Consider the following 115,343-nt stretch of genomic DNA (forward strand, 5'->3'; position numbering starts at 1 on the left):
CTTTTTCGATATATCTGCGGCCTTTGTTCTTTACAATATTGATATATCCTACAAATTTACCGTTTTCACGCAGAGGCATATGAAGCGGTGCGATTCGTTTTCCGTACAGTTCGGTGAGCTGCTCAACGACTTCTCGGTAGCTGACATCGTCCTGATCCATTTCCGTTACAAAGATCATACGCGGAAGATTGTATTTCTCGCAGAGTTCCCATGCTTTCTGGGTTCCGACCTGCACGCCGGCCTTTCCGGATACCACGATTACAGCGGCATCTGCTGCGGAAGCGGCTTCCTGTGCTTCTCCTACGAAATCAAACATTCCAGGAGTATCCAGAACATTGATCTTATTTTTTCCCCATACGACCGGGACAAGCGTTGTGGAAATAGAGCATTTGCGCTTGATTTCTTCTTTGTCAAAATCGCTGACGGTATTTCCGTCTGTCACTTTTCCGAGACGGTTTGTCATACCGGAAAGATAAGCCATAGCTTCGGTCAGACTTGTCTTTCCGGAGCCGCTGTGCCCCAGCAGCACCACATTTCTGATTCGGTCAGTTCTAAAAACGTCCATATGTAATACCTCCCATGTAAGTAAATTTGCAGATTGCAAGGCCGCTCTTATTCGCCTTTCTGCTTTTTATCAAGATTCACGTCTTCCGTTCCTCTTATCATAGTCACTATTCTACTAAAGTTTTTGCTTTTTTGCAAGTATATTATTCATATTTCACAATATATTTCTGAATTTTTAAATTTTATATGTATTTTAGCTGGTTATTCTGTCTTTCTTCCGCTTTTCTGTCTGGCTTTTCTGTGGAATCTGCCGGATTTTGCAAAACAAGCAAAATTGCTGCCTTTCAAAAATGCTTTGTCGCTTTAAAGCAAGAAATCTTTGACATTTGATTTCAGATGCTTTACAATGTCTTTTATACGATTTACCTACGAAAATTGTCAGAAAGGACTACTTGAATTATGTGTGATACATCCGAAAAAATCTGTATCGGCTTTATCGGCCTTGGCCTCATCGGCGGCTCCATTGCAAAAACCCTCAGAAAGGTTCACCCGGAGTATAAACTGATGGCCTACTGCCGCACCAAAGCGACGATCGAAGAGGCAATTCAGGAAGGCGTGATTGATATCGCGCTGGAAGAACGGGACGACCGCTTTGCCGACTGTGACTATATCTTCTTATGTGCTCCTGTCAGCACCAACATCTCCTATCTTCCGTTCGTGAAAGGCATCGCAAAACCGGGCTGTATCATCACAGACGTCGGAAGTGTAAAAGGAGAAATCCATCAGGCGGTTGAGACCCTCGGCATGACGCACCAGTTTATCGGCGGCCATCCGATGGCAGGCTCCGAAAAGACGGGATATTCCAGCGCCACCGATTACCTGCTGGAAAATGCTTACTATATGATTACACCCGGACCAGATGTTGAGATCGCGACAGTTTCCGCTTTCGTTGATCTTGTCCAGTCCTTAAAGGCGATCCCGATGGTTTTAACATACGAAGAGCACGACTACATCACCGCAGGTGTCAGTCATCTGCCGCATATCGTTGCCGCTACCCTGGTCAATGCACTCGCATCCCTGGACACACCGGAAGAGCAGATGAAAACCGTTGCTGCAGGCGGCTTCAAGGACATCACCCGCATCGCTTCCTCCTCCCCGGAGGTATGGCAGCAGATCTGTCTCTCAAACCAGAAGCAGCTCTCGAATGTGCTGGATTCCTATATCCGCCTTCTCGTCCAGGCAAAATACCTGGTTGACAACAAAAAAGGCCACGAGCTCTACAATATGTTTGAGAGTTCCCGCGAATACCGGAATTCCATGGAAGATTCTTCCTATGGACCGACAAAGAAAGAATACGTCGTTTACTGCGACCTGCTCGATGAAGCCGGCGGAATCGCAGCCGTTACAACAATTCTTGCCATCAACCAGATCAGTATTAAAAATATCGGCATTACGCATAACCGCGAGTTCGAAGAGGGTGCTCTCCGCATTGAATTTTATGAAGAGCAGGCAGGCATTCTTGCCCGGAAGGTCTTAAAAGACCATGGCTATACCATTCATATCCGCAATTAAAAGCGCGTATATCTTGACAGGAGGAAGTTACGTTATGCAGTTCCAGAAAGCAGTACGTCCTCTGCGCGGAGAAATCTCCGTGCCGGGCGATAAATCCATTTCCCACCGCGCCGTCATGTTCGGTGCCATTTCAGAGGGAACCACAGAAGTCACAAACTTTTTACAGGGTGCCGACTGTCTCTCCACCATCTCCTGCTTCCGCAGTATGGGCATTGAGATCAAGAACACGCCGGAGCGCATCCTCGTTCATGGAAAAGGTCTGCACGGGCTTTCGGCTCCGTCCGCCGTTCTCGACTGCGGAAACAGCGGAACAACGACACGCCTGATCTCCGGCATTCTTGCCGGCCAGAACTTTTCCAGTACACTGACCGGTGACGCCTCTATTCAAAAACGGCCGATGGGACGCATCATCAATCCGCTGACCCAGATGAGCGCTTCCATCCGCAGTATTCCGGAAAACGGCTGTGCGCCGCTTGCGATCAACGGCCATCCGCTCCACGCCATCTCCTATCTTTCGCCGGTCGCATCCGCACAGGTCAAATCGTGTGTCCTGCTTGCCGGACTGTATGCTGACGGAAAAACAAGCGTTACCGAACCGGCTCTTTCCAGAAACCATACGGAGCTGATGCTGAAATTCTTCGGCGCCGACGTTGCCTCCGAAGGGCTGACCGCATCGGTTCTGCCGGACCCGGATCTCCATGGAAATCTCGTCCGTGTGCCGGGAGATATTTCCTCCGCCGCCTACTTCATCGCCGCCGCGCTGATAGTTCCAGGCTCTGAGGTGCTCCTGAAAAATGTCGGCATCAACCCGACCCGCGACGGTATGCTCCGCGTCTGCCGCGCCATGGGTGCTGACATCACACTTCTGAATGAGCAGAACTCCGGCGGAGAACCGGTTGCAGACCTTCTCGTGCGCTATACGCCGTCTCTTTCCGGCACTGTCATCGAGGGCGAACTGATCCCGACCCTGATCGATGAAATCCCGATCATCGCGGTTCTTGCCGCCACAGCGAACGGTACAACCGTGATCCGGAATGCGGAGGAGCTGAAAGTCAAAGAATCGAACCGTCTTGATATCATGGTAAACGAACTCACCGCGATGGGTGTTTCCCTGGAAGGCACGGACGACGGCATGATCATTGAGGGCGGAAAACCGTTCCACGGCGCCCAAATCGACAGCCGCCTCGACCACCGCATTGCGATGTCGTTTGCAATCGCTTCGCTTGCCGCAGAGACACCGACGGAAATCCTGCGCGCCGGCTGTGTGGATATCTCGTATCCGACATTCTACCAGGATCTGGCACGGCTGCAGGCATAAAAAACGTTTAAACAAAAATGGATTGTGAAGATCATTTCCTCACAATCCATTTTTTTGCTTTTACCCTGTTCTTCCGGCCGTTCCAACCGTTTCTCCCTGCCGTACCCGCGTTTCGATTCCAAGCCGCGAATAATTCCAGATCCGTTTTTCCGGCACTGCGCTTCCCTTCTGTGCCAGAACGATCACTGTCGAACCACCGAAGGCAAAATAGCCTTTCTCTTCGCCGCGCTGTACACGTCTCGCCGCTCCGGCATTTTCATTGACAATCTTTCCGACCATCATCGCGCCGACCTCCATCTGCAGCAGTGTGCCGAAATTTGCGGACTGCAGCAGCGTGTAGGTTCTCGTATTTTCTTTATAGATCGGGCAAAAATCATTCGCCGCCGGATTGACCGTGTGGAGCACACCCTCAATCCGCCGTTCCGTCGAACAGACGCCGTCATCCACAAAGAGATACCGGTGATAATCGTCCACGGAAAGCCGAAACAGAAATAACGTTCCGCCCTCATACCGTTTTGCCAGCTTCCTGTCGCGCAGAAGCTGTTCCAGCGTATATTCTGTGTTCTTGATCTCAAACTTCCCGTTCTCATGAATCGGATAAACCGTAAGCCGCGCATCACACGGGCTGATAAAATCCTGCGGCGCATTGGAAAACGGACGTGCATCCATTTTCAGCTTCCGCACAAAGAAATCATTGAACGAGATAAACTGCTTTGCGGTACATTCCTTCAGTGAAATATGATTTTTCTTTACAAACAGTGCAACCAGCGGCACCGATAAGCGGCTGTCCAGAAAGCAGCCTGCCGCACGAGATACAAATGACTGAACCAGCGGCTGCATCGCGGCTCTTCCGGCGGCATGGCTGTACATCATGTGTAGAAAACGGTCCTGCAGATCATTTTCCTCGCGGATCAGATCAAGCTTTGGATAATTTTTCCCCTGTTTTCGGTAAGGATAAGCGCAGAGTCTCAAATCGTTCTTCCTCCCTTCCAGATCAGAAGTCCGCGGAGCACAGCCACTCCAACGACCGCTACCAGCACAGCAAGCTCTTTATTCGTCGGCTTGCGGAAGCGGAAATCCGTGATAAACAGAACACCGACCGCCAGCACCAGCAGATGCAGCCAGATTAGAAAGTATCCGCGGCAGAGCGGCGCAAAGACGAACAGCAGCGGCAGAGCCACTGACATCGAGGTAATCGGCAGTCCCTGGTAATATTTCCGGTTCTCCGAAGTTTCATTCTGACGCTTCTCTTCCATTACGTTAAAATATCCCAGACGGATCACGCCCGCAAGACCGTAGAAAATAAGAATCGGAATGCTGTAAAAATGTGTCATGCCAAGCTCATAGCAGAGCACGATCGGAAAGACACCGAAACAGACCACATCGCAGAGCGAATCGATCTGAATGCCGAACCGCTTTTCATCTTCTGTCCTGTTTTTCTTCGTCCGCGCAATTTTTCCATCGAACATATCGCACAGTCCGGAAAAAGCAAGACAAAAAATCGCCCAGTTAAAGTGCCCCCGCGTTGCAAGAAAAATGCCGCTGATGGACGATGCAAAGCTGATATATGTTAATATTACGGTATAATCATAGAACCCTATCATATGTAGTTCCCCCTCTTTTTTCTCTTTTCGTATTCCCGATCGTAAGCTGTGCGACGATGGTAAAGACTGCACTCACCAGCAGTTCCCCGTAGTAGCCGAGCCCTCTGGAAAGCACCATTGCCGGAAGAAGCAGCGTGCTTCCAAAGACCGGCGGGAAAATTTTCAGGAACAGTGTCTCGCTGATTCCCATTCCTCCCGGAAGCGGCAGCATGTCAACCGATACGGAAATGACCGCCTGCAGCAGCACAATGGCAATAAAGGAAACGCCTGATAAATGGAAGGCGCGGTATACAAACCATGTTGCTGCAAACAAAGCAAACCTCTGTGCAAAGGTAATCGCAAGGACATTGACCAGCACCATTTTGTGGGTGCCAAGATACGCTGCCGTATTCTGGTAGACTTCCATGGAAGCTTCCAGTTTTTTCAGGCGGCTTTCTTTTCGTTTCATCAAATGCAGTTTTTCCACGATTTTCAGTCCCAAAACCAGAATTGTCCGCGCAAGCGCCGGATGAAAAACCAGAATGAGCATGGCTGTGACACAGAAGACATTCAGACCGATTCCCAGATAGAAAACCGGAAGGATTTCCGTCAGATACCGGTGCAGGAAGCCCTGTCCGAACAGAACAAGCCCAAGTCCCACCACGACCAGCACCGCTTTGTAAGTGATCGTGACGATCATCAGAATTACCGTTGATACCGGAAGAGATATTTTCTCCTTTTTCATATAGTAGAGCTGCATCGGCTGGCCGCCGCTTGCGGACGGTGTGATACAGCTGAAAAAGAATCCGACGGAAGAAAACAGAAAACATGTCCGCCTCTTCACCGGAATCTGGAAGGAATGCATCATGTACCAGATGATGATCGATTCTCCCCAGATAAAAAACACGACACAGAACAGTCCCGGCAACAGCCACCGCACATCTGCTCGCCGCATTGCTTCCATCATTGCGCCAAGGTCTTCGCCGTGGAAAACACCGTATATCGTCAACGCAAAAATCACAACGAGAAAAACAGTATTCACGATCATTTTTTTCTTACTCTGCACGGCGTTTCCACCTCCTTCGTTCCAATATCATGCCATACCATGCACCAAGATGCGTGCGTCCCGCGATCTGCCACGTCACTTCTGCCAGAAGCGCTCCGCCAATCACATCTGCAATCACATGCTGCTTTGTTGTCAGCGTAGAGACAAACACGGCAAGTGCCGCCCAGAAAGAGAACCGCTGATACCAGCGCGGAATCTCCCGTCTTCCGCGGACTGCGATATAGCAGAACCAGCTGTTCAGGCAGTGAATCGATGGGAACAAATTGTCCGCCGCATCCATCTGGTAGAGCAAGGCAAGCATCTGATTCCAGAATCCCTGTTCCGGGATCGACGGCCTTACGTTCGTTGTCGGCAGCAGCAGATAAAATGCCATACAGACAAGCCGCGCCAGAACATCTGCTGCAAAGAACCGCCAGACAAATTCTTTCTCTCTGCTTGCGGCAATCAGATAATTTACAATCCAGACCAGATAACAGCCAAAATAAATCACGATCGTCCACGGGATCACCGGGATCTGCTGATCCAGCACCGTTTCTATATTGTAATGTTTCCACGAACTGGTGAACGGCCGCGTTCCAAAATAAGCGATAAAATTCGCTGTCAGCGTCAGAATTAGCGGCAGGATACCATAGTATGGAAACTTTCTTCTCTCGTCTCTCTTCAAAATCCGTCCTCCCTTGTCTCAAACACGTATCAGTATACGCAAAAACATTCCCTGACACAACCCAGTTCCGCTCGTTTTCAGAAACCTTAATAAAATCTTCTGTTTTTCGGCAGGGAAAAAGAAAGATTTAGAAGATTCGCAGAGAAAAAAACGACCATATAGGGCTTCACGGGTGTTCCTATATGGTCGTTTTCTTTCAGCATCGTATTTTTGTCATAAACGAATTTTTTATTCAATCATCATGGCATCGCCGAAGGAGAAAAAGCGGTATTTTTCTCTTACAGCCTCTTCATAAGCTGCCATAATATGCTCTTTTCCAGCCAGTGCCGATACCAGCATCACCAGTGTGGACTCCGGCAGATGGAAATTGGTGATCAGTCCGTCGATCATCTTGAAGCGGTAACCCGGATAGATAAAGATCTCGGTCCAGCCGCTTCCGGCTTTTAAAATGCCGTCCTCGCCGGTTGCCGACTCCAGAGTACGGCAGCTCGTTGTTCCGACTGCGATCACACGGCCGCCTGCTGCTTTCGTATCGTTGATCAGTTTTGCCTGATCTTCTTCTACCACATAGAACTCAGAGTGCATGTGATGCTGGGTGACATCCTCCACTTTCACCGGACGGAAGGTGCCAAGGCCGACATGCAGGGTTACATGGGCGATCTTTACACCGGCATCCTGTACCTGCTGCAGAAGCTCTTTTGTAAAGTGCAGTCCTGCGGTCGGAGCGGCTGCGCTTCCCTCGTGTTTCGCGTATACCGTCTGGTAGCGGTTCTTGTCCTGCAGTTTGTGTGTGATATACGGCGGCAGCGGCATCTCGCCAAGCTGGTCGAGGATCTCCTCGAAAATGCCGTCGTAATGGAACTGGATCAGACGGTTTCCCTCATCGACAATATCTACAACCTCTCCGGTCAGAATGCCGTCGCCGAAGGAGATCACCGTGCCGACCTTACATTTTTTGCCCGGTTTTACGAGGGTCTCCCAGATATCATTTTCTCTTCTTTTTAACAGAAGGATTTCGATTGCTGCATCGGTGCCGACTTTCGAACCGTAGAGACGCGCCGGAATTACTTTGGTATCGTTGATCACAAGGCAGTCGCCCGGTTTTAAATATTTCAGAATATCGCGGAAATGACCATGCTCATATTCACCGGTTTCTTTATTCAGATGCATCAGGCGGGAGGCGCTGCGATCTTCGAGCGGATCCTGCGCAATCAGTTCTTTTGGCAGATCATAGTAAAAATCTGAAGTTTTCATTGGTTTCCTCCATTCTATTGCAAATCGGCACAAAAGGCCGATGTCAGGTAAAATACTGTGCTGCGCCCGTTCTTTCGGGCTCAACGAACCTTATTATACCATTGCATCCGCCTTCTGACAAGAAATTTAAAAACTCATTTCCTGGATTTTCACTTATTCAATAACCGCCATGCTTCCTACGCGGTCGCCGCTTCTGCTTTTCATTACGACAATCTTTCTCTCAATTCGCTCTTTCAGTTCCGGCACATGGGAGATAATTCCAACCATACAGTTTCCACCGGCCAGTCCCTCCAGTGCTTTCACAGCCTGATTCAGGGATTCCTCGTCAAGAGAGCCAAACCCCTCGTCCACAAACATCGCATCGAGCTGGATTCCGCCTGCGTGCGACTGAATCTCATCGGAAAGGCCAAGGGCCAGAGAGAGGGAGGCCTGAAATGCTTCGCCGCCGGAGAGGGTACGCACGCTGCGCTCCGTTCCATTATAATGATCAATGACATTCAGATCCAGACCAGTTTTGACCTTCAGATTTTTTCCTGAGGCTTCCTGACGCTTCAATTCATACTGACCATCACTCATCGTCATGAAACGCAGGTTGGCTTTTCGCAGAATCTGGTCGAAATACGTCATTTGAACGTACGTTTCCAGTTCGATTTTCAATTTCTGACTCATGCCGCCGCACGCCGTATCCGAAAGCGCCCGCACCCATTTGTATTCTTCCTCCAATGCCTGCATCTGGTTCTGCTGATTCTGTACATTTTCGTACGTCTTACGGTTTGTATTTGCCGCATGATACTGTTCGTTGTATTTCTGTTCCAGCTGCTGTTTCTGTTCTGTCAGCTCCGCTATTTTTTCCTGCAGCTCTGTTTCGGAAGGAAGTGTCCGATCTGTCTCCTCATTTTCTTCCAGAGAGCGGATCGTCTCTAGTGCCGCGCGCACTTCGGTAAGCCGTTCTTTCACTGTTTCATATGCTTCTTTTGCTTTCTTCTGCGCCTGTTCCAGCTGCTCTTTTTTTGCACTCCATACGGAAATATTTGTTCGGAGCTGTGTTTCGTCTTTTCCTTCCAGCTTTTCTTTTTTTTCTCCGATCTTTTCCAGCAGCGCTTTTTCCGCCTCTTTTCCTTTCGCCTCCAGCAGTTCCTTCGCATGGATTGCTTTTTCCCGCTGCTCTGCCCGCTCAGTTTCTGCTGGAATCATCTGTTTCAGAGCTTTCCATTCGCTCTGTCTTTCCAGCATTCGTTCCTTATAGAGAATGATTCTGTTCTTTTTCTCTTCCAGACGCTTTTCACAGTAAGCTGCTGCCACAGCAGCTGGCTGTTCTTCCATGTCCACTTCCTCACAGATCGCTTTTTGTGCGTCTTCCATTTTCTGTTTCAGCTGATCCAGAAGTGTCTGCTTTTCTCCGCCCAGCCGTCCAAGCTCTGCCTGTTTTTCTGCCATCACCTGTTTCAGTTTTTCCCGCTGCTTCTGTTCCTGCTGCTGACGTTTCTCATATGCCGCATATTCTTCCCGTCGTGTTTTCTGACGCTTTTCTTCTGCCGCAAGCTGCTTTTCTGTTTCATCCGCAGCCTGTGCAAACTGCTCTTCCGAAAGCTGTGTCAGACGTTCCTGCTCTTTTTTGCATTCCTGATCTGCTGTTTCTGCCGGAGCAGCGGTTCCCCGGGCAATCCGCTGCGTCAGCTCTTCCCTTGCCGTTTCAGCCTGTCTTTTACAGTTTCCTGCCGCTTCGCTTAATGCCGCAGTCACTTCGTTCTGCTTCTGCAGTTTTTCTTTTTGCTGATCCAGTGTTTCTTTATCCGGCACATGTTCCGCCTTTCTCGCCAGCACTGGATGATGCACGGATCCGCAGACCGGACATGGAATTCCCTCTGTCAGATTTTCTGCCAGGATTCCCGCCTGCGCATCCAGAAACAGCTGTTCCAGTTCCTGACACGTTTCCCGCACATCATTTCTGATTTCCAGACTTTTTCGATACGCTTCCTGCTTTTCTTTCCATTCCTTCTGCGCTGCCGTCCATTTTCGCAGCAGCTGCGAAAATTCGGTCCGCGCCCGGCGATATTCTTCCTCCGCAAATGCAGCATCCTGTCTTTCTTTCAGAAATACCGTCGTTGCTTCCATCCGGGATGCCAGCTCGGTGTCCTGCTGTGTCAGGCCTTCCAGTTCTGCTGCCAGAAGCCCCGTCTTCTTCTCGGACTCCTGAACTTTTTCGCGGCATCCCCGGATTGCCATGATCTGCTCCTGCGCCCGCGTTTCGTTCTGCTGTACCCTCGCCAAAACCGCATCCACGCCGGAAAGATCTTCTTCCCGTTTTCTTTTCTCAAGCAGCTGCGCTTTTGCCTGTTCCTGCTCTGCTTTCAGTCTGTCCTTCTCTTCCGCTGCCGTCTGCAGTTCTTTCTGCTTTTCCAAAAGCTCTGCCTGTTCCTGCTTCATCTTCTTCAGCAGTTCCAGGCTTTCCTGTTCTGCGCGGATCTGCTCCTCCAGTTCTTTGCAGATGGAAGCCTCCCGTTCTGCCCGTTCGCTTTTCTGCTGTTTTTCCGCTTCCTCTGGAACCAGTCCCGCCAGTTTCTTTTCCTTCTGTGCTTTTTCCTCCCGCCGCTTCTGGCTCTCTTTTACCTTGCCGAGCAGCTGGGTTTTCTGCTCCATCTCTGTTTCCACCGCTTTCCGCTCCTGCTCAAGATCCGAAAGTCTTTTCTGATCCATCTCGATGCAACGTGCCAGCAGTTCCATCCCCCGCATCACCTGACCGTCGAAATTTGCCTTTTTCAACTGCGCAAATTCCTCTTTGAACACCGCATCCTCCGGGCAGACGATATTGTCGAGATACTGGAGAATACTCCTCCGCTTTTCACTATACGTATTGCTTCGCTCTTTCGCGGCATCCCGCAGACGATTCTGCAGCTCCTGATAAATTTCCGTATGAAACATTTTCCGGAAAATTTCACTTCGATCTGCCGTTTCTGCCAGGAGAAGTTTCTGGAAATCCCCCTGCGCGATCATGGCAATCTGTCGAAACTGCTTCTGATCCAGTCCGAGAAGTTCCGTTACAGTTTTTGTCACTTCCGTACTTTTCGTCACCGGCTGTCTCCCATCCGGAAAAATCAGTTCTGCATTTGCTCTTTCTCTCGTCATTCCCTGACCGCGCTCCTTCGGCCGATCATACTCCGGATTCCGCTTTACCATATAATCTTTTCCCTGATGCGCAAAGGTAAGCTCCACAAAAGTGCGCACTTCCGGCGCGGCATACTTGCTGCGGAACATCTCCCCCGTCCGGATTTCACCGCTTGCCTCGCCGTAGAGCGCAAAGGTAATCGCATCAAAAATTGTTGTTTTTCCTGCACCGGTATCACCTGTAATCAGATACAGGCCGCCGCTGCCCAGTTTTGTAAAATCCAGTTCTGTCCGGTCCGCATATGGTCCGAATGCACTGATAATCAATTTCTTTGGCTTCATCTTTTTATCCCCCTAAGCAATGCTTTCACAAATGCTTTCTGCTGTTCCGTCATGCTCTGGTTATTCTGCAGTTCATAAAATTCCTGAAACAGCTCCAGTTCCGATTTTTCCTCGATACGTTCCGCCGCCGTTACCTCCGCATTGGAACGCGTTCTTTTATTGTCATATTCCAAACGCATCAAATTGGGATAAATCGTCCGAAGCTTCGCCATGCCGTCCGGAACATCCTCCTCATCCGTCAGGGTTACCATCAGATAATCCGTACGGTCGCTGTTTTCATAGAACGTTTTTGCTGTCACTTCCAGATACGTTCCACGGATTTTTCGAAGATCGTGGAGCGGTTTCAATGGAATCGTGCGAAGTTCGACAGTTCCTTTTTCTTTCAGCTCTACAATGGTAATCGACTTCTCCTGTCCAGCCTCGGAAAACGAATATTTGAGTGGTGAACCACAGTAGCGCACGGTCTCGCGGCCAACCTTCTGCGGACTATGGATATGGCCGAGCGCCACGTAATCAAACGCATCAAAAAGCTCCACCGGAATCTGATCCACATCACCTACCTGCAGTTCCTCTGCCTCGCACCGCAGCGCGCCTGTCACAAACTGATGCGCTAAAAGGATATTCCGCTCTCCTGGATCTATTTGGGTCTGCTCCAGTGCCGCCCTCACGCCATCTGCCGTGGACTGAATCTCCTCCGCGCGTTCCGGCAGGGCATGGCGTACGGTTGACGGGCGCAGAAACGGAAGAAGATGAATCCACACCGTTCCATATGCATCCTGTAACGCGAACTTTTCTATTCTTCCATCATATACCTTCGACAAATAGATTCCGCTCTTCCCCATCAGATTCGACCCAAATGCCAGCCGCTCCGCCGAGTCATGATTGCCGCTGATGATAAAAACCGGAACTTCCTGCTCCGAAAGGCTGGTTAAAAAGGCATCCAACACCTGCACTGCCTCCGCCGTTGGAATCGTCCGGTCATATACATCTCCGGAAATCAGAACTCCATCCGGTTTTTCCCGCATAACCGCCTGCAGGATCTGTGTCAACATATATTTCTGGTCCTCGATCATGGAAAACTCATGCACGCGTTTTCCAATGTGAAGATCCGATAAATGAAACAACTTCACAAAAACTATCCCCTTTCTGCAGCAAAAACTCTGTTTTTCCTATGTTCTCTGCTCATTATACTATACCCAACCAGAAAAAGAAATCATCCGCCAGGAAAACGAAAAAAAGACTCCTGTTCACACAGGAGCCTCCAACCATAGCGAGAGGGGGATTCGAACCCTCGACACCGCGGGTATGAACCGCGTGCTCTAGCCAACTGAGCTATCTCGCCATATGTAATTTTTGATAAATATGGGACCTATAGGGCTCGAACCTATGACCCTCTGCTTGTAAGGCAGATGCTCTCCCAGCTGAGCTAAGATCCCATATCCTGTTTTTCATCAGCGCTTATGTCCCGCTGACATTTATAGATTTTAGCACTGTTCTTTTAATTTGTCAACGGTAATTTTTAAAATTTTTCAAATTTTTTCTTTTATTCCTACAATAGCGTCGATTATGGTACGAACATGCCCAATTCAGGAAAAAGGCTGCCTGCTTTCTCAGCAGACAGCCTTCTTCTCATCCATGTCAAACTTCCACGATCTCCCGCACACACAGATCATCTACCGTCGTATGTAAGATCTCGGCAAGTGCAAACAGATTTTCAATGTTCGGCATCTTTTTTCCTTTCTCCCAGTTCCAGACACTCTGAACCCCGGCGAGCCCCATCTTCTTCTGAATGTCCGGTCGGTTCATCCCCAATCTTTCACGCCGGCTACGGATATTTTCGCCCGTTTTCTTCATGTTCAAGTTTGCATAGATCTGTTCCGATTCTTTCATATCTTTGCCCTCCCTAATTTCTTTTCTTATACCCATATTTTACACTCCGGGTTAAAATCATAAAAGGTCAGGACAGAAAAAATTTTCGTTCAGGTTAGACCCCCTTCTTTTTTCCTTTTACCCCTTTTTATATACTGTTTCAGGTACTTTTTTATCATTTTAGATTATATGTGTTTTTGGTCTCCCCAACTTTTGCTTTCTTTTCTGGACACATATTTTTTCGGGTTAAATTTTTAAAAATGTCACTTACTTCCGTAAATCGTCCCGAGTTCATACCCTCTTTTTCTGTCAAGGTCGAGGCTCTTCAGGAAAAAGAGCGTATCATGTTCATCGCAGTCCGTCTGGCTTTCCCGGAAGAAGGACAGGTTTTCCTCTATACGTTCATCCAGATTGCTGATGCTCTTTCGCAGTTCCTGATAGAGACTTTTGGTAACCATTTCTTTGTAATGGCCCGGCACCTGGTTCAGCACCCACTCGTGGAGATGGATCATGTTGTGCAGTACAAGTTTTTCGTCTTCCAGCCCTTCCGGTGTTATGACAAAGCATCCTGTGCCAGGGTAAAACTGAGCCTTGTTGCTTCCTTTCTTTTTACAAAGTTTCAGTTTGAACAGATCATATGAAAAATAAGTCAGCTCATCCGGCAGCGGAATCGTCTCCGGTTCCCAGGTTCCGTCCTCACGCTGTGCTTCCGCTGCGACGAATGGCCCGCAGATGCTTTCCCGTTCCATCCGCATATCGTCAAAGAACTCCTCAAACTCACCCATCCGCATGGAAATCGTTATTCTGTCCCGGATTTCCTGATCCACTTTTTCCGGGCTGCCTGTTTTCACCGGACGTGTCTTGTACAACTGGTCAAGTCTGACTCCATAAAGCCGTGCCAGATTCAACGCATTATCAATGCTTGGAAGTTTCGGATGTGTTTTGCTCTCCCAACTGCATACCGTCTGCTCTGCCGAAAGTCCAATCGCGTCTCTCACCTGTTTTAACTTCAAGTTATTCTCAATTCTAAGTTTTTTCAGATTTTTTGCTGTTTCTATGGAATCAATCCCAACATTATTATAAGCATCCATCTAAAATTCTCCTCGTTATTCTCCAAATTATTTCTAAAAAATGTATCCTCGTTACTGTTCATTCAGCAGTGAACCGTAACTGTCCCCCGACAGTTGAATCCTTTTTCTCATCCTGGGCTTGCATTTTTTCTCTGGAAAGTGTAATATCATAGATGTAACTAAAAGGAAACTGAGTGGCTTCTGCCTACGCAAAGCAACTACTACCCTAAGCTACAACCCCCAAAAAAGCTCAGGTCCAGAGTTAACCTTACTTTCATAACTCTGGTTCCCCTGAGCTTTTTCTTTTATCAGATCTCCGCCAGAAAAAATTCCTTATTTCCCGCGTGCTTCATCCATCTTCTTCAGAATACTCTTTGCAAGATTCATCGTCTGCCCACCGCACATTTTACCGAAGAGTTTTCCGCAGGCTTCCACGGCCTCCGCCTCTTCCTTCACGCAGTCCGCATAGATTCTTTTTGCGATCACCGGGGCAATCAGCTTCCATTCTGCCGTTCCAAACTCCTCTGGCAGAATACCTTCATCGCGCATTTTATACAGCTCTTTTTCCACGCGCTCCCGCGTCACCATCCGCTCAACAGTTGCAAACGCCATCTTTTTCGCCGCTTCCTGCTCCGATGTGATCGGTGCTTTCTGTGCTTTCATCTCTGAAAATTTTTCATTCACAATCTTCAGCACAAACGGCGCTCTCGAGTCCGGATTATTCAGTTTCGACATATTCTTGACGATAATACCTTCCTCGCAGTCCCCATCCGTATACTTCGTAATCCGCATGAAACTCCGACAGTGATCCCAGTCCACGAAAGGTCCGTCATACAGCACATGTATATACGGAACTCCTACCTCAGCCGCCAGCGCCTTTACCTGCTTCTGCGGCAGATAACCGTCCGCTTTCAGATCGTAGACATCGTACATGATCCAGATATTCAGATATTTCTCCGGATACGGTACACGATGACGCGTCATCCATTCCCCGAAAAATACATAATCGGGATACTTCTGAAACTTCTCCGCGTCCAGTGTATCCACATAGTCGAGAAATTTTGATGTCGCGTCGACATCCTTTGTCCTCACGATCTGCTGCTTTCTGGAGAACGCCGCAAGCTTTCCTGTTTCCGGGTCATACCGTACGCTGGCATTGCTTCCATCGATTTTAATCTGAATCACAATGTGATCCCCGGGCTCGAAAGCCCAGGTGTTCTTGTTTTTGTGCATCTCATTTTCCTGCACGATTCGCTTGATATCCATAAATTTCTTCTGCTCCATAAAATAATACCCCTTTCCTTTCTAATTCTCATGGGTACACTCATAGATCGTACCCAGCTCATAACCCATTCTGCGGTCGAGATCCAGGCTCTTCAGGTAGAAGAGCGTATCATGCTCGTTGCAGTCCGATGCACTGATTCGGAAGAAGAAAAGATTGTCCATGATCTTCTCATCCAGATCCGCAATCTCATCCTTCAGTTTCTGATAAAGGCAGACAGTAACGAGTTCCTTGTACCGGGATGGCAGGCGCATAATTAATCTCTCCCACTCGATGAGATACCTGGCCGTTCTCATCTCTTTCACCATGTAAAATTCTATCATACCTCATCTGCCCAGTCATTCGTCCCGCAGTATAACTGCCGCGTTCTCTTTTACGCAAAACCGGGATGGTATCCTGCAGATGAAGCAGAATACCATCCCGGTTTTCCTCTATTGACAAATATACATGCTCAAGTTTCTTCAAACAGTTCTTTTATTTCTTTAGCAAATAATCATTGTTTAATACTTTCATAGATAACGGTCCTTCCACAATTCTGGAATACACCGGTTCCAATGGGCGTATTACAATTCCTTCTTTATTCATACCAGATGTATACTTTCCCTTTGCTCTTTCTAAAAGTTCTTCGATACTATCATACTCAAACAAATCTCTTTCTTCTTCCACCGGAACCATTTTTAGGTTCAGAATTCCGCACAGTTCTTTCATCTTCGCAAGAGACAGTCTTCTGTGTGTTTTCAGATCTATCATGGTAAATACATACCATTCCGGTTTTTTCAGCTTTAATCTGTTCTTTTGAATACCAGCACCGCAGAATTCACCCTGAATTGCGAGATCTGACAGATTATTCTCCTTTATTCTATCGGGTATCCCATTTTCATGTGCATATTTCCACATCGCACATTTTCCGTCATCTGCATATTCAAAATTTCTTCCGCATACACCAAAATGATCGTCTTTCCGATACATCGTAACACTGGTTCCGTCCATCTTTGTACTGATGTAATATCCATTTATCTTTTTAAATTCGTCGATCAATTCTGGATAAGACTGTACTCTCAGCTCATCTGTTTTTGGAATTCCGTCTGGAAACTCCCCTATAATCGTACCACTGCTGGTGACTCTTTCCTCTACTTCCCACTTTCTGATTCCAAGCAGCTCTGTAACCTCATCACCAATCTTATACGTTCCTTCCGGCAATATAGATAAAGGCTGAACCAGGCCCTGAGAAATCTGGCCTCTAAATTTCATAGTTCTCAGCCGAAAACCTTCTCCCAGAAGTTCGTTCTTCTCATAGCTGCTGCTTCGCAGAAATTCAAACTGCTCACAAATCGGAAGAAACGAATCTGCTTCCATATATACACAGCAATCTCCAACCCGAAACTGTCCCTTATTCGCAACACACTTCCATCCCAGGACATGCACACACTCTATTCTGTCTGCTCCTTCAATTGGAGTTATGTGATGTACATACTGCACAGATGCCAATTTTCGCTTTCCCATTTTTCAAAATCCTCTCTCAAAATAATTTTATATAGGCATTTGTAAAACGCCACAGGTAAAATTTTATCATGCTTCATCTGCCCAGTCATTCATCCCGTAGTATAACTGCTGCGCGCTCTTTTAAGCAAAACCGGGATGCCACCCTGCTTCATCTGCAGGAAAACATCCCGGTTTTCTTCTTTCCTAAATATATATGCTCAGTTTTCTTTAAATACTTCCGCAAATCTTCTGTAGTTCCCATTCTTTCCATCCGGCACCGCGAACACGACCGTATCGAAACTTGTATGCGTCGTTGTCAGAAATTCCTTGAAAATCCCGGCAACTTCTTTTGCATCCTGTCCGAAAACACCACATCCGTATGCACCCAGAATCAGAGTCTTTACCTCGTTCTTTTCCGCAATATCCAGCACAAACTGGATTCTGCTTTTCAGCGCCTCTGTATTTTCCCGGTCGGAGACATTTTCGTATTTCTGTGCCGCCGCCTTATTCGGTGCTGCACAGGTGATCACATCGCAGAACGCTTCCTTCCCATTACGGAAAAATCCAATTTCCGGCGAATACAGCGCACGGTTCAAATACAGCCCTTTCTGTTTATGCTGCATATTCCATTCATAAAACTCTCTCTGAAAACTTTCCAGCACATTGTACAAAAACGATTCATGACACAGACATTCTTCCTGCGCGATACTGCCCCTGATAAAACCGCCGCCCGGACTCCGGTAAGAAGCGAAATTCAGAACCGCCGTTTTCGATCCCTGATATTTTAGGATTGCAGCAACGCTGTCCAGATCCTCCACGAAAATACGCATCTTATTCTGCTCTGCATTCTCGTCCGGATCTTTCGAATTCCAGACTACTTTATAAAGTTTCGTTGCCGAAATAGAAGCCTGAATCTGATCCTTGTACTTGTCCTGCATCAGCTTCGTATGACGCTCAGCCTTTACCGCATTCTCGATTTTTCTGTTGTTCCTCTGTTCTCTCATGTAAGCCATCTTACCATCGTAAGCGCAAAATATTGCTACGTTACTCATGAATTACGCTTGCACCAAAATGATAGATGCAAGCGTTTTACTCTATTTTAGTTTTGACAGTTCGTTTTCGCAGTCTCGCTCCATGGGGCAAGCTGTTCCAACTGTTCATCTGACATTTTATCGTCTGGCCGCTGTGATAAGAGATATGGCAGATATTTATAGGTATTCAGATCATTCGCTTTTGCCATCTCGACCATTGTATACACAATAGCACTGGAGGCAGCTCCTTTCGGACTGGCACTGAACAGCCAGTTCTTCCGGCCGACAGTGAATGGCCTGATTGCATTCTCGCTAAGATTATTGGACAAACTGCAATGACCGTCTTCCAGATAAGTCATCAGGGTGTCTTTCCGATTTTGGGCATAGTTTACCGCTTTCGCCAAACGGGTTCCTTTGTTTGGGCGCTGTTGATCCAGCCAATTCCAGAATGCCTCCAGTATTGGCTTCTCCTTTTCAAGACGAAATTGTTTTCTCTGCTCCGCAGTGTGATTTTTTGCTTTTGAGTACCGCTCACAATCAAACAGCTTGGAACAGAACTGTACTCCCTGCACTGCCGGAAGGCTGTAATCATACTCTTTCCCTTTCGGTATGGCATCTGTGAAGTAACGTCTCACATGTGCCCAGCAAGAGCAGCGTTTGATGTCCGGCAGATTATTATAACCCTGGTATCCATCCGTCTCCAGATATCCGCTGAACCCCTGTAGGAAAGATGCTGCATGGAACTTTGCCCTTGTCTCTGTGTAATGGTAGAGCAGGATCGGCGGAAGTCCATCTTCTCCACTGCGGAAGAGCCACATCCAGGAATCCGTTTCAGGATTACGCTCCGGCTCATTCAGTACCTGAACCCGGGTTTCATCTGCCATCAGATATTTACGCATCCGTAACTGACGGTGAAAATAATCATAAACATGACGGAGATAATTCTCGGCACAGTAAATGATCCAGTTAGCAAGCGTAGCCCGGCTTAATGGGACACCCAGTTGCTTCCAGTCCTCTTCCTGCCTGTTTAACGGCAGACCATTCTGGTACTTCTGGTGCATTGCCCATCCGACAACGGATTCCGATGCATAACTTTCCGGGATCAATGCTTCCTGAACAGGGGCTTTGACAAATGTCTGATCATCCGGATGTTCCTCTGATATGGCACACTCCGGGCATTTATAGGTTTCACGATAGATATTTACTACTTTTCCCTTGGCCGGGGTAAAACGAAATTCATGGCGGACGAATTCTTTCCCAATACCTTCCATCTGCGTTCCGCAGGTTGGACAGTTTCGCTCCTCCTCCGGAAGAGAAATGATCTCGTCGCAGGAAGGAACATTTTTAAAGAAATCAGCATGTGTCCGTCTTGCTTTTCTCTTATGTTCCGGAACAGTGATGTCATCAGGAAGTTCCTGTTCCCATGTCGGATCTGCTTCCTGCTCGGCTTCATCAAAAAGATTCAACTGGCCATCAATATCTTTCCGTTTTTCACTGGAAGTACCAAAAAGTTTCTTCGTGAGATATTCAATCTGCTGATGAAGGTTTTCTTTTTCCAGCCGGTCTGCTTCCAATGTTTTTTGTAAAGACTGGATCAGTTCTGTCTGTGTGGAAATCGTCTTATTCAGTTGGTTGATCATGTCCTTGTACGCAAGGATTTTTGAATCTTTTGAATTGCCAGCCATATGTTTTCTGCTCCTTTTTCACTGCTCTTATTATACCATAAAAAGCAATGAAAAAGAAGCAGAAAACCCAGCATTTACAAGGGATTTCAGACATGATACAGGGTGAGAAGCCCCTCCGTTTCTGTTGGTTGGCATAGATGTTTTACGCGATCATTCCGTAGGTTTGAATGCCTTGGGTTGTTCGATTTCAAGCCCGGACATGAGCCAGTCGAATTGCTGCCAGGTCAATTGTTTTACTTCCAGCTGATTTCTGGGCCAGCGAAACCTGCCCTGAACTTCCATACGTTTATACAGCAGCACAAATCCGTCAGATTCCCAGAGCAAAGCTTTGATCCTGTCACAACGTTTTCCACAGAAAAGATACAGGGCACTTCGCCTTGGATCCATATGGAGTTGATCCTCTACAATAGCACACAGCCCGTCAATGGATTTCCGCATATCCGTTCTGCCTGTTACGATATAGATTTCATCGGCGGCTGTGATATCCCCTAACATTCCAGCTCCTTCACAATTCGAAGCGTTTGAGCCAGAAGCTGAGGATCTGTTCCATTTGGTATTGTTAGATGAAAGCTACCTACAGACAGCTTCATTGACTCTGCTACGGAAAAGTTATTCCCTTCCGTAGCTGCCGGAATTACATTTAATGGCTGTTCATAAGGAATCGGGTCAGTATCATGAAACTCCACTCTGACAACTTCCTGGCTTTCTGGTGCGCGATAGGTGCGTCCAGTTGACGCCGGCAAATCCACACAACCTTTCTGACGCAGTCTTTTTACCCAGTTGTAAAAAGTTCCTGGCTTGATATCATGTTCCACACACCATTGATGATCTGTCAATCCACTTTGACGGCATTCCATGATGAGACGGTATTGTTCTTCGACAGGTATTCTTTTGCTTTTCATGAGCACACCTCCATAACTTGAATAGAGTAAAATGCTCGCACCTATCATTTCTAGCAAGAAAAGATGAAGTAAAATGCTTGCATTCTCTATTGATTATTATGGGATATTTTTTAGGGCAACACAATCCGTCGAATTATTTTGCACTTACAAAGAAAACACCGATCTGCCGGAGATTCCGGATGAAAAACAGATCGATGATTTCATGGCCAGTGTGCATGAACGGATTGTGCGGGGAGAGATGTGACCGGGCCGGGGGCTTTGCCCCCCCCCCCCGGAACCCGGCCACTTGATTTTCTTCTTATGATTTTTCTATGTTTTTTATGCAACATTTTTAGCTTATCATTGCTTACTGCACAATGCTGCTTTCTTCAATCCATTCTTGAATCCTTGAAGCACTTTCGTTAAGATAGTAGGCTATTTTTTAACTTCCATTCCATTTGTGTTCATGAATACAGCCATATCTTTTATTTTTTTCATTTCTTGGTTCCGCAATTCTTCATGAGTTTCTATTTTTTTCAGAATCTCACCGCAAAGAGCATCTTCTCTTTTTTCCATTTCCTCTGCGAATTCTTTACTACTTCCTTGAATTCCATTAATCTGTAACGAAAAAAGAGTCACGATTGCCTCTTTATCGGACTCACCAAAAATAGAATACTCTTTCATTTTTCCATCATCTCGTACTTTAGTTTGTGGACAAAAGATCCCGCCAAACTTGCATTCTGCCCTATACATATAAGACATAATCTGAAAACAGTCTTCTCTTTCCGGTTTATCTGATTTATTTGAAGCAACGTTTTCCCATTCGTTTTTATATTTTGCGTCAATGATCAAGAGTGGTCTGTTTTTATCGGAAATGACCTTTTTATCGGAAATGACCAAATCAGGCTGTAGCTCTATACTTTGACCATTACAGAAAAATGTTCCAAATGATTTTTTTCCCTCTATTTGATATTTGTTTTCTATTTTCTCCTTTACAATTTGAACCAAATATCTTTCCCATATATAATTCATGTTAATTAATATACCATTGACATTCGTCCCATCGTCCTCTGGCGCAATTCCCATATACTTTAAAATCAAAATTGCCGTTTTCCGGACACTTTCCCAATCCGAATATACCGCATGCGTGATTTTTTTTCGTTCCTTCTGAACCAGTTTTCGCGCTTCCTGACGCGACACAGGCTGCATGATATTTTTTAACTGTGAGATAAAATCTTTCACCGGTGTGTATTTTTTTTCCAATTCACGCATAAGGCCCGGCTGTCTTTTTTGCAATGATGTGTATGCCGTAAGAATCATACGATTCATATCATTATCAGCAGTATATTCTCGACTGGAATAGGCAATATTTCCGTTAAATATCGGATTGAGACGAATATGGCGTGCAACATCGATTCTTCCTTTTAATTTCGAATCGTTGTTTTCATACGTTCGATATCTGCGATAGATTCCTTTTCTATAAGCCCTTGCAATTTGTATTGCGAAAATAATTGCAAGAATCAAATCCAGAATCTCCCCTCTTCCCACCGAAGGCTCTACCTTCTGAAGAATATTTGCCTTCAAACCCAGTGCTTTATTTAACATATACTTGGAAAATTCACATGACTCATTTACGTCAAAACGGCTTCTTATAAAAACCTCTTCTTTCGTTCCATCGGAGGTTATCTGCAGCAGTCCAATATATTGTTGCGTCCAATATTCTCCCTTATTGCCCTGGGTCACAATCTTAAAAGGTTCTCCAGCCGCACAGTCGTTTTCATCAAGTACAAGAATATCACTTTGTGAAACTCCATCTATTAGCTTCGCAAATCTGTCTACTCTCTCCTCGGAATCTCCTGTTTCTTTATATATACTTTGCAGCAAACTACTTTCTTTATTAATTTCTTCTGATATGCACTCTTCCAATTTTGAGTAATCTTTTAAGTAAATCATTCCTTTTCCTCTGACGGAGTATTATTCTGAGCATTCTTTTGCACCTTTTCCCACTCCTTAAACGCCTCCAAATTGCACTCATTCACAAACTTCTCTTCATTTCCTTCTCCGCGTACATACTCGTAAAGAAGAGATTCTAATCTAAGATTCCAGACTTGTTGGATCAATTCATCGGCATTTTTGCAATTATTTATCCCAGGAACATTAGCAAACTGTCCTTGGCTGATATCATAATGCCTATTCAGTCCCTGATGATCTTCTATTTTTTTATTTACAAAACTAATATACTCAGCAATTTTCGAAAATTCAGCGTCTTTGTCTTTGCAGTTACTAAAAGCTTCTTCTGGTAACATATCCTGAATAATCTTTTTGAGATTTTCCGTAGCTTTTTCTACCTCTATCTCTTTCCATATAAATCTACGTCGCAACGCAAAATCCATACTTTCGACTGAACGGTCGATGTCATTCATAGTTCCTATCACAATAACATTCTCTGGAATATAAAATCCATCTTTAAACACATCTTTTTTTTCTTTTGAATAGTAACTTCCATTTTCTGGATCATAAGTACGAAGATTTGCATACTGTGTCTGAACAGAATTTTGTGGACCACGTTTATCTGACTCAAGGCAAAACATCAACTCACCAAATACTTTTGACAAATCGGCTCGATTGATTTCATCCACAATAAAGAAATATTTATCTTGGTTTTTATCCGATTCATTTCTTTCTACAACTTTACGGCAGAATTTTTTGAAAATGCCATCAAGTTTCCGAAATTCAACTTTTCCATGTGCATCCTCCACTGGCCGAAGCCCCTCAACAAAGTCTGTGTAATCATAGGATGGATGAAATTGAACTAATTGATAATCTGAGTTTGAATCATCTTTTTTCTGATCATCTGAATTTGGATCATTTTCTTTCAAATGCTTTTTATTATTTTTTGCAAACTTTTTGGCAACTTCTTTTGCCAGTCTGGTTTTTCCTGTTCCTGGGGCACCGGTTAAAATTATTTGTGTTGCACCATTTTCTACTAAATTATATAAATCCCCGAAATCATTCTGTTTATTATCCATTTTTAATATATCCTTTCCCGGTATATTTTCTATTATTTCTCTTAAGCGCTTTGTAAAGTCCTCTTTATCAAGCTGTCTTTCTTTACCTACTTTAGCATACATTTGAGAAGGTTGTTTAACGTCATCACCCAAGTTCTGAAACCACTTTTTTTCTTCAAGAATCCATCTGTCTTTCTCAGCATCCTTAGTGTCTGTATTAATCGTGTTGTAAATAATTACATAATCGCAATCGAATTCTCCTCCTTTTAACTTCAAAAGGTTTCCTTTTGATATACCATTATTGCTCAAAACTTTAAACCTTTGTCTCTCAATTTTAAAATTATAAGCGCGCAAATTCGTTTTCCAGTCCTCATCCTCAATGTTAATCTTATTAACATCAAATATCTCCTTCAATTGATTTTCTGCAGCTGATTTACTCATTTTGGTTCCTTTCATGATTTTATCTAGATACTGTTCTTTTTTCATGATATCGTAATTTCATTATTTAACAACGTTACCCTTTGGCACACGCTGAATGTGTAAGCATATTCCACTCACTACCGCTCATTATACCATGTATTTTTGTTACTGTACATATTTCAGCATATGTTTTTATGCAAAAAGCTTATATTTTTTAACTGTTTTTCGCTTTTTATACATATTTTGCACAAAAAGATTGTCCCAATTTTCCGTCTTCTTTTTCTACAGTATCAGACCTGCACCTGGCTTCAACCGTTTTTCTTTTCACTTCTATCCGCAAATCACCCGCACCGCCTCACTCACTTTCCTGTCCTCCACCGTCTCATACAGTTTCATCACTTCCATTTTCTGATCCCGATCCAGCCCCTTCTTTTTTGATATGTATATTTTGCACTGCAGTTCCCCTTCCTCATCCCACGCTTTTTCATTTCTCGGACATCCATTCAAATAGTCCCATTTTTCTTCATAAAACTTCCGCAACACTGCAAACGCCGTATTCCAGTCCATCGTTTCCTCTTTCTGCGTATCCAAAGCTGTCCTATTTTTACTGTTTCTCTGCTTTCCTTCCAGATTTTCTTTCTTCTCTTCCTTTTCTTCCCTCTCCCACTGTCTTCTCACAGCGTTTTCTCTTCCATAAAACCCAAAAACTCCGACAACTTTCGCCAGTACTTCGTTTTCCCAAAACAACAAAAAACTGCCCAGATAAACCAGCACTTCCGGAAGGAACAAAAGAACATGTCTCACAGCTTCCTCCCAGCGTGCTGTTTGATACTTTTGCACCAGCTGTCCTTCCATTTCTGTTTCTTCTATCGCTTCTGCTTCTTCCGTCAGTTCTGTTTTATCGCGCAGTCTTTCCCCATATCCGTTTCTTTTACTGTCCAGTTCTTCCTGTCCGAACCAGCTGTTCCGCGTCCCCCTGAACCGATTTTTCATGGTTCGACTTTCCATAATTCGACTCTCTATAAATCGCTTTTCCAATTCCGGTTTTCTCTTTACCGGCTGAAATGTTAATGGCTGTCTTCCCATAAAACTGCACACACCATGCCGGCAGAACCGCCCTTCTCCTTTATCCTGGCCTTTCAGTACAATTTCCAGCCATTCCTCTGCCAGAAATTCTTTTGATCTTTCCGTCTTTTTTACATCTGTCTTTTTCATCGTCACCTTTCCATCCTTTCCTCAAACATCCATTTCCAGAATCACCCGAATAGCCTCACATACCTTTGGTTCCATGTCTTCTTCCAGCAGCCACTGCAGAATCATTTTCTCCTGGTGATCCAGCTTATATCTTTTTTGAATGATTTTTTCCAGCTGCAATTTTGTAAATGCTACATCTAAATCGTAATCAATCCAGTTATCATCGTACATACCGTAAATATTCTGATAATAGTTATTATAAATTTCATATGATTCTTCTAATGTCATGTTTGTCCTCTTCTCTCTTCCATTTCATTTTGCTTTTCTTTAAAACGCATTTACCCCGGAAGAGAAATTTCTTTTCTTCCGGGGTAAATGCGTTCTTCCTATACCTCAAGCGGGGCATGCAGACTGCGGAAATGATTTTTCAAACACGCTCCAGCGTCCACTACAGAATTCTTTTTCTCTGTCCCTGTTGTTTTTTCAAAAATTCTCAAACAGCCCATCAATTAATCTGCTGTTCTCTACGCGATTGGCTAATTTTTCAAGTTCTTCTGTTACTTCTCCGCCCAGTTCCTGGTAGAATTCAAGCAATCTTTCCTGGCGTTCCTCGCATCCTGGCACTTTTTCCCATTCACGCGCCATTTTTTTGGAAAACAGACCGTTTACGTTATAAGTTTTCTGTATCTCCTGTTCTCCGTAATACTTCAGATCAATTTCTCTTTCTGCCGGCTTTGCCAGTTCCGCGCGCATCTGGCCGATAATAAAGTCCATGGAAAATGCAGGACTCTCCCATTCCAAAAAAGCACGGTACATTTCCACATCGGTATCGACGTCTCTTGGAAATCCCGGTGCTGACATGTATGGTGTCCGTATGTCTCTCAGATTGAAAAACAGAGTTGCATACCAGTTCAGATGCTCGAAATGTGTCTCTAACAGATAACGCAGCAGCGGCACATTTCCGGCTTTCATCACCTGATCCGGCTCTGCAAATTCGATTAATCCTGTGTAGTGTTCCAGCATGTATTCTGTCAGCTCTTTCCCCGCACCGGCAACTGCCTGACCCAGTGCCTCTTTTTCTCCGTACGCCAGGCTTGCGCCATCGATATCATAATGGTCGATGCAGTAATCCAGCATCTCCGGACTGCCGGACAGAATCGCCGCTGTGAGAATACCCGGGATATAAAAATCTCCGACAATCGTTTCCCGGCGAATGCTGTAATAGGTTTTTCTGGCTCCCGGAATACGATCCCATTCACAGGTGTATTCCCAGTACTCCATATTTTCTTCCGTCATTTCCTCGTCTTTTGCTTCAAACATCTGCAGCAGGGAAACGTTTCCGCTCATCACAGCCGCCAGATAATTGGGCGCATCGGTCCAGCACAGTTCTTCATGAAGATACATCTTTCGGAACGCAACGACACCGTATTTATCCATGCTGATAAATTTCTTTGCAATTTTCTCCAGATGGGACGACTCCTGTACCTGAAGAAGTCCGTCAATCGTTGTGGCAGATTCGAGTGCCCACAGGCAGACATCTTCCCTGCCGCAGCCTCTTCCATACCAGTAAGTATAGGCGGCCAGCGGAATGGCATTTCGGTTATACTGGTCTGGTTTCAGTTGATTTTCATCAAAGAATCTCTTGATTTCTTCCAGTTCTGCGTCCTGATCCAGGAGTTCCCGGATCTTTTTCGTATCCCAGACTGTTTTTCCGATATCATTTAAGGCTGTGGATTTTTTCAGGTGTACTTTCTGCAGTTCTTTCTCAAAAATCTCTCTTTCTACTGGGTTCATTGCATTTAAGACTGTCTCTTTCATTCGTTTTTCCTTCCATAATAATCTCTTTTTTCTCTTGTTAATTTCCTGTTCTTTTTGTTTCATCTCCATAAAGAAGCGCCTCTCCCAATGCTTCGATTTTGCCCCTGCAGACTACCGGGTTTTCCAGTTTGTAATGGTCGAAACCATATTCCAGCATTCCCATATCCCCTGAGAGAATGAGTGCGGTGAGTACATTTGGAATACAGAATTTTTTCGAAACGTTTTCCCGGCCTATCGTATAGCAAGGCAGCTTTCTGCTCCTACAAGGGGCAAATTCTTCCTTCCAGCCAAGGTCTTCTTCTTCATCCTCTTCTTCCATTTGTCTTTCCTTTTCAAATGCCTGCAATAGTGCAATATTGCCACTTAAAATAGCAACCAGCGTATTCGGTGCATCCGTCCAGAAGTTCGCGGATTCCTTTTGTATTCCAGACCGCTTTTCCTGCATCCCGGAAAGAGTGCGTCTGTTTTGTGTACACTTTCTGCAATTCTGCTTCCAGGATTTTTCTTTCCTTCGGATTCATTTTGTTTAAAACAGCTTCCTTCATCTTATATCTCCCCTTCCAATCTTCAGCGCAAGGCTGCTTTCCTTCGCTGTTTGCTGTTTTTTTCGTCAGGTATCCTTAAAACAAGGGTACCACACTCCTTACCTTTTCGCATTCATCCGTCAGATGAAAACGGATATTTTTCATTCATCTGTCAGATGAATTTTCTCGTTAATGTTCACTCAGTACCTGAACACTTGCTGTTCAGGTACGTAAGAATGTGATTCAGGTGTGAACAGCCCTCCTTTTGCGAAGCAAAACTCTAAATGAGGGCTGCTTACGTTACTGTTCGCAGGACACCTGTGAACAGTAACATTTTCTCCCTTGTAATCAAATGCCCTTTATGATAAGGTTAAGATATCTTTAGATTTGACTTTTATTCGTAGCTATGTCTGTAAATCATGCAGACACTTCCATTTAGAAAGGAGCAAATACCCCCGATGGGAATCTATCTAAACAGCAGCAGTGCTTTTGGATTATTTCGCAGAGATTGTCTATCAACCTATTTCATAGATAAATCTTCTATCTTAAAAGAACTTGTTCCACTCGTTGAATCAGATGATTATGATCCGGAAAAAACCGTTTTGAATTCTCAAAACAGTCAAAAATATGTGGCGATTACCAGACCGCGCAGGTTTGGAAAAACCGTCATGGCCAATATGATTGCTTCCTACTTTGGCAGAGGAATTGACAGCAGTAAAATTTTTGATCGATTAGCTGTCTCTCAGTATCCCTGGTATCAAAAGCACTTAAACCAGCATAATGTGATTCATATCATGTTCAATGAGATTCCTGCTGAAATCACCGATTATAACCATTATATAAACCGCATAAAAAAAACGCTGCTTCTGGATCTGCAAAAAGCTTACCCAGATGCTGCGATTGAAAAAGAGGACTCGGTATGGGATGCGTTGACCAGAATTTACGAATATTGTAACCAGGAACAATTTATTTTTATATTAGATGAGTGGGATTACATTTATCATCAGCCTTATATGACCGATGCAGATAAGACTGCCTATACCAAATTTCTGAGCAATCTTCTGAAAGATAAAGCTTATGTAGAAATGGCCTATATGACCGGTATTTTGCCAATTGCAAAATATTCCAGCGGTTCTGAACTGAACATGTTTTTTGAATATTCTATGGCAACCCGCGCAAAATTCAGCGAATATTTTGGGTTCACGGACGATGAAGTCAATCTGTTATATCAAAGATATTTGCAAATAGAAAAAAATCCTTCCGTTACGCGGGAAGGATTGGAATTATGGTACGATGGCTATCAGACCGCAGGCGGAAAAAAACTCTATAACCCACGCTCTGTCGTAGGGGCTTTAAGTGACAATCAATTGGGAAATTACTGGACAAGTTCTGGTCCGTACGATGAAATTTTCTATTATATCGGCGCAAATGTAGATGCTGTAAAAGATGATATTGCTCTTATGGTCGCCGACATTCCCGTTCCTGCCAAAATTCAGGAATATGCGGCAACGTCTATGGAACTGAAAACAAAAGATGAAATTTTTTCTGCCATGGTAGTCTATGGATTTTTAAATTATTCCAAGGGTTATATATCCATACCAAACAAAGAGTTGATGGACAAATTTGCCGAAGTAATTCAAAGAGAACCATCCCTTGGAAATGTTTACAAGCTTGCGAAAGAATCCGGCCGAATGCTTGCAGCTACAAAAGCCGGCGATACGAAAACAATGGCCGAACTGCTGGAATACGCACACAACACCCACAGCCCGCTGACACTGTATAACAATGAAGCGGAACTGGCTTCTATCATTCGCTGGGTATATTTGAAGGCTTTAGATTTTTATCGTATTGAACGGGAAGATAAAGCCGGTATCGGTTATGTTGATTTTATTTTCTATCCATTTCAAAAAAATGATGATGCCATTATCATAGAATTAAAAGTTAACCACTCTGCTGATGAAGCCATCCAGCAAATCAAAGACCGGCAGTATGCATTACGTTTTGAAGGAAAATTTGGCGAAAAAGCGGAATATACCGGTCGTATTCTCGCGGTGGGTATTGCTTACCATAAAGACGATATCAAAAAACTTCATGAATGTAAGGTGGAGGTTCTTCGTGAGAAAATTGTCTGATGCAGTTTTTCTGTCTATGATATTTATAAATTTTTTCTCATCCTTGATTTTTTAAGAGCAGGCGGAAATTCGCCTGCTCTTTTACACGCAATTTTATTCTTACCGTCATAGAAATTCTTACTTGCAAGTTTTCTCAGAGCTTGTTGGGGTACGCTCTAAGTTCTTTTCAAATTTCATGCAACTCTATCGTAGTTTACAATTTTTCTTTCCGCTTTCTCATCTCTTTTAGTTTCTGGTTCATGCTTTCCGCCACCATATGGTCATTTACATATACGATCAGATTCACCGTAACATAAACTCCAATAATCAAAACCTCCATCAGCACGACCATTTTAGCTTTGCTGAAGTAAAACCATCCGAATGCTCTGCCAAGTCCCAGGACAGCACAATTAGCATAGATAAAATAGATGATCTGCCGTGCAATCATGCCCTGTTTGGATACTTCTTTTCCTTCCTCATCCGGGTACATCAGAATCGGGATGGAGCATACAGCGGAAACCAGAAGAATCTGCCAGAGAATCATGACACTGATCTGGGCATCCAGACCGCACATCACAGTAATATAGATCGCGGATGCAAGCAGAACGCACACGGTAATTTTCGAAAAAATATTTGCAAGAATTTTTATTTTATTCATCATTGTTTTCGCCTCCCTACAATCCCAGTCGTTCTTTCAGAACCGGCACATACTGCCGGGAAATAATCACTTTTTCCTCATTTTCGAGTAACGCTTCAAATCTGCCGCCAAAAGCAGGCGACAAATGCCGGATTTTGTCCAGATTTAGAATCATGGATTTGGAGGCCCGCATAAATGGAAAAGACACCAGCTGTTCTTCTAACTGATACAGTTTTTCTTTAACTTCATAAACATTCTTTTGTCCATAGGCAAAGACCTTATTGTCCGTTGCCTCAAAATAGAAAATATCCGGAAGTGCCAGAAGAGTAATTCCTTTTGCATCGTATCCCGTAATTTTTCGATCCCCGTTTTTCAGTTTGCAGATCAGATGGTTGATGTCCTCCGTCAGCACACGGCATTTGATGATGATTTCTTCCTCTTCGTCCGGAGATGGATTGATGATCGTTATCTTCACATTGGTTCCCTCTTTTCTTTTCCCTATCCTCTTTTATATCGGATTTTCTTGGAGATGTCTATCCCTTGTATGGTATGCTGTATAAAAATTTTCGAATCAGTTTCAACTTTTTTGCTGTATACGGCTGATAGCGGATCGGAAAATCCATCCATGTCTTTTTATCCACGATGCTGCGCTTATGTGTGAATTCCGCAAATCCGGCCTCACCGTGATAGCCGCCCATACCGCTTTCTCCTACACCGCCAAACGGCATCTCACTGGTAGCAAGATGAATCAGTGTGTCGTTGATGCAGCCACCGCCAAACCGGCACCTCTCCAGAACCGTTTTCTTCACCTTTTTGTTTTCCGTAAAGCAGTACAGGGCAAGCGGTTTGGGGCGTTGATTGATCCAGGAGAGTGCATCCTCAAGTTTTTCATACGTCAATACTGGCAGGATGGGACCAAAAATCTCCTCCTGCATGACCGCATCTTCCCATTCTACGTGATCCAACACAATAGGTTCGATCCGCAGTTGATAAACTTTCCAAAGACAATGCGTCTTGCCGCAAGCCGGATCTTACTGCTTTTTTCTACAATGCATGGGCTTTTTCCGCCAAGTTCCAGTGTCACGGGCGTCAGATGTCTTGCAGCACTTTCCATGACCTGCTTTCCGACCGCTACACTTCCTGTGAAAAAAATCTTATCAAATTTTTCCTGTAAAAGTGCCTGATTTTCCTCCCGTCCGCCTAAAACAACGGCAACATATTCTGGTGGAAAACATTCTTCTAACAGATCTTTCAGGACATTTGCACTGGCCGGTGCATAAGCACTTGGCTTTACCACCGCAGTATTTCCTGCCGCAATGGCATCTACCAGCGGTTCTAACGTCAGCAGAACAGGGTAATTCCACGGGCTCATAATCAGCACATTGCCATAAGGAGAAGGGCTTTGATAACTTTTCGCAGCGAACTGCGCCAGCGGTGTTCTGACATGTTTTTGTCTGCAAAGCGCCCTAAGTGCTGCTTCATCCAGCGGATTTCCCCCTGCACCAGTCCAATCTCACACATCATCTCCGTCTTGCTCTTTCCAAGATCCGTATGCAGCGCTTTGCAGAGGATCTGCTCCTGTTTTTGCAAGGCCATTTCCAATCTGCTCAAAGCCTCCATCCGCACATACAAACGCCCATTTAATGCGGTACGAACCGAAACAATACGATCCGCATTTACAATCGTTGTCTTTGATGCACGCTACATACATTTTCTTGTTATTTTCTCTTCCAGCTGATACAGTCTGCTTTTAATTTCATAAAACTTATTTGACGTATAAGCAAACACCTTGTTTTGCACTGCCTCGAAATATAAAATATCTTCTGTTCTTATGGAAACACATTATTTCTTTTCTGTGTATCCCCGGATAGATTCCCCTTTGCTTCTTACATACTCTTTTATTTCTGCAAATTCTTTCGTAAAATTTACATATTCGAGTATAACGCCCCTTTTTCCGGGTCATCGATCTCTCTTTCTGTAATATTCATAACTGTCTCTTTTCTCATTTTTTATTCATTCTATAGTCGAAGGATATATTTACTTCCCATCTTTCTCCGGAAGAGCTGTCATGCACAAAAAAATAATTCCAAATACCACAACACATCCAACCATAAGCATCACCATCTGATTTACACTTACTACAGACCCCTGGAACTTCGGGTTACAATCCAGTGTATCACGAATCGCAGTAATCATTTCTTCTGGCAGCTGATTGTTCTCCATCTCTTCGAAGATTCCACGGAGCATATGATTTTTCAACAGAGAAGTTCCGTAGGTACTTGGCAGATACGACAGTACTTTCTGCAGGCCGCTGCCGAAATTTGAAATCGGCATGTAAGCTCCGCATAAAAATCCATACCCGGCACTTACGATCGTTCCCACTGCGGATAACTGACCCTGGGTTGTCAGTGGAAAACTGACGATGCTTGACAACGTGCTTCCAAAGAGTACCAGTAAAATTTCATCGAGAAGAACCCAGAATACATCTACAGCGCTCATATACCAGCCCATTTTGTACATATAGCCAAGGCATAATACAAGCGCAAGCCCATTCACCAGCAGGGAATTGACTACAGTAGATAAAAAATACCCAAGATAAAGCTGTGCTTTGCTGATTGGCGATACATTAAAATCTTTCCTTGTTCCGTTTGCCCGGTCCTGTACCATCGTAAGATTCACGCAGAATGTCACAGTCACACAGCTGACTGCCAGAAGAGCCGCGGCAAGCTGTGCGGCCACCGTTCCATCGATCAGTTTGTCTGAGATTGTAATCATGTCCGGGATCGCGGACACAAAGGAATCTCTGTATACGTTTGCCAGAAATGTAGCATACAGCAAAATCAGAATTCCCGGAGTAATTAAAGCCGAAAAAAACATTCCTCTGTCTTTAAAAAACAATTTTCTGTTTCGACTTATAAGTGCAAATACTGCCTTCATCTGTGCTCACCTCCCAATGTTTTTCCGGTTACAGCAAGAAATACATCATCCATTCTGCCCTTTACCACTTCATAATCACGGAATATTTCCTGATGTTCCACGATCAGCCGGGTAGCCTCTGCGGTATTTTTTACTTTTAACTGATAGCCATCCCGGATCTTTTTATACTCTCTGCCCAGTGTTTTGATTTCTTCTTCTGTCACACCATAAACAGACATAGTGTCCTGCACATACTCATTTTTCAGCTCAAAAGGAGTTCCTTCTGCCACGATGCTTCCTTTATCCAGAATCACCACATAACCGGCATTTGCAGCTTCTTCCATGTAGTGCGTAGTCAGAAAAACTGTCAGCTTTTCTTCCACTCGAAGTTTTTCAATGATATCCCAGATCAAAAGCCGCGTCTGTGGGTCAAGTCCTGTCGTTGGTTCATCTAAAATCAGAAGTTCGGGCCGATGCAGCAAGGCTCTTGCAATATCAATTCTTCTTCTCTGTCCGCCGGACAGTTTTCCGACCGGCCGGTTCAGATAATCTCCGAAATCAAAAATCTCCACCAGTTCCCGCAATCTTTTTTCAAACGCTTTTCCTGTTATTCCATAAAGCGCTGCTCTGTTTTTCAGATTTTCCCTGACGGTAAGTGGCTTGTCCAGCACACTGTCCTGAAATACCACGCCAAGCATTGTTCCAACTTTCCTTCCGATCTTATCCAGATCTGTGCCCTGGATCTGAACCGTTCCGCTGTCTTTGTGAAGCTGCCCGCAGATGATCGAAATCGTTGTGCTCTTCCCTGCCCCGTTTACACCAAGGAATGCAAAGAGCTCTCCTTTTTTCACCTGAAAACTCAGATCATTGACTGCTTTTACATCACCAAAGCTTTTCTTTAAATGAGTGATTTTAATCATATCTGTTTCCATTACGCCTGCCCTCTCCTTTGATTTCTTTGCTGTTCCACATAAAAAATATCAGACAATTTCAATTGATACAAAACGTGATTTTTATATCCACATACCGATGTTTGTCCAAATACAGCTTCCCGAACATTCTGCACCCAGGATGCTTCCCTGTTGTGGCAATATACCATAACATGTTCTTCCTGCTTTGGATCAATCTGTTCCACCTCACATTTCATCCATCTCACCCCCAGTTATTCCTATTTCTTTTATATATGATTTTACAGCATTCGTCCAGTCTGCATGATGTGAAATGCAGAAATTCGCGGGTAAGATGCCAATTTCTGTTGTCTGCTCGTCTGGCGCATAGGAATTCATAAAAATAAGTGGAAAGCCATGTCAATGGACATGCAACTTTCCACTTATTCATTTTCATAAATTTTTTAATCACTTGAAACTCCACGTCATGAATTCCCGCTTATCTTAATACTTCATCTTTGATCTGTTGTCCTTCCATCTTTTCAACATTCCTCTTCTCAAAATGAGTTATGAATACGAAATCCTAAAATAGTCTAAATATTCCTTATACCGATCCTGCGCTGTCAGACAGGTATCCATCAGATAACCTTTTTCATTGTTCCATTCTTTCAGACCACGATAATAAAACATCTTCAGATCCTCTTCGATCATGAACGGAACGATATTGTACTTCAGGCATTCCTTGAACATAAGCAATCGGCCTACACATAATTTCTTCTCATCTTCAACAACTAATACTCTCAATTTATTTTTCTCCATTTTCTTAACAGGAATTTTACACCCTCTATTGTACAATGCAAACATCGAAAGGTCAATAAACGGACTTTGAACATTGAAAGGAGTATTTTAATGAAATCTGAAAAAGCAACACAGATTCTTTTACTTGCAGCCGGTCTGGTGTTTTTCCTTGTCGGGATCTTCCGCGGAGAAGCAGCGGTTGTTCTTAGCAAGGCAATAAAATTATGTATGGAGTGTGTAGGAATTGGATAAGAAAATGAAATCAAACAAAAACTTTCTGGCCCGCTTCCGCGGATGGATTCAGGCAGCTGCTACACTGCTGACCAACATTCACATCCCGAATCTGTTTAAAGGGAAAATTTATCAGGGAAATGTAAAAACGATGTGCGTCCCGGGACTAAACTGTTACTCTTGTCCTGCCGCCACAGGTGCCTGTCCGATTGGAGCTTTTCAAGCCGTGGTCGGTTCTTCAAAATTCAAATTTACCTACTACATCACCGGATTTTTCATCCTGTTAGGTGTTCTGTTAGGGCGGTTTATCTGTGGATTTCTCTGTCCGTTTGGATGGTTCCAGGATCTGCTGCATAAGATTCCGGGCAAGAAACTTTCCACCGCAAAACTGAAGCCTCTGCGGTATCTGAAATATGTGATTCTGGTCGTCTTTGTTATACTACTTCCGGCATTTGTAACCAATTCACTTGGTATGGGAGATCCTTTCTTCTGCAAATACATTTGCCCACAGGGCGTACTTGAAGGCGCAATTCCACTGTCACTTGCCAACTCAGGAATCCGTGCCGCACTCGGACATTTATTTACATTTAAGTTCACAGTCCTTGCGCTTTTCATCATCCTGAGCATCTTGTTTTACCGTCCATTTTGTAAATGGATCTGCCCGCTGGGTGCTGTTTACTCACTGTTTAACAAGGTATCTTTTCTTAAGATTCAGGTTGATCATGAGAAATGTGTTGGCTGCCAGAAATGTAGTCGTGTCTGTAAGATGGATGTCAATGTAGTAGACACACCAAACCATCCGGAGTGTATCCGATGCGGAGAATGTATGAAAGCCTGCCCGACTGATGCAATCTGCTATCATTACGGATTTTCAACTAAGAAACAGGCTGAAAATAAAAACTAATAAAACGTAATTTAAAGGAGATTTAAAATCATGAAAAACAAAACACTTAGAACAAACTCAATGAAATTAAAAAAGGTAATTGCTGCATCCCTTGCCATTTCTGTACTTTTTGCGTTTACAGGCTGCGGAAATTCCTCCTCAACAGACAATACAAACACAAAACAGGAATCTTCTTCCACAACAGAAACGGGCAGCGCAGACGAGCTGAACAAAAAACGGGATGACCTTTACCAGCAGGAAAACCAGCTTTTTGCTGATCACAAAGATGCATGGGACAAAGCCTTTGGTCTTATGAACAAGAACGCTGCCGGTGATGCCATGAGCGAAAACTATGCTGATACCCTCGCAAGCACAGTGGAATCTAACAAAGACTCTTTCTCTAAAGAAGAATATGAAACTCTGTGCAAAGACATCGAGACAATCCGCGGAATTGAAGAAGAAATTGCCAAGCTTGAGAAAGAGATTGCTGCATCCGATTCCTCTGACAGCTCTTCCTCTAAATCAGACGAATCCACAGCTGTATTCAAAGGTTTCAAAGGAAAAGATCTGGATGGAAACGATGTAGATGACAGTCTTTTCGCTAAAAATAAAGTTACAGTTGTAAATTTCTGGTTCAGTGGATGCAAGCCATGTGTCGGAGAGCTCTCTAAGCTGAATGAATTAAATGAGAAACTCAAAGAAATGGGTGGCGAAGTTGTTGGTATCAACATGGATACTTTAGACAACAATGAAGCCGGAATCAAAGAGGCAAAAGAAATCCTGAAAGCTCAGGGCGCTTCCTACAAGAACCTGACTTTCGATTCTAATTCAACAGTTGGAAACTATGCTGGAAAAGGAAACATCATGGCATTTCCTACAACCGTTCTTGTAGATAAAGACGGAAATATCGTTGGGGAACCTTTCATGGGTGGCATTGACGATCAGTCAAACTACGATCAGCTGATGAAGCAGATTCAGTCCGTACTGGACCAGAAATAATTTACATAAATATCCTAGTTAGGGGGCAGTTACTGTTTGCAGTAACTGCCCCCTAACATCATTAATAATGAAGGCATCCCAGGACAGCTTCATAGTTTCCTCCAATAGCTTCATAGCACTCTCGCATTGTCATATTTTGGTCCTCCTGTCAATTGTATTCCACTAATTCATGAACCTCTGCTAATCAATGATATACATACCTTATAATCGTTTTTATAACTTCATCAATCACAATCGGCTTTGACAAATGTGCGTTCATTCCTGCATCCAGTGATGCCTGAACATCTTCTGCAAATGAATTAGCTGTCATTGCTATAATAGGAATGTTTTTTCCATCCGGTCTGTCATTCATTGCCCTGATTGCTTTTACCGCTTCATAACCATTCATTTCAGGCATCATGATATCCATCAGGATTACATCAAATGCGCCTTCCGGATGATTTCTGAAAATCTCAACAGCATTCTTTCCATCCACAGCTCTTTCTACATTCATCCCGAACTCTTCCAACTGCACGGCAGCAATCTCTGCATTCAGTTCATTATCCTCTGCAAGAAGGACATTCACACCTGTAAGATTCACCTTTTCAGAAATACCTGTGTCTGACTTATTACATTCCTTATCTGTAATTTCCAAAGGAATATCCACGGCAAATGTGGTTCCCTCATGCTTTTTACTCTGCACGGAAATGGTTCCCCCCATCATATCTACATACTTCTTTACGATAGCCATCCCCAGTCCAACTCCATGGTACTGCGTTCTCACACCGGAATCTTCCTGTGCAAATTCCTCAAAAACTTCTTTTGTAAATTCCTCACTCATGCCAATACCAGTATCCGAAATGCGGTAACGCATATTTATATATCCATCCCCGCCCTTTTCCTGACACCGGGCTTCAAATGTAATCGTCCCTCCATCCGGAGTGAATTTCACGGCATTGCTCAGAATATTGACCAGCACATCACGCAGGCGTGCAGGATCCGCAAGTACATTTGGAATCTTTGCATCTTCACGCTGAATCTTAAAGTTGATATCCCTGTTCGTAAGAAAGCCTTTTATAATATCCAATGCAGAATCTGTAATGTTTTTCACATCCGCCGGTACCGGATTGTATTTCACTTTTCCACTTTCGATGCGGGTCAGATCTAATACATCATTGATCAGCGACAGTAAATGCTCTGAGCTTTCGTCAATCTTTTCCAGACAATTTTTCACTTCGTCTGACGGATTGTTTTTCATTGCAATACCGGTAAATCCTATGATTGCATTCATCGGTGTCCTCATATCATGGGACATATGTGACAGAAATGCTGTTTTTGCCTTGTTTGCAGCCTGTGCATGCTCTGCCAGTTCCGCCATTTCCTCAGCTTTCTCCTGGGCCGCCTTCTGAGCTTTTTTTCTTGCACTGAGACGCACCATTGTCCCAGCCATAGCAGTCAGCAGCCATCCAAAAATAAGAAGAACCCAAACAGTAACAACAGGATGCAGACGTATCCAGTCAACAAGTGTAAGCTCTGTTGCTTTGTATGTGGTATACTGTGCTGCAAGATCTTCAACAAGATTTTGGGGCATGGCATACATTGCTTTCGTCAGAATACCAGCCAGCGCATGGTTCTCAGTTGATGAAATTACCATGCGGTAGGTGAATGTAGGCTGTTCCAGCAGAGTATATGTCATGGTGCCCGTAGTGTCACTGTTCACAAACGCCTGTGCCATGTAATAGTAGACGAAGGCAGCATCTGCTTTACCCTCACGGACAGCTTCCATCATTTCCTGTCGGGTACTGCACATCAGTTTTTCTGCACCGGGTGCCATTGCATCTTCAATTGACTTTGATGCTGTCTGGTCAACAGTAGTAACAACATTAATTTTTCCATCAAAGTCACGCCGTGTCACCCTTGCCAGCTGCATCGTAATGAAAGGTGCAGTAATCCCCCATTTTTTCGTCTCAGCATAGTTATCTGTTTCCAGGCGCGCATCGATGCTCATATCTGTGGTTTCCTTATTTTTCTGATAAGCAATATACTCATCTCTGGTGGCAGGTGTAAGAAACTCATAGGAAATCCCGGCATAGTCTGCAATTTTCCGGAAGTAATCCGGGATAATACCCTTCATCTCACCATTTTCATTATAAGAATATGGATAACGGGTCGGATCACACAGAACATGAAGCGGGTTGTCCTTGGAATACTGTGAAATAATACTTTTTTCTTTCTCCGTATATTCCAGATTCTTAGTTTCGATGCTTTCATAATTTTTATTATAAAGTGTCGTTTTCCAGTCACCCTCAACTGCATTCATCTGGCCGATTGCATAATTGATCTCATTCAGCAATTCTGTATTACCTTTTTTAACCATGACATAGAAATCGCTGCTGTCAAATTTATCCACGATACGCTCATTGTTTGTTTTTCTCATAGAAGTGGCAGCAATAGCATCAACATTTCCGCTCTGAAGAGCTTCCTCCATCTCTTCTGTCGTATCAAAATAAAATGGATCATATGTAAATCCTTTATTGCCTGCAAAATCCGCAAACTCTTTATCTCGTGAGCTTCCGTTCAAAAGTGCCACACGCATACCGTTGTAAGTACTGTAATTGCCATCCACAATCGTGCTGTTGTCACTGCGGACGGTCAGAATCCCATTATTGGTTCCGATCGGACGTGAAAAATCAAACTTTTCTTCTCTTTCCGGTGTTTTGCGGGGAGATGTTACCATATCAATCTCGCCATCTTCAAGCATCTGCTGCATATCATCCCAGCTCTTATCATATCCGACATATTCGTAATCTACATCCCAATAACGGGCCATCAGCCGAAGAAAATCATAGCCATACCCGCTGCGGTTGCCTTCTTCATCCATCACATGATAACCATCCATGGCAAAGAAACCGACTTTGACAGTTTCATGCTGCGAACTGTCCTCGGCTGCATATGCAGTCTGGGGAGAAAATATCATACACACGCATACAAAAGCCAGTAATACTGCCACATATTTCTTTGCTCTCGAAATCATATTAAATCTCCTGTCTGTCTGTCTGTCTGTCTGTCTGTCTGTCTGTCTGTCTGTCTGTCAAATATATTTCTCTATACATCTCCTTGTCAACCTCCTGGTTTAATAAAATTGCACTACCGCATCAAATCCATTTGTCACTGTTCAGTGACCTGCGGTTCGGTCCCCCCCACCGGTCTTTATGCTTCTGAACTTGAAGACAGTTTTTCCTGCCTCAATCTTGCTCATATCCAGAACGTCATTGATAATTCCCAACAGATGCTGTGATGAAATATCTATTTTATCTGCATACTCTATAACTTTTGCTTTATTTCCTGCATCATGTCTGATCAAAGATGTGATACCAATGATTGCATTCATAGGTGTACGAGTATCATGCGACATTATTGTTACGTCTATGAAATAATACCGTAAAAAAGCACTGCCAGACAGACAGTGCACGTCATTTCATGCAACTGGCTGCCATTTTACAGGCCCTGTAGCTTTGCGTCCCAGACTTTCATCTGGTTTGCCGATTTCCTTATTATAGCTTTTAGACTTACGCAAAAAACTGATTTTATTATACTATAGTACTCTACTGTACACAAGAAAAACATTACCGTTTTAACGCCCAAAAACATATTGTCATTATACTGTCATTTTTTTAAAAACTTATTCCGTTTTTCAACTTCTATGATATAATGCTTTATTATAAAAACTCCAATGAATAAACTGAGGTGAACCAAGTGAAGAAAAAAACACTTGTGCCTCTTATTATTTTTTTACTGGGCATATGCCTTGTTGGTTTAATTGTATACAAAACAGACACCCATGAAAAAAATCAGAGACACATATTGGCACAATTAAACGCAACCACCTATGGTGAACGCATAAAGAATGAAATTGCAGATGGAATTGGAATTACAGATACTTTGGAACAGATCTTAATCAGTGAAAATGGCGAAATCCATCAGTTTGAGACGATTGCCGGGAATCTTATGTCTGATTCTATTGAAAGCGTGCAGCTCGCTCCTAATGGTGTTGTAACAGATATTTATCCGGCTGAAGGAAATGAGGCAGGTAAGATCGATCTGCTCCATGATAAAGACCGTAAAGAGATTTCCTGTTATGCAAGAGATAACCATGCAACCATTACGCAGGGGCCCTTCGAATTAAAACAGGGCGGTTATGGAATTGCAGTCCGCAATCCAGTCTACCTGAAAGATAAAAGCGGACAAGAGTATTTCTGGGGATTTACCATTGTTATCCTGCGTGTTCCGGATATTTTTTCAGATACAGTCAGTGCACTTTCAAATTTTGGATATGAATACAAAATTTTAAAAACAGACACTCCCTGGAGCGATACTTATAAAGTGGTTTATCAGTCAGATGGTCAAATAGATCATCCGATTTCTTACGCTTTTACAGTAGGGGATGGAACCTGGAAGCTTGAGGTAACTCCTAAAACCGGATGGAGAAATAACACACTACTGATAATTATCAGTGGTATGTTTCTTACTATAAGCCTTCTTCTGTCAGTACTTACCAGGGTATGGCTGGTAGCAAAAGAACACAAGAACAAATATAAAATACTGGCGCGCACAGATTCTCTTACAAATATTTATAATCGCTATGGATTTGATGAATTAGCAGAAAAAATAATTTCTAAAAATCCACAAACACATTTTGTGGCTGCGCTCCTTGATATTGATGACTTTAAGTTTATCAATGATATCTATGGCCATAGTTATGGAGACAAAGCATTAAAGAGTCTGGCAGACAGTATGAAAGCTTTTTTCCCATCCGATGCATTGCTTGGAAGAAATGGTGGTGACGAATTCTGCATTCTTTTACCAAATTGTACCTTTAAGGAAGCAGATAAACAGCTGCAGCAATTCACTAAGCTTCCAAAAACGTTTTCATATCACGGTAAAGAACTCGCATTTTATATATCTCTCGGATATGCAGAATATCCAACATTTGCAGCCAGCCCTTCACAGCTTATGCGCTGTGCAGATGCAGCTCTTTATGAAATAAAACTGCATGGAAAAAACGGATGTATGGCTTACAGAAAAGGTCTCCAGTCAGGAGTCCGCAAACAGCTTGGATTTGCACTGAAGGATATCTCTGAACACCTTCCAGGTGCATTTATCATATATAGAGCAGACAAAGAAGATGATGAGCTCTTTTATGCAAACCACGAATTTCTTCATATGACTGGTTATAAGAGCATGGATGAACTATTCAGGCTTACTCAAAAAAGGTTCCGCAATCTGATCCGACAAGATGAACAACAACAGATTGAAACAAGCATCTGGGAACAGATTGGCACAGGCAATGAAAATGACTATATTCACTTTCATCTTCGAAAAGCTGACGGAACTTATCTTTCCGTGCTTGATCATGGAAGAATCGTAGAAAGCCAACAATACGGAAAAGTATTTTATGTATTGTTCATGGATTGGGAAGATATGCATCTTCGTTACAGTGATAAATTTTCCGAATAAATAAAAAAAACTGCTAAAAAGTTGTGAACCGAACTTCTTAGCAGTTTTTTTACTAATCTACCAGATTGTTTTGTAACGTACTGATCAATTCCTCTATAACAATTGGCTTGGATAAGAAGCCATTCATACCACATTCCAGTGCTTTCTTTTTGTCTTCGTCAAAAGCATTGGCAGTCATGGCAAGGATGGTAATTCCCGCCAGCGCCGGATCCCTAAGGGCACGGATCTGCTTCGTGGCCTCATATCCGTTCATTACCGGCATCTGCACATCCATCAGCACCAGATCATAATTACATGGCTTCGAATTCTTAACTTTCTCCACTGCCTCTGCCCCATTTTCTGCAGTATCAACCATGAAGCCATATTCGTTAAGGATCTCCACCGCAATTTCACGGTTCAGTTCATTGTCTTCCACAAGCAGTATGCACCTGCCTCTGAAATCTGAGCTTGTCTCAGGAAGAACGGGATTCTCCTGCTCAGCCTGATTCTGGCCGATAGCAGCCATCAGGGTATCTCTGATATCTGACATAAAAAGAGGCTTCGCACAGAATGCAGTCACCCCTGCAGCCCTGGCTTCCACTTCGATGTCTGACCAGTCATAAGCAGTCAGGATAATGATCGGCGTATCATCACCAAGACTGCGGATCTGTCTGGTGACCTCAATGCCATTCATATCCGGCAGACGCCAGTCAATAATATAAGCATGGAATGCATCCCCAAGCTCCATAGACTGCCTTGCACGCAGAACAGCCTCCTTACCGGAAAGTGTCCATTCCGAACGCATTCCAACCTTCACAAGCATCTTTGTCACACTGTCACAGGTATTAAAATCGTCATCTACAACCAGAGCCTTAAGGCCCTCCAGCTCTGCAATCTTCTCTATACGGTGATTCTCAGGCTGAGTCCGAAATGGCAGACGGACAATAAATTCTGTGCCTTTCCCCTGCTCTGTCCGGACCTCAATGGTACCACCCATCATATCCACAATATTCTTGGTGATGGCCATGCCAAGTCCTGTGCCCTGGGTTCTGCTCACAGTGGAAGTCCGCTCCCGCTCAAAAGGAGAAAAGATCTTCTGTACAAATTCCTGACTCATGCCGATTCCATTATCCTTTACCCGGATCTCGTATAGTTCACTGCCTTTTACTGTCCCTGGATACTGTTTCAGCCGGACAGATACAGTTCCGCCTGCAGGAGTAAACTTGATTGCATTGGACAGCAGATTCAGCAGCACCTGATTCAAACGTGTCTTGTCGCAATAGACATCCTCATTGGTAACATCCATTGCATCCATATAAAGCTCCAGCTGTTTCGCATGGATCTGCCCGCTAATGATGGTCTTCAGATCATGAAGCACATCCGACAGACTGACCTCCGTTTCTTCCAGATGGATCTTTCCACTCTCAATCCGGCTCATATCCAGGATATCATTGATCAGTGAAAGCAGATGTTTACTGGAGGAAAGGATTTTGCTCAGATAATCTCTGACTTTTTTCTGATTATCAATATTACTTACAGCCAGTGTGGTAAAGCCGATGATCGCATTCATTGGTGTCCGGATATCGTGAGACATATTGGAAAGGAAAGTACTCTTAGCCCTGTTTGCTGTCTCCGCCGCACGGACTGCCTCAGAAAGTGCCTGATTCATTTTCCAGTCAGCAGTACGGTCTGACATAACCAGGATGTATTTCTTTTTCCCATTTACCTCACTGCCCATTGCAATATTATGGAACCCGCGTTTTTCCCCTGTTTTCTGATGAACATATTCAAAATCCCATTCTCTTTGTTCATTCACCTGGATTTCCTCAAAATAATTTTCCTCCGGATTTTCATGTTCCTCTGGATGCAGTTTTCCCAGAACACGAATATCTTTGCGAATCTGTTCTACCGTAATACCAAGCAGTTTTTCCGCATTTGGGCTTATATAGTCTGCCTGATATGTTTTTGCATCCAGCATCAGAAAAACGTCATCCACATTCATTGACAGCTTTTGAAAAAGCTCGTCTCTGTACCGGATCTGTGTGTCCTTTCTTCTAAGGCTTATCCTGTTTTTTTGAATAATAAGGCCGATAAAAAAGGCGGCAATACAGAACAAAACCGCAGCCACAAGAAGCATTGTACTACGCTGCAGACTGTTCATACTGGCATTGACAATATCCGCCTGTACAAGTCCCAGAAATACCCAGTCCTGAATATCTGATTTTTCATAGACCAGATAATAGTTTCTTTCATCCAGATTTACCAGCATCGCATCGGTGCGTCCCGCTTTAAACTTCTCCGAAAGCTCATTGATCTCTTTTTCAGACATATTGGAATGCTCTCTCAGAACACCAAAGAAATTGTACACATTCCCCCATGACTCAGAAGAATGATCGACCACAACACGGCCATCCGGATGAACAACAAAGCTCTGGGCATTTCCATTGAAAGCAGAAATGTCCAGCACATCTACGATATCAGAGTTTTCATAGGCAATGGCAATTGCATCATATTCAAATCCCTGATAAATTCCATGGGCCCTGGGAGTAGCAAAAACAAGCAGCTGAGACTTTCCGGGAACTGCTGCATTCGCTATCACATCATTTCCCTGCCGGATCTCCTCTTCAATGTTTTCCTGTAATCCAAGGTACCCGGTTTCCCCTGTCGCCATCTTGTAATCCCCGTCAGCTGACAGAAAAAAGAAATCTAAGAATCCGGCATCTTCCTGCGCTTTCTTTATATAATTACGAATTTCGTCTTCGCTGGAGGTATTCTGCAGATTCTCACCCCACATATGAAGATAGGTCAGATTCTTATCTGTCAGTTCTCTCAGCATGTTATCAGACTGATGAAAAACTTCCGTCAGATGAGAAACACTTTCCTCATAAACAGTTTTCGATACAAATCCAAAATATCGGAAAACCATCAGAACAATTCCCAGTAAAACAGCTGTAAAGACAGCTATCTGGAATGGTTTTCCCATGACAGGTTTCTTTCTGCCTTTATTATGATTCTTAATATCCATTCTTCTCACCTCAGAGTCATGTAGTCTTCAGGCTCTGCAAGAATGGCATCACCATCTGAAACATATCCTGTCCAGGTGTCTTTCACAAAGGTATCTTCTCCATCAAACACAATATTCTCATCTGCCGGATAAGCTTCCATGTGTTTAGATATCGCAAGGCAGGTTACCGTGAAAGTATCCTCGTCCTGAACTTTTTTTCCATCTTTTGTAACTTTGCTCAATATGTAACCATCATCTGTTTCTTTGACTTCCACGGAAATGCCGCTGACCACAGGCAGAGAGCCTCGGTTAAACGGAATAAATCCGCCCTCATAGCCTTCTACAAAATTTTTGACTGTCTCTTTCAGTTCTGCTCCGCTCATCTTGCTGCTGTAAGCCGAAAGACTATTTGGCATGATCATGTCTCCCGCCATTTTTTCTGTATAGCCGGCTTTCAGCACGTTTCCCGTAAAGCTGTTTCCGGTTGCAATCAGCACATCTGTTCCATAAATGCCACGCAGAGTGTTTGCCATAACAGAATATGCTTCATTACCTCCACTGCTGTGGAAACGACTGGAATAAGCCTTCTGTGAATCCAATACTATTTTCTCAGAAGTGGATTTCTCCTCAAGGAGCTGGGCATTAAATGACTGATAAGCCTGCCCTGCATCATATTCTCCTGAAATCATCTTAGACACCACATCCTTGGACACAGAGAAAAAGTCATTTGACGCAATACGGATATACATATGGTTTTCCTCTATCACAGGTTTCACATCTTTCATATATTGTGTAAGATGGAGTTCCACATCCTGACTGTAGCTTAACAGATCCTGTCCATCACTAATGATCCGGTTCTGCGCATCCTCCGAAAGCATTGTGTCCAACACCTTCATTGCTTTCTTTCGACGTGTCTCATCCTGTGTCAGATCTCGTTTTAAAGCCACCTGGAAATATGGCGTAGTCATAATCCACTTTTCACCGTTCTCCTGAAAGAATGGAAGAAACGTTGTGTTGATGCCCTGATCCTGAAACATTTTTACACCGGCAGAGCTGCCAAAGTACATGGCAAGCTTGCCACTTTGATACATTTCAACTATGTCATCATAATTCATATCCAGATCATCCTGACTCAGACCGGTATCCTGGATAAACTGTTCCATACGTTCAAAAGCCTGCGGCCAGACGGTACTATCCAGACCTTCTCGATTTGTATTATCCGGGTCACTGTAGGTGGTGCGCCACTTGCGTCCGTCTACAGAAGACAGCTCTGAAGCAGACAATCCCTGCAGTGTTTCCATACAGGTGTAATCATAATAATAGTCTGCAGTAAACCCACGGATTCCCACTTTGTCAAATGCCTGGCAGGCAGAGACAAAGCTTTCATAGTCTGTTGGCAACGGGATATCATATTTTTCAAAAAGATCCTTGTTCACTACAAAGCCATGGGCATCTGCACACACCGGAAGCCAGTTTACGCTTCCATCCTCGTTCATAAAATTGCTAAGGTATGTATCATAGACAGCGCCTGACGCATTGGTTGTGGAAAGATCCATCAGGCTGTCTTTCAAGGAACTTGCATCATGAAGTGAAAAGCGACAGCAGGTTATAATATCCGGCAATCCACCATTTTCATTCAGAAATCTGTAGAAATCAAGATCGTTGTTGCCTACAACAAATTCAACATTGATATCCGGGAGCTGTTTCTGGATGTATGGTGCATATTTTTCATACAGGCTTGTGCTCCATAAGTACACCGTGATTGTGTCTGCATCTTCTTTCTCTGCACTTTTACTGCCACATGCTGACAGTAGTGATACGGCTGTCACCATTGCCAAAAGTACAGCCAAAACTCTGTTCCATTTTATTTTTTTCATTACAAGTTCTCCTTCATTTGCCCTGTCAATATATCCAGCAATTCCTAATTTTTCATCACCCCACCAATTTATGAATTACTTTTATCAGTAATTCCACATCAACAGGCTTAGCAACATGTTCATCCATTCCTGCTTCTTTTGCTCTTATTCTGTCCTCCGTGAAGGCATTTGCTGTCATTGCAATGATCGGTACCTCCTTTGCTTCCTCTCTGTCCAGAGACCTGATCATCTTTGTGGCTTCATAACCATTCATTACCGGCATCATAATGTCCATAAGAATGACATCAAATTCACCGGGTTCACTTTTTCTGAACAGCTCAACCGCTTCCTGCCCATTCCATGCTTTGGTCACGTCCGCGCCCTCATTCTGAAGCATAAATTCAGCGATTTCCATATTCAGCTCATTATCTTCCGCCAGAAGAATATGCAATCCCTTTATAGATTTTTCGGATACATCCTTCTGTTCTTCACGTTTATCCGCATCCGGATCTATTTTAAATGGAACCCGGATCACAAATGTCGTCCCTACGCCTTTTTCACTTTCAAAAGTAATGGTTCCACCCATTTTCTCGACCAGCTTCCTTGCAATGGCCATTCCCAGTCCGGTTCCGACAAACTTTGTGCGGCTTCCCGTATATTCCTGTGCAAATGGTTCAAAAATATGTTTCTGGAACTCCTCAGTCATTCCGATTCCTGTATCCCGGCAGATAAATTCCATTGTCGTCATTCCTGGCTGTTCGGATGGGATTTCCATGCAGCTAAGATAAATATGTCCATTTTCTCTGTTATATTTCACTGCATTGGACAGGATATTCATCATCACACGTTTTACATACCCCGGACTTCCAATAAGAGCACGGTGTATGATTTCTTTTTTCTCCCATACAATCCGGATATTCTGTTCTGCAGCAATCTGTTCAATTACAACAAGCACTTCCTCAGAGATTTTGCTCAGATTAAATGGACTCTCTTCCAGAACAACTTCACCCGACTCCAGCTTACTCATGTCCAGAACATCATTTACCAGTTCCAGCAACAGATTGGATGCCGCTTTAACCTTTGTTCTGTATTCCTTCTGCTTCTCCATATCATCTGCATAATGGTCTGCCATATTGATCAAACCGTAGATTCCATTAATCGGAGTCCTGATATCGTGGCTCATACGATGAAGGAACTCTGTTTTTGCCTCATTGGCGGCTTCTGCCTTTTTTGCTGCTGTCAGAAGTTCTGCTTTATATTTTTCATCTTTTTCAAATTCTTGTTTCCGGTGCGCCAGATTGGTTCTGTATGTCCAGAACCAGAATATGCCGAACATCAGAAAATAAAGAAAAATAACACCTATAACACTTAATGGAAGATTACAAAACACTTCCGTATCCGGAAGATATGCGTAGATATAATAATCACGCTGTTTCAGCATGATTCCATAACATCCAATTCCTTCCTTCCTAAAATGATAGATATGCTGACTGTCTGTATGCTTTTTCATTGCCTGAACAACTTCGTTGTCGGCTGTATTCTGTCCCAACAGGCTCTCATTATTGCTGGCAACAACGATTCCGTCATCTGCAACGATAATCGTTCCATCTTTCTGGATACTATAACCATTTAAAAGCCCCTGTATCGTCAGCGTATAGTTTCTGGCAAATTCAGGAGATGTGTAATAATAGATTGCAACGATACCCGGTGCATCTTTTCTGGCGCAGGCTGCAATGTCAATAAAGGATCCATCTTCCCTGGTAAACCGTTCCGAATAGCTTCTTTCTTCATATCCGGCAAAATCCATGATAATTTCTTTTTGCAGATACTCCGTAATCTCATTAGCCAGAGACTCATCCGCGCTGTATTCACAGTCCGTCTTTCCTTCTGCATCCAGTACAATGATACCATCCACCCATAGAGTCTGCAGGTTTTCCTTCAGGAAATCCCGGCTTAGCTGACCGCCGTTTTCTATTTCCATATCGATATTCGTACTCATCTGTCTGGCACTTTCAATCGCACGGAGAAGACTTTTGGATTCCGAAGATTCATTATAATGGGTGTAGGTGGAACACTGCACTTTGACATAATTTACAATCTCTACCATTCTTTTCTCTGCTTCCGCTTTCTCCGCATGAAAGAAATAAAACAGAGAAACTACAGCCACACAGATTCCAATCAGACCACCGAATAGCTGGATTCGTTTTTCTTTTTTCTTTCTCTTAATATCCAAGATCATCCACCTCCAGATACTTCTGGGGATCATCCAGATATTTTTCAATAATTTTCAGGGATGTGCCATCCTGGCGCATTTCTTCCAGTGTCTGATCCATCTGCTCACAGATTCCCCTGTCATCCTCTTTTGCAAAAGCAACTCCTATCCCCACAACCATCAAAGGTTCTTCAAGGATGCGGAAGCTTGTATCATAATCCTTCATATACTGGACAATAGATTCCTCATGTGCGGCGACTGCATCTACATATCCTTTCCCAAGAAATGTATAGATCAGCTCCCTGTGTCCCAGACTGATCAGATTGCCCAGCTTGGGGATTCTCTGATCCGTCCTGTTCAGAAAGATGCCTTCCGGTTTGGTTGTGGACTGAACAGCCAGGTTCTTTCCCGCCAGGTCACTCAGTTTATAGAGATCACTGTTCTCATTTACAGCGACCACCTGCCGGCTTGCTATATATGGTCCCGCCCAGCGGTAATCGTCAAGGCGTCCTTCCATGGAAAAGCAGCCCATGATACAGTCAATCTCTCCGCTCTCCACCAGTTCTTTTTTCTTCTCCCAGTTGATCTGGACAACCTCCACCTGATATCCCATTCTTTTGAAAGCTTCCGCAGCCAGTTCTACATCGATTCCCGTCGGTACACCATCCTCATTCAGATAATTGTATGGTGGATAGCTGTCGCTGCCGAGGGTAATAACAGGCTTTTCGGTTTTTTCTTTCGTGTTATCTGTGTTTTTACACCCCGCCAGGGTGACTGCTAAAATCCCTGCAAGCAGAATGCCTGCAATCACTCTTTTTCCTTTCATTTTCTATCTATCCCTAACTATCCTTTTCGATTCTTTTATGTCCGGTTACTTTCCATTTGTCACTGTTCCGTGACCTGCGGTTCGGTACCCCCCCCGCCGGATTTTATGCTTCTAATCGTCTTTTCCAGTACCTTCATCTCAACCGGTTTTGAAACATGTGCATTCATACCGGCTGCCAGAGAATGCTGAATGTCCTCTGAGAATGCATTGGCAGTCATGGCAATGATCGGTATCGTCTTTGCCAGTTCATGGGAACTTCTGCGGATTGCCCTCGTCGCCTCATAGCCATTCATAACAGGCATCTGCACATCCATCAGGATCATGTCATAATCACCTGGAGCAGACTGCTCAAATGCCTTCAAAATCTCTTCACCATTTTCACAGATGGTACATTCCGCACCTGCTATCTTTAACAGTTCCGTCAGGATCTCTGCGTTCAACTCATTATCCTCTGCACACAGGAATTTCATTCCCTGCAGGATATTACCATCCTGCTCATCTGTTTCTTCTTGTGTCACCAGAGCAACTGTTCTATCCTCTGCAATTTTCAGATCCATGAGAACCTCAAAACAGCTTCCCTGTCCCAATTCACTCTCCACATCAATGGTACCTCCCATTGCCTCAACCAGATTCTTAGTAATCGCCATTCCAAGTCCGGTTCCCTGTATTTTATTTGTAAGGGAACTTTCCGCACGGGTAAACGCATCAAAAATTGTATCCTTGAAATCTGCCGACATTCCCATACCATTATCGCTAACTAAGAAACGGTACTTTGCATAGACAGATGACTTTGTCTCACATTCTTCTACAAAGAACTGAATTTCCCCACCTTCCTGGGTATACTTCACTGCATTGGAAAGCAGGTTGCTGAAAATCTGTATCAGGTGAACCTGATCCCCATTCACCCACTCATGTTGAATATTTTCTTTTATGATTGTAAGGGTCTGCTGCTTTTCATATATTTGAGTATGAAATATAGTGTCAAGTTCCTGTACAAGATCCAGAATAGAAAAGTCAGAATACTTGAATACTGTTTTTCCCGCCTCAATCTTGCTCATATCCAGAACGTCATTGATAATTCCCAACAGATGCTGCGATGAAATATCTATTTTATCTGCATACTCTATAACTTTTGCTTTATTACCTGCTTCATGTCTGATCAAAGATGTGATACCAATGATTGCATTCATAGGTGTGCGAATATCATGTGACATATTAGACAGGAAATCCGTTTTCGCCTTATTTGCATTTTCAGCTGTCTGTAAAGCCTCTGTTGCAACGTTCTTTGCCTTTTTCAGTTTTTGATTGACTACTTCCATTTCCTTCATTGTTTGTAAATGAAGTTCATTATTTCTTTTTTCATATTCTGCTTTTTGATCTGCAAGACTAAGTCTGGAAATACTGTAGAATAATCCGGCAAAAAGTAAAAGTATAAAACCTGCCATGAGTATTGTTGTAAACAACACCGTTTTCTGGTAATCCATCAGCACATTGTCCACAACTCCCTTGGCCACAATGCACACCAAAATGGTGTTGTTGCTTTCTATCGGGCAATACCCCAGATAATAGGGGTTCTGTTTTCCCAAAAGTGCAACTCCGGATTCTCTGTTATCAAACTTCTTTTTGAACAAATCAGCCTCTTCTTCTGTAATAGCCTGTTCCCCTTTTAAATGTTTTAACAAAGAATAATTACGCAGGTATTTATCTCCACTCTGGTTCGTATACGTAATATTTCCGTCATGATCCAGCATGAACAAATATGCTTTTCCATGATAACCTTTCAATTTTAACATGGAATCCAGTTTCGAATGATCATACACAGTTCCAATTGCCGTATAAGTTTCTCCATTGATCGTGTATTCCTGACATGGAATCGCAACCAGATAACCGTCTTTTTTCTTCTGATCATAATCAAGACGCACCAGTTTTCCAATATTGTATCCGTTCTTTAAGTCCAGCAGAAGTTTACTTGGCATATCAATCCGCATTTTTGTTCCACCTGCTGATATTGCCTGACCATTTTCCTGAAGGAATATAAGAGTACTTTCCGATTCTTTTTCCCATGCTTCAAAGAAATTTTTGTTCGTATCCGTTTCAAGAGACAGTTCCCTCTCATGAAGTAAGAATTCCTCAACCAACTGCAGCTGGCTGTAGTATCCACTCACCTGAAGATCATAGGTCTGCTGTATCTGTTCAACAACAGCTCCCATACTGCTTTTTCCATTTTCGCTGATATACTTATTAGACTTACTTATAAGATACTTGATACAAACTAAGCTTAAAAGAATCATAAGTAGTATAAGCAACAGCCTTGTTATTTTTTTTCTTTTGTTTACCTTTTGTTCTATCTCCACTTTTACTGTTCAACCTCTATATAGTCTTCCGGTGCTGACGGCTGCTGTCCATTTGACATTGCTTCGGTCCATGCACTTGATAATGTTGTATCTTTAAGCTGCTCAATCTCACATTTCAGATTTATTTTTTTCAAAACAGACATTGTGGTGTCTGTAAGAAGAATCGAGTATTCCTTTTCTTTGTCTATTTTCTTATCATTAACTGTTAAGTCCTTTAACGAAAATCCACTTTCCTCTTGATTGACGATCATTTTCATACCGGATGCAATTGGTAATTCGTATTTATTGGTTACGTAAAAATTCTCATCAGCATCAGCAAGATAATTTTCCACGAGTTCATAAACCTGTTTACCATTGATTTTTGCAACATATAATGGTGTATCTGAACTCTTCGCTGTCATCATGCCAACCCGGCTGCTGGTGCATTCTCCTTTGTACATAGAAGAAGTGAAATAATAATATGGTGCCAGAGCCAGCTGTGCATCATTTTCTTCTCTGATCGTAGTTAAAATGGAAGATGCTGCATCACGGCCATTTCTATCGTTCAGTGAAATGGAATATTCATTTTCAAAATTCACCGTTGCTTTTTCTTCTGGATCTTTACGATTCATTACACTGCGAAAAGTATCATAAGCCTGTATTTCATCCATTTCCCCTGACAGTAATCCGTGAACAGCCTCAAGACTTGCATCAAATGATTTTTGGGCGGAATATCGGATATAAACAGCATTATTATTAATTTCCTCTTCCAGTCCAGGCACATCCTGCATCATGGTTGGAACATCTGTATTCAATGAAATAACACCGCTTCCATCCGCAATCAGCTTTTGCCCCTCTTCTGAAATCATACAATCCAGCACATCCAGCGCAGTATCCAGTTTCTCCCGGTCTTTTTCCAGGTTTTTGTTAAATGCAATGTTTAAGGACGGAGTCATGTACACATAGGATTCATCCGATGTCTGTGAAAAGTAAGGAATACGGATCAGCTCCGCATCCATCTGTTTCTGCAGCTGCTGCATAACCGTCGGATGTCCATGAAACATTGCTGATTTTCCTTCGACAAACATCTGGGTTCCTGTATTGATATCAATATTGATATCTTCTTTACCAAAATGCGAGTCCTTAAGAAACTGACTGGTTTCTGAAAAAATACGTTTCCATAATACATCATCAAACTTTACTTCATCCGCTGCAGTCTCTGCACCGTTTCGCCATTCAATACCATCCAGGCTTGTAAACTCACCGATTGCTGCAGCCTGGATGATTTCATTATTAGACCAGTCTTCACCAAGATCCATGGAATACGGTTTTATGCCATTATCATAAAACTGCTGACATGCCTGTACATATTCCTCATAATTTTCTGGAATCTTTACGCCATACTGATCAAACAGTGTTTTGTTGGCAATGATCGTCTGCGGAATACCACAGATTGGCAGCCACTGGATTTCATCCTCCGCATTCTTATAATATTGCACCGCATAAGAATAATACTTGGAAACAACATCATAAGAAGCAAAATCCATAAGATAAGGCTGTAAGTCCTGTGCATCTGTTCCAGAAAATCGACGTACTGTTATAATATCCGGTAATTCATCATGTTCTTTAAAATAACTGTATAAATCGGTATCATTGTTACCTATAATAAATTCAATATCCTGATCTGGAAACTGTTCATGGATATAGGGTGCAATATTTTTCATCAAACGATTTTCCCACAGATAAACGGTAAGATGATCATCATTTATAGATACTTCTTTCTTTGACTGTCCACATCCAGACAAGACAGCAGATGCTACAAGTACACCTGACACCACTGCTATCAGACAACGTTTTGCCTTTTTCATACTTTTATTTTCCTCATTCTTTCCTGATAAAATCATTATTGTTACGTCTATGAAATAACACCGTAAAAAAGCACCGTCAGACAGACAGTGCACCTCATTTTATGCAACTGGCTGCCATTTTAAAGGCCCTGTAGCTTTGCGTCCCAGACTTTCATCTGGTTTGCCAATTTCCTTATTATAGCTTTAATCTTATGTAAAAAACTGATTTTATTATACTTTAGTGTTCTACTATACACAAGAAAAAAATTAACATTTTAACGTTCAAAAACAAAAAAAGAACAGCCGATACATATACTCGAACTGTTCTCTTACTTCCGAAGTCCACGCAGCATTGACATTACTGTTTCCTGCTCATTTGTACTCAGATCATTCCATATCCCTAGAACTTCTTTCTGTTTTTCTGTCAGATTCTCTGAATTATCTTCTCGAAAAAACTGCGATAATGTCACGCCCAAAGCTACACATATTTTTTCAAGTGTGATCAGCGACGGCAGGTTTTCCTGCTCTGGTTCATATGGTACTTACAATTCCACGTTGTATGTGATAAACTATTATTGTCCATTTAGACTACCTTTACAATCCTTTTTACAGCAAGTATACTTATTATATCGAAAAAATAATATGAAAATATCTGCAGAAATTATTAAGATATTGCCAAAACATAGAAAACAAATCACGGAGATAACAGAAACCACACTTCCCATCAGACAGATCGTCCTGCAGACCGGCTTCAGCCAGCAGTCCTATTTCGGAAAATGTTTCCGTGAAAAAATGAACTGCTCCCCACGGGAATACCGCAAGAACAGAACCGAATGCCGCTTTGTATAAAATGGCATCCGGTTCTGTTCTTTTTATTTCGCTGCGGCACTTGCCCAAAACGCTCTATTTCTTCCCGCAACCCATTTATTTTCTTTCACACAGTAGCTTCCTCTTAAACGAATATCTTCTGAAGAACTTCCGACCTCTACTGCATATCGTCCTTTTTCCACTTTCCAGTGCATATCAATGTCCAGAAAAGCCATTTGATCCGTTTTCACCTCAAAGCATACCGTTTTCTTTTCGCCCTTTCGCAGGTGAATGCGCTTAAAACCTGCCAGTTCTTTTACTGGTCTTGTCAGGCTGGCATATTCATCTCGTAAATAAAGCTGGACAACCTCATCTCCTTCACAGCTTCCCGTGTTCTCAACAGCGCAGGAGATCTGAACCGTATCTGCTGCCTTTTCATTTCCCATCGAGATATGTAAATCCGAATATGTAAATGTTGTATACGACAGTCCGTATCCAAAATAATATCTCGGTCTGTGCGGCATATTCACATAATTGGCAAAACCGATACTGCCGCTCTGATCCCAGGAGGAACCATATGGATGATTGTAATAAACCGGAAGCTGTCCCACTCCATAAGCAACGGTAACCGGAAGTTTTCCTCCCGGATTATATATTCCGGTTAAAATATCAACTACTGCTTCTGCTCCTGTTTCTGATGGACTCCATGCTTCCAGAATAGCATCTAAATATTCCTCTGCAGCATCACTGGAAATCGGTCTTCCATCAAAGTGAACGCCAACCAATGGTTTTCCAAGCTGCGCAGCCTTGCGAATAAATGCATCCTGACATTTTGGAAGGTTAATATCAGTACTGTCAATTCCTTCTCCCATTGATGCCATGGAACACGTTCCGTGCTTACCGCCAAGCGTCAGTATCACAATGTCTGCCTGCTTTGCTGCCTGCAGCGCTTCTTCAAAATGACTTTCGTCGTTTCCTGCAATCGGATAGCCATATGCATATAAAATCTCACTTTCCGGAAAGCGGATTTGGAATTCTTCATACAGATTTCTGCATTGCGGTTTCTGTCTTTTCAGGATCTGATCAAACTGCTCTGTCTCATCAGACTGAATATTGGTTCCCGGAACCGTAATAATCTCATCTGCATCTGCCTGTACAACTCCGCTTACACCTGCAATAGAATTGGCAATCGCATAGGTAGACTCCATCATACACATATGTGTGTATCCACCAAACATTTTTCTGGCATACCCGGCATGCGGTCCGATCACCGCGATTTTTTTCCCTTTTGCCGCAATCGGCAATACGCCGTCATTTTTCAGCAATACCATGGATTCTCTGGCCGACCGCAGGGAAGTGTTCCTGTCTGCTTCCTGCATTACAAGAGCATGAAGCTCTTTTCCTTCCAGCGCATAGGGATTTTCAAATAAGCCCATTCTGAATTTTCCCTCCAGAACCCGCAAAACCGCTGTATCCAAAATATGGATATCCAGTTTTCCACTTGAAAACATCTCTTTTAATTTCTCATTATAGCCAGTACAGGACGGCATCTCGATATCCATTCCCGCATGAAGACACATCGCACCGGCTTCTTCAAATGTTTCTCCAATATGATGTACACTATGCGCATTTCCCACTGCACCGTAATCGCTGATGCACATGCCGTCAAATCCCATTTTTTCCCGAAGCAGTTTCGTAAGCATGTTATGAGAAGCAGATACATCTTCTCCATTCACAGCGCAATAACAAGGCATAATACCTTTCAGATCTGACTCTGTGATTGCTGCCTGGAAAGGTTTTGCAAACACTTCTTCTAAAAGTCGCGTCGGCGTTTCGCTGTGTGTTCCATGAATTCCACCCTGCGAATTATGAAAAGCCACAAAATGTTTTGCCACACTTTCTGCTTTTCTTGAAGCAACTGTATTCTTTTGTATTCCTTTCGTATACGCTGCCCCCATCGCACTTACAAGGGAAGCATCTTCTCCATAACTTTCTCCAAAACGGCCCATACGCGGATCTCTTGCCACATCCAGAACCGGTGCCAGTATATGGGTAATACCACAGGCCGTTTCCTGTCTGCTCACAATTTCTGCAATCTGTTCTTCCAGCTTGGGATCAAAGCTTGCTCCCCTGCCAATCCCAGACGGAAAACTGGTGGAGTCCTGAATGAAGGCCCCGCACAATCCTTCCATATGAAAGATTGCCGGTATTCGATGGGCACTGTTTTCCATCACAATCTTCTGCACTTTTCTCTGCCATGCAGCCACTTCATCAAGTGTCTCCATCCTGCGCATTTCCAGCGTGCTTACTTCTCCCATTCCGTATTTTGTCTCCTGCTGAATTTTTTCAAAGTTATAGGCATCCTGATCAAAAGGAAAAACACAGTTAATCTGTGCCATCTTTTCATCAAGGCTCATTTCTTTGAGCAGAAGAGAGGCTCTTTCTTTGGCACCCAGTGTATGATCCCTATATGATTTCATTTAAATACGCTCCCCTTTCTCAAATAACTTCAGAACATGTAACAATCTTGCAACACTCCTTTCCAGATCTTTTCTGGTAATCCGTCTCTCCTGATAGGCCTGCAAAATCTGCCGGATCACCGGCGGGCCACCCGGCATCACAATATCATTTCCCGCTGCCACAGCATCGCCGCCATCTGCGACAATATCCATATCGCCCCAGTCAGTAACGACAACACCATCAAAGTTCCATTCTTCCCGTAAAATATGCGTACACAAATCTCGATTTCCAGCTGCAAGAACCCCATTAATTTTATTAAACGATGTCATAATAAAGGATACTCCGGCATCTCGAACCAACATTTCAAAAGGTTTCAGATAAAGTTCCCGCAATGCACGTTCCGTAAGGATGGAATCTACCGCATCGTACCGCTTCTTCGCACTTCCTCTTCGATACGTTTCCTGTTCATTCACGGCAAAATGTTTGGGGCAGACGCGGACAGGATGATTTTCCTGAACGCCCTTTGTAATCTGGACCGCACAGATTCCGGTCAGATAAGGATCCTCCGAAAAATATTCAAAATTTCGCCCGCAAAGCGGATTCCGGTGCAGATTGACTGCTGGTGCCAGCCATACGTCAACCGCTTTCTTTTCGCACTCTGCGCCAACCGCATTTCCAAACGCTTCCCACAGTTCTTTATTGAATGCGCAGGAAATCAGCATAGCCGTTGGCCAGGCCCCCGTTCCCACACCTGCCGGTCCATCTTTATAAAAAATGGAATGAATACCTTTTTCTGGCATAGCCGGGGAGACATATCCTTTTGCTCCGACTGGATGATCGTTTTTGGTCAGTGGATTTCCCTGACCATCCAATATAGTTTCCGGCTGTTCCTGTTTGCTGAACGCTGCAAATGGAATTCCAGGTCCATACCCCACACACAATGCAGCCAGCTGTTCGATACTGAAATTTTTTACTTGTTCCATTTCATCCCGTAAAAGATCATATCTTTCCTGCTCTTTTAAACCATCGGTCTCTTCTTTTTTCTTTTCATGCATTCGGACCTTTTTTCGTCCTTCTCTTGCAGATAGTACCTGCAAATGCTCTACATTGCAGTTTTGCACGCAAAGACGATTCACACATTTTTTAATTACGTAATCTTCTCTTATCTGGATTTCTCCTGCAAAAATTGTCTCACGGGATGAATTTCCGATAAAAAACTGATATTTTCCCTTTTCCAGGATATATGATGCAGATGTCTCAACATATCCTGCCAGATCCTGCATGGATATTCGGATCGAAATATTCTGTTTCTCCCCCGGAGCAAGAAGTCTCGTTTTTGCAAAGCCTTTTAATTCTTTTTCCGGTTTTTCCGACTCTGTACCAGAGCAGGACAAATAAAGCTGTATCGTTTCTTTTCCTGCATAATTTCCGGAATTTGTTACCTCCGTAATAAATTCCACCTCTTCTTTTTCCTGTTTCATCTCTTTCGGAAGAATCGTAAACGATGTGTAAGACATTCCATATCCAAAGGGGTACAATACCTGTTTCCGAAAAGTATCAAAATAGCGATACCCCAGATAAATGTCTTCCTGATACACCGTTACCGGGCTTTTCGTATATCCTGTACTTCCATTTGCCTTTGCATCCAGTCCATAATTTTCGTAAGTTAAAATTTCATCTTCCTGTTCTTTATTCCAGGTGAAATTTTCTGCTGTCGGGTAGTCTTTGAAAGACTCTGCCATGGAAAAACTTAATTTGCCAGATGGATTCACAGCCCCCGTCAGAATATCAGCTAATGCTCCGCAGCCTTCTTCGCCCGGAATTCCCAGAAACACCACGGCCTTAATTGCGGAATAGGCGTTCACCCACTGCATATCGATCATTCCATTAATATTCAGTACAACGATCACATGTGGAAAAACACAGCACACCTGTTCCAGCAGTTCTTTTTCGGATTCGGTAAGTTCATAATCACCTTCGATGTGCCTGTCACATTCTTCCCCACCGGAATTCCTTCCCAGCACAAAAACAGCGGTATCGGTAAACTCCCTGGCTTTCTGCATCAGCTGCTCCGGAATGTGATACTCTGTCCACATCGGCTGATATTTTCCAAAGATCTCATACATAAAACCACAGTTCATATTTTCTACATTTGTGATATCAATACCGTCAATCACAAACTTTTCCGATTCGTTTTTTTGATGGCTGGTGTAAAATTGTTTTAACCCTGCTTCTGCACAGATTCCTCTTTTTTCACATTCACATAAGAGATTCTTGTTTGCAAGGGATTTGGATGCTCCCGAACCGTTTCCCGAAAAAATGGTTTCTATCTGTGCCCGTCCCAAAAAAGCCACCTTTTTTTCTTTTAATGGCAAGATCTGCTCTTCATTTTTCAAAAGAACAATTGATTCTTCCACAAGTTCCTGAAAAATACTTTTTTTCATCTCTTTTCCTTTCTTTCTGCTGATGTCTTCCTAAACAAGCCTCTTTTGTCTATTTACGCAATATAACATGGACTTCATGCATTTTTCCATCCTTGAAATCAGGCAGCACAAACCCATCTGCTTTGTCGGACATATCGCAAACTGCTCCATCTGTCTTAATTTCAAGCACTCCTTTTTCCAGATGATCTGGATTTTCGATGATTACATGATAATCAGCACCTCGAAAATGTCTGGTCACTTCTGCCTTTTCCCATTCTTTCGGCAGACACGGATCGATCCGCAGTCCATCGTAATCCCGTTTGATTCCGAGGATTCCTTCGTACACCCCCATCATGCACCACGCAGAAGTTCCCGTTGTCCAGGACTGGTAGGATTTTCCATAATATCCGGGATTGGTAGAATAACAGTTTGTAAAAACATATGGTTCTGCTCCGGATTGCATGGATGGATTTTTATCACTGTCCGGCATAATTTTTTTCAGTGTTTCGAATGCTTTGCTTCCTCTCCCCACCTTGCAGTCCATCAGAATTTTAAACCCTGTAGCATGACAGTATACACCACCATTTTCAAACAATCCTGGCAGCATGCCGGACATTCTCCCTACATTTGGCGAATACTTCTGATACGGCGGAAGATTTAACGGAAATCCAAAATCATGCTCCATGGAATCCACTGCTTTTAATATCTTTGGTAATTTCTCTGCATCTGCAACATCTCCTAAAACAGCCCATGTCTGCGCGTTCAGATAAATTTTGCTTCCTTCGCTGTTTTTGGAACCAATATTCTCCACATCACTTAACGCCCGCATGTACCACGCTCCATCCCATGCATATGCATTAATGCTGTTTCGTAAGATACGATATTCCTCTGCTATTTTTCCGGCATATACCTGATCGCCTTTTTTCTTCAGTAATGCTTCTAATTCCTTCAGTGCCAGGCAGAACTGATGGGAAAGCATTACGGATTCCGCATATTCATCCGTTGTAACATTGAGTGCATCATTCCAGTCCGCAAAATAAATCCGTACCAGTCCATGCTTTCCTTTATCCTGCAGCAATCGATTCACAGCCGCTTTCACATGATCCAGAACAGCCGCCTTCCCTCCATCCTGCCATTCAATCTCCAGATCCAGGATAGAAAAGTCTCCCGTTTCTTTTATCAGCTGGCAGACAGCCCATATGATCCAGAACGGCTGATCGGAATACCGGGTATCATCATAAGGATACCACGTAAGAACTCCATGACCATCCCGAAACTGATGGCGAAGACATTCCAGAATCTCTTTTTTTGCTGTTTCCTGCCGATAGTTTAACAGGCCAACTGCAATCTGAAGATTATCGCGGACTCCTTTTTTCCCGACAATGCAAAAATCTACCTGTTTTTTCACCCAGTTATTCATCATGTGATTGATTTTTTCATCCGGCGTTTCCACGGTCAGCGAACGATATTTTTCCAGATAATGCGTTTCTGCTTTTTCAAGTTCCTTTTCCACAGCTGCAGAATTGGAAAACTTTTCCGATACCGCCCTTGCCTCTTCAAGTGATTCACTGATTCCAAATACAAACTGTAATTCTTTTTCTTCTCCTGGCTGTAGCACAATTTTATGCTGCAGCACACCGCCAAGAATAAAAAGGGCCGCTTTGGAATTTGTACAGTCTTTTCCCTTTACGACAATGTCCGGTCTCTGGAAAAGCGCGCTTGCTGATGCATCCAGCCTTGTTATGGTACTGGTTGTCCCGCAAAATGCTTCCAGATTTCCATCATATGCGTATGCCGGCTCTGATGCTGCCAGAAATGCGTTGTATCTTTTGTGCGGTGCGAAAGGATGTGCGGATCTGCAATATACACCCTTTAACTTTTCATCATAATCTGTTTCCATACAACGATACATTTCATAATATCGCGGATAAGAAAAGCCCTCCAGATAAAAGCTGACTGCTGAAAATATGCTGAGATGGCGCTGTCTTTCCCCTGTATTTTTTATTTTCAAAGTCCACACTTCCTGGTATCCTTCTTCCGGTACAAACAGCCGCCAGGAACTTGCAATATTCTGATAAGAAGACTGGATTCTGGAAGATCCAATGCTGTGTACGCACTGATAATTTTCTACTTCCGTATTTAATGGACCTTCGCCGATATTCCAGCATTCTTTGCTTTTCTCGTCTCTTAGATAGATATATCTTGCATCGTCCTGATTCATCATACACATATCTGCTTTTTCACTGAGGTAATAGCTGCGCCCATGTCCTGTCTGGGAAATCTGCGCACAGTAATGATTTTCATTCCACAGATAATTATACCAGTATCTTGGTGTTCTGGTTTCTGTTATAATGCAGGAATTTCCATCTTCTGAAAATGTATAAGGTTTCTTTTTTTCATTGCATAATGTATCGCTCATTTTCAATTCTCCTTATTTTTAACCTACAGAGCCTGCCACTGGCAGTTTCTGTAAATTGAATGACAACTGCAAAGTCGGTACAGTCTTTCCTGTACCGACCTTGTAGTTTCTCCGTTTATTTTTTCTCTTTTCTCGCAAGTACTTCTTCCCGCATCTTTGGTAATTTTTCTTCCAGATCAAATCTGGTAAAAATCAGGAACATAGCCAGGTTTACAACCAGCGGAAGATAGTTGGAAAATCCATAAATCGAATATCGCATGGAAGCAGTTGCACTTTCCAGCGATGCCTGATATCCGCCAATGGCAAGAAATGCGGATAAGATAACAGATCCAAGGCCGCTTCCCACTTTACTTCCAAATCCTATAGCTCCGCCCGACATTGCAACTAATTTCTTTCCATATTTCCATTCGTTATAATCTACCGTCATTGCTGTTAATACGCCGTACAGACACATCAGTGGAATCTGGATAAAGCTCGCCACAAGGCTGGTTGCTGCATAAACCATAAAGTTTTCCGGAATAAAGCAGCGGATCAGGGATGGAATGGCAGCTCCCATTAACCCAAGCTGAATTGTTTTTGTAACACCCAGCTTCGAAATGATCGGCTTGGAAACCACAAATCCGATTACCGTTGCCAGCATACCTGCCGCTCCTATGACTGCAACAAGATTATCGTTGCCAAAAATCCATTTTGCATAGTATGTACCCGAGGCTGCTGCCACTGCAGCGGTAATATTGGTAATCAAATTGAACAGAAGAACGATCACCCAGTATTTATTCTGCAATAACATTTTTATAGCATCTTTAAATGGAACTGCTTCCTCTTCTTCTGTTTCTGTCGGTGCTGTTTCTGATGCGTTTTCCGATTCGCTTTCAAAATCCGAAGCAAATTTTGCTTTTCTTCCATTGTTGTAGCAGATCAGGAAAAGTAATAAAACGCCAAGTGCAAGCGCAACACCATATTTGATCCATGCACTCTGTGTACCACCCAGCATATTGGTTACCGGAATTGTGATAATAGCAATGATTGTTCCGGCACCGTAGTTTCCGACTGCACGGAACAGCCCCATATTGCTTCGCTCACTCTGGCTGTGAGTACGCACAATCATAACCGCTGAAAACGGTGTGGCAATCATAGTATAAATAACTGCTGTTAAAAGAAGATTGGTAACCAGTACATAAATCAATGCCGCTGTCTGTCCTGCCTGAATCGGGACCGTAAACATCATAATGATGATGACTGCTGCAGGAATCGCCATTTTCAGCATCCAGGAGTAATATTTCTTATTCCCACCTTTGGAGTGGTCAATCATATTTCCCACCAGAACATCCGTCAGTGCATCTATAATCTTAGCGATCATCATCGCAATTCCGACTCCGCCTACCGCCATGCCGACTTTATCTGTATAAAAGTAAGTAAGCTGGCCAACCAGATTGGCCATCACGCCTAACGCTAACTGACCTCCCATATCAGCCATATAATCTCTTTTTCTCATAACTCTTCTTGCCCCGTCTGCATCATAGAGGACTTTTTGTTTCTTTTTTCCCATATCTTTTTCTCCCATCGTTTTTTACAGCCGCTGTTTTATACTTGTATTCTATCAAGTATTTTGTTTCTTTTATTACATATAGCAATTTAATATTATATATTTGGGCATTCTTTTTTTATTTTTAAATTATATTGAACACTTGGAAGATTGCCTGACAGAAGAAAACATACTCCTTTTTCTGTCTCTTTTCCTTCTATTCTTCCAATTTCATTTCCCATTGGATCTAATGCTGTAAGAACGGCCTCCTTAGCTTTTACGTAGATTCTTCCTTCCAGCGTTTCGGCATATAATTTTCCCTGAAAGTGTACTGCAGTAAACGGAAAGCCCATCATCTGTGCACCTTCCTGATACGTTGTCTTGTCCATTCCCGTTGTTCCCATCGCAGTGATCACAAATTCCTCTGCCTGCTCCAGTTTTTCCTTTCCCACTGGAAGAAGTGCCAGCGTAATCCGCTCATTTTCTGACTGGATCTCAATTTTTTCAGACAGCCGCAGACTTTCTGCTGGGCTTCCACTGAAATATCCGCAATACGGTGTATGAATTACGAACCGGGCATGTGCCGGATCAAACACCAGCTCTTTTGTATCAGAAATCAGTTTTCCATCTACCAGACCACATTCCTCCGAAAGTATCTTCCATTCTTTCATTGCCCGGTCAAGAATTGCAGCAAATTCACGATAATCTCCTGTGCCTGCGATTTTCTGAATTTCATCAAAGACAAGTGCCTGTGCTCCCAGATACACGCCTTCTCGTATCTCTTCTGCATTCTTCGCTGCCTGTTTCAGCCTGTTGTGGTCTTTATATTTCCGCCATGCGTCACGATACGGTGACCATGCATAATACACACCGTGTTCTGCCTCCGAGAGATCTGCCCCATTCAAAAATCCTGCGTTCACTGCAACAGCCGCGTCTCCCTGATAGGTATCCCCTCCGTCCAGGAATACATTTCGCATACATGTGATGTAAGGTAAAAAAGTAGTTGGCATTGCGTGCATTTTCGGCAGTGTTTTCAAATCGTTCTGTGTATATACGACATCTACACGGTTTTTAGCCGCCGATACCAGCCCTTTGAGAAATACAGATGCCATAAATCCCCACTGACAGATAACCGCCGGATCATTATATACATCAAAAACACTCCAGATTTCATCGTCCGGCTGATCGTCCGCCTTTTCTGACGTATGATAATTGTATAAAATCAGTCCGTCCCAGTCGTTCAAGCATGCATAGGCAACCGTGTGCACATATGCTGTCGAATGGAAAGGATGTTCCCCATATTCGTTCCACTCACTGAGCATGAAAGGCTTTCCTTTTACAATGGCAACGGAAGCAAGATTTAAAAGTGTTGTTGCCATAGAACCAACTCCTGTCTGCATGGTCAGCGGGTTCGTTGACACATATTCGGCCGGCCCTGCAACCAGATAGGTATTTGCCTCCTGGATCGGAAGCAGCGGGTGATTAAAATAGCTGTTATTTTCCATAAAATCCCCGTCGGTATGGCCATATACATCCGCTGCACCGGCAACCAGATTGCTTGTCACGATCGGAACTTTTACTCCAAGGGAATGAAGATAATCTTTCATATCCTGATAAAAATTACGATTCATCGTAATGCCAAATTCCATAAAATCAGCATAGCGGGCCGGACTTTCATTTTCTTCCCATTTTCCCAAAGGGTCGCATTCCGGCTGATAGAAATTACCTGCGGCTCCCTGCACAGTTCCTTTCTCCGGATCTTCTTCCTCGCCAAGCGCACATTTTCCTTCAAACGTCCATGCTTCTTTCAGACGCTCTCTTGTTCCATATTTCATCAAGAGGAAGCTGTTAAAACGATTTTGTACCTCATCCCGATATGGCTGCATCTCTTCCCGCTGATCCGTTTCCATCGTTCCTTTAATCGCAGAATCTTCATTATTGATCTGAACCGTGATCACCGCCGGATCGTCAATCAGTGCAAGACCTGTATAAGGATTCACATGACAGAGAATCTTTCTGGCATATTCTTTTTGCAGCTCTATCATCCGTTTATTGTACATGGGAAAACGTTTGATGCAGCTTCCCGCATTTCCTGGGTAGTCCAGTCCATCTCCTTCTACAAAATCTCTTGCAACGATAAGATCAATGTGAAGGTAAATACCCCGCTCTTTCAATTTTGCGACAAAATAGTCAAATCGATCCAGACCTTCCGGATGAAATTCTCTCCCGTTTCCTTTTTCATAATCTAAAAGTGGAGCTTCTTTACAGCTGGACCAGCTACGTGGTTCTTCGCTGATTGGGGCATCTGCTGCATGGAGCCGAATCACATTCACGCCCAGGCTCGCAAAACGTTCCGCCAGTTTCTCTGCGGTTTCATGATCCGGGGTATTTGATCTTGCAGCCACATTAAACCCAAGAAATTTTGCCCTTACACCATCTTCAAAATAAAAATGGCCATTCCTTGTCGTTACAAATCCATGTTTTCCAGCTGGTGCATCCAAAAGATAAGAATAATCGAGAACACCTTTATTTGGATTCGTTTTATTAATTTTAATCGGTTGTCTCATGCGTATGATCCGCCTTTCCTTTTTTCTAATCGCACTTTATCAAAAATGAAAGGAAAGATATTACATAAAAACATACAAAATTATATGTTTTCGTATTGTTATTTTTCTTTTTCCATTTTATACTTTAAATTTGGAAGTGAAGGAATCGTGAATTGCTTTGCAGAAACTTTCAAACGAAAATTTGATCCACTGCATCCCACAGATACCAGGAGAATATCATATGAATTATGTTACTTTTTGTAAAAATTACTATGCCGTTACAGGAATTCCTACGAATCTAATTACTGAAGCAGGAGCTATTTACTCTGCTTTATCAGAACAGCTCCACATCTCAACAGAGAGTCCTTATCCGCTTTATCCATCCGATTATAATCCCGAATTTCGTTTTGCATCTCCCGACATTGTATATGGCTCTGTCCAAATTGAAGCTACTGGTGAATATATCATCTTAGGCCCGGTTTTTTCCGTTCCTGTGACAGATGAGCTCGTCCGCAGTTATATGCATGACTCTGCCACGCCTCTGAAGTACAAGGAAGTAATCGCTGAGGCTCTCGCCTCCATTCCCCGGTTATCACATATCCAATTTTGTCAGCATCTTGTTTTCCTGCATCAATGTGTGAACCACAAGGAAATCAGTGTGTTGAAATTATTGGGACAGCGTGCACCCCAGCAATTGCGGCAGAGCCAGCAGCATTTGAAATCCATTACAGAAAATATGGAAAATAAAAAGATGCATAACACTTACCAGTTTGAATGCGAACTTTTTCAGTTTGTTCAAAACGGAAATGTAAATGCTTTGCAGAATTTTTTGAAGAATAATACATTACAATTAGAAGAAGGCAGACTTGCAAAAACCCCGATTCGCCATGCCAAAAATCTTTTTATCGTGACAGCAATCAAAACCGCTGTTCTTGGCGCCATTCCGGGAGGAGTAGATATTGAAAAAACATATCAGCTTCTGGATCTTTATATTCAGGAATGCGAGGCACTGCAGTCACTGGAAAAAATCCAGGCACTGCAATACTCCATGATTCTGGATTTTTGTCAGCAGGCAGGTGAAACCAAAATCCCTGCTGGAATCTCAAGAGAAGTTTATACCTGTATGAATTTTATCCGTACACATACAAACGAATCCATCTCCGTGAATGATGTCGCGGATTCCATTCAGAAAAGTACTTCCTACACGATGAAAAAATTCAAAACTGAGCTCGGCTTTACCATAGGTGCTTTCATTACAAGATGTAAATTAGAAGAAGCTAAAATGCTTTTAACCTACAGTACAAAAAGTCTGGCTGAAATCAGCAGTTATCTCTGCTTTTCCAGCCAACCTCATTTTCAGAGTTTATTCAAAAAACAGTATCATATGACTCCTTTAGAATACCGGAAAAAATCCGGTGTAATGGATACTATACGGCTTTAGTTTATCCTTTCCAGAGGCCCATTACAAAAACCTCACCTGCCGTTTTATCTTTTGTATGAAAACAGCCGATGAGGTTTTTGCTAAGAATGAACATCAGTGCAGATGATAAACCAGTTTCACAAACGCCGGATCATCATGGTTTACAATTTCACTGTGTCCGAGATGTTTGTAAAACAGAACATAAAAAAAGCTTTCAATCCTTGTTTCAATCCCTCTGAGTTCATCATACAATCTGTCGTTTCACCCCTTATTTTCTGACATTTCTGTGGAAATATACTTTTTTCTTCCTCCTTCATTGCGAATCTTTCCGGGAAATGCTATAATAGCCAAAGTTGAAAGCGCGAAATCCGAAGCATTTGCAAGCTGCTTCGGAAAAAAAGACCATCCCCCGGACAAAAAGAGAGGGGATATGTCCATCCTACGGGACATAAGAAAGGAGTTATTCTATGCCTTATGATGACGTACAAAAATTTTCAGAGGCAGCCGTAAACAAAGCAAGGCTGCTGAAAGAACACCCGGGGAAATACTTTCTCCGTGCAGTCATGGCCGGTTTCTTTATCGTGGTTGCCATGATTTTCTCCAACGTGGTAGGCAATACGTTCCAGAGTACAGATCCTGCCTGGGGAAAACTGCTTGGCGGTATTGTGTTTGCCATTGCGGTTCTGCTGATCGTTTTTATCGGTGCAGAGCTTTTCACCGGAAACAATCTTGTTATGGCATTTGGGGCCTATGACAAAAAAGTCTCCTGGGCACAGGTTGGAAAAGTATGGCTGGTAAGCTACATCGGAAACTTTGTCGGATGCCTGATTCTCTCCGTAATTTTCGTACTGGCAGGTGCTTCCGGTACTGCCGATTATTACGCAGGATTTATTGGAAATAAACTTTCCATTCCTGCCGGAGAAATGTTTTTCCGTGCCATTCTCTGCAACTTCTTCGTCTGCCTTGCCGTTGCCTGCGGCATGAAATGCAAAAATGAAGTTGCGAAATTTTTCATGATCATACTTTGTATCTCCGGATTCGTTGTTGCCGGTTTCGAACACTGCATTGCCAATATGGCAACCTTCGTTACCGCCGCACTTCTCGTTCCGGGCGGCATCTCTCTTACCGCCGCGCTGAAAAGTATGGTAATTGTAACTATCGGAAATATGATCGGAGGCGGACTGCTCCTTGCCTGGCCGCTTCGAATGATGAGTGCAGATAAATGACAAAATCCTTATACATTGCGGAGAAACCGAGCGTCGCTCAGGAATTCGCAAAAGCATTAAAACAGAATATGCAGCGCAGGGACGGGTATCTGGAGTCGGAAACTTCCATCGTAACCTGGTGCGTCGGCCACCTGGTTACGATGAGCTACCCGGAAAAATACGATCCTGCGTTAAAAAGGTGGAGTCTTGAGACCCTGCCTTTTTTGCCTGAAAACTTTAAATATGAAGTAATCCCGGAAGTAAAAAAGCAGTTCAACATCGTGAGCGGCCTGCTCCACCGGGAAGATATCGAAACCATTTATGTCTGTACCGACTCCGGGCGCGAGGGAGAATATATCTACCGCCTCGTCGCACAGATGGCCGGTATCAAAGACAAGAAGCAGAAACGTGTCTGGATTGATTCACAGACAGAAGAAGAAATCCTGCGCGGCATCCGCGAAGCGAAGGATGAAAGCGAATACGACAATCTCTCAGCTTCCGCTTATCTCCGTGCCAAAGAAGATTACCTGATGGGCATTAACTTTTCCCGTCTTCTCTCGTTAAAATACGGAAACGCCGTCGCATCGTATCTCGGCACCAAATACCAGTCCATCTCTGTCGGCCGTGTCATGACATGCGTGCTCGGCATGGTCGTGCGCCGCGAACGCGAAATCCGCAGTTTCGTAAAAACACCGTTCTACCGTGTCATCGCCGGTCTTTCTTTTAACGGGCGGAATTTCGAAGGCGAATGGCGTGCCGTTAAAGGAAGCCGCTATTTTAACTCGCCGCTTCTCTATAAGGAGAATGGATTCCAGAAAAAAGAAGACGCACAGAAGCTGATTGACGAATTAAAAGCACAGAACCCTCTGATCCCGCGCGTTCTGAAAATGGAGCGGAAAAAAGAGAATAAAAATGCGCCGCTGCTCTACAACCTTGCGGAGCTGCAGAACGACTGTGCCCGCTTCTTCAAAATCAGCCCGGATGAAACGCTGAAAGTCGTCCAGGAGCTTTACGAGAAAAAGCTGGTTACCTATCCGCGTACCGACGCCCGTGTGCTTTCTTCTGCCGTTGCAAAGGAAATCAGCAAGAACCTGCGCGGCCTGCAGCAGTACAACATCTGCCGCGGTCTTGCGGATGAAATTTTACAGGGCGAGAGCTGGAAAAAGATCGGTTCCACCCGTTATACGAATGATAAACAGATCACTGACCACTACGCAATCATTCCGACCGGACAGGGCCTTGGCAATCTGCGGAATCTTTCGGAGCTTTCCGCCAAAGTATACGAAACGATTGTCCGCCGTTTTCTTAGCATCTTCTATCCATCGGCCGTCTATCAGAAGGTCGTGCTTGTGACGGAAATCGGCGGCGAACAGTTCTTTTCCAACTTCCGTGTCCTCGTGGAGGAGGGCTACTTAAAAGCAATGCACTACTCCTTCTTCCGTAAAAAGGATGAGGACGAGGACGGAAAAAAGGACGAGGAAACAACGTGCGATCCCGCATTTCTTGTCGCGCTGTCCCAGTTAAAGAAAGGCAGTGAACTGAACCTGCTCGGCCTTTCAATGAAAGAGGGCGAAACCTCCCCGCCGAAGCGCTATACTTCCGGTTCCATGATCCTTGCGATGGAGAATGCCGGACAGCTCATCGAAGATGAGGAGCTGCGTGAGCAGATCAAGGGAAGCGGCATCGGAACGAGTGCAACGCGTGCGGAGATCTTAAAAAAGCTTGTCTTTATCAAGTATCTCGCGCTGAACAAAAAGACACAGGTCATCACACCAACGCAGCTCGGTGAAATGATCTATGACGTCGTCCACCAGTCCATCCGCCCGCTTCTGAACCCGGAGCTGACAGCAAGCTGGGAAAAGGGACTCACCTATGTGGCGGAGGGATCCATTACCTCTGAGGAATATATGGGAAAACTGGAAAACTTTGTAACACGCCACACCGTGAATGTAAAGCAGATGCGGAACCAGTTCCAGTTAAAGAGCAGTTTTGATGCGTCCGCGCCGTACTATAAAAAAGCCTCTTCCACACGTTCCGGTGCCGGAAAAAGCACGTCTTCAAGAAGCTCTTCTGCAAAGTCTTCTTTGAACAGAAAAAAGACCGCACAGAACACTTGAAATGTGGTAAGATAAACAGGAACAGAAAAAAGAAAGGATGAATCACTCATGAAAGATGCAACCATTTCTGAACTTTATGATTTAACCCAGACCATTGCCGCAAAAATCTTTGAAGGCAAAACGTATCCATGGGAAGTGCTTCCGCTCATCAAGGACTTTATTCTTGAACTCGGCGAGACGCTTGATCCGGCAGAATACGAAAAACGCGGTGAAAATATCTGGATCGCAAAAGATGCCAGTATCGCACCGACCGCTTCCATCAACGGCCCATGCATCATCGGAAAAGGCGCGGAGATCCGCCAGTGTGCTTTTATCCGCGGAAATGCCATCGTCGGCGAGGGCGCTGTCGTTGGTAACTCCACCGAGCTGAAAAATGTCATTCTCTTTAATAAAGTACAGGTTCCGCACTACAATTACGTCGGTGACTCTGTTCTTGGCTACAAAGCGCACATGGGTGCCGGTTCCATTACTTCCAATGTAAAGTCCGACAAGAAGCTTGTCGTTGTCAAAAGCGCCGATGAGCAGATCGAAACCGGACTGAAAAAATTCGGTGCGATGCTCGGCGATGAAGTTGAGGTCGGCTGTAACAGCGTATTGAACCCGGGAACGGTTGTCGGAAGAAATTCCAACATTTATCCACTCTCCTGTGTTCGCGGCGTGATCCCGTCAGGTCATATTTTTAAGAATGCGAAAGAAATTGTCAAAAAATCTGATAATTAAAAAAAATCTCTTTTATCGAGAGAAAACCAAACCGATTGATTTAAAAGACCGCCGGAAATTTTATCGTTTTCCGGTGGTCTTTGCAATTTTTTATCAAAATATGCTGGACGAATGACCAATTTTGTGAGACAATAACCATAGGTCTGTGAACAGGCTGGAAACAGTCCGTTCGAAAGACAAAAGCTCAAATAAGTACATATTTGAAAGGAGTTTAACAATGACTTATTCACACGAAGTAGAAATGATGTGTCCGGTTGCCCAGGGCGTGCATCACGGTGCAGCTCCGATTCCGGAGGAAGCAAAATGGGTAAAAGCAAAAGAAATCAAAGACATTTCCGGATTCACTCACGGTATTGGCTGGTGCGCACCGCAGCAGGGTACCTGCAAGCTGACTCTGAACGTAAAAGAGGGCGTTATCCAGGAAGCTCTCGTTGAGACCATCGGATGTTCAGGAATGACTCATTCTGCAGCTATGGCATCTGAGATTCTGCCAGGACTTACCATCCTTGAGGCACTGAATACTGACCTTGTGTGTGATGCTATCAATACTGCTATGAGAGAGCTCTTCCTGCAGATCGTTTACGGAAGAAGCCAGAGTGCATTCTCCGAGGACGGACTGGTTGTAGGCGCAGGCCTGGAAGACCTTGGTAAAGGACTTCGTTCCCAGGTTGGTACCATGTACGGAACTCTTGCAAAAGGACCTCGTTACCTGGAGATGACCGACGGTTATGTAACAGGTATCGCTCTGGATGCAGATGATGAGATTATCGGTTACAAATTCATCAACTTCGGAAAGATGATGGACTTCATCAAAGCCGGCGATGATGCAAACACAGCTTTCGAAAAAGCAAGCGGACAGTACGGACGTGTTGCTGATGCTGTTAAGATCGTTGACCCGAGAAAAGAGTAATCAGATAATTTAGGAGGATAGGAAAATGGCTTTATTTGAATCATATGAAAGAAGAGAGAAACAGATTCTGGCTAAGCTTGCTGAGTACGGAATCAACTCCATCGAAGAAGCTGCAGAAGTTACAAAAGCTGCTGGCCTTGATGTATACAAAATGATCGAAGGCATTCAGCCAATCTGCTTCGAGAATGCAAAATGGGCTTACACTGTAGGCGCAGCAATCGCAATCAAAAAAGGATGCCGCAAAGCTTCTGAAGCTGCTGCAGCAATCGGTGAGGGACTTCAGTCCTTCTGTATCCCGGGTTCTGTAGCAGATCAGCGTAAAGTTGGTCTTGGCCATGGTAACCTTGGTAAAATGCTTCTGGAAGAGGACACCGAGTGCTTCGCATTCCTGGCTGGACATGAGTCCTTCGCAGCTGCTGAGGGTGCTATCGGTATCGCTGAAAAAGCAAACAAAGTACGTCAGAAACCTCTGCGTGTTATCCTGAACGGTCTTGGAAAAGACGCTGCTCAGATCATCGCTCGTATCAACGGCTTTACTTATGTAGAGACTGAGTATGACTACTACACCGGAGAACTGAAAGAAGTATTCAGAAAAGCATACTCCGATGGACCGCGTGCGAAAGTTAACTGCTACGGCGCTAACGACGTTCGCGAAGGCGTTGCTATCATGTGGAAAGAGAACGTTGACGTTTCCATCACCGGAAACTCCACCAACCCGACTCGTTTCCAGCATCCAGTTGCAGGTACCTACAAAAAAGAGCGTATCGAAGCTGGTAAAAAATACTTCTCCGTTGCTTCCGGCGGTGGTACAGGACGTACTCTTCACCCGGACAACATGGCAGCAGGTCCTGCTTCCTACGGTATGACCGATACTATGGGACGTATGCATTCTGACGCTCAGTTTGCAGGTTCTTCTTCTGTACCGGCTCACGTAGAAATGATGGGTCTGATCGGCGCAGGAAACAACCCAATGGTTGGTATGACTGTTGCTGTAGCTGTTGCTGTTGAAGAGGCAGCAAAAGCTGGCAAATTCTAAGATTAGCCAAACCTTGCGTAAATAAAATTATTTGAGCAAAAAAGAAGCGCCGCGGGAATTTTCCCGTATGGCGCTTCTTTTTTGCTGCTTTCGATATCCTGCAAAGTTGGGCGTGCAGATTGCAGGAACGATGTTTCAAACACATGCTATATTCTTTTGATCCATGCACAAAAAACGCCTCTGAACCCAAAACGTTTCAGAGGCGTTTTTTATATCATTCTAAGCATTATTTTGCAGCGATAAACTTCTTTGCAACCAGTGTCTCTGCACAAAGTACTGCTCCGCCTGCTGCGCCGCGGACCGTGTTGTGGGACAGACCTACGAATTTCCAGTCGTAGATGGAATCCTCTCTTAAACGGCCTACGTTGATTCCCATACCGTTCTCGTAGTTGACATCCAGTGTTACCTGCGGACGGTTATCTTCTGTCATGTAACGGATGAACTGTTTCGGTGCGCTTGGCAGATTCAGCTCCTGCGGAAGGCCTTTGAAGTTCTCCAGTTTTTCGATCAGCTGCTCTTTCGTCGGTTTCTTGCGGAATTTTACGAAAACAGCTGCGGTGTGTCCGTTTAATACCGGAACACGGATACACTGACAGGTGATCTTCGGCTCAGTTGCTTTTACGATCACGCCGTTTTCAATTTTACCCCAGATACGAAGCGGCTCCTGCTCGCTCTTCTCTTCTTCTCCGCCGATGAACGGGATGATGTTGCCTTCCATCTCCGGCCAGTCTTTGAAGGTTTTTCCTGCTCCGGAAATTGCCTGGTATGTGGTTGCAACCACTTCATATGGCTCGAACTCTTTCCATGCCGTTAATACCGGTGCATAGCTCTGGATTGAACAGTTCGGTTTTACAGCGATAAAGCCTCTCTTGGTTCCCAGACGTTTTTTCTGAAACTCGATAACATCGAAGTGCTCCGGGTTGATTTCCGGAACTACCATCGGAACATCCGGTGTCCAGCGGTGTGCGCTGTTGTTGGAAACAACCGGTGTCTCGGTCTTTGCATATGCTTCTTCAATCGCTTTGATCTCATCTTTCGACATATCAACAGCGGAAAATACAAAATCTACGGTAGATGCCACATGCTCTACATCATTTACATTCATCACAACGAGCTTTTTCACTGCTTCCGGCATTGGAGTATCCATTTTCCAGCGTCCGCCGACTGCTTCCTCATATGTTTTTCCGGCACTTCTCGGACTTGCTGCCAGGGTCACAACTTCAAACCACGGATGGTTCTCCAGCAGAGAAATAAATCTCTGTCCTACCATACCGGTTGCTCCTAAAATTCCTACTCTCAATTTCTGCTCCATTGGTTTCATCTCCTTGTTCTTCTGTGGCGTACATTTGTGCGTCTCATGTCATACTATACCAATTTTTTCAAAATTGCAACTGTTTTTTCAATTTTCCTGTAAATATTTTTTATTCTGCTCGATGACAGCCTGCATCGCATCTGCTCCCGGCGCACCGATCGTGTTGCGTCGTTCTACGCAGTTCTTCATGCTGATGGCATCATAAATATCATCCTCGAAGACCGGGCTGATCGCTTTGTACTCTTCGAGTTTCATATCATCAAGGGAGATTCCTTTGTCAATGCAGTACAGAACGAGACGGCCGACAATGCCATGTGCATCGCGGAACGGAACGCCTTTTCCAACAAGGTAATCAGCTGCGTCCGTTGCATTCGTGAAACCGTTCTTTGCACTGTTCTCCATGCGGTCTTTTTTGAAGTACATGGTAGAAAGCATGCCATTGAACAGAGCCAGGCATCCTTTTACGGTGTCGATGGCATCGAAGGTCAGCTCTTTATCCTCCTGCATATCTTTGTTGTACGCCAGCGGGATTCCCTTCATAGTGGTGAGCATTGACATCAGAGCTGCGTAAACGCGGCCTGTTTTTCCTCGAACAAGCTCTGCGATATCCGGATTCTTTTTCTGCGGCATGATACTGCTTCCGGTGCTGTATGCGTCGTCGATGTCCACAAACTGGTACTCATTGGTATTCCAGATGATAATCTCCTCGGAGAAGCGGGAAAGATGCATCATAATCGTAGAAAGAGCACTGAGGAGCTCAATGACATAGTCACGGTCGGATACGGAATCCATGCTGTTTAAGGTCGGGCCGTCAAAGCCGAGCAGCTCTGCTGTGTAAGCGCGGTCCAACGGATACGTCGTTCCAGCCAGCGCACCGGAACCGAGCGGACAGTAATTCATTCTCTTGTAGATGTCTGCAAGGCGGCCTCTGTCGCGGCGGAACATTTCAAAATATGCGCCCATGTGATGTGCCAGTGTGATCGGCTGTGCTTTCTGCAGATGGGTGAATCCCGGCATATAGGTGTGAATGTTCTCTTCCATGATTTTTTCAAGTGTTACCAGCACCTCTTTGACGAGTGCATCAATCTCGGTGATCTCATCGCGGACATAAAGTTTCATATCGAGGGCTACCTGGTCATTGCGGCTTCTTCCGGTGTGCAGCTTCTTTCCGGCGTCTCCGATGCGGTCGATCAGGTTTGCCTCCACGAAGCTGTGGATATCCTCATATTCGCTGGTGATTTCCAGTTTTCCGCTCTCCACATCGGCAAGAATCCCCTCCAGTCCTGCAAGAATCTGGTCTCTCTCCTCTTCTGTCAGGATGCCCTGTTTTGCCAGCATCTTTACATGTGCCATGCTGCCTTTGATGTCCTGTTTATAGAATTTCTGATCAAAGCTGATGGATGCATTAAAATTATACACTAACTTGTCGGTCTCTTTTGTGAACCGTCCGCCCCATAACTGTGCCATTTTCATTCCTCTTTTCCTGTAAGTTTTTTAAATTATCATGCATTATTATACAAGCATCCAACCTTCCTTTGCAAGTCAAATCACCTACTTTCCCGAATTTCGGCGTTTTGTGTAGTTTTTTTCCAGCCAGCCCAAGATGCCGTACAATCCTGCCGCAACGAGGCAGAGAATCAGGATGGACAGGATTACCCAGTCAAGTCTGAACAGATTTGCCCACCTTTTTGCGGCAGAGACGCTCGTCAGCCGCCCGATTTGCCGCTATCCAGAGCTCTTCAGAGACGATAGCAGGAATTTTCCCCGCATAGACGTACTGCCCGCCCGGCGGTGTAGGGAGCGTTTTTCCGGTGTTAAAATCGTAATGCTTCCTGTTCATGACTACGGTGCCTTTATTCATGGGATTCCGCACCATGCGGATAATGTCTGTTCCAGAGAATGGTTTTCCGGCGCGGCTGCGGACGCCCTCCGCTGCCAGAACCGCCGCAATTTTCCGTCCGCCGAGACCGTCTGCACAGAGTTCGTACATACGGCGCTTCACTGCGGCCTCCTCCGGGATGATCTCAATCGCTCCGTCTGCCGTCCGCCGGTAACCATAACTTTTTGAGGTCAGCACCGGCTTTCCATTATTCTGCTGCCGTTTCTGGTGCGCCAGATTCATCTTCTTGCTCAGCTCCCGGCTGTACTCCTCCGCCAGAATCGCCTTAATGCCGGTCAGAAGCGCGTCTTCCGGCGAATAGAATGTGTTCTCCAGATAAAAATACAGCCGCTTTCCGGCGCAGTTTAAGCGGTCTGCGAACAGATACCAGTCCCGCGTGTTCCGCATCAGGCGGTCCTGCGACTTGATTACGACGACATCAAACCTGTTCTGCTCGAGATCCTCGTACAGGCGGTTATATTCCCATCTGCCCTTCCGGCTCGTACCGGAGCGGCTCTCCACGTAGGCATCCACAAGCCTCCATCCTCTTGCCCGGATTGCCTCTTCCGCCTCCGCCGCCTGCCTTACCAGCGCATCCTTCTGATTTTCCTCCTCGGTGCTGCACCTTGCATAATAAACCGCACGCAGCTTCTCCTCTTCCATCTCCTGTCTCACTTTCCAGATGCTTCTCTTTACTATATAGAAAAAAGGACCGGAAAGTTCCGACCCTCTTTTTGTAATTTCTTTTACGGATTGCACCGTCCGCACGGCTCATAGCCTTCGGCGATCAGGTCCTCGCGCGGTCCCTGATATGTCGCCTTGTTTTCATCCTTAATCGAGCTGACGCTGGAGCATGACGGCAGGTGGAATTTCATGCTGGATGTGTTCATGACATATTCCTGCTGATCCGTCATCGTTCCGCTGCTTTCGCTTAACGTGCTGTCTCCCGTTGCATAATTAATTGAGATGCCCGGCTGATTGTTGTATGCGAAGATATGGAAGGAAATGCCCTCGCCGTCATCTTCCATGGAAAGTGCCTCCATCTCCACACCGTCCGCTACAAGGTTGTCCCCGATAAAAATTGGTGTAACGCGGTACAGCACATGGTTTCCGGTCTCTTTGACGTAGTCGGCAACCATGTTTTCAAACGGCAGCATGCCCTCGACATTCAGATAACGTGTTCCAGTGATCAGATTCTTCTCGTTTGCATTCTCACCGGTCAGCTGGTATCCGATCAGATGGCAGCGGTTGTACAGATATTTACCTTCCACCTGATCGTATTTTACCGTATGCCAGCCCGTCGGCTTTACCTGGCCGATCACGCCGCGCTTCTCCGTCGGCATCAGATCCTGGCCGATATTCGCCTCTGCCACGCCGCACCGTCCCAGGCTGTCCAGATTGCTGTAATGCTCGTACGACTCGGTCGTCTTTTCCTCATCGGTAAAATCCGGCTCATTTCCGTTTAAAACGACATACGGTTCACCGGAAAACTCCGAAACATCAAGAACTGAAACGGCCGTCGGTGCCTGATCGGTAATCTGGGATTCCGTCATCGTATAAGCGGCCGTAACCTCCGAACCGGAATCTGCTCTCTCCGTCGAGAGAAGATCCTGCGCCTCACAGCCGGTCAGTGTCAGAACAAGAAGCGCCGCCAGCAGCAGAAGCTGTTTTCTTGGTTTTTTCATTTCTCATATACCTCTTTCGTTATTTTCTCATGGGAATAGCCTGCAAACTCCTCCTCGGACACTTTATTCCATTTGGAAAGATCCAGGTCGAATTTCCGGTCAGACGGATAATGCCGGTTCCACCAGAAAACGATGATTTTCTCTATCTTCGCTTCCACAGCCTGCAGTCCCGTATTCTCCACAAAGCAGTATTCTCCTTCGCCTGCCTGCTCCAGAAAATCTGCCGCCGCCTGAAGTGTTACCTTCCCACTCTCCTTCTGCTCCGCGAACAGCTTTTCCGAAGCCGGATTCATCCAGAGCGTTTTCCCCTCACACAGTTCGCAGATTTTTTCCGTTACCACGCGGTCCCGCGAAACGCGTCGTCCGCCAAACTGCATTCCTCTTCGTTCTTCCAGACATACGATTCCAATCATCTGTCATCCTCCCTTCTCTTGCGTGTGCATATCTGAACACCTGACTGCCGTAGATAATCAGATAGCCAAGCCCCTCTCTTGCCCCGATAAACTCTCCGATTACAACACCGACGAGGCACAGGCCGATGTTGACCTTCCACACGGCGAGCAGCCCCGGAAGCGACCACGGCAGCACGACGCGGAACAGCATATCCTTCTTCGTTCCGCCGAGTGTTGCAATCAGGCGGAGCATATCCGGCTCCACACCCTGAAAGCTGCTGTAAATGCTGATCACCGAGCCGAATATCGCAACGGAAATGCCGGCCGTGATGATCGTTTTCACGTTTGCCCCCATCCACACAATGAGAAGCGGGGCGAGCGCCGATTTCGGCAGGCTGTTCAGGACTACCAGGTACGGCTCCATCACCGCAGAAAAGCGCGGAAAGAGCCACAAAAGCACAGCGAACGCCATGCCAAGTGCCGAGACGAGCAGAAAGCTGATTCCCGTCTCATACACCGTGATCCCGATATGGCGCAGAAGGTTCTGCTCCGTCAGCAGGGTCACGAACGTTTTTCCCACCCGCACAGGGCTGGAAAAGATAAACGGATCGATCCATCTCAGATCCGCCGCCACCTCCCATAATACCAGAAAACTGACGAGAAGCAAAGCCCGAAACACCCGCACCTGCTCCCGTTCTCTTTTTTTCTGCCGGAGATACGCCCTCTGAAAGCTGCTCTCCGGCGTTTTTGCCTGCTCACGCATTTTCATTCAGCTCCTTCCAGATGGCATTGAAATACGTTTTAAATTCCGGCGCACTGCGCGCTTTCATCGGCGTGCGCTCCTCCATCGCAAACCGGATCGGAATCTTTTTTTTCACATATGCCGGCCGTGCCGCCAGAACAATCACACGGTCCGCCATGCTGATGGCCTCCGAAATATCGTGTGTCACGAGAATTGCTGTCTTTCCCTCTTTTTTGATGATCTTTCCGATATCATCACAGACGTTCAGCCTCGTCTGGTAGTCGAGAGCGGAAAACGGCTCGTCAAGCAGCAGAAGATCCGGCTCCATCGCCAGTGTACGGATCAGTGCCGCCCTCTGCCGCATACCGCCGGAAAGTTCGGACGGACGGGCATTGGAAAAGGATTTCAGGCCGTATGTCTCCATCATCTCCCCAACTTTTTCTTTCCGCTCGGGTGTCAGCGTGCGCGAAATCTCAAGGCCCAGCAGAACGTTGCTGTAGATGGTCCGCCATTCAAACAGGTGGTCTCTCTGCAGCATGTAGCCGATATGGAGATCCGCCTCCGTGATCGGCCGTCCGCGGCTCAGCAGAGTTCCCGCCTCCGGCTTTAAAAGACCGGAAATCAAGTTCAGGATCGTGCTCTTTCCGCAGCCGCTCGGTCCGACAAGAGCAACAAATTCCCCCGGTTTTACCGAAAAGGTCAGATCGCACAGCGCCGGTGTTTCTCCTTTCATGGTGTGATAGGACAGTGATATATGCTCTAATGACAGGATTTGATCATCCATTTTTTTGCATCCTCCTCTATCTATAAGATATCATATGCAGCTTGCATCCCAGCCGCGCTGAGGCTATAATAGAAAGGATTGAAAGATACCAGGAGGTTTGAAGATACATTATGACCAATAAAAGAAATTACCAGAAGGAGCTGGATGCGAAGATTGCAGGACTTCACGGTGAAGTTCCGACCTTGCTGCTGCACAGCTGCTGTGCGCCGTGCAGCAGTTACGTGCTGGAATATCTGTCGCAGTATTTTTCCATTACGCTCTTTTACTATAATCCCAACATCTATCCACCGACGGAGTACGAGCACCGCGTGGAGGAACAGCAGCGTCTGATCCATTCTCTTCCCGCCGTGCATCCGATTTCCTTCTGCCCCGGACCGTACGATTCTGACCGGTTCTATGAGCTGACACGCGGGATGGAAAATGTGCCGGAGGGCGGCGAGCGCTGTTTTGTCTGCTATGAAATGCGGCTCCGCGAAGCGGCCGAAATGGCAAAGCAGCTCAAACTCGACTATTTTACAACAACCCTCTCCATCAGCCCGCTGAAAAACGCGGAAAAGCTGAATGAAATCGGAGAACGGCTTGCCGCCGAATACAGGATCCCATATCTCAATTCAGATTTCAAGAAACGGGGCGGCTACCAGCGTTCCATCGAACTTTCCCACGAATACGGCCTCTACCGCCAGGACTACTGCGGCTGCGTCTTTTCCCGCCGGGAACGCGACGCACGGGTGGCAGCACAGGAAAATGGCAACAGCTGATGTGCTCTTTGAAGTGTCCGGCCAAAAGCTCCGTCAGGATATGCTGTACGAACTGATTTTCCTGAAACTTGTAACAGCAAACGCCCTTTGCAGCAGATCTTTTTCCTGCAAAGGGCGTTCGTATTTCTGTCATATTTCTCATGATACCAGAAAACCCGCAGAACCTTACGTCCTGCGGGTTTCTAAAGAATAAGCCGAAAATCAGATTCGAACTGACGACCCCTTCATTACGAGTGAAGTGCTCTACCGGCTGAGCTATTTCGGCCTGTGAAATTCATTTTCTGAATGACACAATCATTATTATACCGTATTTTTTTGAAATTGCAAGCATTTTTTTGAAATTTATGAATCTTTTTCTAAAATTTGTTCCGCCCCACTGATTTCCTGCCGTTTTCATCCTTGTTGTTTTCACATCCCTGACGCAAATTTTATGCATAAACTTTGTCCTTGCTTTCAAAAATTAAGGAAAACCATCACTTTTCCTTATAAAAATTAATGTATTTTGAAAGAAAAGCATTGACAACCGCCAAAAAAGTAAGTATAGTTTTTAACTAAAGGAAGAAAGGGGCTGTTGTCATGACCATGCAATACGATAATCTGGAAGACAAGCTCAGTCAGCTTGTAGAGTATACGAAAGATTCCGGAAAGATTGATTTATCTTTATACACTGAGTACGATGTAAAACGGGGACTGCGTGATTCCACCGGTAAAGGTGTTCTCACCGGCCTGACCGAAATTTCCGATGTTATCGGCTTCGATATTGATGAGCGCACCGGCGAAAAAGTTCCGACCGATGGCCGTCTCTATTTTCAGGGCTATAACGTCGCAGATCTGATCAAAGGTATGGAAGGACGACGCTTCGGTTTTGAAGAGATTACCTATCTTCTTCTGTTCGGTTCTCTTCCGACAGAACCGCAGTTAAATGATTTCAACGAAATTTTAAGTATCTACCGCGAGCTGCCGGACACTTTTGTCCGCGACGTTGTCATGAAGGCAACCAGCAAAAACATGATGAATACTCTGCAGCGCTGTGTGCTGACCCTGTATTCCTACGACGAAAAGCCGGATGACATTTCCATTCCGAACGTCCTCCGCCAGGCTTTGAGTCTGATCGCCAAAATGCCGCTGATCGCCGTTTACGGCTACCATGCATACCGCCACTACCACGAAAACCAGAACCTGATCATCCGAAATCCGAAACCGGAGCTGTCGATGGCTGAAAACATTCTGCAGATGCTTCACCCGGATGGAGAATACACTGCTCTGGAGGCAAAGGTTCTCGATGTTGCGTTAATTCTTCACGCAGACCACGGCGGCGGAAATAACTCAACATTTACGACACACGTTGTCTCCTCCTCCGGAACCGATACCTACTCTGCTGTTGCGGCTTCTTTAAGTTCCTTAAAAGGACCGCGCCACGGCGGTGCCAACTTGAAGGTTATGGAGATGTTTGAAAATATTGAAGAGAATGTTACAAACTGGGAAGACGAAAACGAACTGCGCACCTACCTGACCAAAATGCTTGATCGTGAAACATTCGATGGAACCGGTCTTATCTATGGTATGGGCCATGCTGTTTATACCCTGTCCGATCCACGTTGTGTGATTCTGAAAGAATATGCAAAGAAGCTTTCCGCTGAGAAGCACCGCGAGAAAGAATTTGCTCTCTATGAGTCTGTAGAACGCATTGCCGGCGAGTGTATCGCCAAAAAGCGCCGTCTGCTCAAACCAGTCTGTGCAAATGTTGATTTCTACAGCGGTTTCGTCTACGCAATGCTTGGCCTTCCAAAAGAGCTCTACACCCCGATCTTTGCTATCTCCCGTATCTCCGGCTGGTCCGCACACCGGATCGAAGAGCTTGTCAACGAAGGAAAGATCATCCGTCCGGCTTATAAATATGTCGGTCATCATCGTCCGTACGTTGCCATTGAAAGAAGAACCCCAAGAAAGACTTCCCACAGTTTTTCAAATAACTAAAAAATTATGCAAAAAGGACATCTGCCCGTACCGTTCTGGTATCGGGCAGGTGTCCTTTTATTGCCAAGTGATCTCTCGAAAAACCCGCGGAGCGTGCTTCTCATGGTTATAAACAAAACTCTGCGTTATACCCGGATCTTTGTTCCCTTGGTATCTCGTTTTGCCAGCTTAATCTTCGCTGTCAGAGAAATCTCTTTGTCGTGATACGTGATCGTGTAATCCATCCGGCTTGCCAGCAGATACGCATGCTCTACCGCGTCGTCCTCTGCCATACGGATACCACGCACACCAACGGCTGCTTTTTTCTTCTCCGGCACTTCACTCGTAAGGAAGCGCAGGAAGACACCGTTTTTCGTCTGCAGAACCACATACTCCTGCTCCTGGCAGACCTCGGCAAGAATCAGACGGTCCTCCTCGGATGAAAGCTTCGTCGCCGCGATCGTTCGTTTTACGACATCAAACTCGGATCCATCGACAAGTTTTACCATACCGGCCGCGCTGACGAACAGCAGCTTATTGTTCTTGATATTTTCCAGTGCATCGACGTAAATCATCTGCTCCTTCTGGCTGCTGTAATTTCCAAGGTTGTCGATCGGCGTTCCCTTGTCACGGAATCTTCCATACGGGATGTCCATTACTTTGATGCTGTGCATCATGCCAAGATCCGTAAAGACGCAGATCTTATCGGTGTTTTTGCACTGGAACACATATTTGTTCTCGTTGTGCACAGCCTCTTTGTTCCGCTCGTAAGCAGACGTATCGATCGTCTTCGCATAACCGAAGCGGTCCATCAGGAAGACAACATCCATCTCCTCGACCTTCAGCTCCTCAAGAACAATCGCCTCAGCATTCTCAATCGCCGTTTTCCGCTTGTGGCCGTACTCTTTTTTTATCTGCGTCAGATCTTCCATAATAACTTCCGACATCGAGTCGTAATGATTTAAGATATCCTCGTACTTTGTAATCTTCGCCACAGTCGCCTCATGATCTTTTAAGAGTGCTTCCACTTCCAGTCCGATCAGTTTCTGCAGACGCATCTCCAGAATCGCCGTTGCCTGGCGTTCCGTAAAGCAGAGCTGTGCTGCCATACGCTCACTTGACTTTGATTTGAAGCGGATACCATCGGTCACTCCCATAATCAGACACTCTTTGACCTGCTTCTGTGTCTTGCTTCCGCGCAGGATCTCAATGATCAGATCGATCACATCGCATGCCTTGATCAGACCTTCCTGCACCTCGCGGCGCTCCATCTCTTTGCGGAGAAGGTTCTGGTATTTGCGGGTTGCCACTTCAAACTGGAAATCAACGTGATGCTCGATCACCTGTTTAAGGCTTAACGTCTCCGGTCTTCCATCTGCCACGGCGAGCATGTTGACACCGAACGTATCTTCCAAACGTGTTTTCTTGTACAGCAGATTCGTGATCCGCTCCACATCCGCGCCTTTTTTCAGTTCGAGCACGATGCGTGTTCCTTCTTTCGAGGACTGGTTGGAAATGTCGACGATTTCCGGCGCTTTCTTGCTCTCCACAAGCCCCGCCACATCGTTCAGGAACTTTCCGATGTTCGCACCGATCATCGGGTACGGAATTTCGGTGATCACAAGATACTGCTTTCCGTTTCTGCCTTTCTCCACTTCCACTTTTCCGCGGATTTTAATCTTTCCGACACCTTTTTCGTAGATCGACAGCAGGTCATCCTGATTGACGACAATACCGCCGGTCGGGAAATCCGGTCCTTTGATGTATTTCATCAGACCTTTGACGGTGATGTCGTTGTTTTTCATGTAGGCCTTGACCGCATCCACAATCTCACACAGGTTGTGCGGCGGAATGCTTGTTGCCATACCGACAGCGATACCGTCTGCGCCATTCAACAGAAGGTTCGGCACGCGCACCGGCAGAACAGACGGCTCTTTTTCCGTCTCGTCGAAGTTCGGTACGAAATCGACAACGTCTTTGTCGAGATCCTTTAAATAGACCTCCTGTGTAATTTTCTGCAGTCTCGCCTCGGTATATCGCATTGCAGCGGCACCGTCACCCTCAATCGACCCGAAGTTTCCGTGACCGTCCACAAGCGGCTGCCCTTTTTTGAAATCCTGTGCCATTACGACAAGAGCATTGTAAATGGAACTGTCGCCGTGCGGATGGTATTTACCCATCGTATCGCCGACGATACGCGCGCACTTTCGGAACGGCTTGTCGTACTGGATGCCGAGCTCATACATGTCATACAGAGTACGGCGCTGTACCGGCTTTAAACCGTCCCGCACGTCCGGAAGCGCTCGGGAAATGATGACGCTCATCGCATAATCAATATAAGATTTCTGCATGACCTCAGAATATTCGGTCCGTATAATCTGATCTTCTGATTTTTCTTTCATCTTCCTTTGTCCTTCCTGTTAAATATCCAGCTCTGCATCGGTTGCATGCTCATAAATAAATGCTTTCCGCGGCGGAACCTCGGTTCCCATCAGTACTTCCGTCACATCGGAGGCCATACGGGCATCCTCGATCTCCACACGCTTCAAAAGTCTCGTCTCCGGATTCAGTGTCGTCTCCCAGAGCTGCTCCGGGTCCATCTCGCCAAGACCTTTGTAGCGCTGCAGCGTAAATTTTTCTTTGTGTGTCTTTCTGTATTTTTCCAGTGCTTTGTCGTCGTACAGATACTCTTCTTTTCCGCGGGACGGCATTGCCTTGTAAAGAGGCGGCATCGCGATATAGACATGTCCCTCGTAGATCAGCTCCGGCATGAAACGGTAGAACAGTGTCAGCAGCAGCGTTGAAATATGCGCACCGTCGACATCGGCATCTGCCATGATGATAATTTTATCGTAACGGAGCTTTGTGATATCGAAGTCGTTGCCGTAACCCTCGGAAAAGCCGCAGCCGAATGCATTGATCATGGATTTGATCTCGGCATTTGCCAGAACTTTATCAATAGAAGCCTTCTCTACGTTCAGAATCTTACCGCGGATCGGCAGAATTGCCTGGAAATTACGGTCACGCGCCGTCTTTGCGGAACCGCCCGCAGAATCTCCCTCGACGATAAAGATCTCGCACAGCGACGGGTCCTTTTTCTCGCAGTTTGCCAGTTTGCCGTTCGTATCAAACGAATATTTCTGCTTGGTCAGCATATTCGTCTTGGCTTTTTCTTCGCTTCTGCGGATTTTGGCAGATCGCTCAGCGCAGGCAAGAACATTTTTCAGCACTTCGAGATTGCGGTCGAAATACAGCGGAATCTCCTCGCCCGTTACTTTTCCGGCGGCCTTTGCCGCATCCGGGTTGTCCAGCTTCGTTTTTGTCTGACCCTCGAACCGCGGATCCGGGTGCTTGATCGAAATAACAGCGGTCATACCGTTTCGGATATCCGATCCCGTAAAGTTATTGTCTTTTTCTTTTAAGACACCGATCTCTCTGGCATAGCTGTTCATAATCGTCGTAAAGGTCGATTTGAAACCGGAAATATGGGTACCGCCCTCAGCGTTGTAGATATTATTACAGAAGCCGAGCACGTTTTCCTGGAATTCGTTGATATACTGGAACGCACATTCTACGGTAATGCCCTCAGATTCCCCTTTGAAATAAATCGGATCGTGGATTGCCTCTTTATTCTTATTCAGATCGCGCACAAAACCAACAATGCCGTCCGGCTCGTGATACGTCAGGTGCTCCTCTTTTCCATCGCGCAGATCGGAAAAATAAATGGTAAGCGCCGGGTTCAGATATGCAGTCTCATGAAGACGGCTTTTGACCTCTGTTGCGGAAAAACGTGTTTTCTCAAAGATTTCCGGATCCGGCAGGAAGTTGATGCGGGTTCCGCTGTTCTTCGTTTTTCCGATCTTCGGCAGCAGCCCATCCTCATCGAGTTCCTGTACGGCAACACCTCGTTCGTAGCGGTCGTGATAAACCCAGCCGCCGAGGCTGACCTGTACGTCAAGATAGGTAGAAAGCGCATTGACAACCGAAGAACCGACACCGTGCAGACCGCCGCTTGTCTTGTACGCATTGTTGTCGAATTTACCGCCGGCGTGCAGGGTTGTAAAAACGAGACGCTCCGCCGGAACGCCTTTTTCATGCATGCCGACCGGGATTCCGCGGCCGTTGTCGGTCACGGTCGCCGAGCCGTCTGCTTCAAGTGTTACGTGAATGGTGTCGCAGTAGCCCGCAAGATGCTCGTCCACCGCATTGTCTACAATTTCATAAATCAGATGATTCAGGCCTTTCCGCGAGGTACTTCCGATATACATACCAGGGCGCTTACGCACTGCTTCGAGACCTTCCAGCACGGAAATACTGCTGGCATCATACGTTTCTTTTTTTGGCATAACTGTTCTATCCTCACTTATGTGTTACTGTCTTTTTCTCTTAAAAATACTTCTGTCTGTCCCATTTTGGGGGCACAGTATTTTATTATATCATTTTTCTTCCCGGAATAGCAAGATTTTCTTTAGAAGAAAGAATCTCCTAAAAATTTCAACCTTTTTTTCGACAAAATTTTAATATCGGCATTTTGTACAAAACATATGTACTTTTATTGTATATTCTGTTTCTACCGCTCTTTTTGTAAGCAATCCAATAATGCTGTACCGTTTCCAGCCAGCCATTAAACCATTTTAATAGATTAACTGATTCTTTTAAGTTCTTCATCAAATAACTGCCCTGCTGATTTATACCCATGTATGCGCCTTGGATACTTATTTATCCACTCTTCCACTGCCTGTATTTCTTCCTCTGTCCGTCCGTCAAAATTTGTACCCTTTGGAACTCGGCGGCGTACCATTTTATTTGTTACCTCATTTGTGCCACGCTCCCAACTGCTGTATGGGTGGCAATAATACATTTTTGTTCTTTTCCCCTCGCCTATCGCTGAACGCTCCAACTCTGCACAATATGCAAATTCTGTACCGTTGTCTACTGTGATAGTCTTAAATACCGTCTTAAACATTTTGCCCCAGCGTTTCTCTAATCTGTCAACTGCTGCCACTACTGCCTCTGCACTATGATCTGGCAATTTAAAAATAATCTCTGCTCGTGTCTTTCGCTCTGTGAGTGTCAGCAATGTATTTTTCGATTTTCCACGCTGTCCTATTACGCTGTCCATTTCCCAATGTCCGAACTCTTCCCGGTTGTTTATTGCTTCTGGTCTATTCTCTATGCTTTCCCCTGCTTCTGCCCTTTTCTGTTTCTTTACCTTATTATACTTGCGTTTTTTGTTCTTCTTTACTGGCAAGTCCTTATTTGTTACTTTTAAAAAGATTCCCTTATCAATATAGTTGTATACCGTAGTGGTGCATATTCTGGTTTGAAATTCTCCCCAGCGTCCCTCTGCTGTCAGTTCCCCTATGATTGCGTCCGGGCTGTAATCTTCATTTATTATTTTGTCCTCTATGTAATTTGCCAGCTTAATATCATTTCCTATCTTTAATTTCGTTCCTCGCACTTTTAAATTTTCCTCATACTTCCGTTGTGCAAGGTCTGCGCTGTATCTCATTTCTCTTGTATAATCACTGTTCAAATGTTCATATTGTCCACGCTTCAGCTCGTTATAAATTGTACTGCGGTGTACATGCAAAATTTCTGCGATCTCCACAACCTTATGCCCTGCATTGTACAAGGCTTCTAATCTGATTCTATCATTGTGCTTTAATTGTCTGCTACCCTTTTGATTTGCCATGTTCCCGCCCTCTTTCGTAAAACAAGCCGCAGGCGTTGTTGTCCTGCGGCTCTCTGTGTGCTTTTCGTTATTTGCCCTGCAATATTTTTTCTACTATCAGCTTTTCAATATAATGCGGGCAACTCCGTACCCCATTCTCCCAGTTTGTCAGCGTTCTATATGGTATCTCTAACCATTCCGATACCTCTCGCCTGCTCATGCCCTGCTGTTTGCGTGCCTCTTCAACCGTCATTTTGTCTGTTTCCTTACGCTCCATATCCATTTTCTCTCATTTCATTTATAATTGTTTCATTATATCCTTTTCCGTAGTATCTAAAAATAACGCTTCCATCTTCAAAGAAAACCCAATCACAATTTGTATCATTCTTAATTCTTGCAATAGCTTCTTTTTTTAAAGAACCCGGCATAAATTTCACAAAATATTTAACAGCTTCGTTCATTGATTTGAAATTAAAACTTTCTCCACCATCTTCCTCTTGGCAGATTGCAATATAATCATTTTTTGTGTATCCCTTTACTGCTTTCATTTCATTTACACCTCTTGCCTTTTATTTTTTTCCTGCTATAATCTAATTAAGCACTTGGGGCGGTTAGCAGGATTGTTTAGGTATCCGCCCCTCGTGTGTTCCCTTTATTCTATTTTATTTTCTTACTTCTTCAAGAATCTTTTCTATATGTTCTACTGTATGTGTTTCCCCGTTTGTTCTTGCTACTTCTCTAATTGATACCAACATTGCTATTAAATCGGCTTTGCTCATTTCTTCGTTCTCCATTTTTTAACTCCTTTCCCGCTGTTCCCTTGCTACAATTATATTATATACCCATTGAGTACATTTGTCAATTATTTTTTACTCATTGGGTGTATTTTTTTTATAAAGAAAAACACCATAACTATTGTTACAGTGTCCCGCTTTCGTCTGTCAGCCATTCCATGCTCACGCCCAACGCTTTAGAAAATATTTTCAATTCGTAATCTGTTACAATTCTTGTACCCCGCTCTATCCGACTTATTGAATCTCTTTCTATTGTAACCCCAGCTACCTGCATACGTGCTGCTAAATCACTTTGTGTAATTCTGTTTTTCGCTCTTGCCAATCTTATGCGCTCCCCACATAAATTATCTTTCCCTTTGTATGCGTATATTTTCATTCAGTACGCCCCTATCGTCTTTGTGTTAATAATCAGAATTTTTCTTGACTTTACCACATTTCAAAAGCATAATTGTGTTAAAGGTCAGCATGACTATAATTTTCAAACGAAAGAGGGTATTTACTATGTTCATTTCTATCGGTATTGATGAAAACGGGAAACCTTTTGTTACTACGTCTGATAAATCAGAAAAACCCAGCCGCCCAAATAAAGGGCACAGCCTCATTGCCGCACCAGATACTTATACGGTAATCGACATTGAAACAACCGGGCTGGACTCCCGTTATTGTGAAATCATCGAACTATCCGCACTGCGCTACTCAAACGGTTCTTTAGTTGATTCTTTTACTACTCTTGTTAAACCCACCGAACCTATTGACAGCTTTATAACTGAACTGACCGGGATAACAAACGATCTGGTTGCTGATGCTCCCGCCATTTCCGATGCAATTAAATTTTTCTATGATTTTGTCGGTTCTGATATCCTTGTAGGCTATAACGTAAATTTCGATATCAATTTTATTTATGACGTATTGCAGGATACGCACAGTATTGATTTTACCAATTCTTTTGTTGATGTAATGCGCTTTGCAAGGAAACTGCTGCCGGAACTGAAAAACCATAAACTAGAAACGGTTGCCGCCCATTATAAAGTTTCTTCCCCGGCGCACCGCTCCTATGCTGATTGTGAAGCCTGCAACGCCTGCTATCAAGCATTGCTTTCTGATGCAGTTTCACAATATGGGGACTTTGACGGCTTTAAGGCTTCTTATTCCAGCCACCAACTACACGCAAAAGATATTACGGCAACTACAGATAATTTTGATATCAGCCACCCGCTTTACGGCAAGCTTTGTGTATTCACTGGCACATTAGAAAAGATGCAGCGTAAAGATGCCATGCAACTTGTGGTAAACCTCGGCGGGCAGTGTGGGGATAACGTCACAGCCAAAACAAATTATTTAATTCTCGGCAATAATGATTTTTGCAGTCTCATAAAAGACGGTAAAAGCAATAAACAGAAAAAGGCTGAATCACTTATTTTAAAAGGCAAGGACATACAGATTTTATCTGAAAACGTATTTTATGATCTGGTTTTAAATCAGTAGGCAAAAAGGGTAACGGCTCACACCGCTACCCTTTCTTTTATCCTCTCATTGTTTCTAACGCTTTTTCAATATTGCTATCGCTCAATAATTCATTGCATCGTTTCTGCTGTGCTTCTCCTGTGGCTTCTACATCGTATGCCGGGCACTCGTCACAGCCTTTATTGTGCCCGCTACATATTACCAACGCCGCCAAAACTCTGCCCGCTGTTTGTGCGTCCATATTATGCTCTTTTCAGATAATCGCTATGGCAGTATCCCGTTACGTTTCCGCAGGCAACATACAGCCATTTTGCACCTGTCCCCTTTTCTTTGTTGTAATATCCGTAACAATGTACTTTGCCACCCTCTGCGATAGTTCCATAGTCCGCTTTTGTTTTTCCTGCTCCTGCTCTCATGTGCAATTTGTCCGCTGTAACAACATATGCACCCGCCAGCGTCTTATCAAAACACAACGCTGATTCTGGTTTCTGCGTCTGCTTTAATCCACTGCTGCCGCTGGTACTGGTACTGTTGTTTTTGCTGTTGGCGGTATATGTATAATACTTATTGTTTGTATTCGATGTATAAGCATAGCCGCAAGATGCGCCCGCCCATACAATCTTATACCAGCCATTTGCCAACACCTCCAGCACTTCTACTTTTGTGCCCGCTTTAATCGAACTGTATACAGTATTGCTCTTTACTTCTGCTACGCTTCTGATGTTCATATCGCATTTTGCAACCGCTGTACCAATTCCTTTGCCAGAATAGTTGTTATTTCCGGCGTATCCGCCAATCCCGGCTTTTGCAAGCGTCTGTGCTGCGTATGTTCCATTTGTCAGCCCGCATACGGTGTGTGAGCTTTCTTTTACATAGATTGCACCTCTTACACAGTAATTTTCATTTTTCAGAAATGCACTGTCTGTAATGATTTTGTAGCCCGCAGCCTCTAATGCGTTACGCATGGTTGCTGTAGTCCACCCATTACTGCCATGCGTTACGCCTGCTGCGCCAGATGCAACGGCGCACACGTTCTGGAACTCGCTACAGTCCGTATTGCACAGCCCTACTTTTGACAAATCATAATTTACTTTCTTTGCCTCTGTGTTCAGCGTGTTTCTATCGCCCTGTCCGTATCCGATATTGTTATTTGCACAGCCTGCCTCTACCGCTTTTGCGTGCTTCTCTCTTACGTTTGCGTCCGGGTGGATTGCTATAAAATCCCATGTTTTACTATAAAAGTTTCTTACACATACCTCTTTTCCCGTCTGATCTCCCTTTTTTCCGTTAATAGTTCCGTTCTCGCTGATGCTTGCGTGTCCAATCAATACGCTCATATAGTTTTATCCTCATTCTTTCTATTCAGCGTCTTTTGTGATTCCTGCCAGTAGTTCCCTTATCTTTTGTACAGTTTCCATGATTTGCTTATAAAGGTTGTCATATCCAAACATTGCCGCATAGCATACCAAAAAGCCCAGCGCAATAGCTGCTACCCAGTAATACCACAACATTGCAATATTAAAATACTGTGCAAATGCTGCTACGGTAATCAATGTAGAGGCAATGGCTACAATCATTACCCACACCTGCACCGGGAACTTGTCCCACGCAACAACCTTTTTTGTGATTGCCACAATAATATTTACCCACAGTGTCAAAACCATTACAGCAATCAATGCTGCCGCTACATAAAAAAGTACTTTTTCCATTTTCTCTATTCCTTTCCGTTTTCTTTTTCTTCTGTGTCATTCATGCCACCCATTAACTGCGGGTACTCCTGCGTTATCTTGTCATAAAGAAGCAACCCACCCAACAAAAGCGGTACGCCCCACCATATAATTGCCGTCATAATGGAAATAATAAATACAACCGTTATGTACAAGCTGAATGGTTCGTTTTCATCTTCTATCGGATATTCCGGGTATAATTCCTGTTCCTTGGCATCTGCCTTTGCCGCCCACATAAAAAAAGCAAATAAACCAATAAAAGTAATGATTGCACCTATAAGGTACACAATTCCTATAACTCTGATATTTTCCATGATAAAGCCCATATTACCACCTTACCCCTCTGCGTTATCGTCTGTTTCTTCCTGCGGCGTTTGCTTACTGGTAACAATCTTGCAGGCGTTTTCTATTCCTGCTTTAATCAGATATCCACCAACAACTACCCGGAATGTTTCGTTTGATTCTGTAATCAGTGTTGTTATTGCCGCTGTGTTTCCTATGAACTGTAGCTCTCGCCAACATAAAACCATTGCGAACACAAACGACACAATGTATAAGAGTGTTACCGTCCACACCACTTTTTTACTGAACTCCCACAGCCAGCTTACCGCCGCCTGTGGTGTCACTCTTCTACGCCGCTTTCTCCTGCGATATGTCATTTACTGCTAATGTATCCTTTCTGTTTCTAAATTACCGTCTGATAATGGCAGTTGCATAAATCTTTCATGCATTGCGTGTGCTACATCATTGCCGCCCAGCTTTTCATAGGCTTTATATGCTGATGTTTCAGCCTGCTTTGCCCATGCCGGGGCTTCTTTGCGTTCCTCATACTTTAGGCAAATATCTATGATTTGCTGCCGCAAAAGTGCCTGCAAACCCTCACGCACTGCCTTGTTTTCTTCTCTTTCTTCCTTATGCTGCTGTTTCTCTTTTTTATAAAGTGCAATAAGAATTGCATACGCTCCGGCAAATAACCATGCTACCCAGTTTGCCGTAATGTAAGTTATTACCTGTTCTACCATTTTCTCTGTGTTTCTCCTATGCCTCGTATTTTTCGCCTGTAATCTGCTCGTACTGTTCCTCTGTAATCCCTCTGCCCTTTACCTTACGCTCAATGCGTACCCAGCCTTTTAATGTTGCCTTTGTGATATAGCCTTTATCGTATTTCTTTTTCAGTTCTTCGTACATGTCTGTGCCACCTTTCTACTGCTCCATTAACATTTCAAGTGTGATCTGCGTTTCTGTCTGCTGCATCTGCAATGCGGAAATTTCCTGCATGATTGCCTCTGTAGTTGGGCTTAATAACTCTGCCTGCTGGCTCTCATACTCTTCTTTATCCTGCATACATTCTTCATATACCCACTTTTCTCCTGCCATGCTTTCCTCATTTTCATTACTCATGGGTACTTTTTCAATATTGCGCCTCTTATATACAAGGTGCGGGCTGCTTGTTATATCCAGCTCTTTTGGTTTCTCTTCTGCGGTGCTTTCTGCTGCGTACCATTCCATTGCGTTCATTCTCCTTTCTTGCGTGCTTTGAAACCAGCGTTTTTAGCACTTTCACTTTTACATATGGTTTTATGTATCTTTCGTAATATGCGTAAGTGTCACTATGCCAAATCCAGCCCAGCCTAGAAAGTAAACTACCTGCATCTACCCACGTAATCTTTTCTTTTCGCTTTACCCGGTTGACCTTGCCACGTATGCCCTGTAATATGCTCTTTCGTATCGTTGTTCTGTCTCTATAAAATTTGAACCCCATAAAATCCAACGGTCTGCCTCTGCGCTTGCCTTTTCTGTCTACATAGTCAAAACGGAATACCTGCCAGTTTTTCTTTATTTGTAATCCCAGCTCTTCCGTTATGAATTTCTCAATTTGCAGCCTCGCTTTATGCAGTTCCTTTTTATTGTTTCCGAATATAACCATATCGTCCATATACCGTATGTAATGCTTTACATGTAACTGCTCCATGATAAAGTGATCTAGTGGCTGCAAATAAAAATTACCGAACCACTGTGACGGGTAATAGCCTAACGGCAACCCCGGTTTATGGCTGTCTATGATAATAAATAATTTCTTTAGTAACTCTCTATCTCTGATTTTCCGTTTTAGTGCTTTCTTTAATCTTCTGTGCGGCACACTCTCAAAGAAATGCCGTATATCCAGCTTATATATGTACTTGCAGTTTCTGCTATCCTCTCTTATCCACCGTTCTACAGTTCTTTTTCCTCTGTGTACACCTTTTCCCGGTATACTCCCGTACACATGGTAATACATGCCTCTCATTGCTATCGGCACAAATACCCGCATTACGGAATGGTGCGCCATTTGCTCATACATATATTGTGGCTTTACTATCTTTCGTGTTTTCTTGCAGGAATTTTCCTGTATGATTTTTGTTTTATGTCTTTTCGGTGCAAATGTATTGTTCTTTAATCTTTTATCCAGCTCTTTTCTGTAGTGTTCTACATTCGCTTTTACTATCTGCGCCTGTTCTTTCTTGCTCTTTCCTTTTGATGCATTGTATATATCTTTTATTTGTTCTTCTGGTATATACAGTTGTTCGCTTACGCCGTTAAAACTAATCATTCTTATTCTCTTTCTTATCGCCTTGCAGTAGTTCGCCACGCTATGCAACTAATGGCTTCGCCCCGGCTACCATACTGCACCTTTTGCGGCTGTATTTTCACTTTCAGCGGTATTTCAACCGCCAGCGGTGTAGGAATTTCCGGGGCATTTGGTTAATCTTCCATAATTTGATAAGAATGACCGGGCGCAATGTTCCAGTTCGCATTGCCAGCGGTGTTGTTCAAGTTCACGTAAGCCCCGCAATTCAGCCCGTTGTTGCAGTTGCCGCCCACAAGAGGCACAGCCACGCCCCGGAAATCCCCTATTATATTCTCTCTACCGTTAATTTTTCGTATGTTGTACTTTCCTGCGGGGGAGAAATCCCCCGTTCCCCCTTTACTGCTTACGCAGCATTAGGCATTTTGCAAGAAAGACCGGGCGCAATGTACCAGTACGCAGCGCCAGCGGCGTAGTACAAGCCCACGCAAGCCCCGCAATACAGCCCGTAGCCGCAGCGGCCGCCCACAAGAGGCACAGCCACAATGCCTGTATTCAACCAAAAGTAATCACACAGATATGTTGAGCTGCTGCCTGTATATGTTACCGGGAAACGTCCCGCTTTCGTCATAACGGTATCTTTCATGTAGCCGCCAACGCTACCACTTACTCCGTAATCTGCAAAATCTAGCACTTTTTCAAATCCTGCACCAGTTAAATTACAATCTCCATATGACTGCACTTTCACAACGCCTTTATCACAAACCATTTGACAGATACGCTCCCACTGATCGCCCCACATTGCCTCTGTATGGAATACCTTAATCTGTTTATTTCCGGCATTATATCCGTAAAACTGCCCTTTATCGTCCATACTGCCTGTGGCAAGTACTCCGTAATACTTCGTTGAATCATTCACATAACCGCTCATGTTTCCATTGCCGTATGCTTCCTGTAAATCCTCTGATTTTGCCATAATCTTTAACAGTGCAATAATATAATTCCATTCCCACCAGCTTGTATGCTCCCATACATCGCCGTTTGCTTTAATGTATGTACGTTCCTGCGTTGCATTTTTGCTTGCCATTGGCTGCTGCCCACTTAATGACCTTGCTACATTATTTAATAATGCAGGTGTGTAGATTCTGCGGTAGAATCCCTCTCTGATAACTCCGTCTGGTGCTGTTCTGTGGTATGCGTTGTACCCGTCATCGTATTTTACATTACTCCAAATGATGTATTCGTCTGTAGCCGTTTCGTACTGGCACAGCCAGCCGCCCTTAAATGCTGCCATTGCATTACCCGCATAATCCACGTTTGCCACATCGCTTGCCGTTGTTCCGTCTGCCTTTAATGAGTAATCTGTTGCCAGTAACTTGTAGTCCTCTGTGCCGTCAAACTTAACCATGCAAGGGTAGTTATTCTTTACAAATTCCACATTGCCCCAGCTACCATAGTTAAAAACACCGTCTGTATAGTTCATCGCCGCAGGGGTCATGCCTACAGCGTCATATAGGTACGTTACCCGGCTTTTCTTTCCGCTGTCGCTCTTGCTGATTTTGATACCATAACGTACCGCTTTCTTATGTTCCCCGCCGCTTTCCTCTAATGCTGCCAGAATTGCATTTGTATTTGCGTGCGTACTGTCCAATGTTTCTTTATCCGCTAAATAAATTCTTGCCATGCTCTGCTCCTTATACTGATTCTAAATACACCATGCCGCCGTTAATCCCTATTGTGTATGTAATGCCCGTTGTGCTGTCCGTCATACTGTTAATTCCCTTTGCCATATTCTCACAGGCTGCCGCCGCTTTATTTGCCGCTACGGCTGCATTATTGGCGGCTGCTGCCTTTGTGTTCGCCTCGCTGGTTGCTGTCTGTGCGTTCTGTGTTGCTGTTACTGTATTGGCTTTGGCTTCATTTGCCGCTGCTGCTGCATCATTCGCTGCCTTGGCTGCGCTGTTCCCGGCTGCGGCTGCTGCATTTCCCGCTTTCGCTGCACTATTGGCTGCTGTGGTCGCTTCGTTTGCTGCCTTGGCTGCACTGTTGGCGGCTTCTGCTGCCGCTGTTGCATCTTTCTTTGTCTGTGCTACACTGTTTGCTGCATTATTTGCCGCCTCTGCTGCATCATTCGCTGCCTTGGCTGCGCTGTTCCCGGCTGCGGCTGCTGCATTTCCCGCTTTTGCTGCGCTATTGGCTGCTGCTGTTGCTGTATTGGCATCTGCTGCCGCCTGTTCTGCACTCTTGGTTGCATTTATTGCCTTATCTGTCTGCTGATTCATTGCAATAATGCTTTCTGCCATATCCAAAAACTCATTATCACTTATCAGCCCATTTTCCTTGTACACCGTTGGTGTAATCTTCGTGTAATACGTTGCGCTTCGTAATACGGCTGTTCCGTTGTATAAAACAATTTCCCCGCGCCCAGTGCCGGAAACTGCCAGCATCTGCTCTGTATATGTCACTGTAATAGCATTCCCGTTGATTGTGGCATTGTTCAATACAAATTTGCCGTCTGGCTTGTAATACTTAATTTTTGCTGTTGTCCCGGCTGGTATGGTAAACTCTTTCTTATTCTCCAACAGTGTAACTTCCACTATCCGGCTTTCTTTCTCCCCAGCTTTTGCCACGACATACTCAAAAGGTGCGCTGCCGTCAAGCTCAATCTGTATTCTCTGTACATTCTGTAACGCCATGTGCTACTCCTTTCTGCTCAATGTATTAAGCAAATCCTTATTTGCACAGCCCCGGATATCCGCAAGCACTGCCGTTACAATCAGATCTGTTAAATATGCTGGCAGTCCATAGGCTGCCTGTACCTGCAAAATTGCCATTGTCATATCTTCATGCGCTCGGCTCGCAAGTACTCCTATTGGCTCTGTCTGTTCCTCTTTTGGTTCATCTGGTAACGGCTGCTCTACATGTTCCTCTGTTACCTGCTGCATTTCTTCCTGTTCTTTACTCATTGCACATTCTCCTTTATTCTTCATTCAGTGCCATTAAAACCGCTTCTGTAAAATTAAACGTATCTGTCTGTGCTTTGTTTTCGCTTTCTTGTATTGGTGCAGGTGCTTCTTGCATTTTCAATGGCAATGGTGCTGTTTCTTCTGTAATTTCTTCTCGTTCTTCGCTCATATTCTTCTCTCCTTATGTCGGTATGCTTGTTATTAAACCGTTCTTTATGTATACGTTTCCGTAAGTCCAGCCGATACCGCCGTTATTATCAGTTTTATGAATTCCCAACACAACCGGTAATGTTCCAGTGAATGTTGTATATCCATTTGCGTTACAATTCCGTAAATCTACTCCGTCCAATATCCAGCCATGCCCATACATATTGCACCCCAGATGTAAGCCCACTTGTGTAAATATGCTGTTCGCCCTCGAATAACATAATATGGCTGTATAACTGCTTGCCCCCTCTGTAGGTTTTTGTGCCCATGCCATATACTTTCCTTGCGTTTCTAAATCAAATACAAGCCCTTTATGTGCATTATTATCTGCCCACTGGTTTGTGCCAATTTTTCCAACATAATAATTATCTCGGTAAAAATGGTTTCCTTGTTCATCAAATACGGCACGTTTTTTAGAGGCACTTACACCATAATCATAAATTGCAATTTCTCCTGCGTTAATCTGCACATATTTTGAGCTGTTATTAAATGCAACAATGACATTGTTGTAATACTGCGTAATATAGCTGCCTACGTTTCCCTTTGTTACGCAGCTTGTGATATTATTTGCATTTACTTTAATAGAGGCTCTTAATTCGTCCTCTATTCCTTTTGCTCGGCTGACCTCTTGCGTAATAGAATCGCTGTTTATTTTTAACTGCGCTTCTGTGTAAACTGACATCTGCCCCAGCACTTCTACATCTTTTACATATACCGCTGCCCCTTGCGTATAGGCATACAAATATAAATACCTTGTGCTGGTGCTTTCTGGTAATGTTACCTCTCTTTCTACGGTTGTCCATTCTGTGCTTTTCAGTAATCCGTATGCCGTTGTCTGTGTGGAATAAAAAGTACACTGTACTCTTGCGTTGCTTTCGCTCCCGCTTGCCGCTGCTGCCTTATACCGTACTCTATACGTTCCGGCTGGCAATACGCCAATCTTGCACCGTATGTATGATTGTGTGCTGGAAGTTTTTGAAATCTTGGCGCATACCCCCAGCGTGCTATCCGTAATAACCTCATTATTTTCACTGCTCGTATACCATTCATCTGTAAAACCGTCCTTGAAATCTCCACCTGCTACATAATTGTGCATGTTATGCTCTTCAATAGTTTTGCATAGCAATGTAATTTCTGATGCTGTGCTTTCAATTTTTGCCGTCATTTCCTTTGTGACGGTTTCGCCCACACTGTTTGCTTTCTCTGCTGCATAGGCATTTGCTGCTGCCTCTATTGCAATAGAAACGGCTGTTTGATACTCCGTAACCGCACTGCCATACTCGCTGTATGCTGTTCGGTATGTTTCCATGTTTTTTTCAATCTCTTCTTTTGTTTCAGAATTTATAACGTTGTTGATTGCTGTAACCAGCACATTGTATTTGGCAGTATTGGCAGTTCCAAATACAGCAAGCCACGCTTTATGCATTGCATTCAATTCCGCAGACGGCACATAATCATTATCAAATAACTCTTCGTGTTTTGCGTCTGCCTCTTCTTTTTCTTTCACAATGATCTGCAACATTTTCTGTATGGCAGCCTTTTCAGATTCCGTTATTATCCCGTCTGCTACTGTTGTTTCCAGTTCATTGTTGATATCGTCAATAGCGTTATTTACGTCTTGAATTTCTTTGTTGGTACTTTCCTGTAACCCATTCGCATACTGCTTTGCGCTGTTTAATGCTGCCTCTGCTGCATCTGTTGCGTGTTTAGTTACTTTGTTCCTGTACTCAACATCTAACGCCTCTGCATACACTGTCCCAGCTTTTAATATTGCCCCGGTTAATTCCCCGGCGGTAATAAAATCTGCTACTATCTGACCGTCTGCGGTTATTGCTGTCGTGAACTCTCCATTTACTCCCGTACTGCTGTGCCCCAGTCCGGCAAGATTCCAACGCCATACGTTTTTAGCTTTTGACATATCCGGCGTATCAAGTATAAATATTTCCTGCGGGTTCTTTTCCGGGTGTAATACCACATAACCACCGCTGTTGCCAGTGATTGCCGCAGTCACATTTTTAATGGTGTTCTCAATCTGCTTTTTGATTTGCTCCGCTCTTGTCTGATTCTTTACTATCAGCTCCTGTGCTTCTTTCTGTGCCGCTGTAATAGTCTTTGTCAGATTTGTGCGGCTTTCTCCAATTTCCAGAGAATTGTACCGCTCTTTTATGCTGTCATATTTTACTTTCGTAATCTTGGCTTTTACATTGATATCAAGCGGCAATATTTTTACCGTCACAATATCGCATAGCTTTACGCTTTCAAAAGCCTTTATGTTTTTATAATCTTTAGTTTTGTTCAATGACGCAAAAGACAAGGTAATATTTATTTTAGGCTCTGTACTTAATTTGCCCAAATACTCTTTTGCCTTTGCCCGCAGCATGTCCGTAGTAATAATTGTTCCGCTTTCCCATTCCCCGGATAAATCTACAATCTCACAGCGCAGCGTTGCATATTTGTTTGCGTTCTCGTGCTGTAACACCTTTTCCGGCAATGTTATGTACGTTTCCTGCTCTGCCCCGTCTGCGGTATATTTTGCATACGGAAAAATTACTGTTATAACATCTGCAATATTCTTTTCCTGCTTTGCATCTATTAAATTCTTGCCGTACTCGATCGTTACGCCATTATCTGCACCCCTTGCTTTTAAAAGTTCTACTCTGTAATTGTCGTAGTGATACTCGCCGCCCCATACGTCCAATAAGCTACCCTCTGTGCCGCCCATAACGTTTCTGACGCTTACAGCCCCGTCTATGCTGGTGCTGTTGGTTGTGGTAATATCACTTGCACAGGTAAACTCATGTGGCAATATCGCTGCATCCAGCAACTCATGCAATGCCCGCTCCCCGTTTACATCTTTTACGGTAAAACAGTCTACCGGGTTGCCGTTCAGCTCATAACTGATATGTTCCCCGTACCATGTTGTATTTTCTCCTACAGCTTTCGTATGGTTGTAAATGCGGAAAAGCTGCGGGTTATCTTCATCATTTGCCTTTGCTTTTATGATTGCGTCATTCTCTAAGTATTTCGCCAAATGTCCTTTTGTCGGATACGTCAACGCAAGCTCATATGTGCCGTTTCTTTCCTCGGTTACAATGCAGCTTACCGCATCTGTTAAAAACCCTATTCCATTTGTCGTAAAATCTTTTTCTAAGGCATCGTATAGAATCGGTATCAAAGTCTGCACCACCTCGGTATAATTTCCACTTTTGTTACATTGCCAGCCCAGCTTATGTTATTTGCTCCTGCTGCCAGCTTCGGGAAAAGTGTAGTAACCATTTTACTGTTTTGTAGCAGATCGCCTTTATATGCGTTCATTATTTCGCCGTCAATCTCAATGTATTCGTTCACATCTTTAAAGGTATGTGCCCGGTTATTGATATACAGCGTAATGCCACCACTTCCCGTTATTTTTATATACGGCGTTGCCGTAAATCCCTCTGTGTTGTATATGGTTGCTGCTTTCGTTAAGGTTATTGTCTTATCCCCATTCAGCCGCCTTTCATATGCTTTGCACATGAATGTTATTTCTATCTCTCCCAGTAACCGCTTTGCCAGTTCTGACACGCTGGCATTACTGTTTATATACGCCAGCCTATAGCGTTCTGTATTGTAAGTGTCGTACAGCCTGCTATACTCTATTCCCGGCGCATACAGCCACATATAAATGCTGTGTGCCAGTTCTTCTAAGCTCCTGCCCTGTGTCGCATCTACACAGCATGTATATTTTTGCTCGTAATCTTTAAATCTCTGATTGTCCAGCGTGTCTATTCTATTGTCCTGTATCAAGATGCCCCTTGCTGGCACTTCTACGGTTTCAATCTCCGGCTCTGCTGCTGAATCGGCGGCACTCTGCCCTGTAATAAATAACCCCATATCCAACGAATTTATGCCGTTATAGGTAAAGCTATTTGCACTTTCAAAATATTCACTACGCATATGCCGCCTCTTCCCTTTCTTTTATTTGGTCTGCAATTTCCAATATTTCCTCTGTAAGTTCTCTTATGTCCTGTTCCCTGTTGTTGTAAAAATTCTCAATTTTCAATTGAATTTCATTTGTTGTACTGCCGCCCTGTTTACCGTTTACGGTATCCATTGCGGTATTTCTCGCCGTTGGTGTCAATGGTGTTACAATCGTCTGACCGTTTACCATTTGTATTAACTCTGGTCCCGCCTCTGCAACCATTGCCGCACCATTCTGTAATACACCACCATGTGCCAGCCTTGGCAGGCTTAAATATCCCAGCCCGCCTATGTTTACGCCCGGTATCTTATTGATTAAACCGATTGCCCCGTTAATCAGCCCTATTGCACTGTTAATAGTTCTTTCAATCGTGCTTATTACTCCGTTGATTCCGGCACGTACTGCCCCGCTGATTGCATTTGATATTGCAGTGCCCAAATTAGAAAACGTGCTTTTGATTCTGTCCCATAAGCCGCTGAAAAAGCTGCCCCAGTTTGCAAATACCTGTTTTACAGCCTCCCACGCTGCACTAAATGTTGTCCTAAAGAAATTTCCTACTGCACTGAATATTGTTTTTACACTGTTCCATGCTGTGCTGAAGAAATTAGCAAAACCAGCCCAAATGCTTTTAATTCCGTTCCATGCGTCACTGAAATTCCCCGTTAATACATCTTTTACTACTGAAAAGATTGTTTTAATACCGTTCCATACCGCTTGGAAATACGCTACTACAACGTCCCATACTGCATTTATGACTTCCCACGCCGTACTAAAGAACGCCCCCAGCACTTCCGCTACTACAGAAAATACAATTTTTATATTTTCCCAAATTGTAGTAAAGTACATTACCGCAACGTCCCAAACGGTTTTAATCAGCTCCCACGCAACCGAAAAGAAGCCGCTTAGCACTTCGCCAACTACAGAAAATACAGTTTTTATTGCTTCCCACAAAATCATAAAATACGGTGCTACCAAATCCCACACTGCTTTTATGATCTCCCATGTGTTGCTAAAAATCTGTGCAATATCTGCCATGATCTGCTGAATTACGCCCCATATCATTTCTATGTACGGCTGTATAAATCCCCATATCTCCTGTATTTTGTCCCATACTGCGCTTATAAATTCTTTGATTGCATCAATGGCATTTCCCACAAAATCTTTGATTGCAGAAAAAATACCGTCAACTATCTCTCTGAACCATTCACACTTGTTATATAAGACAACCAACGCCGCCACCAATGCAGCTATTGCTATCACTACTATCATTACGGGATTCGCTGCCATTACTGCATTTACTGCTGCAATCGCAGGCTGTAACATCTTGCATACGTTTATTATGCTCGATATCGCCCCCGCCACCTTGCTTATAATCAATAGTGCCGGGGCTAAAGCTGCCACAACTGCCATAATAATAGCAATCGTTTCTTTCTGCCCATCTGACAAATTTCTAAACCAGTCCGTGAAGTTCTTTACTGCACTTGTTACTTTTTCAATGGCAGGCTTCAATGCTGATAACGCTGTGCCTGCCAAATCACTGCCCGCAAGTTTCAGATTATTCAGCGTTGTTTTCGCTTCGTCCCATGGGTCTAATGTTGCCTCATAGGTATCCTGTACTACGTTCCCGTAATCGTCCAACGATGCACCCAAATCGTCTAAACTCAACTTACCCTCTCGGATAGCCTGCGCCATTTCCGCAAAACCTTTAGAGCCAAACGTTTCCTGTGCTATAGATAGCGCCTCTGTTTCTGTGCTGGCGTTTTTGATTCTGTCAATCGTCTTTTGCAGTGCTTCATTTGTACTTAATCCCTCTGCGGTATAATTCTTAACAGACTTTTTCAAGCCTGCCATTGCTGTTGTTGCATCTACACCGTTATTTTCAAATGCTGCCAGTAAATTTACACTTTCTGTAATCCCTAACCCCATTTCTTTTAGGGTGCTGCCGTTCTGCATCAACGAATTTTCCAATGTATCCATTGATAACCCGGTGTCCTGTCCTGTCTTTGTCAAAAGTCCCAGTACATTGCCTGCCTGTGATGCATCAACATTGAATTTATTTAAAATCGTATCAACATTATCTATTGATGTATTGAGGTCTGTATCATTGATTTCTGAAAACTCTATAAACTGCTGTGACAGTTTTTCAAGTTCTTCCCCTGTGAGCTGGAAACGTGTATTTACTTCTCCGATTGCCGTACCTGCTGTTTCTGCGTCAATCGGTAAATTTGTAAATATATTTTCCATGCTGCCTTGCAGACTTTCCAGTGCTTCGCCTGTTGCGCCTGTTTTTGTTATTACAATGTCATAGCCGTTATCTATGTCCATTGCCGCCGCATACGATGCAGCCCCAACTGCTGCCGCTCCTGCGGACAACGGGGCTAATGCTTTTGCTGCTGCTCCTGCTTTATTGCTCACAGTGTCCAGTGCATTTGCTGCTGCATCAATCTTGCTTACTTTTTCTGCGGTATCGTCCGCTGCATCTGCCACGCCCTCAAGCTCTTTGTTGCTTTCCTGCGCCTGCTGCTCCAAATCTCCCAGTTTGATTTCCGTTGATGCAATTTCTCTTTGCAGTGCCCGGTACTGTTCCTCGCTTACCTCTCCGTTTTCAAACTGTTCCTGTACCTGTTTTTCCGCTTCTTTCAGCGTATCCAGCTTTTCTTTTGTGCTGCCTATAGCTTCTTTCAGAATCTTTTGTTTTTGTGCCAAAAGTTCTGTATTTGAGGGATCTAGTTTTAATAGCTTGTCTACTTCCCTCAATTCTTTCTGTAAAGAACTGCATGAGCTGTTTACCCCAGAAAGTGCTTTGGATAGTTTGGTAGTATCGCCGCCAATTTCTATGGTAATGCCTTTAATATTTCCTGCTGCCATGCTACCGCTCTCCTTTCCGCATCTTTTCCCGCAGTTTCTTCCTATCCGGCTTTGTCTGTTCCATTCTCCAGCAATTATCTAAGTACTCTCTGCCCTCTTTCGTCTGCATGAGCTTATGTATATTTGCCTCTCGCATAAAATATAAATACAAATCTATTGGCATTTCCTGCACATCAAATATTGTGATGTTCAGATAGTCAATTACCAGCTTTTCCCCTTTTGTATTTAATCTATAATGCACCTCGTCCCCGCTGCCGCCGCCCGGATAATACGGCATTTTTAATTTGGGTTATTCTTAATCGAATTGACAAAATCGCCATAATCGTTAATGTATGCCACGATTTCCTCAATGTCGTACTCTTCGCTTTCCAAATACTCTGCTGTAATCCGCTCCCCGTTTTTATTGTTAGATAAGATTTCCGCCATAAGTGACAACATTGTTTTATATACTTCTTTGCCGTCCACTTCCTCTTCGTCCAGATCACTGATTTCCTGCATCTTTTCAAATGTGCTTTTCTTTGGCATGTTTACAATTACTACTTTGCCGTCTTTCAGTGTCGTTGTATAAAAACTTCGTTTCATTTTTCCAAAATTAAAGCTTTTGTTCGCCATGCTTTACTCTCCTTTTTTAGCTGCGGGAAGTGCCCCGCAGCTTTTTCTTTACACTTCTGCAACGATATCCTCGTCAAAAATCAATAATGTGCCGTCTTTATCCAATGGGTGCGCCTTAAACTGCGGCTCGATTGTGCTTTCTGCATCTTTGGCAAATGTAAAGCTAAAGCCTGCCTCATTTCTTCCCACAATCGTTACTCTGATATTGCCGTCCTCACTATCTTCGTGTAAGAATCTAATGAGGTATTTTTTATTGTTCTGGTTTTTGATTCCACCGATTTTTACAGTTCTCTTTTTGGCTGTTTCGGTTACTCTCGCTGTTGCACACAATTTTTCAAGTGTCTTTGCACACCATGTAAGCAACCCTGCCTTTAACGTCACATCTTCACTGGTTAAAACCGTTTTCTGTACAACGCCCAAATCGTCCTTTGCCGTATATGTTTCTGCGGTATACTCCAACGATGCACCACCCTTGATATGTGCAAGCTGGTTTGTGTCTGTTTCAATTGCTGTATCTTCCGGGATTTCCCCGGTAAAAACCATACAATACAGTTTTCCACTGCCTAAAATAATTCTTTCGCTGTCCATATCCTTATCCTTTCTTTCTCACTTTCTCGTAAATTGTAAATTCGTATGCGGTCTGTACCATGTCCTCACTTTCAATCGTATCTTGGTACTTTGTGTAATCCACATCAAATAATACTTTTTCTTCAATTTCTTTCTCTAAACTGCCGTCTGCCACTTTGTCTGTGTACAGTTCCAGTGCTGCGTGTATCTCATGTAACAAAATTCTTTCATCACTTCCACGCCCTACTACCTGCGGTACGATATACACAAGATATGGCGGCACTGGTAACGGGTTCTCTTTCGTTTCTCGGAACGCATCTTTTGCAAGTGGTAGCCCCATTACTTTTGCCCTGTCAATTATTGTTTCTAATTTCACTGCTGCACCGCCTTTTCTATACGTTCCTGTAATTCTGTTATCATTTTTTCCTCTACAGGCTTAATATGTACGCTTGGTTTTACACGCCCGCCATTTCGGCTTGCGTGTCCATATTCCAGCAAATGTGTAATTTGATAATCCGTTTTGTTGAACACAGTATTTCTTTTGGTGCGGGTATCTGCATGGGTCTGTTTTTTTCTCCAACCTCTTCTATAACTTCCTGTCAGCTTTGGGCTGCTCTGTTTCAGTTCGTCCACGCCCTCTTGTGCCACATCATCAACTATCGTTTTTATTTCGTCCGCTACGTTCTGGTCGTACTCTATAAGCCCGGCTGCAATCTCTGTTGCAAGGTCTTTTATATCTACTTCTTTGCTCAACGTCTGCCCACCCGCTTTTCTGCATACAATTCTGTCTTTTCTTCGTTCTTCCGTTTGTATGTTCGGTATACCGTCAGTCTCTGCCCGTTGTACTCAATCTCTGTTTGATTGCTGTACTCAAAACTCCATACCAAAAACTTGTATTGCGGCTTTATGTCCTTTTGCCCTACTGCCTCAAACTCACTTTGCGTAATACTCTCAACGTCACAGAATATAATAGTTTTCTCTACCTCGCTGTCATTGATCTGCTCACATAACGTAATTTCTTCCTGCATCTTATCCCTCTTTTGTGTTGTAATCTCCGGCAAGACACAGCGACATTTTCAACGCCTCATAACTCTGCCTGTATCTATCTGCTGCATTTTGGAAATTAAACTCTGCTTTCACAAACAACGTAACGGCTCTGATAATAAGCGCATCATTTTCATTGATATTTACCACGCCTGCAAGCTGTAAATCCAACTTGCAGGCTGCAATGCTGTTGTTTATGTCCTGTTCAATCACTGCGGATTTGCTTAAAATCCTCATGCTGCTTTTTATGGTATCTGTTAATATTGTTTCCATAAAACCGCCTCTACTTTGTGATTTTCGCCACTCCTGCTGCCACTAAAACCTCTGCGCGTTCTGCTGTTACAACAAATTCTTTGCCCGGTCTAAATGTCTGCTGCGCCTGTTTATCTTTGTAGGTTTCAATAACCGTTACTCTCACACCGTCTTTTTCTGTGTCCGTTTCGGACACTTCCGGCGTTGGCGTTTCCTGTTCTGCTTCTCCCAGTACTTCCGGCTGCTGCGGCTCTCCCTGCTGCGTTTCTCCCTCTTCCGACTCTTCTGCATCTACTGCCGCAATTCTCTTTGCAAGCTCTTCTTTCGTTCCGCTGTCACTCAACCCCAGCTCATTTGCAAGTTTCTGTAAATCTTCCTTTTTCCGCTTTTCAAGCTCTTTTACATCAAAATGTGCCATATTGTGCCTCTCTTTCCTTATACCGACTTAACGCCCTTTTTCACTAAGATAATGCCGTTTGCATCGGCTACCTTGCCGTCCACAACCATTAAGCACTTGTTTTTGATTTTGTTGTTATCGTGGTCTGTCCACTTCACTACCTGCATTTCCATGTTGGTATTGATAACGTAATCAGAGAAACTCATAAATACCGCAATTACATCGCCCTCGTTTGCATCGTCCCAGCTCGGTAATACATCGTCCTCTACAGTTTCCACGTTCTTACCCATGAAACGGTATGTTTCCTCTCCGTTCACTCCATAATTTGTACGTCCAATCGGCTGCCCGTTCTTATCTTCCATGCCGTCAATGCCTGTATCAAACGTGGACTGATTCATAACAAAACTGCCGTTTCTGTACGCCTTTTTCATTTTTCCTTTTACTTTGTGCCAGCCGTTCCAGCTCTCATACTCTTCCTGTGTCAGCGTAACAACCGTTGTTACCCTGCTGTCCTTTGTGACACCCAGCGGCTGCCCCTCTCCTGTACCATTGAAAATTGCAATCTCAATAGCCTTTACCATTGCCTCTGTTGCCATAGGTACAAACAGATCAGTAAACATTTTCAGAGTAACAACATTGGCTAAAATGCTCTGTGAAATTTTGCACTCTAAGCCGTAATAGTTGAATGTTACAGAAGTTTTTGCAGATGCTTTCTGGTCATCGCTGCTCTTTTCCTCTGCAATCCAGTGTGCCGTAGGTTTTAAATCTGCAATCGGAATGGATACACCGCCCTGTACGTTAATCTTGCGTACTTTTGCGTAAATGCTGCCGTAGCTTTCCAGCTTTGTAATAATCTCATTCATAATAGAGGTTGGAATTACTGCGCCGCTGTCTGCTGTCGTAGTATTTTCTGCCGCTCTATACTCCTGCGGAATAACCACGCCCCTGCACACATAATTCATAAATGCTTTTCTGTATGCTACAGTGTCGTACTTATCCTCTGGCTCTGTTGCTGCTGCACCCGTTCCACCTGCTCCTGCAAAGTTTCTGAATGTCGTAGGTTCTGTGCCTGCTCCGCCTGTAGGCTCTCCCGCAGCAATTCTTGCAAGTAAATTCTTGCGTTTTTCTGCTGCCGCCTGCAATGAGGTTCTTTCTTCCTGTAATGCTGTTACCTCTGCGTCAAGTGCTGTCATTTCTTCGTCTGTAAGCTCTGCCGCTCTGGTGTTCAGCTCTTCTCTGATTTCTGCTAATCTTGCCTCAATTTCTTTTAATCTCATGCTCTGTTTTTCTCCTTTTCATTTTCGCTTTTATAAGCTCGCCTTAATCTTTAGTATCATAGCCCGCCTTTTAAGCAACTCCTGCTTTTCCTGCTCATAACTCCTATTTGCAAAATTACGGGCACTTATTTCAGTATCGTTATTTGCCGGAATACTTACGGCTGATACATCATAAACTTTTTTGATTTTTAGAATCGTTCTTGTGTGTGTTTCCCTGTCGTAGCTTTCCTCTGCTACGGTAAACGCCCATGACATTTTTGTTATCATGCCTGCGTCAATGTCCTGATACAATCCCCTTGCCAAATCTGTTTTACTTAAATCTGCTGCCACAAATAAGCCTTTCGCATCTGGCTCTAAAATCAATGTTTTGTTGGACTGTCTGGCAAATACCCTGCCTGTATGGTCGTACTGCATTATAACGTCACTCATATCTGCATTATCCAGTGCGTGTGCGTCAATTCTTTCGTAAATCTTTGTACCGTCCTCAAATTCATATAAAAGATACGGTACGTTAAATGTAGTGGCGTATCCCTCTACATAACATTCTGTATTTATGCGCTTATCGCTCGCAACTTGGGCAGTGAGTGGTGTTACCAGCGTTCTGTATTCCCGTTCTTTTTTAACTGGCATTATTAACACCCTCTTTCTCTGTTTGTCCGTCTTGTGTTTCTCCCGTTTCTGGTTGTGGGTTCTGTTCCCCTGCCTGCGGGACTTGCTGTATAACTACTTGTGGCTCATTGCCTTTTTGCAGTTCGCTTACCTCTGTATACTCTTTGCGGATATAATATTTTTCTCCGTCCTCAACATGCGCCATATTCCATATATCCATTACGCCATTTCTGTTTAGTAATGCCCTGTCAAATAGCTGCGTGCTTACGCTCAACTTTGTAGCATTGCTGGCATATTGCAAACGGTTTGCAGAAAAGAAAATAGCATTTCCACACGCCCGCTCTCTTTCTGTAAAGCTCATGTTTGTCATCACTAAAGATAATTGAATTGCAAAAGGCTCTATTTTCCCCTCGTAATAGGCGTTCCATGTATTCTCGTCAAATTTGTTCTGCAAAATATCCATGTTCGTACCAAAATGTGTACAAACATTTTCCTGTATGTGCTGCATCTGCAATGCGTTAGGTGTATACGGTTTACTCTCTACCTGCTTCAAGTCGGAAAATTTATTATCATAAATAATCATTCCGCTATCATTGTCTGCGCTTAAATTGTCCTCTGTAAAACGCTTGCGCTCTTTCTTTATATCCTCTGGTTTCAGCATGTTTGCAACTTTTGCTAAAAATCGGATATTTGCAGAGTTTTTTACTGCGTTTATGATTCCCTCGTTTTGCGTATGTATCAACTGCATTGTGGGTGCAAGCGTGCTGTTATCCTCTCCAAACAGATCGTCTTTATATTCAAAATCTGTCATAATCCCCACACGCTCAAACTCAATAGCCCCATAGCTGCCATTTGCAAACAGGTATCGCAAATATAACTGCCCCTCGCACTCTATTACCTCGCAGCGTTCGGCACGCAATGGATACCAGCCGCATAAACGCCCGTATTCGTCCTCTATCGGAATAATGAACGCTGTATGCTCTACAGCCACATACGTTGCCAGACGCTTAATAAATTTTGTTGTGTCCATAAAATAATTTGGCTTATGCTGTAATGTCTTTTCCAATGTTTTAAGGGCACTGCCCTCAATCTCCGGCTTTAATTTGCTGCAATGAGTGGCAAAATTGTTTACCGCTGTCCTTGTCAAATCCATTTCATATACACCGCCGCTAAAGCTGGTAAATGTCGGACTGTAGCCGTTCAGCATTTTAAAATAATTTCCTATGGCTTTTAATTCTTTGCCATGAAAAAGATAATCTAAAAATCTCATGCCGTTTACTCTCCTTTCTATGCGGCGTTTTTCAGTAATTCCCCTACCTCTTCGTGGTATTTCTGTCTTACCGTCATTGCATCTATGACAGATACAAAACCATCTATATGCGCCCGCTGTTCTATCTTTATCGGGCGGAACTTCCTTGTTTCCATGTTGTGCTTTAATGCCACATTCAAAAAGTGCGACTGCAATAATTTATTATTTGCAATTTTAAAATCGCCGTCTTTAAGAACTCCCTCAAACTCCCGTATTACAGGCGTGAGGTTTTCGCCTTGGTAAACATCGTCTGTATGGAATCCGTAATTTTTCAGATCGTCCACAAGGTACTGTGCGCTGTACCTGTCGTATCCGATTTTCAAAACCCTTATGCCGTATGTTTCCAGCAACCATACATACCAGTTAAATACGTCTTTGTAATTAACATAATTGTCCCCAGATAACGTAATAATGCCTTTCTTTACGAAAATGTCATATGGTACGCCGTCTGTAGCCTGCAAGGTTTCCAGCCTGTTTTTCGGCATAAAGAATTGCGTAAATGCGTATAATACGCCCTCTTTCTCTATAACCACGCTTGCGGCTGTCAAGTCTGTTGTTTGGCTCAAATCTATGCCGCCCACTGCATAGCACTCTCTAAAATCTTCCAGCGTTTTTAATATTTCTGCTTTTTCCACTGTCTGATATTCCAGCCATGCAATAGAGCTGTTCTGTTTGATATTGCAGTACTTGGTAAGGAACTCTGCTTTTTTACTTAAACTCCCCTCTGCTACTGCAATTTCATCAATAAAGAAACTCTCTTTTACTGATACACCCATATTAGGGTTTGCTTTTTTCAGTTCGTCTATGTCGTTCCATTTTTCCACATCATCAATCATGTACAAAAACGGTAATAACCTGCGCTCTTTGCTGTTTCCCTTTAAGAAACTTGTGCTACGCTTCATTAGCTCATCATAGATACTATCATTGATATATCCGGCTGTACTTATGCTTAAAATCATCGGCTGTTTACGTGCGCCTAAAGCAGATTTCATAACCTCATACTGCTTTAATCCAGCGTCCCCGCTCCATGCCGCCATTTCATCACATACTACAAGCTGCGGGTTAAATCCGTCTGACTTTTTAGCATTAAATGCAATCGGCTTGATAACGGTATTGCTCTCTGCAATATAGATATCGCTACGCCGTTTTTTCGCCAGTTCTTCCAACTCTTCCTCTGCCTGTACCATTTGATAGAATCCGTCATATACAAGGGCTGCTTGGTCTAATTTTGGTGCTAAACAGTATATTTCCTGTCCATACTCCGGCTCTAAATAAGCCATGTATGCAATTAGCGCAGATGCAAACAAACTTTTGCCGTTTTTTCGTCCGATAACAATAAAAATTTCACGAAAAACACGTATTTTTTCTGCATCTTGTATGCCAAAAATGGTGGAAACTATAGCTTTTTGCCATAATTCCAACGTGATTAAATCATTACGCCCCTTGCTATGGTGGCAAAATGTTTCTATGAATTTTATAGCTTTATTGGCTGCCTTGGCATTAAAAAAATACTCCTGCGTTTGCAGCCCGTTTATGATGATTTCAAATATTTTTTTAATCCATTTTCCTACGATGATCTCGCCGCTGCTTATCTTTGCGTAGTACTCATAGATATAATTTTTATATGGCATTTGCCCTATTCTTCTCTAAGGGCTGCCAGCTTGCTTTGCTTACGTTTTGCCGCAGGCACAAGCTCTGTTAATTGCTTGATGATAGCCGCATAATTCTTTGATAATGCTATGTATGTTTCTGCTTCCGGGCTTTTCTTCGTCCCGTACTGGTTCTCTCCGTTTTTGTACTCACTTGTCCAGCCCGTTTCCTCTATCACGTTCTGCAATTCATCAAGTTCTATCGACATAAAAGCAGCCTTTTCTATCAGCGGCGTTACCAACTTCTTTTTATTTTCGTCTAAGTCCTTGAAAATCCCTTTTAATCTTGTCTTTTCACTCTTTATCTTGGCTTCTTTACTCTTTTCCTTTCGTGCTGCCATTTCTTTTACCCCTTTCGATACACCCCACCCCCTCTACACCACGCATGTGCGACCTTGCAGAGTAAAATTAGTGTTACCCCTCGGTCTATCGTGAGTGAAAAATATTTTTCTGAATGGGGGGGATTAGTTCGCCGTCAGCCGTAAACGCATATCGTTTTGCACGCACGTTTTTTGCATGATGCTCTTTGTTGTGGCAGTCCTGACACAATGCCTCTAAGTTGTCCCAGCATAACGTAATGCTCTGCTCGTGTATGTTCTTTGGTGTCAGCCAAATCTTGTGGTGTACAATCTTTGCTGGCTCTCCGCATCGTTCACACAAGTAATGCTGCGCCACCATGTATGCGTCCCTTGTCTGCGCCCACTCTTTAGATTTATAAAACCATTCTGCCCACTCTTTCATGTTGCCTCTTTCTTTACCCAACGCCCTAGGTTTCATGCGTTGGGCAGGAGGTAAAAGTATGATGAAAAACAAAAAGGGCGCAACGAAAAAACATTTAAGTTCTTTCGTGCGTCCTTAACAGTTGTATTATACCGCCCGCACCGTTTCCCTGTCCACCGCAGGATTTGTGCAAATATACCGCAAAATTTGTGCAGCTATTCCGCACTGCTTTACTCAATCCCATAAACCATAACTGCCAGCTCTTTTACCGCTGCCGTAATCCAGCGTCTTGGTGTATCTTTCCCGGTATTCAATTCTTTCTCTATCTGCTCGTATGTATAGCCCTGCATGTAATACATGTGCAACGCTGTATACTCTTCCTCTCTCTCTGCCTGCTGCCTGCGCCGCTGTATCTCTTCTAGTGCTGCCGTAATATGCTGTACTGCTGCCTCTGTCCGCTGTCTGCTCTCTTCGTCTGTTGTGTGTTGTATAAAAAACTGTGCATCTCTGTACTGCTTCAACATTGTCACTGTTCTGTTGTACTGCTGCCTCTGTATCTCTTTGTTATTCCCCATGTATTGCCCCTGCCTTATCGTCTTTATACTGATCTGCCACAGCATTAAATGCCTGCGCCTGTCTGCTAAATGCCTGTGCCAATGCATTGCACATATTCCCTGCTGCGGTAAATACTGCCTCTGTAAATGTTGCCATTGCCTGTGTTGTCTGCTCCACCGATATACCAGCACAAGGCAAGGACTGCTGTGCCCTTGCCTTTCTTCTCTTTCGCTTATCCATGTATGCAGGTGGATTATAGCCGTATTGCTTTTTATAATTCTTTTTCCACTGTCTGTGATTCATACCATCGCCTCTTTTCTTCCCTGCTCCAAAATACCTTTC

At 44.1% G+C, this 115,343-nt stretch carries 109 protein-coding genes, 3 tRNA genes, 3 pseudogenes and 2 riboswitches (2 of these 117 running past the window's edge); of the genes and pseudogenes, 18 read left to right on the forward strand and 97 right to left on the reverse strand.

The genetic code is table 11. The annotated features are described in order from the left end of the window. Positions 1 to 565, reverse strand: partial view of an elongation factor G gene (locus DWX00_RS01305; RefSeq protein WP_022461417.1) — the 5' portion only. The gene continues 1,526 nt to the left of window position 1, outside the view; only the first 565 of its 2,091 coding nucleotides appear in the window; the start codon lies at positions 563 to 565; the stop codon falls past the left edge of the window. A 398-nt stretch (positions 566 to 963) separates the two neighbouring features. Between DWX00_RS01305 and DWX00_RS01310 the strand changes: the two genes are divergently transcribed. Both DWX00_RS01310 and aroA read left to right on the forward strand, forming a co-directional pair. Further along, positions 964 to 2,076, forward strand: coding sequence for a prephenate dehydrogenase (locus DWX00_RS01310; RefSeq protein WP_055265977.1), 1,113 nt, complete (start codon positions 964 to 966; stop codon positions 2,074 to 2,076). A 34-nt stretch (positions 2,077 to 2,110) separates the two neighbouring features. Next, the gene (gene aroA / locus DWX00_RS01315; protein WP_118594499.1) at positions 2,111 to 3,394 is read left to right on the forward strand and encodes a 3-phosphoshikimate 1-carboxyvinyltransferase; all 1,284 of its coding nucleotides are present in this window, start codon (positions 2,111 to 2,113) and stop codon (positions 3,392 to 3,394) included. Between the two features lie 60 nt (positions 3,395 to 3,454). On the opposite strand, the gene DWX00_RS01320 is transcribed toward aroA, so the two are convergent. The 25 genes from DWX00_RS01320 to DWX00_RS01440 form a co-directional block, all read right to left on the reverse strand. Further along, positions 3,455 to 4,366 carry a phosphatidylserine decarboxylase gene (locus DWX00_RS01320; protein WP_243037593.1) on the reverse strand — a complete coding sequence of 304 codons (912 nt, stop codon included), beginning with the start codon at positions 4,364 to 4,366 and terminating at the stop codon, positions 3,455 to 3,457. Next, entirely contained in the window at positions 4,363 to 4,998 is a 636-nt protein-coding gene (locus tag DWX00_RS01325) for a CDP-alcohol phosphatidyltransferase family protein (protein WP_022461413.1), read from the reverse strand. Before DWX00_RS01325 ends, DWX00_RS01320 begins: the two co-directional genes overlap by 4 nt. Then, positions 4,982 to 6,043, reverse strand: coding sequence for a lysylphosphatidylglycerol synthase transmembrane domain-containing protein (locus tag DWX00_RS01330; protein ID WP_118594500.1), 1,062 nt, complete (start codon positions 6,041 to 6,043; stop codon positions 4,982 to 4,984). The genes DWX00_RS01325 and DWX00_RS01330 overlap by 17 nt, the downstream gene beginning before the upstream one ends. Continuing rightward, positions 6,033 to 6,707, reverse strand: coding sequence for a phosphatase PAP2 family protein (locus DWX00_RS01335; RefSeq protein ID WP_022461411.1), 675 nt, complete (start codon positions 6,705 to 6,707; stop codon positions 6,033 to 6,035). Before DWX00_RS01335 ends, DWX00_RS01330 begins: the two co-directional genes overlap by 11 nt. Positions 6,708 to 6,935: 228 nt before the next feature. Beyond that, complete coding sequence (gene queA / locus DWX00_RS01340) at positions 6,936 to 7,961, reverse strand: tRNA preQ1(34) S-adenosylmethionine ribosyltransferase-isomerase QueA (RefSeq protein ID WP_118594501.1); 1,026 nt, start codon at positions 7,959 to 7,961, stop codon at positions 6,936 to 6,938. Positions 7,962 to 8,114: 153 nt separating this feature from the next. Further along, positions 8,115 to 11,408 (reverse strand): AAA family ATPase, encoded by a 3,294-nt coding sequence (locus DWX00_RS01345; protein WP_118594502.1) that lies wholly within the window; start codon positions 11,406 to 11,408, stop codon positions 8,115 to 8,117. Next, entirely contained in the window at positions 11,405 to 12,538 is a 1,134-nt protein-coding gene (locus DWX00_RS01350) for an exonuclease SbcCD subunit D (protein WP_118594503.1), read from the reverse strand. The genes DWX00_RS01345 and DWX00_RS01350 overlap by 4 nt, the downstream gene beginning before the upstream one ends. Positions 12,539 to 12,676: 138 nt before the next feature. Further along, positions 12,677 to 12,750: transfer RNA gene (locus tag DWX00_RS01355), tRNA-Met, on the reverse strand. Positions 12,751 to 12,771: 21 nt separating this feature from the next. Beyond that, positions 12,772 to 12,844: transfer RNA gene (locus tag DWX00_RS01360), tRNA-Val, on the reverse strand. A 202-nt stretch (positions 12,845 to 13,046) separates the two neighbouring features. After that, positions 13,047 to 13,298 (reverse strand): helix-turn-helix domain-containing protein, encoded by a 252-nt coding sequence (locus DWX00_RS01365; protein WP_158578725.1) that lies wholly within the window; start codon positions 13,296 to 13,298, stop codon positions 13,047 to 13,049. Between the two features lie 242 nt (positions 13,299 to 13,540). Continuing rightward, complete coding sequence (locus tag DWX00_RS01370; RefSeq protein ID WP_118594505.1) at positions 13,541 to 14,368, reverse strand: helix-turn-helix transcriptional regulator; 828 nt, start codon at positions 14,366 to 14,368, stop codon at positions 13,541 to 13,543. A 312-nt stretch (positions 14,369 to 14,680) separates the two neighbouring features. Then, entirely contained in the window at positions 14,681 to 15,631 is a 951-nt protein-coding gene (locus DWX00_RS01375) for an RNA ligase family protein (protein WP_118594506.1), read from the reverse strand. A gap of 21 nt (positions 15,632 to 15,652) precedes the next feature. Further along, positions 15,653 to 15,952 (reverse strand): hypothetical protein, encoded by a 300-nt coding sequence (locus tag DWX00_RS01380; protein ID WP_119188929.1) that lies wholly within the window; start codon positions 15,950 to 15,952, stop codon positions 15,653 to 15,655. A 151-nt stretch (positions 15,953 to 16,103) separates the two neighbouring features. Beyond that, positions 16,104 to 17,132, reverse strand: a complete 1,029-nt coding sequence (locus DWX00_RS01385; RefSeq protein WP_118594508.1) for an RNA ligase (ATP) — start codon at positions 17,130 to 17,132, stop codon at positions 16,104 to 16,106. Between the two features lie 197 nt (positions 17,133 to 17,329). After that, a complete protein-coding gene (locus tag DWX00_RS01390) occupies positions 17,330 to 18,115 on the reverse strand; it encodes a TIGR02452 family protein (protein ID WP_158578726.1) in 786 nt (261 codons plus the stop codon). A 95-nt stretch (positions 18,116 to 18,210) separates the two neighbouring features. Next, a complete protein-coding gene (gene tnpC, locus DWX00_RS01395; RefSeq protein WP_118594510.1) occupies positions 18,211 to 19,827 on the reverse strand; it encodes an IS66 family transposase in 1,617 nt (538 codons plus the stop codon). A gap of 150 nt (positions 19,828 to 19,977) precedes the next feature. Next, complete coding sequence (gene tnpB / locus DWX00_RS01400; protein WP_009246070.1) at positions 19,978 to 20,322, reverse strand: IS66 family insertion sequence element accessory protein TnpB; 345 nt, start codon at positions 20,320 to 20,322, stop codon at positions 19,978 to 19,980. Next, positions 20,316 to 20,729 (reverse strand): IS66 family insertion sequence element accessory protein TnpA, encoded by a 414-nt coding sequence (gene tnpA, locus DWX00_RS01405; protein WP_199669494.1) that lies wholly within the window; start codon positions 20,727 to 20,729, stop codon positions 20,316 to 20,318. Before tnpA ends, tnpB begins: the two co-directional genes overlap by 7 nt. A gap of 414 nt (positions 20,730 to 21,143) precedes the next feature. Next, the gene (locus tag DWX00_RS01410) at positions 21,144 to 22,661 is read right to left on the reverse strand and encodes an McrC family protein (protein ID WP_118594511.1); all 1,518 of its coding nucleotides are present in this window, start codon (positions 22,659 to 22,661) and stop codon (positions 21,144 to 21,146) included. Next, entirely contained in the window at positions 22,658 to 24,202 is a 1,545-nt protein-coding gene (locus tag DWX00_RS01415) for an McrB family protein (RefSeq protein WP_118594512.1), read from the reverse strand. The genes DWX00_RS01410 and DWX00_RS01415 overlap by 4 nt, the downstream gene beginning before the upstream one ends. 264 nt (positions 24,203 to 24,466) lie before the next feature. After that, positions 24,467 to 25,351, reverse strand: coding sequence for a hypothetical protein (locus tag DWX00_RS01420; RefSeq protein ID WP_118594513.1), 885 nt, complete (start codon positions 25,349 to 25,351; stop codon positions 24,467 to 24,469). Positions 25,352 to 25,372: 21 nt separating this feature from the next. Further along, a complete protein-coding gene (locus tag DWX00_RS01425) occupies positions 25,373 to 25,618 on the reverse strand; it encodes a hypothetical protein (RefSeq protein WP_118594514.1) in 246 nt (81 codons plus the stop codon). 195 nt (positions 25,619 to 25,813) lie between these two features. Then, positions 25,814 to 27,148 carry a hypothetical protein gene (locus DWX00_RS01430; RefSeq protein WP_147398225.1) on the reverse strand — a complete coding sequence of 445 codons (1,335 nt, stop codon included), beginning with the start codon at positions 27,146 to 27,148 and terminating at the stop codon, positions 25,814 to 25,816. Positions 27,149 to 27,185: 37 nt separating this feature from the next. After that, complete coding sequence (locus DWX00_RS01435; protein ID WP_118594516.1) at positions 27,186 to 27,467, reverse strand: hypothetical protein; 282 nt, start codon at positions 27,465 to 27,467, stop codon at positions 27,186 to 27,188. 13 nt (positions 27,468 to 27,480) lie between these two features. Beyond that, the gene (locus tag DWX00_RS01440; RefSeq protein ID WP_118594517.1) at positions 27,481 to 27,693 is read right to left on the reverse strand and encodes a hypothetical protein; all 213 of its coding nucleotides are present in this window, start codon (positions 27,691 to 27,693) and stop codon (positions 27,481 to 27,483) included. Between the two features lie 437 nt (positions 27,694 to 28,130). On the opposite strand from DWX00_RS01440, the gene DWX00_RS01445 reads away from it, so the two are divergent. Next, positions 28,131 to 29,804, forward strand: coding sequence for an AAA family ATPase (locus DWX00_RS01445; RefSeq protein ID WP_118594518.1), 1,674 nt, complete (start codon positions 28,131 to 28,133; stop codon positions 29,802 to 29,804). Positions 29,805 to 29,997: 193 nt separating this feature from the next. On the opposite strand, the gene DWX00_RS01450 is transcribed toward DWX00_RS01445, so the two are convergent. The 10 genes and pseudogenes from DWX00_RS01450 to DWX00_RS01485 form a co-directional block, all read right to left on the reverse strand. Then, complete coding sequence (locus DWX00_RS01450; RefSeq protein ID WP_118594519.1) at positions 29,998 to 30,444, reverse strand: DUF3021 family protein; 447 nt, start codon at positions 30,442 to 30,444, stop codon at positions 29,998 to 30,000. Between the two features lie 13 nt (positions 30,445 to 30,457). Beyond that, a complete protein-coding gene (locus DWX00_RS01455; RefSeq protein WP_118594520.1) occupies positions 30,458 to 30,895 on the reverse strand; it encodes a LytTR family DNA-binding domain-containing protein in 438 nt (145 codons plus the stop codon). A 58-nt stretch (positions 30,896 to 30,953) separates the two neighbouring features. Then, on the reverse strand, positions 30,954 to 31,355 hold the full coding sequence (locus DWX00_RS20645) for an aldehyde dehydrogenase family protein (protein WP_330416856.1): 402 nt from the start codon (positions 31,353 to 31,355) through the stop codon (positions 30,954 to 30,956). A 17-nt stretch (positions 31,356 to 31,372) separates the two neighbouring features. Beyond that, positions 31,373 to 31,792: an aldehyde dehydrogenase family protein gene (locus tag DWX00_RS20650; RefSeq protein ID WP_330416858.1), complete on the reverse strand. Its 420-nt coding sequence runs from the start codon at positions 31,790 to 31,792 to the stop codon at positions 31,373 to 31,375. Positions 31,793 to 31,794: 2 nt separating this feature from the next. Continuing rightward, positions 31,795 to 32,031: a hypothetical protein gene (locus tag DWX00_RS20655; RefSeq protein WP_330416859.1), complete on the reverse strand. Its 237-nt coding sequence runs from the start codon at positions 32,029 to 32,031 to the stop codon at positions 31,795 to 31,797. A gap of 90 nt (positions 32,032 to 32,121) precedes the next feature. Continuing rightward, entirely contained in the window at positions 32,122 to 32,253 is a 132-nt protein-coding gene (locus tag DWX00_RS20660; protein WP_117802413.1) for a LytTR family DNA-binding domain-containing protein, read from the reverse strand. A gap of 204 nt (positions 32,254 to 32,457) precedes the next feature. Next, positions 32,458 to 33,357, reverse strand: a complete 900-nt coding sequence (locus DWX00_RS01470; RefSeq protein ID WP_117761570.1) for an ABC transporter permease — start codon at positions 33,355 to 33,357, stop codon at positions 32,458 to 32,460. After that, positions 33,354 to 34,268, reverse strand: a complete 915-nt coding sequence (locus DWX00_RS01475) for an ABC transporter ATP-binding protein (RefSeq protein WP_117761571.1) — start codon at positions 34,266 to 34,268, stop codon at positions 33,354 to 33,356. Before DWX00_RS01475 ends, DWX00_RS01470 begins: the two co-directional genes overlap by 4 nt. Further along, entirely contained in the window at positions 34,268 to 34,471 is a 204-nt protein-coding gene (locus DWX00_RS01480) for a hypothetical protein (RefSeq protein ID WP_147326118.1), read from the reverse strand. The genes DWX00_RS01475 and DWX00_RS01480 overlap by 1 nt, the downstream gene beginning before the upstream one ends. A 319-nt stretch (positions 34,472 to 34,790) precedes the next feature. Beyond that, positions 34,791 to 34,988: pseudogene (locus DWX00_RS01485) on the reverse strand (cell filamentation protein Fic); the annotation flags it as partial. Between the two features lie 144 nt (positions 34,989 to 35,132). Here DWX00_RS01485 and DWX00_RS01490 point away from each other — a divergent pair. From DWX00_RS01490 to DWX00_RS01500, 3 genes are read left to right on the forward strand one after another with little or no spacing between them, the layout of a single operon-like run. Then, the gene (locus DWX00_RS01490) at positions 35,133 to 35,273 is read left to right on the forward strand and encodes a CD1871A family CXXC motif-containing protein (protein WP_020435933.1); all 141 of its coding nucleotides are present in this window, start codon (positions 35,133 to 35,135) and stop codon (positions 35,271 to 35,273) included. Further along, the gene (locus tag DWX00_RS01495) at positions 35,266 to 36,156 is read left to right on the forward strand and encodes a 4Fe-4S binding protein (RefSeq protein ID WP_118594521.1); all 891 of its coding nucleotides are present in this window, start codon (positions 35,266 to 35,268) and stop codon (positions 36,154 to 36,156) included. Before DWX00_RS01490 ends, DWX00_RS01495 begins: the two co-directional genes overlap by 8 nt. Positions 36,157 to 36,186: 30 nt before the next feature. After that, positions 36,187 to 37,134, forward strand: coding sequence for a TlpA disulfide reductase family protein (locus tag DWX00_RS01500; RefSeq protein ID WP_118594522.1), 948 nt, complete (start codon positions 36,187 to 36,189; stop codon positions 37,132 to 37,134). Between the two features lie 184 nt (positions 37,135 to 37,318). On the opposite strand, the gene DWX00_RS01505 is transcribed toward DWX00_RS01500, so the two are convergent. Beyond that, a complete protein-coding gene (locus DWX00_RS01505; RefSeq protein WP_118594523.1) occupies positions 37,319 to 40,147 on the reverse strand; it encodes a transporter substrate-binding domain-containing protein in 2,829 nt (942 codons plus the stop codon). 186 nt (positions 40,148 to 40,333) lie between these two features. Then, a pseudogene (locus tag DWX00_RS01510) lies at positions 40,334 to 40,528 on the reverse strand (sensor histidine kinase); the annotation flags it as partial. 63 nt (positions 40,529 to 40,591) lie between these two features. Then, positions 40,592 to 40,667, reverse strand: a riboswitch (cyclic di-GMP riboswitch). Positions 40,668 to 40,869: 202 nt separating this feature from the next. On the opposite strand from DWX00_RS01510, the gene DWX00_RS01515 reads away from it, so the two are divergent. Further along, positions 40,870 to 42,630, forward strand: a complete 1,761-nt coding sequence (locus tag DWX00_RS01515; RefSeq protein ID WP_118594524.1) for a diguanylate cyclase domain-containing protein — start codon at positions 40,870 to 40,872, stop codon at positions 42,628 to 42,630. Positions 42,631 to 42,682: 52 nt separating this feature from the next. Here DWX00_RS01515 and DWX00_RS01520 read toward each other — a convergent pair whose 3' ends face one another. The 6 genes from DWX00_RS01520 to DWX00_RS01545 form a co-directional block, all read right to left on the reverse strand. Continuing rightward, entirely contained in the window at positions 42,683 to 45,634 is a 2,952-nt protein-coding gene (locus DWX00_RS01520) for a hybrid sensor histidine kinase/response regulator (protein WP_118594525.1), read from the reverse strand. 5 nt (positions 45,635 to 45,639) lie between these two features. After that, positions 45,640 to 47,490 carry an ABC transporter substrate-binding protein gene (locus DWX00_RS01525; protein WP_118594526.1) on the reverse strand — a complete coding sequence of 617 codons (1,851 nt, stop codon included), beginning with the start codon at positions 47,488 to 47,490 and terminating at the stop codon, positions 45,640 to 45,642. A 55-nt stretch (positions 47,491 to 47,545) separates the two neighbouring features. Further along, complete coding sequence (locus DWX00_RS01530; RefSeq protein WP_118594527.1) at positions 47,546 to 49,708, reverse strand: ATP-binding protein; 2,163 nt, start codon at positions 49,706 to 49,708, stop codon at positions 47,546 to 47,548. After that, positions 49,692 to 50,507: a substrate-binding periplasmic protein gene (locus DWX00_RS01535; protein ID WP_117761575.1), complete on the reverse strand. Its 816-nt coding sequence runs from the start codon at positions 50,505 to 50,507 to the stop codon at positions 49,692 to 49,694. The genes DWX00_RS01530 and DWX00_RS01535 overlap by 17 nt, the downstream gene beginning before the upstream one ends. 59 nt (positions 50,508 to 50,566) lie before the next feature. After that, the gene (locus tag DWX00_RS01540) at positions 50,567 to 52,717 is read right to left on the reverse strand and encodes an ATP-binding protein (RefSeq protein WP_118594528.1); all 2,151 of its coding nucleotides are present in this window, start codon (positions 52,715 to 52,717) and stop codon (positions 50,567 to 50,569) included. Positions 52,718 to 52,863: 146 nt separating this feature from the next. Next, positions 52,864 to 54,708: an ABC transporter substrate-binding protein gene (locus DWX00_RS01545; protein ID WP_118594529.1), complete on the reverse strand. Its 1,845-nt coding sequence runs from the start codon at positions 54,706 to 54,708 to the stop codon at positions 52,864 to 52,866. Between the two features lie 99 nt (positions 54,709 to 54,807). Next, positions 54,808 to 54,883: riboswitch (cyclic di-GMP riboswitch) on the reverse strand. A 446-nt stretch (positions 54,884 to 55,329) separates the two neighbouring features. On the opposite strand from DWX00_RS01545, the gene DWX00_RS20665 reads away from it, so the two are divergent. Continuing rightward, complete coding sequence (locus tag DWX00_RS20665; protein WP_118594530.1) at positions 55,330 to 55,536, forward strand: helix-turn-helix domain-containing protein; 207 nt, start codon at positions 55,330 to 55,332, stop codon at positions 55,534 to 55,536. A 23-nt stretch (positions 55,537 to 55,559) separates the two neighbouring features. Here DWX00_RS20665 and DWX00_RS01560 read toward each other — a convergent pair whose 3' ends face one another. From DWX00_RS01560 to DWX00_RS01580, 5 genes are all read right to left on the reverse strand, one after another. After that, positions 55,560 to 57,974, reverse strand: coding sequence for a glycoside hydrolase family 3 N-terminal domain-containing protein (locus tag DWX00_RS01560; RefSeq protein ID WP_117510211.1), 2,415 nt, complete (start codon positions 57,972 to 57,974; stop codon positions 55,560 to 55,562). Beyond that, positions 57,975 to 60,398 carry a glycoside hydrolase family 3 protein gene (locus tag DWX00_RS01565; RefSeq protein ID WP_118594531.1) on the reverse strand — a complete coding sequence of 808 codons (2,424 nt, stop codon included), beginning with the start codon at positions 60,396 to 60,398 and terminating at the stop codon, positions 57,975 to 57,977. It lies immediately after the preceding gene. A gap of 49 nt (positions 60,399 to 60,447) precedes the next feature. Beyond that, complete coding sequence (locus DWX00_RS01570; RefSeq protein WP_118594532.1) at positions 60,448 to 62,796, reverse strand: GH36-type glycosyl hydrolase domain-containing protein; 2,349 nt, start codon at positions 62,794 to 62,796, stop codon at positions 60,448 to 60,450. Positions 62,797 to 62,911: 115 nt separating this feature from the next. Next, the gene (locus DWX00_RS01575; protein WP_022463024.1) at positions 62,912 to 64,345 is read right to left on the reverse strand and encodes an MFS transporter; all 1,434 of its coding nucleotides are present in this window, start codon (positions 64,343 to 64,345) and stop codon (positions 62,912 to 62,914) included. A 92-nt stretch (positions 64,346 to 64,437) separates the two neighbouring features. After that, complete coding sequence (locus DWX00_RS01580) at positions 64,438 to 66,888, reverse strand: beta-galactosidase (protein WP_117510213.1); 2,451 nt, start codon at positions 66,886 to 66,888, stop codon at positions 64,438 to 64,440. Between the two features lie 220 nt (positions 66,889 to 67,108). Between DWX00_RS01580 and DWX00_RS01585 the strand changes: the two genes are divergently transcribed. The 7 genes from DWX00_RS01585 (at position 67,109) to DWX00_RS20670 (ending at position 74,435) form a co-directional block, all read left to right on the forward strand. After that, on the forward strand, positions 67,109 to 68,308 hold the full coding sequence (locus tag DWX00_RS01585) for a helix-turn-helix domain-containing protein (protein ID WP_022463022.1): 1,200 nt from the start codon (positions 67,109 to 67,111) through the stop codon (positions 68,306 to 68,308). 446 nt (positions 68,309 to 68,754) lie between these two features. Next, positions 68,755 to 69,513 (forward strand): formate/nitrite transporter family protein, encoded by a 759-nt coding sequence (locus DWX00_RS01595; protein WP_118594533.1) that lies wholly within the window; start codon positions 68,755 to 68,757, stop codon positions 69,511 to 69,513. Beyond that, positions 69,510 to 71,609: a DNA topoisomerase gene (locus DWX00_RS01600; RefSeq protein WP_118594534.1), complete on the forward strand. Its 2,100-nt coding sequence runs from the start codon at positions 69,510 to 69,512 to the stop codon at positions 71,607 to 71,609. Before DWX00_RS01595 ends, DWX00_RS01600 begins: the two co-directional genes overlap by 4 nt. A 48-nt stretch (positions 71,610 to 71,657) precedes the next feature. Then, positions 71,658 to 72,329 (forward strand): acyltransferase, encoded by a 672-nt coding sequence (locus DWX00_RS01605; RefSeq protein WP_118594535.1) that lies wholly within the window; start codon positions 71,658 to 71,660, stop codon positions 72,327 to 72,329. 217 nt (positions 72,330 to 72,546) lie between these two features. Further along, the gene (locus tag DWX00_RS01610; RefSeq protein WP_022463018.1) at positions 72,547 to 73,239 is read left to right on the forward strand and encodes an iron-sulfur cluster assembly scaffold protein; all 693 of its coding nucleotides are present in this window, start codon (positions 72,547 to 72,549) and stop codon (positions 73,237 to 73,239) included. Positions 73,240 to 73,264: 25 nt separating this feature from the next. Then, the gene (locus DWX00_RS01615; RefSeq protein ID WP_022463017.1) at positions 73,265 to 74,275 is read left to right on the forward strand and encodes a GGGtGRT protein; all 1,011 of its coding nucleotides are present in this window, start codon (positions 73,265 to 73,267) and stop codon (positions 74,273 to 74,275) included. Positions 74,276 to 74,342: 67 nt separating this feature from the next. After that, positions 74,343 to 74,435 (forward strand): DUF6783 domain-containing protein, encoded by a 93-nt coding sequence (locus tag DWX00_RS20670; RefSeq protein ID WP_369123061.1) that lies wholly within the window; start codon positions 74,343 to 74,345, stop codon positions 74,433 to 74,435. Positions 74,436 to 74,501: 66 nt separating this feature from the next. Here the strand turns inward: DWX00_RS20670 and asd are convergent, their stop codons facing one another. The 7 genes from asd to DWX00_RS01650 all read right to left on the reverse strand — a co-directional run bounded on the left by asd (position 74,502) and on the right by DWX00_RS01650 (position 81,069). Further along, entirely contained in the window at positions 74,502 to 75,587 is a 1,086-nt protein-coding gene (gene asd / locus DWX00_RS01620) for an aspartate-semialdehyde dehydrogenase (protein ID WP_022463016.1), read from the reverse strand. An 87-nt stretch (positions 75,588 to 75,674) separates the two neighbouring features. Continuing rightward, positions 75,675 to 77,054 (reverse strand): argininosuccinate lyase, encoded by a 1,380-nt coding sequence (argH, locus tag DWX00_RS01625; protein WP_118594579.1) that lies wholly within the window; start codon positions 77,052 to 77,054, stop codon positions 75,675 to 75,677. Between the two features lie 193 nt (positions 77,055 to 77,247). Next, positions 77,248 to 78,141 (reverse strand): recombinase family protein, encoded by an 894-nt coding sequence (locus DWX00_RS01630; RefSeq protein ID WP_147398226.1) that lies wholly within the window; start codon positions 78,139 to 78,141, stop codon positions 77,248 to 77,250. Between the two features lie 71 nt (positions 78,142 to 78,212). Continuing rightward, a complete protein-coding gene (locus tag DWX00_RS01635; RefSeq protein ID WP_118594537.1) occupies positions 78,213 to 79,151 on the reverse strand; it encodes a DNA/RNA non-specific endonuclease in 939 nt (312 codons plus the stop codon). Then, entirely contained in the window at positions 79,148 to 79,564 is a 417-nt protein-coding gene (locus DWX00_RS01640) for a hypothetical protein (RefSeq protein WP_055217698.1), read from the reverse strand. Before DWX00_RS01640 ends, DWX00_RS01635 begins: the two co-directional genes overlap by 4 nt. After that, complete coding sequence (locus tag DWX00_RS01645; RefSeq protein WP_117812857.1) at positions 79,461 to 80,306, reverse strand: ABC transporter permease; 846 nt, start codon at positions 80,304 to 80,306, stop codon at positions 79,461 to 79,463. Before DWX00_RS01645 ends, DWX00_RS01640 begins: the two co-directional genes overlap by 104 nt. Then, complete coding sequence (locus tag DWX00_RS01650; RefSeq protein ID WP_118594538.1) at positions 80,299 to 81,069, reverse strand: ABC transporter ATP-binding protein; 771 nt, start codon at positions 81,067 to 81,069, stop codon at positions 80,299 to 80,301. The genes DWX00_RS01645 and DWX00_RS01650 overlap by 8 nt, the downstream gene beginning before the upstream one ends. Positions 81,070 to 81,179: 110 nt before the next feature. Here DWX00_RS01650 and DWX00_RS01655 point away from each other — a divergent pair, with 110 nt between their 5' ends. Beyond that, on the forward strand, positions 81,180 to 81,827 hold the full coding sequence (locus DWX00_RS01655) for an epoxyqueuosine reductase QueH (protein ID WP_118594539.1): 648 nt from the start codon (positions 81,180 to 81,182) through the stop codon (positions 81,825 to 81,827). 192 nt (positions 81,828 to 82,019) lie between these two features. Here DWX00_RS01655 and DWX00_RS01665 read toward each other — a convergent pair. Next, positions 82,020 to 82,092 (reverse strand) — tRNA-Thr (locus DWX00_RS01665). Positions 82,093 to 82,403: 311 nt separating this feature from the next. Between DWX00_RS01665 and DWX00_RS01670 the strand changes: the two genes are divergently transcribed. Beyond that, complete coding sequence (locus DWX00_RS01670; RefSeq protein WP_118594540.1) at positions 82,404 to 83,804, forward strand: citrate/2-methylcitrate synthase; 1,401 nt, start codon at positions 82,404 to 82,406, stop codon at positions 83,802 to 83,804. A 125-nt stretch (positions 83,805 to 83,929) separates the two neighbouring features. Here the strand turns inward: DWX00_RS01670 and DWX00_RS01675 are convergent, their stop codons facing one another. From DWX00_RS01675 to DWX00_RS01700, 7 genes are all read right to left on the reverse strand, one after another. After that, a complete protein-coding gene (locus DWX00_RS01675; RefSeq protein WP_118594541.1) occupies positions 83,930 to 86,185 on the reverse strand; it encodes a DNA gyrase/topoisomerase IV subunit A in 2,256 nt (751 codons plus the stop codon). An 18-nt stretch (positions 86,186 to 86,203) separates the two neighbouring features. After that, a complete protein-coding gene (locus DWX00_RS01680) occupies positions 86,204 to 88,129 on the reverse strand; it encodes a DNA gyrase/topoisomerase IV subunit B (RefSeq protein WP_117805360.1) in 1,926 nt (641 codons plus the stop codon). A 296-nt stretch (positions 88,130 to 88,425) separates the two neighbouring features. Next, a complete protein-coding gene (locus tag DWX00_RS01685; protein ID WP_118594542.1) occupies positions 88,426 to 89,478 on the reverse strand; it encodes an IS30 family transposase in 1,053 nt (350 codons plus the stop codon). A gap of 67 nt (positions 89,479 to 89,545) precedes the next feature. Further along, positions 89,546 to 89,734, reverse strand: coding sequence for a helix-turn-helix domain-containing protein (locus DWX00_RS01690; protein ID WP_243037918.1), 189 nt, complete (start codon positions 89,732 to 89,734; stop codon positions 89,546 to 89,548). After that, positions 89,724 to 90,005, reverse strand: coding sequence for a hypothetical protein (locus DWX00_RS01695; protein WP_054751096.1), 282 nt, complete (start codon positions 90,003 to 90,005; stop codon positions 89,724 to 89,726). Before DWX00_RS01695 ends, DWX00_RS01690 begins: the two co-directional genes overlap by 11 nt. 114 nt (positions 90,006 to 90,119) lie before the next feature. Continuing rightward, a complete protein-coding gene (locus DWX00_RS20275; protein ID WP_268874316.1) occupies positions 90,120 to 90,251 on the reverse strand; it encodes a hypothetical protein in 132 nt (43 codons plus the stop codon). Between the two features lie 124 nt (positions 90,252 to 90,375). Next, complete coding sequence (locus DWX00_RS01700; protein ID WP_022400534.1) at positions 90,376 to 90,627, reverse strand: helix-turn-helix domain-containing protein; 252 nt, start codon at positions 90,625 to 90,627, stop codon at positions 90,376 to 90,378. A gap of 125 nt (positions 90,628 to 90,752) precedes the next feature. Between DWX00_RS01700 and DWX00_RS01705 the strand changes: the two genes are divergently transcribed. After that, positions 90,753 to 91,736 (forward strand): exonuclease domain-containing protein, encoded by a 984-nt coding sequence (locus tag DWX00_RS01705; RefSeq protein WP_022400535.1) that lies wholly within the window; start codon positions 90,753 to 90,755, stop codon positions 91,734 to 91,736. 37 nt (positions 91,737 to 91,773) lie between these two features. Here DWX00_RS01705 and DWX00_RS01710 read toward each other — a convergent pair whose 3' ends face one another. The 33 genes and pseudogenes from DWX00_RS01710 to DWX00_RS01865 all read right to left on the reverse strand — a co-directional run. Then, entirely contained in the window at positions 91,774 to 91,956 is a 183-nt protein-coding gene (locus tag DWX00_RS01710) for a hypothetical protein (RefSeq protein WP_054751093.1), read from the reverse strand. Between the two features lies 1 nt (position 91,957). Then, a complete protein-coding gene (locus DWX00_RS01715; RefSeq protein ID WP_118594544.1) occupies positions 91,958 to 93,052 on the reverse strand; it encodes a hypothetical protein in 1,095 nt (364 codons plus the stop codon). Between the two features lie 21 nt (positions 93,053 to 93,073). After that, positions 93,074 to 93,424 (reverse strand): hypothetical protein, encoded by a 351-nt coding sequence (locus tag DWX00_RS01720; RefSeq protein WP_054751091.1) that lies wholly within the window; start codon positions 93,422 to 93,424, stop codon positions 93,074 to 93,076. 5 nt (positions 93,425 to 93,429) lie between these two features. After that, positions 93,430 to 93,768: a hypothetical protein gene (locus DWX00_RS01725; RefSeq protein WP_118316685.1), complete on the reverse strand. Its 339-nt coding sequence runs from the start codon at positions 93,766 to 93,768 to the stop codon at positions 93,430 to 93,432. A 9-nt stretch (positions 93,769 to 93,777) separates the two neighbouring features. After that, on the reverse strand, positions 93,778 to 94,068 hold the full coding sequence (locus DWX00_RS01730; protein WP_071144326.1) for a hypothetical protein: 291 nt from the start codon (positions 94,066 to 94,068) through the stop codon (positions 93,778 to 93,780). 39 nt (positions 94,069 to 94,107) lie between these two features. Continuing rightward, the gene (locus tag DWX00_RS01735) at positions 94,108 to 94,464 is read right to left on the reverse strand and encodes a hypothetical protein (protein ID WP_054751088.1); all 357 of its coding nucleotides are present in this window, start codon (positions 94,462 to 94,464) and stop codon (positions 94,108 to 94,110) included. A gap of 16 nt (positions 94,465 to 94,480) precedes the next feature. After that, the gene (locus tag DWX00_RS01740; RefSeq protein ID WP_083382825.1) at positions 94,481 to 94,630 is read right to left on the reverse strand and encodes an XkdX family protein; all 150 of its coding nucleotides are present in this window, start codon (positions 94,628 to 94,630) and stop codon (positions 94,481 to 94,483) included. Positions 94,631 to 94,645: 15 nt separating this feature from the next. Beyond that, positions 94,646 to 94,843, reverse strand: coding sequence for a hypothetical protein (locus DWX00_RS19535; RefSeq protein WP_054751087.1), 198 nt, complete (start codon positions 94,841 to 94,843; stop codon positions 94,646 to 94,648). Positions 94,844 to 94,868: 25 nt separating this feature from the next. Beyond that, the gene (locus DWX00_RS01750; RefSeq protein ID WP_118594545.1) at positions 94,869 to 96,032 is read right to left on the reverse strand and encodes an RNA-directed DNA polymerase; all 1,164 of its coding nucleotides are present in this window, start codon (positions 96,030 to 96,032) and stop codon (positions 94,869 to 94,871) included. Between the two features lie 382 nt (positions 96,033 to 96,414). Then, complete coding sequence (locus DWX00_RS01755; protein ID WP_118594546.1) at positions 96,415 to 97,692, reverse strand: hypothetical protein; 1,278 nt, start codon at positions 97,690 to 97,692, stop codon at positions 96,415 to 96,417. A 10-nt stretch (positions 97,693 to 97,702) separates the two neighbouring features. After that, entirely contained in the window at positions 97,703 to 98,704 is a 1,002-nt protein-coding gene (locus DWX00_RS01760; RefSeq protein WP_118594547.1) for a BppU family phage baseplate upper protein, read from the reverse strand. A 3-nt stretch (positions 98,705 to 98,707) separates the two neighbouring features. After that, positions 98,708 to 98,974, reverse strand: a complete 267-nt coding sequence (locus DWX00_RS01765; protein WP_118594548.1) for a hypothetical protein — start codon at positions 98,972 to 98,974, stop codon at positions 98,708 to 98,710. Positions 98,975 to 98,987: 13 nt separating this feature from the next. Next, positions 98,988 to 99,143: a hypothetical protein gene (locus tag DWX00_RS19540; protein WP_158578728.1), complete on the reverse strand. Its 156-nt coding sequence runs from the start codon at positions 99,141 to 99,143 to the stop codon at positions 98,988 to 98,990. Positions 99,144 to 99,155: 12 nt separating this feature from the next. Next, positions 99,156 to 102,368, reverse strand: a complete 3,213-nt coding sequence (locus DWX00_RS01770) for a phage tail spike protein (protein ID WP_118594549.1) — start codon at positions 102,366 to 102,368, stop codon at positions 99,156 to 99,158. After that, positions 102,353 to 103,117 (reverse strand): hypothetical protein, encoded by a 765-nt coding sequence (locus DWX00_RS01775; RefSeq protein WP_118594550.1) that lies wholly within the window; start codon positions 103,115 to 103,117, stop codon positions 102,353 to 102,355. The genes DWX00_RS01770 and DWX00_RS01775 overlap by 16 nt, the downstream gene beginning before the upstream one ends. Continuing rightward, positions 103,110 to 106,010 (reverse strand): phage tail tape measure protein, encoded by a 2,901-nt coding sequence (locus DWX00_RS01780; RefSeq protein ID WP_118594551.1) that lies wholly within the window; start codon positions 106,008 to 106,010, stop codon positions 103,110 to 103,112. The genes DWX00_RS01775 and DWX00_RS01780 overlap by 8 nt, the downstream gene beginning before the upstream one ends. A gap of 1 nt (position 106,011) precedes the next feature. Next, positions 106,012 to 106,287, reverse strand: coding sequence for a hypothetical protein (locus DWX00_RS01785; RefSeq protein ID WP_118594552.1), 276 nt, complete (start codon positions 106,285 to 106,287; stop codon positions 106,012 to 106,014). A gap of 2 nt (positions 106,288 to 106,289) precedes the next feature. Beyond that, complete coding sequence (locus DWX00_RS01790; RefSeq protein ID WP_054751073.1) at positions 106,290 to 106,622, reverse strand: hypothetical protein; 333 nt, start codon at positions 106,620 to 106,622, stop codon at positions 106,290 to 106,292. 48 nt (positions 106,623 to 106,670) lie between these two features. Further along, positions 106,671 to 107,210, reverse strand: a complete 540-nt coding sequence (locus tag DWX00_RS01795; protein WP_118594553.1) for a hypothetical protein — start codon at positions 107,208 to 107,210, stop codon at positions 106,671 to 106,673. A 4-nt stretch (positions 107,211 to 107,214) separates the two neighbouring features. Further along, positions 107,215 to 107,565: a hypothetical protein gene (locus tag DWX00_RS01800; protein WP_118594554.1), complete on the reverse strand. Its 351-nt coding sequence runs from the start codon at positions 107,563 to 107,565 to the stop codon at positions 107,215 to 107,217. Then, positions 107,562 to 107,942 (reverse strand): HK97 gp10 family phage protein, encoded by a 381-nt coding sequence (locus DWX00_RS01805; RefSeq protein WP_243037922.1) that lies wholly within the window; start codon positions 107,940 to 107,942, stop codon positions 107,562 to 107,564. Before DWX00_RS01805 ends, DWX00_RS01800 begins: the two co-directional genes overlap by 4 nt. Further along, positions 107,939 to 108,217, reverse strand: coding sequence for a phage head closure protein (locus tag DWX00_RS01810; protein ID WP_118594555.1), 279 nt, complete (start codon positions 108,215 to 108,217; stop codon positions 107,939 to 107,941). The genes DWX00_RS01805 and DWX00_RS01810 overlap by 4 nt, the downstream gene beginning before the upstream one ends. A gap of 1 nt (position 108,218) precedes the next feature. Then, on the reverse strand, positions 108,219 to 108,506 hold the full coding sequence (locus DWX00_RS01815) for a phage head-tail connector protein (RefSeq protein WP_118594556.1): 288 nt from the start codon (positions 108,504 to 108,506) through the stop codon (positions 108,219 to 108,221). Between the two features lie 286 nt (positions 108,507 to 108,792). Further along, positions 108,793 to 108,903: pseudogene (locus DWX00_RS20675) on the reverse strand (hypothetical protein); the annotation flags it as partial. A 17-nt stretch (positions 108,904 to 108,920) separates the two neighbouring features. Continuing rightward, a complete protein-coding gene (locus DWX00_RS01825) occupies positions 108,921 to 110,159 on the reverse strand; it encodes a phage major capsid protein (protein ID WP_118594558.1) in 1,239 nt (412 codons plus the stop codon). 30 nt (positions 110,160 to 110,189) lie between these two features. Next, positions 110,190 to 110,789, reverse strand: coding sequence for an HK97 family phage prohead protease (locus tag DWX00_RS01830; RefSeq protein ID WP_054751067.1), 600 nt, complete (start codon positions 110,787 to 110,789; stop codon positions 110,190 to 110,192). Further along, positions 110,779 to 112,038 (reverse strand): phage portal protein, encoded by a 1,260-nt coding sequence (locus DWX00_RS01835; RefSeq protein WP_118594559.1) that lies wholly within the window; start codon positions 112,036 to 112,038, stop codon positions 110,779 to 110,781. The genes DWX00_RS01830 and DWX00_RS01835 overlap by 11 nt, the downstream gene beginning before the upstream one ends. A gap of 17 nt (positions 112,039 to 112,055) precedes the next feature. Further along, positions 112,056 to 113,708, reverse strand: coding sequence for a terminase large subunit (locus DWX00_RS01840; protein ID WP_118594560.1), 1,653 nt, complete (start codon positions 113,706 to 113,708; stop codon positions 112,056 to 112,058). Between the two features lie 5 nt (positions 113,709 to 113,713). After that, positions 113,714 to 114,067: a hypothetical protein gene (locus tag DWX00_RS01845; RefSeq protein ID WP_071144346.1), complete on the reverse strand. Its 354-nt coding sequence runs from the start codon at positions 114,065 to 114,067 to the stop codon at positions 113,714 to 113,716. 85 nt (positions 114,068 to 114,152) lie between these two features. After that, the gene (locus DWX00_RS01850; protein WP_118594561.1) at positions 114,153 to 114,467 is read right to left on the reverse strand and encodes an HNH endonuclease; all 315 of its coding nucleotides are present in this window, start codon (positions 114,465 to 114,467) and stop codon (positions 114,153 to 114,155) included. A gap of 209 nt (positions 114,468 to 114,676) precedes the next feature. Beyond that, the gene (locus tag DWX00_RS01855; protein ID WP_118594562.1) at positions 114,677 to 115,021 is read right to left on the reverse strand and encodes a hypothetical protein; all 345 of its coding nucleotides are present in this window, start codon (positions 115,019 to 115,021) and stop codon (positions 114,677 to 114,679) included. Continuing rightward, positions 115,011 to 115,304, reverse strand: a complete 294-nt coding sequence (locus DWX00_RS19965) for a hypothetical protein (protein ID WP_243037923.1) — start codon at positions 115,302 to 115,304, stop codon at positions 115,011 to 115,013. The genes DWX00_RS01855 and DWX00_RS19965 overlap by 11 nt, the downstream gene beginning before the upstream one ends. Then, positions 115,273 to 115,343, reverse strand: the final stretch of a protein-coding gene (locus DWX00_RS01865) for a hypothetical protein (RefSeq protein WP_118594563.1). 313 nt of this gene lie beyond the right edge of the window; the window shows 71 of its 384 coding nt (coding positions 314-384); the start codon falls outside the window, past its right edge; its stop codon occupies positions 115,273 to 115,275. The genes DWX00_RS19965 and DWX00_RS01865 overlap by 32 nt, the downstream gene beginning before the upstream one ends.

The sequence above is a fragment of the Blautia sp. AF17-9LB genome, assembly GCF_003479185.1.
Lineage (GTDB): Bacteria > Bacillota > Clostridia > Lachnospirales > Lachnospiraceae > Fusicatenibacter > Fusicatenibacter saccharivorans.

Excerpts from the sequence above, each read along its gene's own strand:
- DWX00_RS19535 (WP_054751087.1), bottom strand. The coding sequence starts at position 94,843 with ATGAGTAATGAAAATGAGGAAAGCATGGCAGGAGAAAAGTGGGTATAT.
- DWX00_RS01650 (WP_118594538.1), bottom strand. The coding sequence starts at position 81,069 with ATGGATGATCAAATCCTGTCATTAGAGCATATATCACTGTCCTATCAC.
- DWX00_RS01605 (WP_118594535.1), top strand. The coding sequence starts at position 71,658 with ATGAAAGATGCAACCATTTCTGAACTTTATGATTTAACCCAGACCATT.
- DWX00_RS01740 (WP_083382825.1), bottom strand. The coding sequence starts at position 94,630 with ATGTACGAAGAACTGAAAAAGAAATACGATAAAGGCTATATCACAAAG.
- DWX00_RS01640 (WP_055217698.1), bottom strand. The coding sequence starts at position 79,564 with ATGATTGGAATCGTATGTCTGGAAGAACGAAGAGGAATGCAGTTTGGC.
- DWX00_RS01530 (WP_118594527.1), bottom strand. The coding sequence starts at position 49,708 with ATGATCTTGGATATTAAGAGAAAGAAAAAAGAAAAACGAATCCAGCTA.
- DWX00_RS01790 (WP_054751073.1), bottom strand. The coding sequence starts at position 106,622 with ATGGCGAACAAAAGCTTTAATTTTGGAAAAATGAAACGAAGTTTTTAT.
- DWX00_RS01410 (WP_118594511.1), bottom strand. The coding sequence starts at position 22,661 with ATGATTTACTTAAAAGATTACTCAAAATTGGAAGAGTGCATATCAGAA.
- DWX00_RS01420 (WP_118594513.1), bottom strand. The coding sequence starts at position 25,351 with ATGAAAAAGACAGATGTAAAAAAGACGGAAAGATCAAAAGAATTTCTG.
- DWX00_RS01585 (WP_022463022.1), top strand. The coding sequence starts at position 67,109 with ATGAATTATGTTACTTTTTGTAAAAATTACTATGCCGTTACAGGAATT.
- DWX00_RS20650 (WP_330416858.1), bottom strand. The coding sequence starts at position 31,792 with ATGAGCCCGTGGAATTACCCTGTTCTGCTGACGTTAGAACCGCTGGTA.
- DWX00_RS01600 (WP_118594534.1), top strand. The coding sequence starts at position 69,510 with ATGACAAAATCCTTATACATTGCGGAGAAACCGAGCGTCGCTCAGGAA.
- DWX00_RS01435 (WP_118594516.1), bottom strand. The coding sequence starts at position 27,467 with ATGGAAGAAGAGGATGAAGAAGAAGACCTTGGCTGGAAGGAAGAATTT.
- DWX00_RS01430 (WP_147398225.1), bottom strand. The coding sequence starts at position 27,148 with ATGAAAGAGACAGTCTTAAATGCAATGAACCCAGTAGAAAGAGAGATT.
- DWX00_RS01505 (WP_118594523.1), bottom strand. The coding sequence starts at position 40,147 with ATGATTTCGAGAGCAAAGAAATATGTGGCAGTATTACTGGCTTTTGTA.
- DWX00_RS01810 (WP_118594555.1), bottom strand. The coding sequence starts at position 108,217 with ATGCAGGAAGAAATTACGTTATGTGAGCAGATCAATGACAGCGAGGTA.
- DWX00_RS01845 (WP_071144346.1), bottom strand. The coding sequence starts at position 114,067 with ATGGCAGCACGAAAGGAAAAGAGTAAAGAAGCCAAGATAAAGAGTGAA.
- DWX00_RS01440 (WP_118594517.1), bottom strand. The coding sequence starts at position 27,693 with ATGAAGGAAGCTGTTTTAAACAAAATGAATCCGAAGGAAAGAAAAATC.
- DWX00_RS01345 (WP_118594502.1), bottom strand. The coding sequence starts at position 11,408 with ATGAAGCCAAAGAAATTGATTATCAGTGCATTCGGACCATATGCGGAC.
- DWX00_RS01540 (WP_118594528.1), bottom strand. The coding sequence starts at position 52,717 with ATGGGAGCTGTTGTTGAACAGATACAGCAGACCTATGATCTTCAGGTG.
- DWX00_RS01675 (WP_118594541.1), bottom strand. The coding sequence starts at position 86,185 with ATGAAAGAAAAATCAGAAGATCAGATTATACGGACCGAATATTCTGAG.
- DWX00_RS01760 (WP_118594547.1), bottom strand. The coding sequence starts at position 98,704 with ATGGCGTTACAGAATGTACAGAGAATACAGATTGAGCTTGACGGCAGC.
- DWX00_RS01595 (WP_118594533.1), top strand. The coding sequence starts at position 68,755 with ATGCCTTATGATGACGTACAAAAATTTTCAGAGGCAGCCGTAAACAAA.
- DWX00_RS01695 (WP_054751096.1), bottom strand. The coding sequence starts at position 90,005 with ATGAAAGCAGTAAAGGGATACACAAAAAATGATTATATTGCAATCTGC.
- DWX00_RS20665 (WP_118594530.1), top strand. The coding sequence starts at position 55,330 with ATGAAAATATCTGCAGAAATTATTAAGATATTGCCAAAACATAGAAAA.
- DWX00_RS01375 (WP_118594506.1), bottom strand. The coding sequence starts at position 15,631 with ATGGAGCAGAAGAAATTTATGGATATCAAGCGAATCGTGCAGGAAAAT.
- tnpB (WP_009246070.1), bottom strand. The coding sequence starts at position 20,322 with ATGTTAGGGGATATCACAGCCGCCGATGAAATCTATATCGTAACAGGC.
- DWX00_RS01415 (WP_118594512.1), bottom strand. The coding sequence starts at position 24,202 with ATGAAAAAAGAACAGTATCTAGATAAAATCATGAAAGGAACCAAAATG.
- argH (WP_118594579.1), bottom strand. The coding sequence starts at position 77,054 with ATGGCACAGTTATGGGGCGGACGGTTCACAAAAGAGACCGACAAGTTA.
- DWX00_RS01735 (WP_054751088.1), bottom strand. The coding sequence starts at position 94,464 with ATGGTAGAACAGGTAATAACTTACATTACGGCAAACTGGGTAGCATGG.
- DWX00_RS01370 (WP_118594505.1), bottom strand. The coding sequence starts at position 14,368 with ATGGATGCTTATAATAATGTTGGGATTGATTCCATAGAAACAGCAAAA.
- DWX00_RS01500 (WP_118594522.1), top strand. The coding sequence starts at position 36,187 with ATGAAAAACAAAACACTTAGAACAAACTCAATGAAATTAAAAAAGGTA.
- DWX00_RS01725 (WP_118316685.1), bottom strand. The coding sequence starts at position 93,768 with ATGGGCTTTATCATGGAAAATATCAGAGTTATAGGAATTGTGTACCTT.
- DWX00_RS19540 (WP_158578728.1), bottom strand. The coding sequence starts at position 99,143 with ATGAGCGAAGAACGAGAAGAAATTACAGAAGAAACAGCACCATTGCCA.
- DWX00_RS01365 (WP_158578725.1), bottom strand. The coding sequence starts at position 13,298 with ATGAAAGAATCGGAACAGATCTATGCAAACTTGAACATGAAGAAAACG.
- DWX00_RS01815 (WP_118594556.1), bottom strand. The coding sequence starts at position 108,506 with ATGGAAACAATATTAACAGATACCATAAAAAGCAGCATGAGGATTTTA.
- DWX00_RS20670 (WP_369123061.1), top strand. The coding sequence starts at position 74,343 with ATGGCGCTTCTTTTTTGCTGCTTTCGATATCCTGCAAAGTTGGGCGTG.
- DWX00_RS01575 (WP_022463024.1), bottom strand. The coding sequence starts at position 64,345 with ATGGGAAAAAAGAAACAAAAAGTCCTCTATGATGCAGACGGGGCAAGA.
- aroA (WP_118594499.1), top strand. The coding sequence starts at position 2,111 with ATGCAGTTCCAGAAAGCAGTACGTCCTCTGCGCGGAGAAATCTCCGTG.
- DWX00_RS01520 (WP_118594525.1), bottom strand. The coding sequence starts at position 45,634 with ATGGATATTAAGAATCATAATAAAGGCAGAAAGAAACCTGTCATGGGA.
- DWX00_RS01560 (WP_117510211.1), bottom strand. The coding sequence starts at position 57,974 with ATGAAATCATATAGGGATCATACACTGGGTGCCAAAGAAAGAGCCTCT.
- DWX00_RS01840 (WP_118594560.1), bottom strand. The coding sequence starts at position 113,708 with ATGCCATATAAAAATTATATCTATGAGTACTACGCAAAGATAAGCAGC.
- DWX00_RS01310 (WP_055265977.1), top strand. The coding sequence starts at position 964 with ATGTGTGATACATCCGAAAAAATCTGTATCGGCTTTATCGGCCTTGGC.
- DWX00_RS01655 (WP_118594539.1), top strand. The coding sequence starts at position 81,180 with ATGACCAATAAAAGAAATTACCAGAAGGAGCTGGATGCGAAGATTGCA.
- DWX00_RS01825 (WP_118594558.1), bottom strand. The coding sequence starts at position 110,159 with ATGAGATTAAAAGAAATTGAGGCAAGATTAGCAGAAATCAGAGAAGAG.
- DWX00_RS01565 (WP_118594531.1), bottom strand. The coding sequence starts at position 60,398 with ATGAAAAAAAGTATTTTTCAGGAACTTGTGGAAGAATCAATTGTTCTT.
- DWX00_RS01795 (WP_118594553.1), bottom strand. The coding sequence starts at position 107,210 with ATGGACAGCGAAAGAATTATTTTAGGCAGTGGAAAACTGTATTGTATG.
- DWX00_RS01325 (WP_022461413.1), bottom strand. The coding sequence starts at position 4,998 with ATGATAGGGTTCTATGATTATACCGTAATATTAACATATATCAGCTTT.
- DWX00_RS01425 (WP_118594514.1), bottom strand. The coding sequence starts at position 25,618 with ATGACATTAGAAGAATCATATGAAATTTATAATAACTATTATCAGAAT.
- DWX00_RS01775 (WP_118594550.1), bottom strand. The coding sequence starts at position 103,117 with ATGCGTAGTGAATATTTTGAAAGTGCAAATAGCTTTACCTATAACGGC.
- DWX00_RS20275 (WP_268874316.1), bottom strand. The coding sequence starts at position 90,251 with ATGGAGAACGAAGAAATGAGCAAAGCCGATTTAATAGCAATGTTGGTA.
- tnpC (WP_118594510.1), bottom strand. The coding sequence starts at position 19,827 with ATGGCTGGCAATTCAAAAGATTCAAAAATCCTTGCGTACAAGGACATG.
- DWX00_RS01470 (WP_117761570.1), bottom strand. The coding sequence starts at position 33,357 with ATGAAGGCAGTATTTGCACTTATAAGTCGAAACAGAAAATTGTTTTTT.
- tnpA (WP_199669494.1), bottom strand. The coding sequence starts at position 20,729 with ATGAAAAGCAAAAGAATACCTGTCGAAGAACAATACCGTCTCATCATG.
- DWX00_RS01610 (WP_022463018.1), top strand. The coding sequence starts at position 72,547 with ATGACTTATTCACACGAAGTAGAAATGATGTGTCCGGTTGCCCAGGGC.
- DWX00_RS01450 (WP_118594519.1), bottom strand. The coding sequence starts at position 30,444 with ATGATGAATAAAATAAAAATTCTTGCAAATATTTTTTCGAAAATTACC.
- DWX00_RS01615 (WP_022463017.1), top strand. The coding sequence starts at position 73,265 with ATGGCTTTATTTGAATCATATGAAAGAAGAGAGAAACAGATTCTGGCT.
- DWX00_RS01750 (WP_118594545.1), bottom strand. The coding sequence starts at position 96,032 with ATGATTAGTTTTAACGGCGTAAGCGAACAACTGTATATACCAGAAGAA.
- DWX00_RS01645 (WP_117812857.1), bottom strand. The coding sequence starts at position 80,306 with ATGCGTGAGCAGGCAAAAACGCCGGAGAGCAGCTTTCAGAGGGCGTAT.
- DWX00_RS01755 (WP_118594546.1), bottom strand. The coding sequence starts at position 97,692 with ATGGCAAGAATTTATTTAGCGGATAAAGAAACATTGGACAGTACGCAC.
- DWX00_RS01685 (WP_118594542.1), bottom strand. The coding sequence starts at position 89,478 with ATGGCAAATCAAAAGGGTAGCAGACAATTAAAGCACAATGATAGAATC.
- DWX00_RS01850 (WP_118594561.1), bottom strand. The coding sequence starts at position 114,467 with ATGAAAGAGTGGGCAGAATGGTTTTATAAATCTAAAGAGTGGGCGCAG.
- DWX00_RS01670 (WP_118594540.1), top strand. The coding sequence starts at position 82,404 with ATGACCATGCAATACGATAATCTGGAAGACAAGCTCAGTCAGCTTGTA.
- DWX00_RS01390 (WP_158578726.1), bottom strand. The coding sequence starts at position 18,115 with ATGAGAGAACAGAGGAACAACAGAAAAATCGAGAATGCGGTAAAGGCT.
- DWX00_RS01835 (WP_118594559.1), bottom strand. The coding sequence starts at position 112,038 with ATGAGATTTTTAGATTATCTTTTTCATGGCAAAGAATTAAAAGCCATA.
- DWX00_RS01785 (WP_118594552.1), bottom strand. The coding sequence starts at position 106,287 with ATGCCGTATTATCCGGGCGGCGGCAGCGGGGACGAGGTGCATTATAGA.
- DWX00_RS01855 (WP_118594562.1), bottom strand. The coding sequence starts at position 115,021 with ATGGGGAATAACAAAGAGATACAGAGGCAGCAGTACAACAGAACAGTG.
- asd (WP_022463016.1), bottom strand. The coding sequence starts at position 75,587 with ATGGAGCAGAAATTGAGAGTAGGAATTTTAGGAGCAACCGGTATGGTA.
- DWX00_RS01525 (WP_118594526.1), bottom strand. The coding sequence starts at position 47,490 with ATGAAAAAAATAAAATGGAACAGAGTTTTGGCTGTACTTTTGGCAATG.
- DWX00_RS19965 (WP_243037923.1), bottom strand. The coding sequence starts at position 115,304 with ATGAATCACAGACAGTGGAAAAAGAATTATAAAAAGCAATACGGCTAT.
- DWX00_RS01475 (WP_117761571.1), bottom strand. The coding sequence starts at position 34,268 with ATGGAAACAGATATGATTAAAATCACTCATTTAAAGAAAAGCTTTGGT.
- DWX00_RS01380 (WP_119188929.1), bottom strand. The coding sequence starts at position 15,952 with ATGATAGAATTTTACATGGTGAAAGAGATGAGAACGGCCAGGTATCTC.
- DWX00_RS01680 (WP_117805360.1), bottom strand. The coding sequence starts at position 88,129 with ATGCCAAAAAAAGAAACGTATGATGCCAGCAGTATTTCCGTGCTGGAA.
- DWX00_RS01720 (WP_054751091.1), bottom strand. The coding sequence starts at position 93,424 with ATGGAAAAAGTACTTTTTTATGTAGCGGCAGCATTGATTGCTGTAATG.
- DWX00_RS20645 (WP_330416856.1), bottom strand. The coding sequence starts at position 31,355 with ATGCAGGAGGAGATTTTTGGTCCCATCCTGCCAGTATTGACGTATGAA.
- DWX00_RS01445 (WP_118594518.1), top strand. The coding sequence starts at position 28,131 with ATGGGAATCTATCTAAACAGCAGCAGTGCTTTTGGATTATTTCGCAGA.
- DWX00_RS01490 (WP_020435933.1), top strand. The coding sequence starts at position 35,133 with ATGAAATCTGAAAAAGCAACACAGATTCTTTTACTTGCAGCCGGTCTG.
- DWX00_RS01715 (WP_118594544.1), bottom strand. The coding sequence starts at position 93,052 with ATGAGCGTATTGATTGGACACGCAAGCATCAGCGAGAACGGAACTATT.
- queA (WP_118594501.1), bottom strand. The coding sequence starts at position 7,961 with ATGAAAACTTCAGATTTTTACTATGATCTGCCAAAAGAACTGATTGCG.
- DWX00_RS01780 (WP_118594551.1), bottom strand. The coding sequence starts at position 106,010 with ATGGCAGCAGGAAATATTAAAGGCATTACCATAGAAATTGGCGGCGAT.
- DWX00_RS01700 (WP_022400534.1), bottom strand. The coding sequence starts at position 90,627 with ATGAAAATATACGCATACAAAGGGAAAGATAATTTATGTGGGGAGCGC.
- DWX00_RS01570 (WP_118594532.1), bottom strand. The coding sequence starts at position 62,796 with ATGAGCGATACATTATGCAATGAAAAAAAGAAACCTTATACATTTTCA.
- DWX00_RS01385 (WP_118594508.1), bottom strand. The coding sequence starts at position 17,132 with ATGGGAAAGCGAAAATTGGCATCTGTGCAGTATGTACATCACATAACT.
- DWX00_RS01580 (WP_117510213.1), bottom strand. The coding sequence starts at position 66,888 with ATGAGACAACCGATTAAAATTAATAAAACGAATCCAAATAAAGGTGTT.
- DWX00_RS01830 (WP_054751067.1), bottom strand. The coding sequence starts at position 110,789 with ATGCCAGTTAAAAAAGAACGGGAATACAGAACGCTGGTAACACCACTC.
- DWX00_RS01545 (WP_118594529.1), bottom strand. The coding sequence starts at position 54,708 with ATGAAAAAGGCAAAACGTTGTCTGATAGCAGTGGTGTCAGGTGTACTT.
- DWX00_RS01705 (WP_022400535.1), top strand. The coding sequence starts at position 90,753 with ATGTTCATTTCTATCGGTATTGATGAAAACGGGAAACCTTTTGTTACT.
- DWX00_RS01690 (WP_243037918.1), bottom strand. The coding sequence starts at position 89,734 with ATGGAGCGTAAGGAAACAGACAAAATGACGGTTGAAGAGGCACGCAAA.
- DWX00_RS01635 (WP_118594537.1), bottom strand. The coding sequence starts at position 79,151 with ATGAAAAAACCAAGAAAACAGCTTCTGCTGCTGGCGGCGCTTCTTGTT.
- DWX00_RS01765 (WP_118594548.1), bottom strand. The coding sequence starts at position 98,974 with ATGAGTAAAGAACAGGAAGAAATGCAGCAGGTAACAGAGGAACATGTA.
- DWX00_RS01710 (WP_054751093.1), bottom strand. The coding sequence starts at position 91,956 with ATGGACGCACAAACAGCGGGCAGAGTTTTGGCGGCGTTGGTAATATGT.
- DWX00_RS01535 (WP_117761575.1), bottom strand. The coding sequence starts at position 50,507 with ATGAAAGGAAAAAGAGTGATTGCAGGCATTCTGCTTGCAGGGATTTTA.